The following is a 115,343-nucleotide window of genomic DNA, read 5'->3' on the forward strand; positions in this document are numbered from 1 at the left end:
GAGGGCCCGGCGAAGGCCGCCCCCGTCGTCGGGTCCACCCCGCGGGAGGCCAGGACCCGCAACTCGTCGCGGGTGCGCTCCAGCTGCGCGTCGAGGTTGGCCGAGATGGCCCGGTCCTGCACGATCGCCACGATGGCACCGGAGGTGAGCAGCGACAGGCCCGCGAGCAGCACCATCGCCCACATGATGCGGGCCCGGATGGTGACCCGGGCCGTGCGCTGGGGGTCGGTGGCGGTCATGGCCCCAGTCTGCCCGCTCCCGGAGCGCCGGCGCCCTGGATGAGAGAGGTCTCACGCTCCTGTACTGGCAGCCCTCATGTTCCGACTGTCTGATGGTGTCCACAGCCACCCACGAAGGAGCAGATCATGGCACTCTCACCCCTCACCTGGTTCGCAGCCGCAGCGCTCGGCGTCACCGCCGTCGGAGGAGGACTGTTCGCCTCCGCCGTCAACCAGCCCGAGCTCGCCCGGCCGGCCGCCACCGTCTCGTCCTCGCTGTCGCCGAGCGACGACGACACCCTGCCGATCCTGGTCCCGGCCGGATCCGCGAGCCCCTCCTCCAGCTCGAGCCCGTCGTCCTCGACCCTCAGCCCCTCGTCGGCTTCCGCGTCGCCGTCGGCGACCACCGACGACAAGGGCGGCCTGCGTGATCGCGACGACCGCTTCGAGCCCGGCGACGACCGCACCTCTCGCTCTGACGACGACCTGGACGACCGGTACGACGACGACCTGGACGACCGGTACGACGACCTGGACGATCGCTGGGACGACCGGGACGATGACGGTCGCGACGACGACTCCGATGATCGCTACGACGACTCCGACGACCGCCACGACGACGATGACGACGACGACCGCTGGGACGACTCGGACGATCGCCACGACGACGATGACGACGACTGGGACGACGACTGACCCGTCGGCCGCTGAACCGTCCACCTGACACCGACGCCCAGACGCTCCCCAGCGTCTGGGCGTCGTCTGCCGTGCGACCGACCGTTGAGCCTGACACGGCTCTCGCTGAACCCCGTTGAGCCTGATTCGAACCTCAAAGACCTTGAAACGATCGAATCACGCAAACCGGGCGTTGACCCCCATTTCAGGCTCAAACCCCGTCACCGAGAGCCGTGTCAGGCTCAAACCCCGTCACCGAGAGCCGTGTCAGGCTCAACTCCCCACGCCGGGCGCGAGGCCAGGGCCACCGTCCATCCAGGCGTCAGGCTTGTGGAAACCTCACAACGTTTGCCGCGCGATATTGAGCCGCAACCCCTTCACTAGCGCCAATCGGGCACGCACCGACGCGCCGACTCGCGCAGCCGCCCACAGGCGTGCCACATTGACATGCAGCCCCTCACGGGCTGCCGTCGACCCCTGAGGAGTCAGAGTGTTCAAGCGCATCGCCATCGTGAACCGTGGTGAGGCCGCCATGCGGCTCATCCATGCTGTGCGGGACCTGAACGCGGAACACCCCGACCGCGACCCGATCACGACGATCGCCCTGTACACCGACGCCGAGCGATCCGCCATGTTCGCCCGCGAGGCAGACGAGGCCTACCCGCTGGGCCCCGCGTCGGAGCGCCCGTACCTCAACCACGACCTGCTCGCCCGCGTCTTGACCGACGCCCGCGCCGACGCGGTCTGGGTGGGCTGGGGCTTCGTCGCCGAGGACGCGTCCTTCGCGGACCTCGTCGAGGGCCTCGGCATCACCTTCATCGGCCCCTCCGGCGACGCGATGCGCAAGCTGGGCGACAAGATCGGCTCCAAGCTCATCGCCGAGGAGGTGGGCGTCCCCGTCGCCCCGTGGTCGCGCGGCGGCGTCGACACCCTCGACGAGGCTCTCGAGTCCGCCGAGCGGATCGGCTACCCGCTCATGCTCAAGGCGACGGCGGGCGGCGGGGGCCGCGGCATCCGCAAGGTCACCACCCCCGAGGAGCTGACGGACGCGTACCAGCGCACCCGCGACGAGGCCCAGCGCGCCTTCGGCTCCGGCGTGGTGTTCCTCGAATCGCTCGTCACCGGGGCCCGGCACGTCGAGGTGCAGGTCATCGCCGACGGCCAGGGCACGGCGTGGGCCATCGGCGTGCGCGACTGCACCGTCCAGCGCCGCAACCAGAAGATCATCGAGGAGTCGGCCTCGCCGCTGCTGACCACCGAGCAGACCGACGAGCTGAAGGCGGCCGCCGAGCGGCTCGCGCTCGCCGTCGACTACCGCGGCGCCGGCACGGTGGAGTTCCTCTACCACCCCGGCGACAAGATGTTCGCGTTCCTGGAGGTCAACACCCGCCTGCAGGTGGAGCACCCCATCACCGAGGTCACCAACGAGTTCGACCTTGTCAAAGCCCAGATCCACGTCGCCGCCGGCGGCACCCTCGACGAGCGGCCCACCGAGTTCGGCCACGCCGTCGAGGCGCGCCTGAACGCCGAGGACCCTGACCGCGACTTCGCTCCGGCCCCCGGCCTGATCACCCGCCTCGACCTTCCCGCGGGCCCCGGCATCCGCGTCGACACCGGCGTGGCCGAGGGAGACTCCATCCCCGCGGACTTCGACTCGATGATCGCCAAGATCATCGCCTACGGCCGCACCCGCGACGAGGCGCTGGGCCGCCTGCGCCGCGCCATGGCGGAGACCACCGTCGTCATCGAGGGCGGCGCCACGAACAAGAGCTTCGTCCTCGAACTGCTCAAGCAGCCCGAGGTGACGGGCCGCCAGCCGAAGCAGGCGGGCGCGCGCCGCGCCGCGGGGCCCCAGGACGCGGACATCCCGTGGGCCGACACCGGCTGGATCGACCGCACGCGCGCCGACGGCGGCCTCATCGCCGACGAGCACGCAGGCGTCGCGCTGGTGGTGGCCGCGATCGAGGCCTACGAGGAGGCCACGGCGATCGAGACCGACCGCCTGCTCACCACTGCCCACGGCGGGCGGCCGCAGACCCAGCACACCTCCGGGGCCCAGGTGGACCTCAAGCTGCGCGGCGCGGTGCACAGCGTCACCGCGTTCGCGATCGCGCCGGGGCGGTACCGCGTCGTCGTCGACGGCCAGGCCACCGAGGCGGAGCTGCACCGCCTCGACGACGTGCACGGGCGCGTCACCGTCGGCGGCGAACGGCATCGGATCATCACCGCGACGCACGGGCCCATCCACCTGATCGAGGTCGACGGCGTGACCCACCGGGTCTCGCGCGACGAGGGCGGCGTGCTGCGCTCCCCCGCCCCGGCACTCGTGGTGGCGACGCCGGTGAAGGTGGGCGACGAGGTGGAGGCCGGCGCCCCGGTGGTGGTGCTCGAATCCATGAAGATGGAGACCGCCGTCTACGCGCCCTTCGCCGCCCGCGTGAAGGAGATGCTGGTGATGACCGGGTCCCAGGTGGAGTCCATGGCGCCGCTGGTGCGCCTGGAGCCGCTTGGCAACGGCGGGGGCGCGGCGGTGGCCGTTGACTCCGCGCCGGTCGACATCCCCGTCTGCCCCCCGGTGGCGGACCCGGCGGCCCGCGCCGCCCGCCTTCTGGCCGACCTCTCCGCGACCCTGATGGGCTTCGACGTCGACCCGTCGGCCAGGACGCTGCCGCGTTACCTCGAGGCCCGCGAGGAGGCCCGCGCCGCGGGCGTCGACGTGGTGGCCGCCGAGACCGAGCTGCTCACCCTGTTCGCCGACCTCGCCGAGCTCAGCCGCAACCGGCCCTTCGGCGAGCAGGCCAACACTGAGCTGCGCGTCCACTCGGACCGTGAGCACCTGCACCGCTACCTCACCACCCTGGACGTGGACCGCGCGGGCCTGCCCGGCCACTTCGTCGACCGGCTCGCGGCCGCGCTGCGCCACTACGGCGTGGACTCGCTGGACCGCACCCCGGAGCTCGAGGCCGCGGTGTTCAGGATCTTCCTGGCGCAGAAGCGCGTCGCCTCCGACGTGCCACTGGTGCTCGGCATCCTGGACCGCTGGATCTCTGAACCGGCTCCCGACGCGGACCTGGCGGTCAGCGCCCGCGCCCAGCTGGAGCGCCTCGTGCGGGCCACGCAGCTGCGCTTCCCGGCGATCGGCGACCAGGCCAGGTCCGTGCGCTTCCGATGGTTCGACCAGCCGCAGGTCGACGCGGAACGCGCGGCGATCGTCGCTGGTGTGGGCGACGAGGTGGAGGCCCTCGCGGCCGCCCCGGACGCCCCTGACTACGACGAACGCATCGCGCGCCTGGCCGCGATCCCCGAGTGGACGGCGAACTTCCTCGCTGTGCGGCTGGGTCGCGGCGTGCCCGCGCACGAGCCCATGCTCGAGGTGCTGCTGCGCAAGTACTACACCGACTACGGCCTCACCGACGTCCAGCGGCTGACGGTGGGTGGCCGCTCCGTCGTGCTCGGCGACTACGTGCTGGGCGAGCGGCCCCGCCGCTTCGTCACCACCGTGGGGTTGGCCGAGGAGCTCGCCGCCGGGGGCCCGTTGGAGTCCCTGGTGTCGTCGCAGGTGGCCGGGCGCACCCCCGGTCACGACGCCGTCGTCGAGTTGTACGTGCTGTGGCCGCAGCGCCCCGACGGCGACGCGCTGGGTGAGGAGCTGCTGGAGCGGCTGCGGTCGTGGGCGTGGGACGACGCGGTGACCCGGGTGGCGGTCGCGGTCTGCACCGCCGACGGCGACGTCGAGTACCGCACGTTCCGGTTCACCGACGGCGCGCTCGCCGAGGACGAGAAGATCCGCGGGCTCCCGCCGATGGTGGGCCGCCGCCTGGATCTGTGGCGGCTGCGCGACTTCGACACCACCCGCCTGCCCGCCCCCGCCGACGTGCTGCTCTTCGAGTGCGTGGCCAAGACCAACCCGGAGGACCGGCGGCTCGTGGCGATGGCGCAGGTGCGCCAGCTGGCCGTGGTCCGCGACCCCGAGGGCATGCTCATCGGGCTGCCGCACGCGGAGCGCGCCGTGGCAAACTGCCTGGAGGCCATCCGCCGCACCCGCTCCGCGCGCGGCAAGGCCGGCTCGAAGCTGGACATGAACCACGTGTGGGTGCACGTCTGGCCGGAGATCGACCTCGACATCGACGACATCAAGCCGCTGCAGGACCGGATCACGCCGCTGTCCGACGGCGCGGGCATCGAGGAGGTCCTCTGCCAGGGCCGGTTCGTCCGCCCGGACCGCACCATTCCGCTCGCCGTGCGCTTCCACGCGCAGCCGGGCGCGGGCGTCACCACCACGGTGACCGCTCCGCCCACCGAGCCGCTCAAGCCGCTCGACGACTACGCGGGCAAGGTGCTCCGTGCACGTCGTCGCGGGCTGGTCTACCCCTACGAGCTGTCCGCGACTCTCGCCGGTCCCGGCGGGTCGCTGACCGAGCTGGACCTGGACGCCGACGGCCGCCTCGTCGAGGTGGACCGGGCGCCGGGCCGCAACAAGGCCGGCATCATCGTCGCCCGGGTGACCACGCCGACGGCGCTTCACCCGGAGGGCGTGACCCGCATCGTGCTGTCCGGCGATCCGACGAAGGGGCTGGGCGCCGTGGCGGAGCCGGAGTGCTCGCGGATCATGGCCGCCGTCGACCTCGCGGAGGAGATGGGGGTGCCGGTGGAGTGGTTCACGCTCAGCTCGGGCGCGCGGATCTCGATGGAGTCGGGCACCGAGAACATGGACTGGGTGGGTGCGGCGCTGCGCCGGATCGTCGAGTTCACGCAGGCGGGGGGCGAGATCAACGTCGTCGTCGCGGGGATCAACGTTGGCGCGCAGCCGTACTGGAACGCCGAGGCCACCATGCTCATGCACACCAAGGGCATCCTGGTCATGACACCGGACTCGGCGATGGTGCTCACCGGCAAGCAGTCGCTGGACTTCTCCGGCGGCGTGTCGGCGGAGGACAACTTCGGCATCGGCGGCTACGACCGCGTCATGGGGCCCAACGGCCAGGCGCAGTACTGGGCCAAGGACCTCGGCGGCGCGATGGGCATCCTGATGTCGCACTACGACCACACGTACGTGGCGCCGGGCGAGTCCGGGCCGCGACGCGCGGTGACCGGCGACGCCGTGGACCGCGACGTGTCGGACTACCCGCACAACATCGGGGCGGACTTCGCCACCGTCGGGCAGATCTTCTCGCCGGAGCACAACCCGGATCGGAAGAAGCCGTTCGACATCCGCACCGTCATCGCGGCGGTGTGTGATCAGGACCACCCGAGGGTGGAGCGGTGGGCCGGCATGGCCGAGGCCGAGACCGCCGTGGTCATCGACGCCCGCATCGGCGGGCACTCGGTGAGCGTCGTCGGCATCGAGTCGACGCCGGTGCCTCGCGCGGGCTTCCCGCCGGCCGACGGCCCGGACACGTTCACCGGCGGCACGCTCTTCCCGCGCTCGTCGAAGAAGGTGGCGCGCGCCATCAACGCGGCCTCGGGCAACCGGCCGCTGGTGGTGCTGGCGAACCTGTCGGGCTTCGACGGCTCGCCCGAGTCCATGCGCAACCTGCAGCTGGAGTACGGCGCCGAGATCGGCCGCGCGATCGTGAACTTCGACGGCCCCATCGCGTTCGTCGTGATCTCGCGGTACCACGGCGGCGCGTTCGTGGTGTTCTCCAAGAGGCTGAACGAGAACATGACGGTGCTGGCGCTCGAAGGGTCGTACGCCTCGGTGATCGGCGGCGCCCCCGCGGCGGCCGTGGTGTTCGCCGGGGACGTGGCGAAGCGGACGGCGGCGGATGCGCGGGTGGTGGAGCTGGAGTCGCGGCTGCGTGACGCGGTGCCGGAGGACCGGGCCGAGCTTCAGGTGGCGCTGGCGGACATCAGGGCCGCGGTCAGGGCCGAGAAGATCTCCGAGATCGCCTCCGAGTTCGACGGCGTGCACAACATCCACCGCGCCGTCGAGGTGGGCTCGGTGGACCGGGTGATCTCGACGGCGCAGCTGCGCCCGTCGATCGTCGAGGTGATCGAGGCGTACGGGCGCTGACGGGGCCCGCTCGTCGCATAGGCCTAGGCCTGTGCGAGGCCACTTCGCACACCTTCCGGCCTGTGCGAGGCGTCCTCGCACACCGTCGGCGTCTTCGCACACCGTATTGGGTGTGCAAAGACGCCGGCGCTATGCGAAGTGCCCCCGTCCGGGTCCCGCGGACCCGGGTTAGGCTCAAGCTCGTGACCGACGACGACCTCTGGGAGATCACCCGCTCGAGACTGTTCTGGGCCGGGATCCTGGCCAACGGGGTGACCACCGACGAGGGGGCCGCCGCCGTCGAGGCCGCCCTCCCGACGCGTCCGTCGTCGAAGGCCGCCCTCGAGCGGCTCCATCACCTCGCCACCGGCGAGCTCACGGGAATGCTCGCGCTGCTCTCGGACGACGAGCCGCGCTGGACCGGCGGCCACGGCACCACCGTCGCAGACATCCGCTACCTCGCCCGCTGAGGACGACGCAGCAGCCTCATCCCGTTGACGATCACGATGAGCACCGACGCCTCGTGCACCAGCATCCCCAGCGACATCGTCACCCCGCCGAACAGCACCCCGGCCAGCAGGAGGGAGACGGTGACCAACGCGATCGCGATGTTCTGCCGCATCACCCGTGCCGTGCGCTTCGCCAGCGAGATGGCCTCGGGGATCCGGTCGAGCCGGCTGGTCATCAGCGCGATGTCGGCGGTCTCCACGGCCACAGGTGAGCCCGCGGCCCCCATCGCGATCCCGACGTCGGCCAGCGCCAGGGCCGGTGCATCGTTGACGCCGTCGCCCACCATCGCGACGACGTGACCCTCCGCCTGGAGTGCGCGGACCACCTCGAGCTTCTGCTCCGGCAGGAGGCCCGCCTTGGCGTCGCTGATGCCGACCCGGCCGGCGATCGCCGCCGCCACGCGCTCGTTGTCGCCGGTCAGCATCAGCACCCTGCCGACGCCCGCGCGGTGAAGCTGCTCGACAAGGGCATCCGCCTCGGGCCGGACGACGTCGGCCACGGCCAGCGCGCCGATGACGTCCCCGTCGAGGGCGACGAGCAGGGGGGTGAGCCCCTTGTCGGCGAGCCTCGCCGCGACACTCTCGCCCCAGGTCACGGACCCGGCGTCAGTCACGCGGGAGATGAGGGCGAGGTTGCCCACGGCCACCTCGCGGCCCTCGACCATCGCGATCACCCCGTGCCCGGGGACCGGGCGCACCCCGTCGGGCACCGCCTGGACGAGCAGCCCCAGGCGTGCGGCCTCGGCGAGCACGGGCCGGGCGAGGGGGTGCTCCGACCCGGCCTCGGCTCGGGCCGCCCAGCCGACCACCTCGGAGGTGTCCCAGTCGCCGCGGGCGACGACGTCGGTGAGCTCGGGCGTGCCGGCGGTGATGGTGCCGGTCTTGTCGAACGCGACGACGTCGACGCGGGCAGCGGTCTCCAGGAACTCGCCACCCTTGATCAGGATGCCGTCACGGGCCGCCCGGCCGATGCCGGCCACGAGGGCCACGGGAACCGAGATGACCAGGGCCCCGGGGCAGCCGATGACCAGGAGGGTCAGGGCCAGTTCGAGGTCGCGTGTCGCAAGCCCCACCACCACGGCGAGCGCGATGATCCCCGGCGTGTACCACCGGGAGAAGCGCTCCATGAACTGCTGGCTGTGGGCCTTGGCGTCCTGCGCCTCCTCGACGCGGTGGATGATGCGGGCGAGCGTGGTGTCGGCGCCCACGCCCGTCGCGCTCACCGTGAGGAAGCCGTCGGCCACGATCGTGCCGGCGAAGACCGCCTCGTCGGAGCCCTTCTCGACGGGGATGGACTCGCCAGTGATCGCCGACTCGTCGACGGCCGCCCGGCCGCCGGAGACAAGCCCGTCCACCGGGATGCGGCCGCCGTTCTTGACCACCACGAGTTCCCCGGTGGCGACCTCCGTGGCGGGAACCTCCAGCTGCTCGCCGCCGCGGATGACGGTCGCGGTGACCGGGGCCAGGGCCACGAGCTCGGCCAGCGCCGAGCGGGTCCTGGCCAGGGTCGCGTCCTCCAGCGCGTGGCCGACGGCGAAGAGGAACGTGACGGCCGCCGCCTCCCAGTAGTTGCGGATCGCGACGGCGCCGATCGCGGCCACCGCGACCAGCAGGTCGATGCCGATCACGCCGAGCCGCAGGGAGCGGTAGGCCTTCACGACGACGGGGGCCCCGGCGACGATCGCGGCCGCCAGCATGAACCAGTCGCCCAGGGCCGGCGACGAGGCGCCGAGCGCCCAGGCCGCCGCGATCAACAGCCCCGAACCGGCGGGGACCGCCCACCGGTGGATGCGTGCATGCATGTCTGCGCCTCTCAGAACGCCGACGGGCGGGCGGCGTACCCGGCGGCGCCGACGGCGCCGACCAGGTCGTCTGTGGACGCGAGGCCCGGGTCGTGGTCCACCTCGATGCGCGACGAGGCGAAGTGCACCGTCGCCGCCGAGACCCCCGGGAGCTTCCTCAGCGACTTCTCGATCTTGGCCACGCACGACGGGCAGCTGAAGCCCTCGGCGCGCAGGGTGGTGTGGGTGGTGGCTGCCTGGGTGGGCATCGTGGTCTCCTTCGATCAGGGGCGGCGGTGGTTCCGCCGATGACTCGACGCTACGGTCCGGTCGCGATCCGTTCCTTGACGCAGATCAAGCCCGCTGGAGGAGGGATGGGGCAGGCTGGTGCCCATGACGAGCAGACACGGCCCCGAGGGGGCACCGGCAGGCGACACGTGCGTGGCGCTGGTGCCCATCTTCCGCGGGCTGGACGCGGCGCAGCAGCTGGAGGTCGCGCGGTTCGCGCGGCCGGTGAGGGTCCACGCAGGGGATCAGGTCGTTCGCGCCGGGAGCAGCACGCGGCGGCTCCTCGTCGTCCACTCGGGCAGTGTGCGGATCGTGCACCTGCTGGAGACGGGGCGCGAGCGGGTGTTGCGGGTCCTGGGCCAGGGTGACGTGGTGGGCGAGGCGTCCTTCGTCCTGGGCCGGCGTCCGGAGCACTACGTGTACGCCGACACCGACGCCGAGCTGTGCACCTTCGACCACTCGGACCTGGCCAGGCTGGTGGCCAAGTACCCGGGGATCGCGGTGAAGATGCTGCAGGTGCAGTCGGAGCGGCTGGCCGCCGCCGAGCGGATGCTGGCGGCGATGAGCGGCGCCGACGTGGGAGCCCGCCTCGCGGCCTACCTCCTCGATCTGCCCACCCGCCGCGACACCGACGGCCTCGTCGTGGAGCTGCCCATGGCGAAGAAGGACGTCGCCAGCTTCCTCGGCACGACGCCCGAGACCCTCAGCCGACGGCTGCGCGACATGTCCGACGAGGGCACCATCCGGCTGCTGCAGGGTAGGCGGATCGCCCTGGCTGACCTGGACGCACTGGAGAGTCGGGCCGTCGGGCCTACTGGGTGATGTCGTAGCGCAGGAGGCGGGCCTTGTCGGCCTTGCGGGTGGAGCCCTGGAGTGCCAGCAGTTCGGCGTAGATGCCGCCGGTGGTGGCGAGCTCCGCCGGGGTGCCGATCTCGTCGATGCGACCCTCGCGCAGCGTGACGATCCGGTCCACCGTCGAGATGGTCGACAGCCGGTGCGCGATGATCAGCGTGGTCCTGCCCTCCATCAGCTCCTCGAGCCCCGCCTGCACCGCGCGCTCCGACTTGGTGTCGAGCGAGCTGGTGGCCTCGTCGAGGATGAGGATGGGAGCGTCCTTGAGCAGGGCCCGCGCCACGGACAGGCGCTGCTTCTGCCCGCCGGACAGCTTGATGCCCCGCTCGCCGATCTCGGTGTCGAACCCGTCCTTGAGGTGGGAGATGAACGTCATGGCGTTGGCGCGGCGTGCCGCGACCGCAAGCTGCTCGTCGGTGACCCCGTCCTGCCCGTAGGCCATGTTCTCCCGGATGGTGCCGGAGAACAGGTTGGCGTCCTGGAACACGACGCCGATCTCGCGGCGGAGCTCCACCGTCGGCACCTCGTCGACGGACTGACCGTGCACGCGCAGCGTCCCCGACGTCACCGGGTACAGCTTCATGATGAGGTTGACCAGCGTGGTCTTCCCGCCGCCCGACTCGCCCACGAACGCGATCCGCTCGCCCTGGTTGATGGCCAGGTGGATGTCGCGCAGGACGAGGTCCTCGCCGTCGCCGTAGCCGAAGCTCACGCCGTCGAACTCCACCACCGGGTCCGCGTCCACCCACTGCACCTCGGCCGACGGCGCCGCCTCGAGCGGGTTGTTCGGCTCGTCGGGCTCGTCCATCACCTTGAAGTACTCGAGGCTGCCGGCCACCGCGCGCTGGGTCATGTCCACCCAGTAGCTCATCGACGTGACGGGCATGCGGGCCATGGTGGTGAGCTGGATGAGCAGCACCATGGTGCCGACGCTGTACTGGCCGGTGGCGGTCTGCCAGAAGATGATGGCGTAGATGCCGAAGAACACCACGTCCAGCGCGCCGCGGCGCCAGAGATCCATGGTGTGCCAGAACCTCGACTGTGTCTGCGCCAGCGAGATCGCGTCGCGGTAGTGGCCCTGGAAGGAGTCGAGTTCGCGGCGCTCGGTGACGAACGACTTCACCACGCGCATCTGCCCGATCACCTCGGAGAAGCGGCCGCCGGAGATGTCGTAGTGGTCGTTCTTCTGCTTCTCCCACACCTGCCACTTCTTCGACGTCAGCGCGGTCAGCCACACGAACGTCGGGTAGATGACGATGAGCAGCACGCTCAGCCAAGGCGAGTAGAACGCGGTGATCACCAGGACGGCCAGCAGCGTGATGACGGTGGGGAAGAAGCCGTTGCTGAAGGTCTGCAGGAAGTCGGTGATCGACGTGATGGAGCGGTTGAGCCGGGAGATGATGGTGCCGGTCAGCTCGTTGTCGTAGTAGCGCTGCGGGAGGCGCAGCAGCTTGCGGTAGTAGTTGGCCGAGAGGATGGCGCGCAGCCGCACCGACATGACGTCGCCGAAGTAGCCGGAGACGTTGGTGATCGCCGAGTTGGCCAGTGCGATGATCAGCAGGATCACCGCCAGCCACATGAGGTCGGCGACGGTGCCGCCGCGACCCTCGGCGATCTCGACCACCGTGTCGGTGGCCCTCGCGATGACGAACGGGGTCAGCAGTGCTGTCGCGGATGTGGCGACGGCCCCGATGACGACGGTGAGGTAGAGCGGCCACAGCTCTCTGGCTGTGGCCATGATCTTGGCGATGCTGCGCACGAGCGGTCACTCCTTCGACGTGGCACTCTACCCGCGTTGACCCCGCGGGCCGCCCCCGGCGTCGCTCAGGCCCGGGGCGCGACCAGGTGCCCGCACGCGTCGTCCCGGGCGAACACCGGGATGACGTGCAGCGGAGCCACGACGTCCGCCCAGGCGCCGCCGTCGAGGCGCTCCCCGGTGGCCAGTGAGGTCCAGGAGGCCCCGGCCGGAAGGTAGACCCGCCGCGATCGCGCCCCCGGCTCCACCACGGGAGCCACCAGCAGGTCCGGCCCGAAGAGGAACTGGTCCGTCAGCGTCCACGCGACCGGGTCGTCGGGGAAGCCGTGGAACACTCCGCGCATGACGGGCTGACCGTCGCGGTGCGCCTCAGCCATCGCGGAGCGGGTGTAGTCGCGCAGCGCCTCGCGGAGGAACAGGTGCTCGCGCAGGATCCCGTAGACCTCCTCGCCGTAGCTCCACACCTCGTTGGGCGCGCCCGACGGCTGCCGCGACACTCCGTCGGCCCCCGTCACCGGCACCCCGGGCGCGCGGTCGCCGTGCAGGCGCATGACGGGCAGGAACGTGCCGAACTGGAACCAGCGCACGAGCAGCTCGTGGAAGGCCGGGTCGTCGACGTGACCGCCGTAGAAGCCGCCGATGTCGGTGGTGAACCAGGGGATGCCCGCGACGCCGATGTGGATGCCGGCGGTGATCTGGGCGCGCAGCGACTCCCACGTGGAGGCGATGTCGCCGGACCACACCAGGGCTCCGAAGCGCTGGGAGCCGGCCCAGGCGCAGCGGACGAGGTTGACCACGCCGTCAACGCCGTCGGCGGCCTGCCCCTCCGCGAACGCCCGAGAGAAGGCCTGCGGGTAGATGTTGCCGACGGCGAGCGCCTGCCCGGCGTGGAAGCGGTAGGCCGACGGCTGGTACAGCCCCCACTCCGGCTCGGCCTCGTCGAGCCAGTAGAGGCGCACGCCTTGGTCGGCGTAGTTGCGCCGGCAGGTCTCCCACAGCCACTCGCGCCCGCGGGGGTTGGTCACGTCGAGGAACCGGCTGGGGCCCTGGAACCACATCTGGACGTCGATGCCGGCGTTGCTGCGGGCCAGCAGCCCGTGCTCGGCCAGCTCGTCGAAGTTCTCCGAGTCGAGGGAGACCTGGGGCCAGACCGAGACCATCAGCTCCACCCCGAGCTCGCGCAGCTCGGCGGTCATGGCGGCGGGGTCGGGCCAGAACTCCTCGTCGAAGCGGTAGTCGCCCATCTTGGGCCAGTGGAAGAAGTCCGCGACGATCACGTCGAGCGGCAGGCCGCGACGCTTGTGCTCGCGGGCCACCTCGAGCAGCTCGGCCTGCGTGGCGTAGCGCAGCTTGCACTGCCAGAACCCCAGGCCCAGCTCGGGCATCATCGGCGCGTGCCCGGTGGCCTCGGCGTAGCGACGGTGGATCTCGGCGGGGGTGTCCCCCGCCACCACCCAGTAGTCGAGCTGCGTGGCGGACTCGGCCACCCACTCGGTGCGGTTGGCCGCGAAGGTGGCGCGCCCGATGGCCGGGCAGTGCCAGAGGAACCCGTAGCCGGCGCTGGAGAGCACGAACGGCACGCTGGCCTGGGAGTTGCGGTGCGCCAGCTCCAGGGTGGAGCCCTTGAGGTCGCCGACGCCGTCCTGGTACTGCCCCATGCCCCAGAGCCGCTCGTCGGCTGGGGCCTCGAGGGTGAGGGTGGCGCGGTAGCCGCCGCCGGGCAGGGGCTCGAAGCGGCGGGCGTCCAGCTTGAGCGCGCCGCCTGGGCCGATCTCGCGGAACAGCAGCCGCCCGCTGGCGTCGCGGAACTCGAGCCGGCAATCGAACCGGGCCTGGCCCGCCTGCCAGTCCAGCCCGCCGGACTGCCGGGCCACGACGGTGATCCCGCCGGTGGTGAGTGTCGCGGTGTCGCCGTCGACCGTCACCTCCGCCGCGACACCGAGCGACGGCGGCAGCAGCGCCCAGTCCGCGTCGGCCACCTCGCCGAGGGCGGAGCGCACCCGCACGGCGCCGTCGCCCCATGCCTCGACCAGCAGGGTCTCTCCCCCGCCCCGCCACAGCAGCGAGCGGGCTCCGGCGTCGAACATCATGCCTCCGAGGGTGTGACCGGGGCGGCGGCGAGGATGCCGGTGCCCCACAGGAACTGGGTGGTGAGGAAGGCCGCGAGCGTGACGCCGAAGACGGCGCCGAGCCCGGGCATCATGACGTAGCCGGCCGCGACTGCCAGCACGCCCACGGCGAGCAGCATCGCGGAGACGGGCCGGCCGAGCGTGAGCACGAGGCTGCGCCGCAGCAGCGCGAGCGGGCCCTCGGCGAAGTGCGCCTGCAGCGCCCACAGGTTGCTGGTCATCACGAACAGCACCAGCATGAGCGCGAGTATCGCGCCCGCGGCGGCGCCTCCCGGCAGGCCGAGGCGGTTGTTGCCGAGCAGCCAGTACTCGTAGACCAGCAGCGCCCACGCGGCCGCCAGGATCCAGCCGAGCACGTTGGCGGAGCGGAACTCGCGGCGCCACAGCGCGGCGAACTCGCGGTGCAGCGGCTCGCGGACCGCCGCGTCGCCCCCCAGGTGCTCGGCGCGGCGGTCCATGGCGTCGCGGCGGAGGACGCCCATCGCCGCGGAGGTGGCGGGGAACACCCCCAGGACCACGCCCCCGGCGACGGCGCCCGCGAGCCACAGCAGGTGGAGCAGGAACAGCCGGAGCGCGTGCTCCCCCAGGCCGGTGTGCCAGCCGACGACGCGGCGCATCAGCCCTTCACCGAGCCGATCATGACGCCCTTCTCGAAGTACTTCTGGATGAAGGGGTAGACGATGATCACCGGCAGGGTGGCCACGACGATGACGGCGTACTTGATCTGGTCCGCGTAGTCCTGGCCGTAGGCGCCGCCGGTGCCCCCCGCCGTGCCCGCGCCGCCGGCGAACGCCTGGTTCTGCAGCAGGATGTCGCGCAGCACGATCATCAGCGGCTGCTTGTCGTAGGTGCGCACGAACACCAGGCCGGTGAAGAAGTCGTTCCAGCGGGCCACCAGGTAGTAGAGGCCGATCACCGAGATGATCGCCTTGCTGAGCGGCAGCGCCACCCGCAGGAAGTACTGGAAGTGGTTGAGGCCGTCGAGCATGGCCGCCTCGTACAGCTCGTTGGGCAGCGAGTTCTCGAAGAACGCGCGGGCGATGATGAGGTTGTAGACGTTGATGGCGCCGGGGAGGATGAACACCAGCCAGTTGTCGATGAGCCCCAGGTCCCGGTAGAGCAGGTAGGTGGGGATGAGGCCGCCGTTGAAGAACATGGTGAACGCGAAGAACAGCATGAGGAACCGGCGGGGCCGGAACTCCGGCCGCGACAGCGCGTAGGCGGCCGGCAGCGTGACCAGCAGGTTGAGGGCGGTGCCCACCACCGCGTAGATGATGGTGTTGCGGTAGCCGGTCCAGATCCGGTCGTCGTCGAGCACCTGCGCATAGCCGAAGAAGTTGATGCCCTCGGGGAACAGGATGACCTGGCCGGTGGACACGAGCCGCGGCTCGCTGATGGACGCGATGAGCACGAAGTAGACCGGGTAGATGATCGCGACGAGGATCGCGACGCACACCACGGCGAGGGTGAGGGTGAAGATCTTGTCGCTCGGGGACTGGTTCCGGAGCCTGGCGAATCTCGTGGACATGGTGCTCCTCACCAGAGGCTCGTGTTGGAGTAGCGCTTGGCCAGCCAGTTGGCGCCGAGCAGGAACGCGAAGTTGATCACGGTGTTGAACAGGCCGATGGCGGTGCCGTAGCTGAACTGGTTGCCGATGATGCCGATCTTGTACACGTAGGTGGCGATCACCTCGGAGACCGGCAGGTTCAGCGTGTTCTGCATGAGGAAGATCTTCTCGAAGCCCGTGGCCAGGATGCCGCCCATGGTGAGGATGAGCAGGACGATCATCGTCGGCACCAGCGCCGGGATGTCGACGTGGCGGATGAGGCGCCAGCGGTTGGCGCCGTCGACGCGCGCGGCCTCGTAGAGCTGCGGGTCCACCGACGACAGGGCCGCCAGGTAGATGATCGAGTTCCAGCCGGCGTGCTGCCACACCTCGGAGATGACGTAGACGGGCACGAACGCGGCGACGTCGCCGAGGAAGTTGCCTTCGAAGCCCAGCAGGTAGAACAGCTTGGCGATGACGCCCGACGTGGGGTTGAGGAACACCTGCAGCATGCCGACGAGCACCACCACGGAGATGAAGTGCGGCAGGTAGGTGGCGGTCTGCATGAACCGCTTGCGGCCCGGCCCGAAGATCTGGTTGACCACGAGCGCGAGCACGATGGGGGCGATGAAGCCGAACACCAGCGTGGTGAAGCTGATCACGAAGGTGTTGCGCATCAGCTGCCAGAACAGGGGGCTCTCGAAGAACTGGACGAAGTACTTGAACCCCACCCAGTCGCCGCCGGTGAGGCCGGCTTGGAAGTCGAACTCGCGGAACGCGAGCTGGATGCCGTACATCGGCACGTAGGAGAACAGGCCGACGAAGGCGACGGCGGGCAGCAGCATCACCCACAGCTGCCACTGGCGGGAGAAGTGCCGCGAGAGGCGGGCCGGCAGCGGCTGCTTCGGCCGGCCCTCGGGGGCGACGGCCGGGGCGGCCTCGCGTGTCAGAGTCGTCATGATGCGGTCCTTAGGGGGTGGGACCCGGGGCGCGGGCGGCTGGCGTCCGCGCCCCGGGTCGGCCGATCACTGGTTGGCGACGAACTCGTCGTAGTAGCGCTGGTAGATCTCGATGTTCTCGGGCATCCCGAGGCCGTCCATCTGGGTGACGTAGTCGTCCCACTGCTCCTCGACGCCGCCCTGGGTGACCCACTCGGCGAACTTCGCCATGGTCTGGGCCAGCACGTTGGTGTTGTTGAGGTTCAGCGTGTTGAGGTCCTCGGCGGTCATCTTGACGAACTTGAACGGGTAGACGTCGGCCTCGGGGTCCACGTTGTCGAGGGCGGGCTGCAGCGGCACCGCCTGCTCGACGGCCTCGGCCACGTCCGTGGGCAGCTCGAGCTCGATGGACTCACGGATCCAGAACGGGCCTGCGTCGGCCAGCGTGTTGGTCCACTTCCACGACGACGGGTCGGTGGTGCCGTCCGCCGGCGGAAGGACGCGGTAGGCGTTGTCGCCGGTCTGCTCGACGTAGTCGCCGACGTCGCCGAACAGCACCTCGACGGAGCGGGTCTGGTCGTAGAACTCGTTGACCACCGCGAGCGCGAGCTCCTGGTTGTTGGACTCGGACGAGACGATGATGTGGTTGCCCGTGTAGTTCTCGTCGTCGTAGCTCCAGGTCACGGGCGCGCCCTGGCCGGCCTCGGCCTCCATCTGCGCCATCGACGTGTACTGCGGGGCCAGCTGGGCGCCGAAGCGGTCGGAGGCGGTCCAGCCCCACGAGAAGCCGACGGCGGCGTCGTCGCCGTTGCCGCGACCCACGGACTGGTAGGCGGAGTAATCCTGCGTGAACGCCTGCTCGCTGATCAGGCCGGCGGCCCACGCCTTGTGCATGAAGGCCACGAGGTCGCGGTAGCGCTCGTCGACCATGAAGTTGCTGACCTCGCCGCCCTCGACGAAGTAGCCCTGGCCGCCGCCGTTGTTGATCGGCAGGCCGGTGGAGCCCAGGAGCGCGGAGGGCTGGAAGTAGCCGAAGCCGCCGGTGCCGACGGGTGCCCAGTCCCACGGGATCTCGTCGTTGGGGTCGCCGTTTCCGTTGGCGTCCTCGGTCTTGAAGGCGGACAGGACGGTGAAGAGCTCGTCCCAGGTGGTGGGGACCTCGAGGCCGAGGTTGTCCAGCCACTGCTGGTTGATGTACATGCGGGTGATCGCCAGCGGCCAGAAGCGCTTGTACGACGGGAGGCTGTAGACCTCGCCTGAGGGCAGGGTGGCCAGGGCCTCGAGGCGGGAGTTCTCCTCGAACATCGCCGAGACGTTGGGCATGGCGTCCATGTGCTCGGAGAGGTCCAGGAACAGGGAGCTGTAGGTGGCCAGGTCGGTGTCGGTGATCGCGTTGCCGCCGATGATGAGGTCCGGCACGTCGCCAGCGGCCAGCATGGTGGCCTTCTTCTCCGGCCAGTCGGCGGAGACCTCCTCCCACTCGATGGTGGCGCCGGTGGCCTCCTCGATCTGGTTGACCCACTCCATGTCGGCCATGGGCTTGGTGAGCGGGTGCTTGACGGCGAGGATGCGCAGGGTCTCGGGGGCCTGCTGCTCACCCCCGCAGCCGGCGAGCAGCACGGCGCTCGTCGCGAGGGCGGCCGTGGCCGCGACTATCTTCCTGATCTTCATCTCGGTGTGTCCTCTCTTCGTTGAGGTCACGCGCTGGGGAGCCAGACGCGCATGGCACCGGAGGCGCGGTTGCCCCAGGTGTGGAAGGGGATGGCCCGCACGGTGACGGGCTCCCCGGTGGGGGCGGTGGAGGGCGCGCCGTAGAGCGGGCCCACCTCCCGCCGTGGCGTCACCGCGATCTCGAGCCCGTCGTCGGACTCGCGGGGCGGCGTGGTGGGGTCGACGACGACGTCGTCCAGGCGGATCTCCGCGGGGAGGTCCACCTGCTCGACGCAGTACACCTGGGGCCCGCGCTCCAGCGCGACGCAGCCGCGGACGGCGTCGACGCGGTGGTTGGCCTGCGTCCAGCGCGGGGTCATGGGGAGCTCGAGGACCGTCGGGGCCTCGGCGAGGGTGAGCCTGGCGTAGCCGTCGGCTCCGGGGGTGGCCGGGATGCCGTCGACGGTGGCGCCGGCGGCCCAGGTGGGGATGCGGAGCGCGACGGCGAGCCCGGCCGGGCCGCTGATCTCGACGCGGCCGTCGTCGGGGTAGCTGGTGCGCACCGTCACGGTGCCGCCGCCCAGGGACGCGGGTACGTCGATCTCGGCACCGGTGTAGAGGTGGACGGCGAGGGCGCCGTCGTCGACGGAGGCCACGTAGCCGCTCAGCTGCGCGAAGACGCGGGCGATGTTGGGCGGGCAGCAGGCGCAGGCGTACCAGGGGGTGCGCTCGCGGGGGGCGTTCTCCTCGGAGTAGCGGTCCGGGCGAAGCTGCAGGGGGTTGGAGTAGAAGAAGCGGGTGCCGGTCTCGTCGAGGGAGGCGGCCAGCGCGTTGTGCAGCTCGCGCTCGATGGTCTCGGCGTAACGGGCGCCGCCCTCGGCGAGGTACATCCGCCAGTTCCAGTGCAGGTCCGCGATGGTGGCGCAGGTCTCGGCGTAGGCGCGGTCCGACGGGAGCTCGTAGTCGTCGCCGAAGGCCTCGTCGCGGTGCCGCGACCCGAAGGCGCCGGTGATGTACATCTTGCGGTCGTGGGCGCTGTCCCACTGGGCGCGCATCGCGTGGAGGAGGGCGTCGTCGCCGCCCTCCAGGACCAGGTCGGTGACGCCGGCGTTGAGGTAGAGCTGGCGGACGGCATGGCCGACGGCGCTCGTCGACTCCCGCACGGTGGCGTGGTCCTGGAAGTAGCGGGCGCCGAGCGAGCCCACCTTGAGCAGGCCGGAGCCGCGGTGGTCCACCTGGTGGCGGGCCAGGTCCAGGTAGCGGCGCTCTCCGGTGAGGCGGTACAGCTCCACCAGGGCGGTCTCGAGCTCGGGGTGGCCGCAGTAGCCCACGGTGTCGGCGGCGGGTCCGAAGGTGGCGTCGACGAGGTCGACGAAGCGGATGGTGAGGGCGAGGAGGTCGCGGCGGCCGACGCGGGCCAGCGCGACGGCGGCCTGCACCATGTGGCCGAGCACGTACATCTCGTGCGTCCAGTCCAGCTCCGCGAACTTCTTCTCCGGATGCACGCCCTGGATCCAGGTCATCACGTAGCCGTCGGGCTCCTGGACGCGGGCCACGAGGGCGATCACGTCGTCGAGCCAGCCGTCGAACTCGGTGGTGCCGGTGCGGGCGATCTCCCAGGCCACCGCCTCGATGGTCTTGTAGAGGTCCGAATCGGCGAACCAGAAGCCGCGCCACTCGGCGGTGGACTCCCCGATCACCCGGCGGAAGTTGTCCAGGTTGCCGGCCTCCTCGAGCTGGGAGACGCAGTGCGGGATGGTCGCGGCGGCGTTGCGGCGCTGCCAGGCGCCGAGCCGGGAGGAGGGGTCGAGGCGGACCGCGGCGATCCCCAGCGGCACGCGCGGGGACGCGGCCAGCGGAACGGCGGGGGCGACGGGGGGCGTCGAGGACGAGGTGGTCACCTGTGACCCTTTCAACGATGAAAAACTACTGGGAGGATCATGCATCGTCTGATTCAGCGTTGTCAAGAGGTGGACAAGAAGGACTCATGTCACGGTTTGATAACGCCCACCCAGGACCGCCGCCGCGCACCAGGCTGGACGCAGAATCACGCCGCCACCCCGGGGAGTTGGGGTAGGGCGGTGCCTGCTTCGAGCGGGCAGCGCGGGGGCGCTGACTACAGTTCCGGGACCGACTACGACACCAGACCCGCCACCTAACCGACGACGACACCCGCCGCGGCTGTTAGCTGGCAGATCTGGTGCCGACTACGACACCGGACCCGCCACCTAACCGACGACGACCGCTGGGCGCCACCATCCGAGTCCCCCGCCGCCGTTCCGGGGATACCTCAGCTCGAGGGCTCGCCGCGACCCTCCGTCGAGGCGCGGGCCACCAGCTGCGCGCCGGTGTACACCTCCCGCGGCGGGCCCTGGTAGCCGTCGAGCCGTTCCACCAGGAGACGCACGGCATGGCCCGCCATGGCGGCGGCCTCGGGCGACACCGACGTGAGCGCCGGGAGCATGAACGCGCCCTCCTCGGTGTCGTCGAAGCCCGTCACCGCGACATCCTCGGGCACCCGCAGCCCCGCGTCGCGCAGCGCCCGCATGGCGCCCACGGCCAGGGCGTCGTTGACTCCGATGACGGCGTCGAACGCCTGCCCGGCCCGCAGCAGGCCGGCCATGGCCTCGTATCCGGACTCGCGGCGGTCCCAGTCCGAGCCGGTGATGATCGTCACGTCGTCGCGGCCGAGGCCTGCGGCCGCCAGGGCGTCGAGGATGCCGCCGAAGCGCTCCCCCGGGTCGTCGGCCGAGATCTCCCCGTTCCACAGCACCACGAAACGACGGTGCCCGCGCGCGAGGAGGTGGGCCGTGACCAGGCCCATGCCCACCCGCTCCCCCATCGCCACCCAGTCGATCCCGGTGGTCCGCGCGCCCCCGAGCTGCACCACGGGTCGGGGCGGGGTGACACCCGGGGTCATCTCCCAGCTCAGCTCGTGGGGCAGGATGATGACGCCGTCGACGCCCGGGGCGGCCTCGCCGACGACGACGCGCCGCTCGTCCTGGCCCGTGCGGGCGATGATCAGCGTGGAGGTGAGGCCGTGCGGGGCGAGCTCCGCCATCAGCCGCTCCGCCATCTCGGCGAAGTACGGCTGGTGCAGGTTGGGCACCACCAGGGCGATCCGGCCGGTGCGGCCCGACGCCAACCCGCGCCCCGCGGCGTTGGCGACGTACCCGGTGTCCTGCACCGCGGTCCAGACCCGCGCGCGCGTCGCCTCGGACACGTTGGGGCGCCCGAGGAGCACGTTCGAGACGGTCTTGGCCGAGACGCCGGCCACCCGACCGACGTCCTGCAGCGTGGGTCGGGGGGTCATGGCCTCGCCCTCCCCATCGTCGACTCGCGCCGGATCAGGTCCACCGGGATGGTGACGGCCCTCGGCGCGCCCTGCCCGCGACCCTCGATCCGGTCCACCAGGAGGTCGAGGGCGGCCCTGGCCATCGCCCTGGGGTGGGGGTCCACCGTGGTGAGCGACGGCGACGAGAACCGCCCGTCGACGAGGTTGCCACTGCCCAGCACGGCGACGCGCCCGGGGCACTCGACGCCCTCCGACGCCAACGCCACCAGCGCGCCGAGCGCCACTTCGTCGTTGGCGCAGAGGTAGGCGTCGGCATCGGGGAACCGCGACAGCGCCTCGCGGCCCGCGACCACCCCCGCCGCGCGGTCGAGGGCCGGGTCGCAGGACACGAACGGCAGGTGCTCGACGTCGATGTCGACGGCGGCCAACGCCGCCCGCAACGCCTGGGAGGGTCGCGGTGCGGCCGAGCCCCGCTCGAGGCCCTGCCCGCGGTCGGCGCCCAGGACCACCGGCCGCGACCGCCCCATCACCACCAGATGCCGCGACACCAGCGCCGCGGCCACCGCCACGTCCTCGTCGACCCGGTCCAGCGGCACGTCGGAGCGGGTGCCCTGGAGCACCACCACCGGCGGTGGCTGCCCGGCGCCCTCGCCCACCCCCGCGGGCAGGTCGCCGACGACCACCACGCCGTCGTGCGTGCGGCCGACGGCGGACAGCACGGCGCGGAGCCGGGCGTGATCGCCGCCGGTGGGCTCGACGGCGGCGTCGAGGCCCCGCCTGGCCACCTCGTCGACGAGCACCTCGACAAGCGAGGCGAGGTACGGCCGGCGCAGCCCCTCGACGGCGATCGCGACGTTGCCCGTGCGGCCGGTGCGGAGGTTGCGGGCGCTGGGGTTGGGGGTCCAGCCCAGCTCGGCGACGGCGGCGTTGACGCGGCGCACGATCTCGGGCCGGGTGTGGGGCTCACCGTTGACGACGCGGGACACGGTCTTGATCGATACGCCGGCGAGTGCCGCCACGTCACGCATCGTCGTCGCCATGGCGCACAGGATAGTCCCGGGCGCCCCGGCTGGGCCCACCGGCCAGGTGGCCCCTGGAATAGGCACGTCCGCCGCCCACGCGGGGATGTGACCGTGCACCCACGCCGGGGCAGCAAACGGGCCCACCCCGTCAGGGATGGGCCCGGTGTGCTCGTGGGGTCAGCGCTCGCTGATCGGCACGTAGTCTCGCTTGGTCTCGCCGATGTAGATCTGGCGCGGGCGCCCGATCTTGCGGTTGGGATCCGCGTGCTGCTCGCGCCACTGCGCGATCCAGCCGGGGAGCCGGCCGAGGGCGAACAGCGCCGTGAAGTGCGCGGCCGGGAAGCCCATGGCCTCGTAGATGAGGCCGGTGTAGAAGTCCACGTTGGGGTAGAGCTTCCGCTCGATGAAGTAGTCGTCGCTCAGAGCGGCGGCCTCGAGCTCCAGCGCCATGTCCAGCAGCTGGTTGTTGCGGCCGGAGATGCGCAGCAGCGCGTCGGCGTGGCCCTTGATGATCTTGGCCCGCGGGTCGTAGTTCTTGTAGACGCGGTGCCCGAAGCCCATCAGCTTGACGCCGGACTTCTTGTCCTTGACCTGCTTGACGAACTCCTTGATGTCCAGGCCCTCGTCCTGGATGCGCGAGAGCATCTCCAGCACGGCCTGGTTGGCGCCGCCGTGCAGGGGGCCGGACAGCGCGTTGACGCCCGAGCTGACCGAGGCGTAGATGTTGGCATCCGCCGAGCCGACGAGCCGCACCGTCGAGGTGGAGGCGTTCTGCTCGTGATCGGCGTGCAGGATGAACAGGGTCTCGAACGCGCGGACGATGTCCGGGTCGATGTGGTACTCCTCCTGCGGGGTGCCGAACGACAGGCGCAGGTAGTTCTCGACGTAGCCGAGCCCGGTCTGCGGGTAGAGGAACGGCTCACCGACGGAGCTCTTGTACGCGTAGGCCGCCAGGGTGGGCATGGAGCCCAGCAGCCTCAGGGAGGCCTCCTCGACCTGGTTCGTGTCGTGCACCGAGAGGGTGTCGCGGTGGAAGGAGCCCAGCGCCATGATGCCCGCGGCCAGCACCTGCATGGGGTGGGCGCCGCGCGGGAAGCAGCGGTAGAGCTCGCGCATGCGCTCGTCGAGCATCATGCGGCGCGAGATCTTGAGGCGGAACTCGTCGAGCTCGTCCTGCGAGGGGAGGTGCCCGTAGATGAGGAGGTAGGACACCTCGATGAAGGTGGCCTTCTCGGCGAGCTGTTCGATGGGGTAGCCGCGGTACTGGAGCACGCCCTCGTCGCCGTCGATGAAGGTGATCGACGACGTGCACGACGCGGTGTTCACGAAGCCGGGGTCCAGGGTGGTGACGCCGGTCTGCGCCAGGACCTTGCTGATGTCGAAACCGTTGTTGCCCTGCGTGGCCTCCACGATCGGCAGTTCAAGTTCGAGATCCCCGTGCCTGAGGAATCCGCTGTCGGTCATGCGTTGCCTTTCTTTTGGTCCCGGCGACCGCCATGGGCGCCGCTGATGCCTACTCACTGGCCTGCGCCCCCACCATACAACGCTGGAGAGAACCTCCTAAAAAGCGTCCAGGCGGCTTGTGGACACCCCACAAAACAGTTCCGCACCCGGCGTGGGCCGGGTGCGGAACTGCGGGGGGATGAGAAGTCAGATGCCTTCCGAGGACTCCGAGCGTCGGACCGTCTCGCCGGTGGCGGGGTCGTTGACCACGCGGGTCTCGGTGGTGCGGCTGCGGTTGGACGCGAGCAGCGCCCAGACCAGGCCGATGACGCCGGCGATCATGAGGATGTATCCCACGAGGTCCAGGCTGATGTAGGGCACGTCGGCCTCCACGGCGAACGTGAGGATGGCGCCGAGGGCGATGAGGAAGACGGATGAACCGATACGCATGAGTGGCTCCTTGGTGTCAGGTGGTGGTGTCAGGTGTTCGTTGCCCTCTTACCCACTCAGGACGCATGTCAAACATCGCCCGCCGAGGCCCGGCCCGGCGAGCCCACGTTTCCCGGGATGAGGCTCACCGTCGACCCCGTTCGGCATACATTGCTCGCGTGACGATCGAGCAGCCCCCCGCCGTCGACGACGCCCCGCTCCCCGGCGCGCTGTCCTCCACCAAGGCGCCGCGGAAGAAGGTGGTGGCCTGGGCGTTCTGGGACTGGGGCACGCAGCCCTTCGCGACGGTGATCACCACGTTCGTGTTCTCGGTCTACCTCACCAGCTCGGCGTTCGGCGACAAGGACGAGGTCACCATCAAGCTGGCGTGGGCGACGGGGACCGCGGGCCTGCTCATCGCGCTGCTGGCCCCGGTGCTCGGGCAGGGCGCGGACCGAACGGGGAAGCGGATGTTCCACCTGCGCTGGCAGACGTGGCTGCTCGCCGCGATCTGCGCCACGATGTACTTCGTCGCCCCGGCGCCCGAGTACTTCCTGCTGGGCGCGGTGCTGCTGGGCGCGGGCAACGTGGTCTCGGAGATCGCCAACGTCAACTACTACTCGGCGCTCGACCAGGTCAGCACCCCGTCGGACGTGGGCCGGGTGAGCGGCCTGGGCTGGGGGCTCGGCTACCTCGGGGGCATCACGATCCTGCTGGTGATCATCGGGGTGCTCGGCTCGGACTTCACGCCCGACGACGTGCGCCTCTCGATGCTGATCTGCGGCGCCTGGACGCTGCTGTTCACCATCCCCATCTTCATCGCGCTCAAGGACCGCAGGCCCGAGCACGTGCCGCCGTCGCTGGGGATCGTCGGCTCCTACCGCGAGCTGTTCCGCTCCATCGCGCGCGTCGGGAGGGACAACCCCAACACGCTGTTCTTCCTCGTGGCCTCCGCCCTCTTCCGCGACGGCCTGGCCGGGGTGTTCACGTTCGGCGGCGTGCTGGCCGCCGGCACGTTCGGTTTCACCTTCGGCGAGGTGGTGATCTTCGGCGTGGTGGCCAACGTGGTGGCGGGCCTGGCGACGATGCTGTTCGGCCTGCTCGACGACCGCCTCGGCCCGAAGCGGGTCATCCTGTTCTCCCTCGGCATGCTGGTTGCTCTCGGGCTGGGGATCTTCTACTTCCACGACGGCGGCAAGACCGTCTTCTGGATCTTCGGCCTGGGCATGACCCTGTTCGTGGGCCCGGCCCAGTCGGCCAGCCGTTCCTTCCTGGCACGGCTCATCCCGGAGGGCATGAGCGGGGAGATGTTCGGCCTCTACGCCACCACGGGGCGCGCCGTCAGCTTCCTGGCGCCGCTGATGTTCGGCCTGATGATCGCGGTTGGTGTCGCGGTGACGGGCGACGCGGAGACGTCGAGCCAGCACTGGGGCATCCTCGGGGTCGTGCTGGTGCTGCTGGCCGGCTTCATCGTGGCCCTGTTCGTCAAGCAGCCCCGTCAGGCCTCAACCGTCTGAGCGGGGCGGCTCACCCGCGGGCCGCGACCGTGGCCAAGGTGGTAGACGACGCCCGCCGCCACGACCAACGCCGACAAGCCCAGATACATCGTCGGCAGCCCCCACTGCGCGATCACTGGCCCCAGCGCCAGCGGACCCAGGCCCACGCCCAGGTCCATCATGATGAACAGCGTCGACGTGGCGAGCCCCACCCGGTGCAGCGGCGCGACCGACACTGCGATCACGTGCGCCGAGGACTGGAGCGTGCCCATGCCCAGGCCGAGCAGCCCGCCGGCCACCAGGAGCGCGATCCCGGACGAGGCCAGGGCCAGGACCACCATCCCCGCGGCCATGGACACCAGCGCCGGGTAGACGATCACGTTGTCGCCCCGGACATCGTGCAGCCGCCCCACGAACAGCCGCGACACCGCGATGACCCCGGAGTAGACGAGGAAGAAGCCGCTCAGCGCCGCCGTCAGGTCCAGGGCGGCGGCGTGGGTGGACACGTAGGTGAGCACGCCGGTGAACGCGATTCCCAGCAGCAGCATCATCGACGCGATCGGCAGCACCGAGCGCTCCATGAAGCCGCCCATCCGGCCGTGCGCGCGGTCGCCCGCGTGACCGGCCACCTCGACGTGGCGCACCGGCCCGGGGAACCTGAGACCCAGCGCCAGCAGCAGGGCCGCCGTCGACAGCACGGCGCCCAACCCGAACAGCCACGTGATGGACCCGAGCCGCAGCACAGTCAGGGAGATCACCGGCCCGATGGCGGTGGCCACCGTCCCGCTGAGCGTGAAGTAGCCCATGCCCTCGGACCGGCGCGCCGGCGGCAGCACCGTCATGATCGACGCGGAGATTGCCGTGTGCGAGGCCCCCATGCCGGCGCCGTGCAGCATCCGCACGGCCAGCAGCAGGCCCAGGTTGTCCGCCGGCACGTACAGGAACGAGGCGACGGTGAACACGCCGAGGCCCACAAGGAGCATCCGCCGCCTCCCCACCGCGTCGAGGAACCGGCCGGCGAAGGGCCGCACGACGAGGGCCCCGACGATGAAGATGCTGGCCGCCAGCCCGGCGGTGGCGTCCGACGCCGCGAAGGATTCCGCCGCGTAGGTGGCCATAGTGACCATCAGCATGAAGAACACCAGAGACACCAGGAAGTTGACCACCGTCGCCAGGACGAACGTGCGGGTCCAGATCGTCACGCGGTGCGCTCGGGGAACTTGCCCTCCTCGCGGATGCGGTCGTTGAGCAGCGCGAGGTACTCGTCGCCGTCGAACGCCAACGGCACCTCCTCGCCCTTCCATGCGGACAGGTGGATGGCGTTGGCCAGCCGGACGCCGTGCATGCCGTCGGCGCCGGGCGCGACCAGGGGCGTGCCGTCGACGATGTTGAGGGCGAAGTTCTCCAGCACGTCGGCGTGCTGGCTGCCGAACGCGGACTCGAACTCCAGCGTCTCCTGCGAGTAGAGCGTGTTGAGGTCCACCTGGCCGGTGAACAGGCGCATCACGTCGTTCATGTCCATGCCGGCGCTCAGCTCCTGCTCGGGCTTGCGCAGCCGGGTGACGATGGCCCGCTTGCTGTCCTCCACCACGATCTTGCCGGCGTCGCCGAGGATCTCGAGCCGGTCGGTGCCGGCGATGTCGTAGGTGCAGGTGACGAACGAGCCGGTCACGCCGTCGCCGTAGTCCACCATCGCGTTGACCTCGTTCTCGACGGCGATGTCGCGGTTGACGCCGTAGCCGAGCTTGGAGAACACGGCCTTCGGCACGCCGCAGATCCACTGCCACAGGTCGAGCTGGTGGGGGGCCTGGTTGACGAGCACCCCGCCGCCCTCGCCGCCCCAGGTGGCGCGCCAGGCGCTGGAGTCGTAGTAGCCCTGGGGCCGCCACCAGGTGGTGATGGTCCAGGTGGAACGGCGGATGTTGCCGATCTGCCCGCCGTCGACGATCTCCTTGAGGGCGCGGTACAGCGGGTTCATCCGCTGGTTGAACATGATCGCGAAGGTGAGCTCCGGCTTGGAGGCGGCGTAGTCGACGAGCTCCTGGGCCTGCTTGGTGTAGACGCCTGCGGGCTTGTCCACCAGCACGTGGAGGCCGGCCTTCAGCGCGGCGATCCCCATCTCCGGGTGGAGGTAGTGGGGGGTGGTGGTGACGACGGCGTCCACGTCGCCGCTGGCCAGCACCGCGTCGAGGTCCTCGTAGACCGGCACGCCGGGGTAGGTGGCGCGGGCCAGCTCGCGCTTGGCCGGGTCGATGTCGCAGATCGCGCCGATGGTCATGTGCGGCACGCGTCCGTCGTTGATGAGGGAGGCGTACATCCCGCCCTGCTGTCCCAGCCCGATGATCCCGAGCCTCACCTGGTTCGTCATGTGTGTCTCCTTGAGCGTCGTGAGCGTCCGCGCCCGCCTTCGTCGGTGGGCTGCCCGGATGACCCGGAGCTACGAGTAGAGCAGCGAACCGCCCTGCTCGCACTGTGTTGCCCCCTGTTGCCTTCGAGACAGGTGGGGGGCGGCAACATGTGGCAACTCCTTTGCGCGCCAGAGCGGCCTGCGTAGCGTCAAGGGACAGCGCCAACCCGAACGGCGGGACCCGACGACAGGGACGGCGCCACGCTGGTGCAGTGGTGCACCACAGACTTTGATCGGAGCTCACCCATGTGGACCCTGTCCGGATTCGCCGATGAGATCGACGACGACCTCGAGACCCAATGCGCCCTGCTGGATCAGCTGGGCATCCGCTACATCGAGTTCCGCAGCGCCTGGGGCGTCAACGTGCTCGACCTCGACGACGACCAGGTGGCCCGCGCCCGCGACATCCTCTGGGCCCACGGCATCCAGGCCTCGTCCATCGGGTCACCGATCGGCAAGGTCAACATCACCGACGACTTCGACGCCCACCTGGCTCGCATGGACCGGGCGGTGTGGGTGGCGCAGCAGCTGAAGGCGCCGTTCATCCGCGTGTTCTCCTTCTTCCTCAACCCCGACCAGCGCCCCGAGGACCACCGCGACGAGGTGGTCCGCCGGATGGCGGCCCTCGCGCAGCGCGCCGAGGCCGGCGGCGTCGTGATGCTGCACGAGAACGAGAAGGGCATCTTCGGCGACGTCCCCGAGCGGGTGTTCGACCTGGTCACCGCGGTGAACTCCCCCGCGCTCCGGCTCGCGTGGGACGCGGCGAACTACGTGCAGGTGGGCGTGGTCCCCTTCCCCGAGGCCTACGAGCTGCTGCGCCCCTACACCGACTACATCCAGATCAAGGACGCCAAGCTCGGGTCCGGCGAGGTGGTGGTGGCCGGGGCCGGAGACGGGCGCGTGCCCGACACCATCCGCGCGCTGGCGGCCGACGGGTTCGACGGGTTCTTCTCGATGGAGCCGCACCTCTCCTCCGCGCACCACCTCGGCGGCTTCTCCGGTCCGGAGAACTTCACCCGCGCCACCCGCGCGTTCGCCGCGATCCTCGACGGCGAAGGCATCGAGTACCGATGAGCGCCCTCCGGTTCGCCGTCGTGGGCTGCGGGTCCATCGCCCCCACGCACGTGCGGGCGCTGCAGCAGCTCGCCGGGCGCGTGGAGCTGGTGGCGTGCAGCGACATCGTCCCCGAGCGGGCCGAGGCGCTGGCCGCCGAGTTCGGCCTGACGGCCATGAGCTACGACGACGTCCTGGCGGACCCGAGGATCGACGCGGTGAGCGTCTGCGTGCCCAGCGGCCGCCACGCCGAGGTCGGCGTCCCGGCGCTGCTCGCCGGCAAGCACGTGATCATCGAGAAGCCGATGGAGGTCACCCTCGAGGCGGCCGACCGGCTGATCGCCGCGCAACGCTCCTCGGGGCGGACGCTCGCCGTCGTGTCGCAGCACCGGTTCGACCGCGCCGCCCAGGTGGTGCACGAGGCCGTCAGCGACGGCAGGCTCGGCGCCCTGGTGCTGGCCGAGTGCCGGGTCCCGTGGTTCCGCACGCAGGAGTACTACGACTCCGGCGAGTGGCGCGGCACCTGGGCCCTCGACGGCGGCGGCGCCCTCATCAACCAGGGCGTCCACACCGTCGACCTGCTGCGTTGGATGTGCGGCCCCGTCGAGTCGGTGTACGCGCAGGCCCGCACCGCCACCCACGAACGCATCGAGGTGGAGGACGTGGTGTGCGCGACGGTGACGTTCGCCAACGGCGCGATCGCCACCGTCATGGCCTCCACCAGCGCCTACCCCGGCTTCCCCGCCTCCCTCTCCCTCCACGGAACCGGCGGTGGCGCCGTGATCAACGGCGACCGCCTCGCCTCCCTGGCGCTGCAGGACGGCACCGCCCTCGGCGGCGAGACCACCACGGCCCACGCCCAGCAGGTGGCCAGCGGCGGCACCCGCGCCGCGACCCGGGCGGTGGACGAGGCGTCCGACCTGCCCGCCGATCCAGCCGACGTCTGGGGCGAGGCCCACCGTCTACAACTGCTCGACTTCGTCGACGCAGTCGCCGAGGGCCGCGACCCTCTGGTCGACGGCGTGGGCGGGCGGCAGAGCCTCGAGCTCGTGCTCGCCATCTACGAATCCGCCCGCACCGGCAGCGTCGTCCGGCTGTGACCACCCCCTGAAAGGAACCCCCATGGCACGCATCGGTGTGCAGGCAAGCACCATCAAGAACTCCTTCGTCGAGCACGGCACCTTCGAGACCCTTCGTCGGATGGCCGAGGTCGGCTACCGCGACATCGAGATGTCCCAGGTGGCGATGACGCCCGAGAACGTCTCCGAGATGAAGCGCGCGCACGACGAGCTGGGCGTCCAGGTGGTGGCGCTGTCCGCCGGCCTCACCCCGCCTCCCGGCGGCGGCGACTCGCTCAGCACCACCTACGACAAGATCGTCGCGGACTGCCGCACCCTGGGCACCGGCCTGCTGCGCGTCGGCATGCTGCCGATCGACGCGATGGGCCACCGCGACAGCATCGTCGACTTCGCCCAGAAGATGGAGGAGTACGCCAAGCGGCTGGCCGACGACGGCCTCGCGCTGTATTACCACAACCACCACGTCGAGTTCGCCCGCCTGGACGGCCGCTACATGCTCGACGTGATCGCCGACCTGGCGCCCAGCGTCGGCCTGGAGGTGGACGTCCACTGGGTCCAGCGTGGCGGCCTCAACCCGGTCTCCGTGCTGGCCAAGTACGCCGGACGCGTGCGGCTGGTCCACCTCAAGGACTACCGGATCGGCCTGCTCCCGGACTCCGCCCGCGACGCCATCGCCGCCGGCGACTTCGCCGGCTTCATGTCGGGGTTCTACGGCGTGGTGCAGTTCGCCGAGGTGGGCGAAGGCAACCTCGAGTGGGAGCCGATCATCGAACAGGCCCTGGCCAGCGGCGCCGAGCACCTGCTCGTCGAGCAGGACGAGACCTATGGCCGCGACCCGTTCGAGTCGCTCGCGATGTCGCGGGCCAACCTCGTCCAGCTCGGCTACGGCCACCTGCTCTGAGCCTCCCGCCGACCTTCACCAACCCCACCTGAGGACACCATGAACCCCACCGCCCAGACCGTCGACCTGCCCCGGCAGGACAACCACCCCGGCGGGGCGGCGACGCCCACCCTGCCGGGGTCGGTGCGCCTCGAGGATGGGCCGGGGGGGCTGGCCCGGGTGGTCGTCACCACGTCGGCCGCGTCCGCGGTGGTCTACCTCCAGGGCGCGCACGTCACCTCCTGGGTGCCGGCCGGGCAGGACGACGTGCTCTGGGTCAGCGGGCGCAGCGCCTTCGCGCCCGGCGCGCCGATCCGCGGCGGCGTGCCGGTCTGCTATCCCTGGTTCGGGCCGCACCCGACCGACGGCACCGCGCCGCTCCACGGGTTCGCCCGCACCGCGGTGTGGGAGCTGGAGTCGGCCGAGGAGCACGACGGCGTGGTGCAGCTGGCGTTCACGCTCGACACGGCGACCGTCCCCGCCGCCGACATCAAGGCGCCCGCCCTGCTCCGCTACACGGTGAACGTGGGCGCCGAGCTCGGCCTCGCGCTCGAGGTGGCCAACCGGGGTCCGGCGCCGCTCGTCGTCGAGGAGTCGTTCCACACCTACCTCGCCGTCGGCGACGTCAGGCGCGCATCTATCCGGGGCTTGGAGGGCGTCTCCTCGCTCGACCGCCTCACCGGCGAGCAGCTCCCCCCGGCGGGTGACGCGCTGACGCTCCGCGGCGAGACCGACCGCCTCCTCGCCCAACCGGGCGTGATCCGGGTCGACGACCCCGCCGGCGCCCGCTCGATCACGGTCCGGGCGCAGGACTCCGCCAACGCCGTCGTGTGGAACCCCGGCCCGGCGAAGGCCGCCGCGATGCCGGACTTCGGCGACGACGAGTGGACCGGGATGCTCTGCGTCGAGACCTGCAACGTCGCCGACGCTCGCGTGACCATCGCCCCGGGAGCCTCGCACACCATGGCCGCCACCCTGAGCGTCGCCCCGCCGGCCTGAGGTTCCGCACGACGACGAACGCCACCGCCGGGCAAACCGGCGGATGTGGTGCCTACTACGACACCAGATCCGCACCCAACCCATGCCGACGCCCCGTGGTAGGCGAGAACGACCCCGCCGAACTTGGCTCCAATGCCTCAGAGAGGGCGAACGCCAGGGCCGCCTCCGTCAGCGTGCTCGGCCCAGACCGTCAGGTCGAACCCATGGCGGTCGGCACGGAAGGTATGTTCGCCGCACTCGACGCCGCGCCCGACCCTGTCGACGCTCGTCCGCGTCAGCGTCAGCACCGGGTCCAGTGCGCCGATATTCAGCAGGTCACGCTCAGCGGGAGTAGGGTGCCGGCCCCCGATCCTCTGGGTGGCCACCAGCGGGTCGACCCCGTGCTGTCGCAGTGACGCGTACAGGCCCTGGTTCTCGAGGTCCGCGAACCTCATCGACGAGCTCGACGGCGGCAGCCAGTTGCGCAGTATGGCGAGCGGAACGCCGTCGGCCAGCCGGAGCCGCTCCAGGTAGAGCAGCGGAGTCCGGCTCCCCACCCCCAGGCGCCGGGCGACGTCGGAGTCCGTGACCGGGTAGGACAATCTCAGCAGCGTGGTGGTGGGCGTGTGCCCAGCGGCCGCGAGGTCGCTGTGGAGGCTGGTCAGGCCGCCCGGGCGCTCCTCCTGACGACGCGCGACGACGGTGCCCAGCCCACGACCCCTGATGAGCAGACCGTGGTTGACCAGCTCGGCGAGGGTACGGCGCACGGTGAGCCGGGACAGGCCGAGGCGTTCGGCCATGGACAGCTCGGCTTCGACCCGTTCCCCGGGCCTCAGCGTGCCGTCGACGATGGCGGCAGCCAGCTGGTCGTAGAGCTGCTGATAGAGGGGGATGTGGCTGTCGCGGTCCAGTGAGACCGGAACCTCGACCGGCTGGATGCGAAGCACCTGGTGGGAGGATGTCGACGCGACACTCACGATGGATGGCCCTCTCGAAGGGCGTGAGGCCCAGCCGGAACTGCTTCCGACCGGGCCTCACGCGGGGATGGATTGTCGTCAGCCGGTGATCTGCTTGATCTCCGGGTCGTCCATGTTCTCCGCGGTGACCCATGCCGACGGCGACACGATCTGGTCAGACGACGGCTCGGTCCCGTTGATGGCCTCGATGAGCGACTTCACCGTCTGGTAGCCCATGTTGTACGGGTTCTGCGTCACCACGCCGTCGATCTTCCCTTCGGCGATGAGGGTGAGGACGTCGGGATTCGAGTCCACGCCCACCACCTTGGTGTCCATGCCCATGGCGGCCACCTGATCGGCGATCGCGATGGTGGGGTATTCACCGGTGCCGATGAGGGCGTCGAGGTCGGGATTCGCCTGGAGGATGCCCTGCGCCTTGTCGCGCGCCTTGGCCGGATCGGCCTCGCCGTTCTGGATGTCGACGATCTCGATGTCGGGGGCGTTGGCCTCCATCCACTCGACGAAGCCGTCGCGCCGGAGGGCCGCGGTGCCCACGACGCCGTTGACGATGAGCGCCACCGTGCCCTTGTTGCCGATGAGTGCCGCGGTCTCCTCCGCTGCCAGGGCCCCGATCGAGGTGTTGTCCGAGGCGATGGTCACGATCGGCAGATCGGACGAGGCCAGGGGCGTGTCGTAGACGGCGATGGGGATGCCGGCCTCCTCGGCCTGGTCGAGGATGGCCGGTGCGCCATCCTGCGCACCGTCCTGGGGGGCGAATCCGATGCCGTCGACCTGGTCGTTGACGGCGGTCTGAAGCATGTTGAGCTGCCGGTCGCCCTCGCTCTCGGTGTCCGGGGCGTTCCACGTCACCTCGGCGCCGAACTCCTCGCCTGCGGCCAGTGCCCCGTTCTTGATGAGTGTCCCGAAGTCCGAGATGCCCTTGCCGACGATGGAGATGCGGATCTGGGCGTCGTCGGTGCCGGCCGCGCCGGCGGTTTCAGTGGATGTGGTTGAGGCGGCGCATCCGGACATGGCGGTCGCCATGAGTGCGGTAGCCGCGCAGTACGCGAACAGCTTCTTCATTGAAGTTCTCCTTCTGGTTGAGTCCGGGGGGACCGGGGTTATCGGGTCGGAACGGGTGTCCGACCGGGAATTGGGGGGCGGGTCACTCTTCCTTGCCGCCGCGGCGCATGATGTCGACGATCACGGCGATGAGGACGACGACGCCGAGGACCACCTTCTGCCACTGGTCCGGGACGCCCATGACGGTGAGCCCGTTGAAGATGGTCTGGATGGTGACGGCGCCGATCACAGCGCCGAAGATCGAGGCGCGGCCACCACGCAGCGAGGTGCCGCCGATGACGGCCGCCGCGATCGCGTACATCTCGTAGCCCTGTCCCAGAGTGGGCTGGGCCGCGGAGAGCCGCGACGACATCAGCACGCCGGAGATGCCGGTGAAGACGCCACAGATCACGTAGGCCAGCACCTCAAAGCGCTTCGTGTTGACGCCCGAGATGCGCGTGGCCTCCTTGTTGGAGCCGATGGACAGCGCATACCTGCCCACGACCGTCTTGTTCATGACGACGCCCGCGGCGATTGCCAGGAGGATCAGGATCGCGACACCGTTGGGGATGCCGGGGATGGTCTGGCCCATGGCGATCTGGTCGTATCCCTCCACGGAACGCAGCGAGACGGTCTTGCCGTCCGCCAGGACGAGGGCCGCGCCGGCGCAGACCATCATCATGGCCAGCGTGGCGATCATGGGCTGCATCTTCAGGTAGGCCACCAGCGAGCCGTTGATGAGCCCCAGAAGGGCGCCGGCAGCGAGGCCACCGAGGATGCCCACCCACATGGGTAGCTGCAGACCGCTCTCAGCGATGAGGAGAGCCGTGATGACGGACGTTGCCGCCATGCCCAGGCCCGGGGTGAGGTCGATGCCGCCGGTGGCGATGACGAAGCACAGGCCGATCGCCTGGACGCCGGTGACTACGGAGGCGAGGAGCAGGGAGGAGATGTTCTGCCACGTGGCGAAGTTGGGCTGCATGATCGTGAAGAACACGCCCAGCCCCACCACGACGAGCAACACCATGCCCTGCTGGATGAAGACCTTGTATCTGTCTGGGACCGACCACTTCTTTGCCGGCGGGGTGGCGGTCGCGGTGGGGACGGTGGTGTCGATGCTCATGGCTCACGCCTCAATCTGGTGTTGGGTCGGGTTGAATCGCGTGGCCAGCTCCATGATCTTCTCCTGGGTGGCCTCGGCGTTGGTGAGGACGCCGGTGATGCGTCCGTCGCACATGACGACGACGCGGTCTGACATGCGCAGGACCTCCTCCATTTCGGAGGAGATCATGATGATCGACTTGCCCTCCTGCTTGGTGAGCCGGTCGAGCAGCTCATAGATCTCCTGCTTGGCGCCCACGTCGATCCCCCGGGTGGGCTCGTCGAAGATGAGGACGTCGCAGTCCCGGAGCAGCCACTTGGCGAGGACCACCTTCTGTTGGTTGCCGCCGGAGAGGTTGCGCACCAGTTGGCGGACGGTGGGGGTCTTGGTCGACAGGGCGGCGGCCCACTTCTCCCCGGCCTTGCGCATGGCTCCGTCCTGCAGCAGGCCGAACCGGGTGAACTTTCCGATCGAGGCCAGGACGGTGTTGGCCGCGACGCTCTGCTGGAGGATCAGCCCGTACCGCTTGCGGTCCTCCGAGAGGTAGCCGATGCCGAGACGCACTGCGTCGCCGGGGTGGCCGATCCGGGCCACCCGACCGTCGATCTTCACCGTTCCAGCCGTCTTGCGGTCGGCGCCGATGAGCGCGCGGGCCGTCTCGGTCCGGCCGGCACCCATCAGCCCCGCGAAGCCGAGGATCTCGCCCTTCTCGAGGGTGAAGCTGACGTCCTTGAGCAGCTCGGCCGTGGACAGGTGCTCCACCTCCAGGATGGGGGCGGTGCGCGTGCGCGGGCCGGGGCGGATGTCCGTGGTGATCGTGCGGCCCACCATCAGCTGGATGATCTCGTGGATGGAGAGTTCCGCCGCCGGCCTGGTGCCGACGAGTTCACCGTCGCGGAGCACCGTGACCTGCGTGGCGAGCCGGCGGATCTCCTCCATCCGGTGGGAGATGTAGACGACCGCCGTCGACGGGGTGACGAAGTTGTCGATGATGCGGAAGAGGGTCTCCACTTCGGCGTCGGTGAGGGCCGCGGTGGGCTCGTCCATGATCAGGATGGAGGAGTTGAAGGACAGCGCCTTCGCGATCTCCACCATCTGCTGCTGGGCCACGGTGAGCAGCCCGACCGGAACCTTCGGGTCGATGGCGACGCCCAGCCGCTCCAGTAGTTCCGTGGCCCGACGGTTCAGGGCACGGTCGTCGTTGATCATCCCGCCGGGCAGCTTCGGCTCGCGGCCGATGAAGATGTTCTGCGCCACGGTGAGGTGGTTCATCAGGAAGAACTCCTGATGGATGACGCTGATGCCCGAATGGTGCGCGGACAACGGCGTGGGCAGGACCACCTTCTCCCCGCGCAGCCGGATCTCGCCGGAGTCCGGCTGATACAGGCCCGCGAAGATCTTCATGAGCGTCGACTTGCCGGCGCCGTTCTCGCCGACGAGGGCGTGGACCTCCCCGCCGCGCAGGGTGAAATCGACGTTGTGCAGGGCGCGCACACCGGGAAACACCTTGCCGACTCCCCGCGCCTCGAGCAGGATCTCGCCCGCCCCGGTGGGCGGCACCGCCCTCACCTCTGTCATCAGGTTCGTCATCATCAGCCTCCTTGCTGTTTGGATGCCCCGCGGAATGCTGCGGGCCGTGGTTCGGCGGCTCCACCGCCTGGGACGGTGGAGCGGCCTGTTCTGCTGTGCCGTGGCGTCCTTGCCCGGCTGTGGAGCCCCTGCGGGGCGGTCAGATGGCGGCGGGACGCCAACTCGGCGGCTTGACGAGCATCACGCCCTTCAGCAGGGCCACGGTCTGCGCCAGACCCTCGACGGCGTCCATCTGCACGTCCTCATGCTCGATGGACAGAGCGCCGTCGTAGCCCGCGGCCCGGAGGTCGCACAGGAACTGGCCCCAGAACTGCGCACCGCCGGGGTAGCCGAGCCCGAGGGTCACGAAGTTCCACGGCCGCTCGGCCGCCCGCTCCGGCGGCTGGGTGCCGAGGACACCGTTGACCTCCACGGCGTGGGGCTGGAATCGCGCGTCCTTGGCGTGCATGTTGTGGATCGCCCCGGTGAGGGCGCGTGCCACTGACCGCGGGTCTGCGCCCATCCACATCGGATGCGACGGGTCGAGGTTCGCGCCGACGATGTCGCCGACCGCCTCCCTGAGCCGAAGGAGGGTCGCGGCGTTGTACACCAGCTGCGCGCCGTGCATCTCGACGGCGAACCTGATGCCCGCGCGCCGACCGTGCTCGGCCAGGTCACGCCAGTACGGAATGGCGACCTGGTTCCACTGGTAGTCGAGGATCGTCTGGGTCTCCGGCGGCCAGGAGGTCGTCACCCAGTTGGGGTGGAGATCCTGCGGCCCGCCACCGGGCAGCCCAGACATGAGCACCACGGTGTCGACCCCGAGCAGGCCGGCGAGTTCAACGGTCTTGCGGACCACGCCGTCGACCTGGGACCCGATCACGGGATGCAGCTGGTTGCCGTTGGCGTTGAGCGCCGAGATGGTGAGTCCGCGGTCCTTGACGGCGCCGACGAAGCGGTCCCGTTCGGCCGCGTCGGAGAGCAGGAGGTCGATGTCGATGTGCGGCGCCTCCGACCAGCCGCCGGTGGCGAACTCCACCTGCTCGATGCCCAGCTGCGCAGCAGTGTCCAGCATCTCGTCGAACGACAACGACGACAACGAGTCCGTCACAAGTCCGATCAACATGTCACTCCCCCTTGTCCACAGAGCCCACGCGGACCCAGCCGCCGCTCTGCATCGAGGTGACCAGCGCGTCCGCCACGAGGGTGGTCTGGAGCGCCTCCTCCATCGTCGAGGCGTCGTCGGGGATCCGCCCGTCGAGCGTGGCGTCGACCCAGGCGGACAGCTCCCCCCTGTAGGCCGCGGCGAAGCGGGGGCGCCAATCCGCGGGGTAGGCCGAGGTCCGCGCGAGGGCGGAGTTGACCACCAGGGGCGTCTGCTCCACGAGGGCCGGGACCCCAGGCAGCTCGATCGAGCCGCGTTCGCACACGAGTTCGCAGCGGACGTCGTAGCCGTACTGCGCGTGGACCATCAGCTCCACCGTGTGCAGCACGTCGTTGGCGTCGCGCATCAGGATGAGCTGAGGGTCGTGCCGCGTGCTCAGCAGCGATGTGGGCTTTCCCGCCGCCCACTGCACCTCGACGATGGGGCTGCGGCACACCCATGGCAGCACGTCGATCTCGTGTACTGCCGAGTTGGTCACGGTCGCGGTGCTGCCGTCCCCGGGATAGGCCTCGACATTGCGGTGCACCGAGTGCGTCATGAGGACGTCACCGTAAGCGCCGTCGTCGAGCAGTTGGCGCATCGCCCGGTAGCCGGGATCGAATCGGCGCATGAAGCCGACCGTGACCAGCGGGTTGTCGAGTCCGCGGCTGCGCTGCACCACCTGACGCGCCTCGTCGAGGGTCGGCGCCAGCGGCTTCTCGCAGAGCACAGGCAGCCCCGCCTCCATGCACGCCAGCACGTAGCCCGCATGGAAGCGGTCCGGGGTGGCGACGATGACGGCGTCCACCTCTCGGGATTCGATCAGCGCGTGTCCGTCGGTGAACACGTGCGGGACGCCGAGTTCGTCGGCCAGCGCCCGGGTGGCCGGCTCGTCGACATCCGCAAGGGCCACCAGCAGCGCGCCCCGGACGCCTCGGGCGAGGTTCCGAGCGTGGTCCTGGCCCATGACGCCGGTTCCGATCACACCCACTCTGAGCAGGTCGGTCATGTCATGTCTCCTTCTGGTGAGTGGCGCGCGCAGCTGCGCTGAATGGCATGGGCACGTCGGAGGCGCTCATGCGAATGCGGCCTGGAATGCGTCGAGTGCGTCGTCGGAGTCGCTCCGGGCGAACGCCTCCATGGCGACGACGCCCCCGTACCGGATGTCCTTGAGGGCCGACGCGACGGCCTCGTAACGGATCTCGCCGGTCCCCGGCTCACAACGTCCTGGCACGTCGGCCACCTGGATCTCGCCGATCCACGGCTGGCACTCCCGCACGAGCTCGACGAGGTTACCCTCGCCGATCTGGGCGTGATAGAGGTCGAGGTTCATCCGGAGGTGCGGGGAGTCGACCGCGGCGACGAGGGCGCGGGTATCTGCGGCGAGGGCGAAGGGGGTGCCGGGATGGTCGACGGGAAGGTTGAGGTTCTCGAGGGTGAACACCTTGTCGTGGCGCGCACCGAGATCCGCGAGCCTGCGCAGCGTGTCCGCTGCACGGAGCCACATGGTGGGAGTGACCACCTGGACCGGCTTGACCGGGAGACCGCCCTCGCCGAGGCCGGTGCCGTGCACGTTGAGGCTGGGGCAGCCCAGGCGCTTGGCCACCTCGATGGACCGCTCGGCGGTTGAGAGGAAGTGCTCGATGCCGTCGTCGTCGGTCAGGGTTCCGGTCAGATAGCCCGTCATCGAGACGATGCTGGCTCCGCTTCCGGCGAGGGCGTCGATGTCCTTGTTCGACCAGTCCCAGATCTCGACGAGCAGACCGCGCTCGTGGATTCGCCTGACGCGCTCGAGGAACGGCAGATCGAGGTAGATCATCTCGGCGCTGGCGGCGAGGCGGTAGCTCATCGCTCGACCTCCTCGACGAGCACGGCGCGCTTCTCTTCCACGCTCTTGATGGAGGCCAGCGCGATGGACAGCGCCAGGCGCGCCGCGGCCCCCGGCACGGGCGAAGGCCCGCCGCTGCGCGCTGCCTCGGCGAACGCCTCGAACTCGCCGAGGTACGCCTCACGCAGCAGGTCGGAGTCGAGCCTCGAGGTGTCGACGGAGATCCCCTCGGCGGTGTAGGTGGTCATGTTGGTGGTGCGGACGTCTCCGGCCGTGCACATGCCGGCGGAGCCGAACACTTCGCCCCGCACGTCGTAGCCGTAGAGCGCGGAGAAGTTGGCCTCGGCCACAGCGATCGCACCGTTGTCGAACTCGATGGTGACAACGGCGGTGTCCAGGTGGCCGAGTTCCTTGGCATCCGGCCGGACCAGCGCATCGGCCAGGGCGGTGACCCGCACCGGCGTGGCGCCGGGGTTGAGCCAGCAGAGGGTGTCGAAGTCGTGGATCAGGGTCTCGAAGAAGATCGTCCACTGGGGGATCCGCTTCGGCTCTCCCGCGAAGGGGCCCGGATCGCGGGTGAGGGAGCGCAGCAGCTGCGGTGTGCCGATCCTGCCGGCGTCCACGGCGGCCCGAGCGGCGGCGAAGCCGGGGGCGAAGCGGCGGTTGAAGCCCACCTGGAGAACGACCCCGGCCTGCTCGGCGGCGTCGATCGCCCGGTCCGCGTCCTCGAGCGTCACGGCCATCGGCTTCTCCACGAAGACGTGCTTGCCCGCCCGTGCAGCGGCGACGACGAGGTCCGTGTGCGAACGCGCCGGCGCGGCGATGACGACAGCGTGGATGCCTGAGTCGTTCCAGATGTCATCGATGTCGCTGGTGGCGACGGGAACCCGCAACGCAGTGGCCAGCCGGTCGGCGGCCCCCGGGACCGGGTCGTAGATGGCGGCGAGCTCGACACCGGGCACCCGGTGGGCGAGGAGTTCGGCGTGGCTGGCGCCGATGCGCCCGGCCCCGATAAGTGCCACCCTCACGGGCCACACGGCTTCTCCTGGCGTCTTGTCTACAGCGTTCATGGGTGCAATCTCCTTTGACTCGCACGTGCTACTTACACGTGCTAGATTGACACAACAGTCGGGCCGAGTCAAGCGTTTTGTCAGAACATGTTTCGGGCATCCCGAAACCGGGTGCCGATAGACTGTCCCAGCAGCACCGACGCTGCTCAGTCCGCCGGAAGGGAGATCGGGGCGTCGTGAGTGACACAGACCTGAGCGCCGCCAACGACTCCACCGGATCCTTCGCCGGTCACCGGCCAACCATGGGCGACGTGGCGAGGGTGGCCGGGGTGTCGCGGCCCCTGGTCTCCATCGTCATGCGAGACGCGCCGGGCGCCAGTGACGCCACCCGCGCCCGCGTCAAGCGAATCGCCCGCGAGATGGGATACGTCCCCGACGAGCGGGCCCGCAAGCTCCGGCAGAAGTCCTCGAAACTGATCGGCATCGCCTTCGAACTGCAGCACCCGTTCCACGGCGACGTCGTGGAACAGATCTACCTGGCGGCCGCGGATCGCGGCTACGACATCGCACTCTCCGCGGTCTCGCCCACCAGGGACGAGGTCACCGCGGTGGAGTCGCTCATCCGTGAGCGCTGCGAGGCCCTGATCGTGCTCAGCCTCCAGCCGGACGCCGAGCACCTCCTGGCAATCGCCCAGACGGTCCCGGTGGTATCGGTCGCCCGCCGGCTCAAGGCGCCGACCATCGGCGTCATCCGTGGCGACGACCGGGCAGGCATGCGGCTGGCCGTCAACCACCTGGCCGAGCTGGGCCATGAGCGCATCGCACACATCGACGGCGGAAGCGCCCCCGGAAGCACGGACCGTCGCGCGAGCTACCGGAAGTCCATGCAGCGCCTCGGCCTGGGCCAGTTCGTCGACGTGGTACCCGGCGGCCCCACAGAGGAGGACGGCGCCCAGGGGCTGCGGGAGCTGCTGTCGAGGCCGATCCCACCCACCGCCGTCCTCGCGTTCAACGACCGCTGCGCGGCGGGTGCGCTCGAATCCGCCGTGCACTCCGGGCTTCGAGTCCCCCAGGACCTCTCGATCATGGGCTATGACGATTCCCGCCTGTCCCGCAGGACCCACGTCCAACTCACCACCGTCTCCCAGGACACCCATATCCAGGCCGACAGGGCAGTCGAGCTGGCCATCGAGCAGCTCCACGGAAACCCACCCAGGGAGGTCGTGGTGCAACCCCACCTCGTTGTGCGCGACACGACTCAGGCCCCTCCCTTACGAGCCTGAGCGGCGGCGAATGCCCCCCCAACTCACTGGCGGATGTGGTGCCGACTACGACACCAGATCCGCCGCCTAACCGCCGCCGACGGCGCGGTGGGCCTCCACATCCCTAAGTAGGAGCGCAAGGTCGCCCGGACCGGTGCGCGCCCCGTCGGTGGCCACTACCTCCCGGCCGGGTCCGGGGGTACTTTGGATGGATGAGCACAGAGGCTGTTGCGCCTGCCGGGATACCGGTCTGGAAGCGCACGCTAGGGGTGGTGGGGCTCGTGGCTCATGTCGCGGTCGGCTACCTCTACCTCGCGGCAGGCCTTGTGACGCCGGCTCCTTGGCTCGTCGGGTTCCTGCTGCTCTGGGTGGTGCTTCTCGGCGTGGCTATCGCCCTCATGCGTCGGCGCCCGCTGTGGGTCCTGCTGGTGCCCGTCGTGGCGCTGGGCCTCCTCCTCGGGGGCGTTACGCTCGGCGAGGCTCTACTGGGGTGGACCGCATAGGGCGTCGAAGCCCCTCGCGCCCGGTTCGAAGACCCTCCCCCAAGTCGCTGGTGAGCCCGCGTTGGTTTCGACGCGGGCGCGCGTCGCTTCGCTCCTTGCGGCCCGGCTCAACCAGCGGGAAGGTCGGGCCGCCTCAGGCGACAAGGCAGGCGGGAACGCCGGAATGGGCTGCCCGGTCATTCGGCCGGGCAGCCCATCTGCTGCCTGAGGCGCGAGGGGCGAAGCGACGAGCCGCGAAGCCACAGAAACGTTCCTTGTCAGCTTGCGTTTCTTAGGCTTCGAGGCCGCTACGCGGCACCTCAGCCAGCGATGTGGGCCGCCGCGCGACACCTCAGCCAGCGATGTGGGCCGCTGCACGGCACCTCAGCCAGCGGTGCGGGCCGCTGCACGGCACCTCAGCCAGCGGTGCGGGCCGCTGCACGGCACCTCAGCCAGCGGTGAGGGCCGCTCCGCGGTACCTCAGTGTCCGGGGCCGCGGGCGGCCCTCGTGGTGAACCAAGGAGCGTTCCTGCACGTCAGCCAGCGGTGCGGGCCGCTGCGCGGCACCTCAGCCAGCGGTGTGGGCCGCTTCGCAGCACCTCAAGGTGACGGCCGCTCCGCGGCGCCCACCTCCGCCGGCTGTGGTGCGGCTCAGGCGGCGGCCGTCTCGCGGGCGTGGCGCCGTCGCTCCTCCCGCCGGACGGACTGGCGGTCGGGGTCCGGAACCGGGGAAGCGAGCAGGAGCTTCTGCGTGTACGGGTGCTCGGGCCGCGTGGTGACCTGCTCCGCCTCGCCCTGCTCCACCAACTCACCCTTGTACATCACCGCGACCCTGTGGCTCACGTGGCGCACCACGTCGAGGTCGTGCGACACGAAGAGGTAGGACACCCCGGTCAGCTGCTGGATCTCCAGCAGCAGGTCGAGCACCCGGGCCTGCGTCGAGAGGTCGAGCGCGCTCACCGGCTCGTCGCACACGATGAGCTTCGGGCGGAGCGCCAGCGCCCGCGCGATCGCGATCCGCTGACGCTGGCCCCCCGAGAACTCGCGGGGCAGCCGCCCCATCGCGTCGAGCGGCATGTGGACGCGGTCGAGCAGCTCCTGCACCCGCTTCCGCGCGTCCGCCCCGGTGACGCCCTGGATGCCCAGCGGCTCCGAGAGGATGTCGCCCACCGTCAGCGACGGGTTCAGCGAGCTGTACGGATCCTGGAACACCACCTGGAGGTCCTGGCTCAGCTTGCGCCGGTCGGCCCGGGTGGCGTGGCTGATGTCCTGGCCCTGGAACACGATCGTGCCCTCGGTGACGGGCGCGAGGCCCAGCACCGCCCGGCCCAGCGTCGTCTTCCCGGAGCCGGACTCGCCCACGAGGCCGAGGGTCTCGCCGGCGCCGATCCGGATCGACACCCCCTTGAGCACCCGGAACGGCTTGGCGAGCCAGCCCTTGCCGGGGTACTCCACCACCAGGTCGTCGACGGTGAGCAGGTCTTTCGCGGGAGCGTTCATCGGGCCACCTCCACAGGGGCATCAACGGCGGACGGGGAGGATGCGCCCAACAGGGGCGTCATCGGAGGCTTGCCCTCGAGCATCGAGGACAGCAGCATCTGCGTGTAGGGGTGCTGCGGCGAGCCGAGGATCTGCCGCACGGGGCCGTCCTCGACGAGCCTGCCGTTCTGCATGACGAGCACCCGGTCACAGATGTCGGCCACCACGCCGAAGTTGTGGGTCACCATGATGATGCCCAGGCCCAGCTTGCGCTGGAGCTCGCGGAGCACGTCGAGGACCTCGGCCTGGACGGTGACGTCGAGGGCGGTCGTCGGCTCGTCGGCGATGATCAGGTCCGGCTCGCAGGAGATGGCGCCAGCGATGAGGACGCGCTGCGCCATGCCGCCGGAGACCTCGTGCGGGTAGGCGTTGTAGGTCCGCTGGGGGTCGGGGATGCCGACGCTGGCGAGCAGCTCGAGTGCCCGCTGCTTCGCCTCGGCCTTGGTCACGCCCAGCACCCTGACCATCGGGGTGGAGAGCTGCGAGCCGATCGTGAAGGCGGGATCCAGGTTGCTCATCGGCTCCTGCGGGATGTACGAGATGCGCTTGCCGCGCAGCGCCCGCATCCTGGTCTGCCGGACGTGGTCGTCGCCCGGGGCGACGGTGTAGACGCCGTCGAACACGATGGAGCCGGCGGTGATCATGGCGTTGTCAGGCAGCAGGCCGAGGATGGAGAACGCGGTCTGGGACTTGCCCGAGCCGGACTCGCCGACGATGCCGACCACCTCGTTGCGGTCCACGTGGAAGGACACGCCGTCGACGACGGTCTTGGTGGAGCCGTCGGGCTGGGGGTAGCCCACGCCGAGGCTGGTCACCGTGAGCAGGTGGTGGGAGGCGTCCGCGATGCCGGCGGCGTGCGCCTCGGCAACGTGGGCGTCGGGGACGGGCTTGGCCCGCACGGCCTTGGTCTTCTCGAGGTCCTCGAGGGAGTCACGGACGGCGTTGCCGAGCAGCACGAACGCCGCAATGGTCAGCGCGATGGCGAGCGTGGGCCACAGCAGGTTGAGCGGCTGGCGGTAGATGGAGCGGAAGCCGTCGCTGACCATGACGCCCCAGGTGGGGACGACGGGGTCGCCCAGGCCGAGGAACTCCAGCGCCGACTGGATGGAGATGGCCACGCCGGCCACCATCGCGGTCTGGATGATGATCGGGGCGCGCACCACGGAGAAGATGTGGCGGGCGATGATGCGGGAGTCCGAGAGGCCGGAGACGCGGGCGGCGTCCACGTACAGCTCGTTGCGCACCGACTGCACGGCGGTGCGGGTCAGGCGGAAGTAGCCGGGGCTGAGCAGCAGGCCGAAGACCACCATGGAGATCCACACCGACGGGCCGAGGGCGGCGCGCACGGCCAGCAGCACGATCATGCCGGGCAGAGCCAGCAGGATGTTGGTGGACCAGCTGGCCACGCCGTCGAACTTCCCGCCGAAGTAGCCGGCGATCAGGCCGGACGGCAGGCCGACGGCGATGGCGACGCTGGCCGCCAGAGCCGCGGACAACAGGGTGACGCGGGAGCCGAAGATCAGGCGGGAGGCGATGTCGCGGCCGGCGCTGTCGGTGCCGAGCGGGAACTCCCCGCCTGGGCCGAGCAGCACGTCGGTGAGGCTTGCGACGTTCGGGTCGTGGGGGGCGAGGAGCGGCGCGAAGATCGCGACGAGGGTGATCAACGCCAGGTAGATGATGGCCGCAAGGCCCATCGGGTTCTTGAGCAGCCGGCGGAAGGCGGAGGCGCGCACGACGATGCCCGCCTGGCCCACCGGGACGGGGGGTGTGAGCTCACTCATGCGACACGCACCTTCGGGTTGAGCCAGCCGTTGAGGATGTCCACAACGAGGTTGACGAGGATGACGATCACGACGCTGTAGACGACCACGCCCATGACCAGCGGAAGGTCGCTCATGGTGGTGGCGGTCACGGCCAGGCGGCCGAGGCCGGGGATCGCGAAGATGGACTCGATGATCACCACGCCGCCGAGGAGGCTGATGAACTGGAGGCTGAGGACGGTCAGCCCGGCCGGGGCGGCCGAACGCAGGACGTGCTTGAACAGGATCTCCCGCTCGCTGATGCCGCGGCTGCGGAGGGTGCGGACGTAGTCCATCTCCAGCTGCTTGATGAAGGCGCTGCGGATCTGCTGGGCGGCGCTGGCCACGCCGTTGATAACGAGGGCGATGACCGGCAGGGTCAGCGACGCGATCCACACTGCGGGCCCGACGCCGGGCGCGATCTGAGAGATGGCGGGCAGCCAGCCCAGCTGGATGGCGAAGATCCACACCAGCAGGACGCCGATGATGAAGCCGGGGACGGCGTTGCCCACGACGGCCCCGAGCTGGACGAACCGGTCGGCCCAGCCGCGGCGGGTGGCGGCCAGCATGCCGAGCGCCGTGGCGACGAGGGCGATGAGGACGATGGAGACGCCGATCATCGCGAGGGTGACGGGGAGGCGGCTGCCGATGGCCTGGAAGACCGGCTCGTTGGTGAACCACGACTTTCCGAACTCGCCCTGGGCGGCGTCGCCGAGCCACGCGAGGAGGCGGGTGATGAGCGGCTGGTCGAGGCCCAGCTGGGCCTCCTTGGCGGCGATGGCCTCTTCAGTGGCCTGGTCGCCGAGGATGTTGCGCGCGATGTTGCCGGACGACGTGTACAGCATCGTGAACGTGAGGACGGACACGACTAGTAGCACGGCGACCCCGGAAGCGATGCGCCGCAGGATCATGGAAAGCATGGTCAGCTCCGTTGCAGACAGGGGTGGGGGATGGCCCGGGGGCGGCCGCAGCCGCCCCCGGGGAGGTCACCGGGTCAGGAGACCGGCGAGTAGTTGTAGATGGACGGCACGGCCATCTGCGACTGCGGCTCGGCGGTCACCTTCTGCGCGTTGAGGAAGTAGAGCTGCGACGGGCGGAACCAGGGGGCGAACCAGGCGTTCTCGGTCACGAACCGGTTGATCTCCTGCGCGGCCTCGGTGGCGTCATCGCCCCCGAGACGGAGCTCCTCGACGGCGGCGTCGATCGCCGGATCGGTGGAGTCGAACGGGTTGTACAGGGCGTCGGTGGAGAGCAGCTGGCTGTAGGCCACCCACGACGGGCCCTGGAAGAGGCTGAACCACGCGCCGGCGAACTTCCCCTGGCCGAGCAGGCCCTGGTAGTCGGCGACCGGCACCGAGGTCTGCTCGACGGTGATGCCGATGTCGGCGAGCTGCTGGGTGGCGAACGTCATGATGGTCTCTGCGCCGGGGGTGGCGACGGGCAGCTCGATGGTGAGGCCGTCGGCGTAGCCGGCGTCGGCGAGGAGCTCGCGGGCCTTCTCGGGGTCGTAGGTGTAGTAGTCCTCGAGCTCCGGCACGAAGGCGGTGCTGTCCGGGCCGAACGCCTGGCTGGTGGTGTCGCCGAAGCCGCCGCCGAGCTCCTGCAGGAGGGCGTCGCGGTCGAAGGCGTAGTTGATGGCCTGGCGCACGCGGACGTCACCGAGCGCGGGGTTGAGTTCGCCGGCCCGGTCGAACAGCAGGAGGCCCTGCCAGTCGGTGGCGTACTCGAGGAGCTCGAACCCGGCGCCCTCGGCCTGCTGGTAGGTGGTGGCGTCGAGCAGGGTGGCGTCGACCTCGCCGGAGACGAGGCCGTTGACGCGGGAGGTGACGTCGGCCAGGAGCTTGAGGGTGATCTGGTTCCACTTCTGCAGCTCGGGGTTCCAGTAGTCCTCGCGTGCGGTGAACACGTACTGCGAGCCGACGACGGCCTGGGCCGGGTCCATCACGTAGGGGCCGGTGCCCACGGGGATCCGGTCCATCTCGTCGGTGCCGAGCGACTCGGGGCTGCCCATGAGGCCGAGGGCCTGGCTCAGGTAGTACTCGAGCGCCGGGTCGGGCTTGGCGAGCGTGATCTCGACGGTGTCCTCGTCGACGGCGGCGGCCGAGGCGACGGCGGCGGCCTGGCCGGCCTGCGGGCCGTTGTCGGCCTTGAAGTGCTCGATGTTGGCCACGACGGCGGCGGCGTCGAAGGCGGCGCCGTCGGAGAAGGTCACGTCGGTGCGGAGGTCGAGGGAGAAGACCAGGTTGGTCTCGTCGGTGTAGCCCCACTCGGTGGCCAGCATCGGCTCGTAGGAGCCGTCGGGGGCGCGGAGGATGAGCGTGTCGTAGGCTGCCTGGAACGGCTGGAGGCGGTGGCCGACGTGCGCCTGGGCCGGGTCCCAGGATGCGGGCTCCTGCAGGATGCCCAGCGTCAGCAGCTCACCCCGAGCGGAGGAGCCGGCGGCCGTGGACTGCGTGCCCGCGTCGGGCGTCTCGGTGGAGCCGCCGGACGAGCAGCCCGCCAGCGCCAGGGCGGCGGCGGCGACGAGCGCCGTCGCCGGGAGAATGCGTGACTTCATTGTCGTTCCTTCGAACAGGGGTCCTGCGTCGGCTGGGCCGGGGGACCGGTGTGGGACGTCCGCCCTGCTGTTCAGAACTCGGGGGGCCGAGCCGTCAGTGCGGTGCGATAAGTACGCCAGCCCGAGGTCCCGCGACCAAGCAGTTGCCGCTTGTTGCCCGCGCAGCGCACCGCGAGTTGCCGAGTTCACGGCCCGGTCCTGGGCTCCTGCCCTCGTAGCCCCGCACCTCCACACACCCCGCCTCGGGGCCCTGCACGACACGCCGTCGCGATCGACCCTCGACGACCTATTCGGACACGAGCACGAAGTCAGACGGCGTTTCGTGCCCGCCCGCCAGGGCCCGGGACCGACCCACTGGCGGCGGTGGGGTGGCACGACACGCCGTCGCGATGGACCCCCGGCGACCGATTCGGACACGAGCACGAAGTCAGACGGCGTTTCGTGCCCGCCCGTCGGGGCCCCGGACCGGCCCACTGGCGTCGGTGGGGGTGGCACGACACGCCGTCGCGATCGACCCCCGACGACCTATACGGGGACGGGCACGGGTTCCGACGGCGTCTCGTGCCCAGCCCATCCCGCGGGCTGGTAGACGCACGTGGGGTCCGAGGCCAGCGGGTCGCCGAGCATGGCGTGGGCCCTGGCCCGCGACCCTCCGCAGATCCAGTTGAACTCGCACACCCCGCACTTGCCGGAGTACGACGACGGGTCACGAAGCGCCTTCATCATCGGCGCCTCGGCGTAGATCTCCCGGAAGGACTGCTCCTTCACCGAGCCGCAGCGGTGGGGCAGGAAGCCCGACGGGTAGACGTCGCCGATGTGGTCCACGAACGCGAAGCCGCGGCCGCTGTTGACGCCGATCGGCGGACGCGGCGGGCGGCGCTCCAGCACCTCGCCCAGCAGGCGGTCCGTCTCCTGGGTGAGCCACGCGTGCAGTTCCCCGCGCACCGGCAGCGGCTCCCCGGCTGCCCGCGCGTCGTCGCGTTGGATGGCGACGCGGCGGTAGTTCGGCGCCTCCGTCACCTTCACCGCGATCCGGTCAGAGACGTCGTGCAGCCAGTGCAGCACGTCCTCCATCTCCTCCGGATCGAGCGGCTCCAGGTTCGAGCCGCGACCCATCGGCACCAGGAACAGCACGTACCACATGCCCGCGCCCATCTGCATGGTGCGCTGCAGCAGCTGCGGCAGCTCACGCAGGTTGTTGCGGCAGATGGTGGTGTTCACCTGGAACCGGAAGCCGTGCTTGACCACCAGCTCGGCCGCGGCCATCGTGTCCTCGAAGGTGCCGTCGATGCCGCGGAACGAGTCGTGGGTTGCGGCGGTTGCACCGTCGAGGGACAGCGAGAACGCCTTCACCCCCGCCTCGCGCACCGACGCCAGCCGCTCGTCGGTGAGCAGCGGGGTGACGGACGGCGACAGCGCGATCGGCAGCCCGATCGAGGTGCCGTAGGCGATGAGCTCCTCGAGGTCGTCGCGCTCGAACGCGTCCCCGCCGGAGAGGATGACGATGGGCTTGGGCGTGCCGTACGCGGCGAAGTCATCGAGGAGGGCCTTGCCCTGCTCGGTGGTGAGCTGCCGGGGGTCCGCCTTGGTGAACGCGTCGGCGCGGCAGTGCCCGCAGGCCAGCTGGCAGGCCCGCGTGACCTCCCACACCAGCACATGCGGGCGCTCCCCCGCGTCGTGGTGGAGCGTGCGGACCACGCCCTTGCGGGCCTCATGCGGGACGGTGCCGGGGTGGGGACTCACCGCCCGAATACTACACACCGTCGTTGTGGTGGCCGGGCCCAGCCCCGGCCACCGAAAGTCGATGGTGGGAGCGCTATCAGATCGTTACCATTTCGCAACCGTGTCAGGGGGCGGAATCGGTTGACAGCCTTGCCACCGTGGCGACAGACTCAAGCGCAACGGAGAGACAACGCCGTCCTGTCTTCCACCCGGGAGTCTTCGGTTGGTCGTGGAACGTGCGCTCAACCCTCCGCCCAGATCCACATCTCTGCACCCGTAAGGCGGCATCGGACCGCCCAAAGTGAACGTTCTCAGGAGGAACGAATGAAGATGACCAAGTTCGTAACCGCGAGCGCGGGCCTGCTCATGGCCTTCGCCCTCACCGCATGCGGTGGCGGCGGCGCGGGAACCGCCACCACGCCGGCAGCCTCGGGTGACGCCAGCGCATCCGCAAGCGCCCCCGCGGGCGAGGCCGGCGGCTCCGTCGGCGTGTCGATGCCCACCCAGACCTCCGAGCGCTGGATCGCCGACGGCGAGGCCGTCAAGTCCCAGCTGGAAGAGGCCGGCTTCGAGGTGGACCTCCAGTTCGCCAACGACGACATCCCCACCCAGTCCCAGCAGATCGACCAGATGATCACCCAGGGCGCCGACGTCCTCATCATCGCCGCCATCGACGGCACCGCCCTGGCTCCCCAGCTCGAGACGGCCGCCGCGCAGGGCATCAAGATCATCTCCTACGACCGCCTCATCCGCGACAGCGCCAACGTGGACTTCTACGTCTCGTTCGACAACTTCAAGGTCGGCGTCGCCCAGGGCCAGTCCCTCATCGACGGCCTCGCGGCCCGCGGCGAAGGCCCGTTCAACGTCGAGCTGTTCGCCGGCTCGCTGGACGACAACAACGCCTTCTTCTTCTTCAACGGCGCCATGAGCGTGATCCAGCCCAAGATCGACGACGGCACCTTCGTCGTGGTCTCCGGCCAGACCGACATCGAGCAGGCCGCCACGCTTCGTTGGCAGCAGGAGACCGCGCAGAAGCGCATGGAGGACCTCCTCACCGCCAACTACCAGGACAAGAAGGTTGACGGCGTGCTGTCGGCATACGACGGTCTCTCCCGCGGCATCATCACCGCCCTGCAGAACAACGGCTACTCGGGCACCGTCGCTGACACCTTCCCGATCGTCACCGGGCAGGACGCGGAGATCGCCTCCGTCAAGCTGATCCAGGACGGCATCCAGTACTCGACGATCTTCAAGGACACCCGACTGCTGGCCGAGCAGGCCGTTGCCGCCGCGCAGGCGCTGCTGGCCGGCGAGGAGCCTGAGGCGAACAACACGACCGATTACGACAACGGCGTGAAGGTCGTCCCGTCCTACCTCCTCGATGTGGTCACCGTGACCAGCGACAACATCACGGAAGCTCTCGTCGACACCGGCTACTGGACACAGGAGCAGATCGACGCAGGCGTTGCCTGATCCAGGCACCCGCGGTGGCCCGGCTCCTCAGGGGCCGGGCCACCGTCGCCATTGACTCTTCGGAAAGGCGACGCATGAGCGACACCCAGACCATCCTCGAGATGCGCAACATCACCAAGACGTTCCCTGGCGTCAAGGCGCTCTCGGACGTGACCCTCGAGGTCAAGCGCGGCGAGATTCACGCCATCTGTGGCGAGAACGGGGCCGGCAAATCCACCCTCATGAAGGTGCTCTCGGGTGTGTACCCGCACGGCACCTATGAGGGTGACATCATTTTTGAGGGCAAGGAGTGCAAGTTCTCCTCCATCAACGACTCGGAACACGCGGGCATCGTGATCATCCACCAGGAGCTCGCCCTTGTGCCCCTGCTGTCGATCGCGGAGAACATCTTCCTCGGCAACGAGCAGGTGGAGGGTGGCCGGATCAACTGGCACAAGACCAACGCCGAGGCGGCGAAGCTGCTCGCGCGCGTGGGGCTGGATGAGAACCCCGTCACCCCCATCAACCAGATCGGCGTCGGCAAGCAGCAGCTCGTGGAGATCGCCAAGGCGCTGTCCAAGCAGGTCAAGCTGCTGATCCTCGACGAGCCCACCGCCGCCCTCAACGACACGGACTCGGCCCACCTGCTGGACCTCCTGCGTCATCTCAAGGAGCAGGGGATCACGTCGATCATGATCTCCCACAAGCTCAACGAGATCACAGCCATCGCAGACGCCACCACCGTGATCCGCGACGGCATGACCATCGAGACCCTGGACAAGGGCCCCGACATGACGCAGGAACGCATCATCAAGGGCATGGTGGGCCGCGAGCTGGACAACCTCTTCCCCGATCACACGCCCAACATCGGCGAGGAGATCATGCGGGTGGAGGACTGGACGGTCCTGCACCCCACCGTCGCCGGCCGCAAGGTCTCCGACGGCGCCTCGTTCGACGTGCGCGCGGGTGAGATCGTCGGCATCGCCGGCCTCATGGGCGCGGGCCGCACCGAGCTGGCGATGAGCCTGTTCGGTGGAGCCTACGGCCGCAAGATCGGCGGGAAGCTGTTCCTCCACGGCAAGGAAGTCCAGCTCCACTCGGTGGCCGCGGCCATCGACGCCGGGCTGGCCTACGCCACGGAGGACCGCAAGCGCTACGGCCTCAACCTGATCGACGACATCCGCCGCAACATCTCGGCCGCCTCGCTGGACAAGATCGCCAGCAACGGCGTGGTCAACTCCAACGAGGAGATCAAGAACGCCGAGCGTTACCGCAAGGAGATGAGGATCAAGACCCCCACCGTCATGAACGTGGTGGGTCAGCTCTCCGGCGGCAACCAGCAGAAGGTGGTCCTCTCGAAGTGGATGATGACCTCTCCAGAGGTGCTCATCCTCGACGAGCCCACCCGAGGCATCGACGTCGGCGCGAAGTACGAGATCTACACCATCATCAACGCGCTGGCCGATTCGGGGAAGGCGGTGGTGGTGATCTCCTCGGAGCTCCCTGAGCTCCTCGGCATCTGCGACCGCATCTTCACGCTGGCCTTCGGCCGCATCACCGGGCAACTCCCCCGGGGAGAGGCAACTCAGGAGAGCCTCATGAAGCTCATGACCAAAGAAAGGGAGGCCGCCTGATGTCCACCGTCAAGGACCTGTTCTCCAAGAACCTGCGCCAGAGCGGCATCATGATCGCCTTCGTGGCCATCGTGCTGCTCTTCACGGTGCTGACCGGCGGGACGCTGCTCAATCCCATCAACGTCAGCAACCTGATCCTCCAGTACTCCTACATCCTGATCCTGGCCATCGGCATGCTGTTCGTCATCGTCGTGGGCCACATCGACCTGTCGGTGGGATCCGTGGTGGCGCTGGTGGGCGCGGTCTCGGCCACGCTGATCATCAAGAACGGCATGCCCTGGTACGTAGGCGTCATCGCCGGCCTCCTCGTCGGCCTGGTCATCGGCGCCTGGCACGGATTCTGGGTGGCTTACGTGGGCATCCCGGGCTTCATCGTGACCCTCTCGGGCATGCTGCTGTTCCGTGGCATGACGTTCCTCGTGCTCGGGTCGGTGTCCCTGTCCCCGATGACCCCCGAGTACCAGCAGATCGCCAACGGCTTCCTCAACGGGCTGTTAGGCGGTAACGGGTACGACCTGTTCACACTGCTGATCGGCGTCTTCGCCATCGCCGGGTTCGCCTGGACCCAGTGGCGCAGCCGCAGCGCCCGCATCCGCTACGAGCAGGAGGTGGAGGGCATGCCGCTCTTCATCGTCAAGCTCGTCGCCGTGGCCGCCGTCGTGATGTTCTTCGCTTGGAAGCTCGCCACCGCGCGCGGCTTCCCGATTGTGCTGATCATCCTGGCGGTGCTGATCCTCGTGTACTCGTTCCTGGCCAAGAACTCGATCTACGGCCGCCACGTGTACGCCATCGGCGGCAACATCAACGCCGCACTGCTGTCCGGCGTCAAGGTGAAGCGGACCATCTTCTGGGTCTACGTGCACATGGGCCTCCTCACCGGCGTCGCCGGCGTGGTGTTCTCCTCGCGCACCAACGGCGCCCAGCCTGGCGCGGGCAACATGTTCGAGCTCGACGCGATCGCGGCCTGCTTCATCGGTGGCGCTGCCGTCACCGGCGGCGTGGGCACCGTGATCGGCGCCATGATCGGCGGCCTGGTCATGGCCGTCATGAGCAACGGCATGCAGCTCATGGGCGTGCAGACGTCCATCCAGCAGATCGTCAAGGGTCTGGTGCTGCTGCTCGCGGTGGCGTTCGACATCTGGAACAAGCGTCGGGCCGCGGCCGCCAAGGCCTGATCCTTCGCACAGCAGACGGCGCCCGGGGCTCACCCCGGGCGCCGTCTTCTCGTATGCAGGGGCCGGGCCCGCCGTCGCCCGTTAGGCTGTGGGCAAACGGAAGGGGCAGCCTGTGAAGGGCGTTGTCGTGTTCTCCGGGTCCGCTCACACCGCGCTGGCCGACGAGATCTGTTCCCACCTGGGGCTGCGTCGCTCAGGCGTGAAGATCTCGCGCTTCAGCAACGACTGCCTGCAGGCGCAGTTGCTGGCCAACTGCCGCCAGCGGGACGTCTACATCGTGCAACCGCTGGTGCCGCCCACGCAGGACCACCTCATGGAGCTGCTGCTCATGATCGACGCGGCCAGGGGCGCGTCGGCCGGGCAGATCACCGCCGTCATCCCCCACTACGCGTACGCCCGGTCGGACAAGAAGGACGCCTCCCGCATCTCCATCGGCGGCCGTCTGGTGGCAGACATGCTGTCGACGGCGGGTGTGGACCGGGTGCTCACCATGAGCCTCCACGCCCCCCAGGTGCACGGCTTCTTCTCGGTGCCGGTGGACCACCTGACGGCCCTCGGCGTGATCGCGGACCACTACCGCGACCGTGACCTGAGCAACACCGTCGTCGTCTCCCCAGACCTCGGCAACGCCAAGCAGGCGACGCTCCTGGCCCGGCTCCTCAACCTGCCCGTGGCCGCCGGCTCGAAGCAGCGCCTGGCGGACGACCGCGTGGTGATCGACGCCATCGTCGGCGACGTGTCGGGCAAGCGCGCCATCGTGCTGGACGACGAGATCGCCACCGGCGGCTCGATCGTCGAGATCGTGTCGCGGCTGGGGGACTTCGGCTGCGGGGACGTCTCCGTCGCCTGCACCCACGGCCTGTTCGCCGGCAAGGCGGTGGAGAAGCTGCAGAGCGTGTCGCGGATCGTGGAGGTGGTCTCCACCAACACCGTCCCGCCGCCCGTGGACTTCCCGGGACTGACCGTGTTGAGTGTCGCGGCGTTGTTCGCCGACGCCATCGACCGCATCCACAACGGCCGCTCGGTGAGCAAGCTGTTCAACGACGTGGACCCCGCCTACGCACCGCCCCCGGAACCAGAGGGCCTCTTTTAGGCCTGGCCGTCGGCCGGTCCCTCTCCCCGACGACGGCGGATCCGTCGAACCACCTCCCGCCAGGACGGCACCACCACCCCCTCCGACGCCATCAGGCTGCGCAGGCGCCGTCGGCTGAGGTAGATGCCGAGGATCCCCGCCACGAAGAAGGGGATCTGCAGCAGCCACGCCAGGCGCAGCTGCTCCGGCGTGTAGTCGCCGCCGCCGGAGAGCCAGTCGAGGAAGACGCCCATGATGAGGATGAGGACGGTGCCGCCCACGAACCCGCCCGCGATGACGATGCCGTTGGCGGCGCCCAGGCGGGTGGCCGGGAGGTTGGTGCGGGGGAAGTCGAAACCCACCCCGGTGCCGGGGCCGGAGACCGCGAGCGCCAGGACGAGGAGAAGGAGCAGCGGCATGGGGGCGCGGCCTGGCCACAGCAGCACGGCCGCCCAGCACGCGATCACGGCCCAGATGAAGCTCAACACCAGCGTGCTGCGGCGCAGCGGGTGCCGGGCGGTGAGCGACCCGACGACCGGGCCGGCCACCATCGACGCCACCGAGAGCAGGGCGAACAGGCCGCCGGCCTCCGCCTGCGAGAGCCCCTGGCCGACGACGAGGTACGGGATGCCCCACATGAACACGAAGGTGATGCTGGAGAAGCCCGAGGTGAAGTGCACCCAGAAGCCGAGCTGGGTGGCGGGGTGCATGGAGACGCCCTTGATCCGCCGGGGGATCTCCCGGATGGGGTCCACCACGACGGCGGGCGCCTGCCCCGGCGGCGCGTCGCGCACCCACGCCGTCACGAGCACCGCCGCGAAGACGCTGAACCCCACCGTGATGAGCAGGCCCGTCTGCCAACCCAGGAGCTTGATCAGCGGCAGGACGGCGCCCACGGCCGCGATCTGACCCACGGCGCCCACCATGCCGGTGATCTGGCTCAGCACCGGAACGCGACTGGGCGCGAACCATCGGGGCAGGAGCCTCAGCACCGAATTGAACATGCAGGCGTCGCCGATGCCCAGCAGCACCCGGGCGACGTAAGCGGTGGAGAGGTCGTCGGTGGTGGCCAGCAGCGCCTGACCCGCCGCGATGACCAGCGTGCCGCCGGTGAGCATGATCCGTGAGCCGTAGCGGTCCAGCAGCAGCCCGACGGGCACCTGGGCCAGCGCGTACGTGGCGAGCTGGAGGACCACGAAGGTGGAGATGATGCCGGGGGTGGTGCCGAAGTGCTCGGCTGCCTCGAGCCCGGCCACGCCGAGCGCGGCGCGGTGCATGACCGCCAGCGCGTACCCGAATACGCCGAACCCCCAGACAACCCAGGCCGTCCGACCGTATCCGTTCGCCGCCACGCGTGACCTCCCAGGGACGATCCTATGCCGACCGGATGGACGGCGGGTCCGCGGGGCGTCCGGTGGTGGCAACCGGAGGGCAACAGGAAGGGCGGCGGGTCGGGAGTCGGCCCGGATGCCGGGAAAGCTCCGGGCCGACCGGCCGGCCGCAGGTTCAGTGGACGCTGTGCCTGCACCCCCATGGTCTCAGGGGCCGATTCCGCTCCCCCGCGGGGGCACCCATGCGCGACGGGGTGGCCGGTGCTACCCTCCCCGCCCCGTCGCGCCCACCCCGGTGCGTCCGCGTCAGATGGTGGAGATGTCGATCACGTAGCGGTACCGCACGCGCGACGCCACCACATTGTCGTAGGCCTCGTCGATCCGGTCCGCGTCGATCATCTCGATCATCGGCGCCAACCCGTGCTCGGCGCAGAAGTCCAGCATCTCCTGCGTCTCGCGGATGCCGCCGATGTTGGACCCGGCGAGCACCCGGGCCTGGCCCGTGAGGATGCCGAGGTGCACCTTCGACGCGTGCTCCGGGAGCCCGACGTTGACCAGCACCCCGTGGGCCTTGAGCAGCTTGAGCAGCGAGTCCAGGTCCACGCCGTCGGACACGGTGGTGACGATGAGGTCGAAGGTGCCGCGGAGCGAGCGCATGTCGTCCTTGTCCGCCGTCGACACGTAGCTCGAGGCGCCGAGCGCGAGCCCGTCGTCGCGCTTGGCCAACGTCCGGCTCAACACGATGGTCTCCGCGCCCATGGCCGCCGCGATCTGCACGCCCATGTGCCCCAGGCCGCCCATGCCGACGATGCCCACCCGCTTGCCGGGCGCGGCGCCCCAGCGCTTGAGGGGCGAGTAGAGGGTGATGCCCGCGCACATCAGGGGCGCGGCGTGCTCGAGGGACATGTCGTCCGGGACCCGCATGAGGTAGTCCTGCTCGACTGTGATGCCCGTCGAGTAGCCGCCCGCGGTGGGGAGGCCGTCGCGGCCGGTGCCGTTGTAGGTCCAGACCGTCCCCGGGCGCCCGGTGCAGAACTGCTCTTCGCCCTGTCGGCACATGTCGCACTCGCGGCAGGAGTCGACGAAACAGCCGACGCCGACGCGGTCCCCCACCTTGAACTTCGTGACCTCGGAGCCCACCTTGCTCACCACGCCTGCGATCTCGTGCCCGCCGACGAAGGGGTAGTGGATGCGGCCCCACTCCTCACGCGCGGTGTGGATGTCCGAGTGGCAGATGCCGGTGAAGGCGATGTCGAAGAACACCTCGGTGGGGCCGGGCTCGCGGCGCGTGATGGTGGTCTTCCGGTAGCGGCCGGTGGGCGAATCGATGGCGTATGCAGCGACGTCGGGCATGGGCTTCCTCCATGAAGCGTGTGGCTGGGGGTCGCCTGCGATGCTACTCCGATGTGACTCGGGGCAGGGGCGGACTACGCGCCTCCCAGGCCTTCCATCCACGCGGCCGCCTCGGCGCCGGGCGCGGGCTCCTCGGCGGTGTCGGAGGGCAGGGTGCACGTGGGTGCGACGCCGGGCGCCGGGCCGAACTCCTTGCCGCCGAAGATGTAGGTTTTGGCGTACTCGTAATAGGCCGCGTGCTCGCCCGAGTCGTACGGGTTGTCCAGGGCGCAGCGGCCCACGTAGTAGCCCACGACGTCCGCGAACGTCTCCGTGACGCTGCGTCCGGCGTAGTCGCTGAACCGCCCCTCGCGGGCGAACAGCTTGGTGAACACCGTCCAGTACTCGGGGTCCTCGTAGCGATCCGAGTTCCGCACGTGGCCGAGCTCGTGGATGACGAGACGGACCAGGCGGCCCTCGTCCCCGCTGTCCAGCGCGCGCTGGAACTTGGCGAAGTCCAGTGTGACGTAGTTGGTCTTCGTCAGGCTCCAGTCACCCCAGGCGTAGCCGGAGATGTTCGACGCGTTGATGCCGAGCGTGCCGCTCACGTTGGCCTGCAGGTCGGCGAGGTAGGTGGTGCACCCCACCGCGTCCAGGGTCTCCCACAGGATCTTGATGGAGGGGCGCCGCTGCTCCGTCCACTGGGAGCCGGCCAACTTGAAGCCGAAGGTGGCCGCCAGCTGCTCCTTGAGCTGCTCGATCGACGCATCGGCCGGGTAGGGCTTGGTCGAGACGCAGGGGGTGGGGATGCCGGTGACGGACACCACCGGGGCCGGCGCGATGGGCAGCGCCTCGGCGGAGGTTGCGGCGGCGGAAACGGCGCCAATGGCCAGCGTGGCCATCAGGCCAGCGATCCATCTGCGCACTACCACTCCCGAGTTCCGGACATCGACGAATCCAAGAATCTCTCAGGTTTCTCAGCGAGTCAACTTTAGTGAACCCTCGCGACACTTCTGGGGACAACACTGTGGATAAAACGTATCAAGGGGCACAACTTGTCCACAGAGCCCTCGAGGCCGCTGATCTGACCCCCTCCCCCTCCTAGATTGACCGCCGGAAGGGAGGCCACATGCACGACCAGAAGAGGCCCAGCACGCCAGAGACCGCCCCGCCGGCCGCACCGAGACCGGCCGCGGTCCAGCTGCGCGCGCGCCGCAGCCCCAAGCTGATCGCGCTCGGGGCGCTGCTCGTCGCCGTCGGCGGCCTGGGCGCCGCCGCCCTCTACTCCATGAACGCGGACCACCGGGCGGTCGTGGTGATGGCGGCGGACGTGAGGCGCGGTGACGCCATCGAGCGGGAGGACCTGGCCGTCCTCGAGATCCCCGAGAGTCTCACCGTCGAGGCGTTGGGCGCCGCGGACCTGCCCGGGCTGGTGGGGCAGCGCTCGCTCACCGACCTCCCGCAGGGCGCCTTTCCGCTCGCCAGGCACGTGGGCGAGGATCCCCTGCCCGCCGGGAACGCCCTGATCGGGCTGCGGCTCCCGCTGGGCAAGCTGCCCACGGCTGACATGCCGCCCGGCACCACCGTCCGGCTGGTCGGGCTGGTCGAGGGCCGCGAGGTATCGGCGGACGCCGTCGTGGCCAGCTCGCCCGTGCTGCTCGACGACGGCTCCAGCTACTCGCTCGACGTCCGCGTGGCCGACGCGCGGGCCGACGAGGTGGCGCGGCTCTCCGCTGCGGACCTCGTCGCCGTGGTCGTGGTCAGGGGCGCGTGATGGCCGTCATCCTCCTCGCCTCCGCCAGCGGCTCCCCGGGCGCCACCACCACCGCGCTCGGCCTGGCGCTCGCCTGGCCGCGACACTCACTGGTGGCGGACTGTGACCGCGACCCCGGGCAGGCGGTCCAGGCCGGGTACCTGCGGGGCATGGACAACGGCGGCCGCGGCCTGATGTCGCTTGCCCAGCTGCACCGCGAGGGCACGCCCCTGGCTCCGGAGCTGTGGCGCCACACCCTCCCGCTCACCCAGGAGGGGGATCGGGAGCGCCGGTTCCTCCCCGGCTTCTCGACGGCGGGCGCCTCCCGCCTCTTCGAGCACGTGTGGGGAACCCTCGGCGAGGCGCTGGCCTCGCTGGACGAGCGCGGGATCGACGTCCTCGTCGACGGTGGCCGCATCTCGTCCACCGGCCTGCCGCTCGGCCTGCTGGCCGCCGCGGACGCCGTCGTGGTGTGCGTGCGCTCGTCGCTACGGTCGCTGGCGGCGGCCCGGATCCACCTCACCACGCTGGAGGACCAGCTGCGCTCCATGCCGTCTCCCACCATGGCGGCGCTCGCCGTGGTGGGGCCCGGGCGGCCGTACGCAGCGGGTGAGATCGCGGCCCAGTTCGGCGTGCCGTGCTGGCTCGAGCCGCCGTGGGATCCTCGGGCGGCCGAGGTGCTGAGCGACGGCGCCGTCGAGCCCCGCCGGTTCCACGAGGGCTCCTTCATGGGCCGCTTCCGGGCGGACGCCAAGGCCCTCTCCGAGCGCGTGACCCGCAGCCGTGCGGCCGCGTCGGTCGCGGTGGGGGCGGGTGCGCGATGAGCGTCGGACAGCTGCCGCCCTTGTCAGGCGCGCTCGGGCGCCTCGGGCTCGTCCCCTCCGAGGTTGAGCCCACGCCGGCCCCGGACCCGGCGTCGGCGCGCAGGGCCGCGAGCGCCCCCGTGCAGGCGCCGCCCGTCAGCGACGAGGTGGACTGGCAGATCGTGGTGGGCCTGCGGCGCGAGGCGGTGGAGCTGATCACGCGCGCGTCGGCCGAATGGCTGGCGGGCCGGGGGCAGCCGATGCCCGAGGAGGACCGGCGCGTCCGCGGCAGGGCCATGATCCGCAGCGTCGTGCACGCGCGAGCCCAGAGCCTGGGCGAGGCGGGGGAGGCGCTCTGGCCGTTGGCGCTCGAGCTGCGCTACGCGGACGCGGTGGAGAACGCGATCTTCGGCTACGGGCGGCTGCAGCCGCTGTTCGAGATCGGGGACGCGGAGAACATCGAGATCCACGGCTGCGACACCGTCACGGTGCAGTACGGCGACGGCCACCGCGAGTCGCACCCCGCCGTCGCGGACACCGACGAGGAGCTGGTGGACGCCATCCGGTTCCTCGGCGAGACTGCCACCCCGCCGCGGCCCTTCGACGACCTGCACCCCACGATGACGCTGGCGCTCGGCAACCGGTTCCGGCTCCACGCCATCGGATTCGGCCTGTCCTTCCGGCCGTCCGTGGTGATCCGGCAGCACCTCCTCACGGATGTGACCCTCGACGAGCTCGCCGACGACGCCATGCTCCCCCCGCACGTGGCCCGGCTCCTGCAGGCGGCGGTGCTGGCACGCAAGTCGATCGTCATCTCAGGGGATCAGGGCGCCGGCAAGACCACGTTGCTGCGGGCGCTCATCGCCGCGATCCACCCCCACGAGCGGTTCGGCACGCTGGAGACCGACTACGAGCTGTTGACCCACCTGCTGGGCCATCGCCGCAACATCCTGGCGCTGCAGGCGCGGGTGGGGATGGGCGAGACGTCCGGGGGCTCCAGCGTGGGGTCGTACACCGTCGCGGACCTCATCCCGGAGGCGCTGCGGCAGAACCTGACCCGGATCGTCGTCGGCGAGGTCCGCGGCTCCGAGGCGGGGGCCATGTTCGAGGCGATGCAGTCCGGCGCAGGATGCCTCGCCACCACGCACTCGCACTCGGCCGCCTCGACGATCGACCGGCTGGCCGCCCGCGTGGCGCAGGGGCGGGTGCTCAGCGTCGAGGATGCCATGCACCAGATCGCGCATCACCTCAACTTCATCGTCCACGTCACGCTCCAGGACGACGCGTGGCGCGGGGGCACCAGATCGCGGTTCGTCTCGGAGGTCCGGCAGCTGACGGGCTCGGTGGAGGCTGGGCGCCCCACCACGCACCTCGTCTACCGGGCGGGCACCGCCACCCAGCCCGAGCTGTTCCAGCCGGAGGCCGCGATGGCGGCGGAGCTGGCCCAGTTCGAGGGGGCATCGCCGTGGGCGTGATGCTGGCAGCGCTGGCCGGCTCGGCGGCGGGGCTGGGGATCCTCCTGGTCGCGCTCGGGCTGCAGCGCTCGGAGCGGTTACCCACACCCTTGTCCACAGGTGTGTGGACAAAGGTGGTCATGTGGTGGACAGCGCTCTCGCCGGTGCGGAAGGGCTGGTTCGCGGCCGCCGCGCTGGGCGGCATGGTCGCCGGCGTCGCCACCGGCTCCCTGCTGGCCCTCGTGCTCCTGCCCGCCACCGCCATCACCATCCCCCTCCTGCTGAGCGCACCGCCGAACCGCGAGGTGGAGGTGCTGGCCGGGCTGGACCGGTGGGTGCGGCTGATCGCCACCTCGCTGTCCTCGGGGCGCTCCATCCGCGACGCGATCTTCACCACCCGTACCCAGGTTCCCCCGGTGCTCCGCGAGCCGGTGACCAGGCTCTGCACCCGGCTGGACCAGCGCTGGCAGACCCGCGACGCGCTCTTCGCCATGGCCGACGAGCTGGCCTCGGCGGACGCCGACGCGGTGGTGGCCGCGCTCATCATCGCCTCGGCCAAGGGCGGCGCCGGCGCGCGGGCCACGCTGGGCGCCATCTCAGACAGCATCCAGGCCAGGCTCTCAGCCCTCCGCGAGATCGCGGCCGAGCGGGCCAAGCCCCGCGCCGTCGTCAAGCAGGTGACCTTCATCACGCTGGGCGTCCTCGTCGGCGCGATGCTGCTCAACCCCCAGTTCTTCGCCCCCTACGCCACCCCGTTGGGCCAGCTGATCGCGCTCGGCCTGGCCACCGCCTACCTCGGCTGCCTGGTGATGCTGCGTCGCATGACCGTGCCGCCCATGGCCCCGCGGTTCCTGCGGAGCGCGCCGTGATCGCGCTGGCCATCGGCTGCGGGATGGTGGCCGGACTCGGGGCGGTCATGATCGTGCGGGGCTTCAGCACGCCGCCGGTGCGCCTCGGCGACGCCCTCGACCTGCTGGACCACCGCCAGCCGACGGCGCCGCTCTCGGACCCGGCCACCGGCGCGGAGGCGCTGGGCGAGCGGATCCACCGTCGGCTGCGGCTACCGCTGACCGCCCGGCAGCAGCAGCTCCTCCTCATGCAGGGGCGCAGCGTCGGGGACTTCTTCGTCGAGAAGCTGGTGTGGACGACGGCGGGGCTCGCCCTGCCCGCGGTCTGGGCGGCCGCGCAGGTGGCGTTCGGGGGCTCCCCGGGCGTCGCGCCGCTGGGCATCGCACTGCTGGGCGCGGTGCTCGGGTACTTCGTGGCGGACCTGAGGCTCCGCGGCGGGGCCGAGCAGGAGCGCCGCGCAGCCACCGACGGCATCCACACGTTCTTCGACCTCGTGGTGCTGGAGCGCCTCGCGAACTCCTCGGCCGCCCAGGCGGCGGCCAACGCCGCGGCCGTCTCCGACGCGCCGCTGTTCCGGCGCATCTCGTCGGGTCTGGAGCGGGCCAGGATGGAGCAGACGCAACCCTGGCACGAGCTGCGCGAGGTGGCCCGCGAGTGGAACGTGCCCGAGCTGGCCGACTTCGCCGACGTCATGCAGCTGGAGGAACAGGGCGCCGGGCTGGCGGACGTGCTCCAGGCGCGCGTGCGGGAGCTGCGCGATGCCCACCTGGGCGCGCAGCGGACCGCCGCCCAGGAGGCCAGCGAGGCGATGTCGTTGTGGATGACCATCCCGGCCCTGCTCCTGGGGCTGGCGCTGCTGGTGCCCCCGCTCCTGAAGCTGCTGGCCACCTGATGTCAAGAGACAAACCCAAACTGTGGACGAGTTTCCACACTTTTCTGCCCCTCTGTGGATAACCCCAGAACTGACCCAACCCTCAACCAGACTTCACCCAGGAGGTTCCCATGTCACCCATCCACCACCTCGTAGGCCTCATCGTCTCGCTGCAGCAGGCCCCCCGCGTCCGCGACGAGCGCGGGCTCAGCCAGAGCACCGAGAACGCCATCCTTCTGGCGGGCGCCGCCGCCATCGCGCTGGTCGTGATCACCGCCATCACCGCCTACGTGACCGACCGGCTGCCGAGCTGACATGTCGCGGCAGTGCTGCACGACGGCGGTGGGACGGTGAGGGCGCTTCGGGCGCTCGGCGCCGTCCTCGCGCTCGCGTTCCTCCTCCTCGGGATCCCCTGGCTGCTGCTCCTCGTGGGCAGGCCGGGCGCGCTCCTCACCGCGGACTGGGTCACGTCGCTCACCGTGGCGATGGACAGCAGCGTGCTGGTGGGCGCGCTGAGCGCCGCCGCCTGGCTCGCCTGGGCCGTCCTGGCGGTCACCGTCGTGCTCGAGGCCGTGGCGGTGCTGACGCGGCAGCGCGTCGTTGTGGCGCTCCCTGGCACTGCCTGGCTGCGTCCCCTGGTGGGGGCGCTCGTGCTCGCGGCTGTCGCGGCGCCCACGGCCGCCGTCGCTGATGTCGGTGCCGCGCCGGCCGGCCCGCCGGACGGTGCCGACGGCGTGGCCCTGTCCGCCCCGGTCACGCCCGTAGCGTCGGTCGAGCAGCCCGCCGCCCCGGCACGCGTCTACGTGGTGCAGGAGGGAGACGAGCTGTGGGGGGTCGCCGAGCGGGAGCTGGGCGAGGGCGGCCGCTGGCGCGAGCTGGTGAGCCTGAACCCGGGGCTCTCGGAGTCGTCGCGGCTCCAGGCCGGGGCGCGCCTGGCCCTCCCCGAGGTGCCCGCCGTCGGATCGGTGGTGGTGGAGCCGGGAGACACGCTCTGGTCCATCGCGGGCACCGAACTGGGTGACCCTGAGCGCTGGCCGGAGATCCACGAGCTCAACCGGGATCAGGTCGCTGATCCGGACCAGATCGACACCGGCTGGGTCTTGGCGGTCCCCGGCGCCAACCCCGCCCCGCAGGCGACACCCGCTGCCGCGGAGCCCGTCGCCGCGGCGGTGCCCGTGGAGCCTGCCGCCGTGGCGGACGAGTCGGCCGTCGACGAGTCGGTCATGGACACGCCGGCCGTGGACGCTTCGGAGCCTGCGGAGGCGCCGGCTGAGCAGCTCACGGTGCCGGTCATCACGGCACCGCCCGTGGCCCTCCCGCTCATCAACGCCACCCCCACACCGTCGGAGCCGGCGATCCAGGCCACCGAGGTGGCCTCCTCCATCGACGAGTCGGACGACGGCGTGGCCGGCCTGCTCGGCCCCATCGGCGCGGTGCTGGCCGGGAGCATCCTCGCCGGGGTGGCCTCACGGAGGCGGCTCCAGCTGCTTACCCGCGCAATGGGGCGCCGCACGGTCCCCGTCGCCCCGCACCTGGCCCGGTTCTGGGCGGCGCTCGCCCGCACGGCCGAGGACGCCGAGCCGGGGCTGTCTCCCACCACGGTGATGCTGGGGTGGGCGGCCGACGGCGAGCCGGTCACCGCGGACCTGGAGCGCGAGCGGTCGGTGCTGTTCTCAGGGCCGGCCTCTGGGCCGGCCATCGCGGCCCTCATCACCGGGATCACTTGCACCCCCTGGTCGGACGAGACGCACCTCGTGCTGGTGGGCGGCAGCGAGTGGGCCGAGTCCTTGGACGACCCGCGGATCACCGCCCTGCCGGGCGCCGACGAGGGGCTGAGCCACCTGCAGCGGCTGTGCAGCCAGCGCCGCCTCGCGATGGCGGGACGGACCCTGGGCCAGCTGCGCGAGGACCCGGACCTGGCCGCGGCCTGGCACCCCGTCGTCGTGGTATTCGTCGCCCCCCTCACGCCGCTCCACCTCGACACCGTCACCGACGCCCTGGCCCTCGGCGAGGTTGGGGTGAGCGTCGTGGCAGAAGCGGCGGCCGCACCAGATGCCGGCTCGACTGTCGTCGTCGACGACCGGTCGGGCACCTGGCACGAGCAGGCGTTCGTGCCCCAGCTGCTCACGCAACCGGCCAAGCGCGCGGTGCTGGACCTGTTCCAGGCGGCCGGCAGCGCTGAGACGGAGCCGGCCCCCTGGTGGCGCACCGACGACCTGGCCTCCAACGTGACGCCGCTCCCCCACTCCCCCGTTACGCCCGAGGACCCCTTCATGAACGGACGTCCCACCTCCCCCGAACACCCCCTGCTGCTGCTCCTGGGAGACGTCGACCTCATCGGAACCCGGGGCGCCGTACCCGGCCGGGCGGTCGGCCAGTGCATGGAGTACTGCGCGTGGCTGCTCGAGCACCCCGGCAAGACGCCCACCGCCATGACCCGGGCACTGATGATCGCCGAGACCACGCGCCGGTCGAACGTCAGCCGGCTGCGCAGCTGGCTGGGCGCGGCTCCGGACGGCGAGCAGTACCTGCCGGACGCGTACTCGGGGCGGGTCTCGCTGGACCCGCGGGTGACCTCGGACTGGGAGAGCTTCCGCACCATGCTCAGCGGCGGCGTCAACGTGTCCTCGGACGCGGCGCTCGTCGCGGCCCTGCGGCTGGTCCGGGGGGAGCCGCTGGGCTCGTTCGAGTTCCAGTGGGCGTGGGCCCATGAGCTGCGCACAGACATGGTGGCGATGATCGTCGACGCCGCCTGCGTGCTGGCGGACCGTGCCCTGGACCGGCAGGAGGCGCAGGCCGCGCTCTGGGCCGTCCGGCGCGGACGCCTCGCGGCCCCGGCCTCCGATGCGCTGGCGGCTCGCGAGATCCTGGCCCTCGCGTTAGCCGGCCGCTCCACGGAGGCCGCCGGGGTGGCCGTGGCGCTGACCCGCTCGGCCAGGGCAGAGGGCCGCGACCTCGCGCCGGATCTCGCCCGCCGGATCCAGGCGGCGCTCCACGCACCGTCGACCCAGCACGCCCTGGCAGACGCTTAAACCAGGCCCAGCCCCGCCAGCGAGGGCTTCTTCGCGACGGCGTCGCGCAGAGCCTCACGGCCCGGGTCGCCGAACACCTCGATGAACCCGTCGACGAAGAGGCCGGGGAGCGCCTCCGCGGGACCAGTGGCGCGGCTGCCCACCACCGCCTCGAGGGTGCCGGCGGCGTCCTTGGCGGCCTTGGCCCGCAGCTGCTCCGGCTGCAGCCGGTTCATGCCCCACACCACCGACGAGTACTGCGGGTCCGTCAGGCAGGTCTGGAAGTAGACGGCGGCCGCGTCGCGCAGCTGGGCGTCGATCGCCTCCTGGCCCACCGCCTCCCGCGCCGCCTTGACGTCACGGCCGGAGTAGAAGGCCTCGATCGTGCGACGCATCCGGGTGAGGCTGGGCGTCAACCGGTGCTGGCGGGCGTCGATCATGAGGCTCAGCAGGAAGCCGAGGAACCTGTCGCCGTCGTCGTGCTTGCCGTAGCGGGCCACCCGCAGGGCGGGATGCAGCGTGCTGCGGGCGTCATCGTCGGACATGGCCGCAACCTACCACCGGCCGGCGAGGGCCCCCGTCACGAGAAGTGGACGATGTTGTTGAACACCCAGTCCGTCTTCTTCGTGAAGGTGTAGCCGCCGCCCGCCTTGGGTGTGGCGGCGTAGAACGTGGACACGGCGTAGGAGCGGCAGCCGTTGCCGCCAGAGGTGGCTGTGTCGCACTCGGTGCGCCACTTCCGTCCGTCCTCGGCCACCCATTCCGCGGTGGTGTTGCCGAGCGGGTTGCCCGCCCACAGGGCGCGCGGCGAGGCCACGTAGGTGAGGTTGTTGAAGACCCAGCCCTCGGCCATCCTCAGCGAGCCGCCCACGTTCCTCACCGTCGTCGCCCAGATCTCGGTGCGGCAGCGCTCGGTCTGGGAGTAGGGCTCGCAGGAGGTCCGCCAGGCGCGCCCGGACACGGTGTGCTGCCCCTCCGTGACGTACAGCGACACCGGATCGATGGTGTCGGCGGGCGCGATCACCGGGCGGCTCTCCGAACGGGAGGCCCCGTCGGCGCTGGCCAGCGATGCGGGGTTGAGCAGGTTGTTGGCCACCGACGGCACCGCCCGGCACGAGCTCCGCGCGTCTGCCACCACCGCGCCGTCGGAGTTGCGGGTCCAGTATCCGCAGAAGGCGTTGCCGGTGCCGCGGACCGTGTAGCCGCCGAGGGACAGACCGTCGATGGGCATCTCGACGCCGTTGCGCATCAGAACGAAGTGGACATGGCGGAAGGTGCCGCTGCCACAGGTCTCGGAGCCCGGCATCGCGGTCATGCCCAGCTGCGCGCCGGCCACGACCGACTGCCCCTCCTGAAGGCCGCTGGGCACGCTCTTGAGGTGGTAGTACTTCGTCTGCCAGCCGTCGGCGTGCTGAACGGTGACGTGGCATCGGGTGAATGAGCCGGTGCCGCCGATGTCCACCACGGTGCCGTCAGCGGAGGCCACCACCGCGATGGAGCCGCCGCCGGAGGCGCCAAGGTCCACGGAGCTGCGCACCCCCGAGGAGAACGTGTGCGTGCCGCCGGCCTGCACCGTCAGCCCCCAGCCGACGGGCAATGCCAGGGGGAAGGAGGGCAGGGTGGCCGCCTGGGCGGTGGGCGCGGGCACAACGGCGGCCACGCCGGCCAGCAACGCGGCCACGACGGCGCCGAACAGTTTTCTCACAGGACGTCTCCCTCGCAGGGCCGACACGACACTACGAGGGTAAATCAGATCCTGAGAGAAATCTAATAAACTTTTGGCAATTCCTCAGGTTGTGGTTGGCTCAGGCGAGCTGCAGCGCCCTCGCCACGATGATCCCGACGAACACGGCCGTCAGCAGGCCCACCAACGGCCACTGCCACATCGCCCGGCGCTCCTTGGGCAGGTACATGATGACGGCCGCGGCGGCCGCCCCGCCGAGCAGCCCGCCGAGGTGCCCCTCCCAGGAGATCCCCGACCAGGTGAAGGACAGCACCACGTTGATGCCGAGCCAGAACAGGATCCCCTTGACGTCGCCCTTGTGCTTGACGGCCAGCAGCAGCAGTGCCCCCATCAGGCCGTAGATGGCGCCCGAGGCGCCGATGGTGGACAGGAACGGCGGGGACAACAGCATCACCGCCGCGGACCCGCCCAGCAGCGCCACGAAGAAGACGGCCAGGTAGCGGGCCCGCCCCAGCACCTGCTCGATGGTGGGTCCGAGCAGCCACAGGACGAGCATGTTGAACAGGATGTGCAGCGGCGACGAGTGGGTGAAGCCTGAGGTGATCACCTGCCACGGGGCGCCGGTGGCCACGCCCGCCTGCCAGGAGTAGCCCTCGGACAGGCAGCCCGCGGCGTCGGTGAGCAGGATCTGGTTGCCCACCGGGCAAGTGCCCTGCGGGGTGAGCGCCAGGAGGTTGAAGAGGGTGCCGAACGAGCCACCCGTCAGCAGGACCCCGGCGAACACCGCCACGTTGACGGCGATGAGCGCGATCGAGGTGGCCCGGGGGTTCGCCACCCGCGTGCCGCCGTAGGGGAGCACGAGCTGCCGGGTCTCGCGGTGCCCGGTGGCCACGCACTCGGGGCACTGGAAGCCGACGGCTCCGGGGATCATGCAGGAGGGGCAGATGGGCCGGTCGCAGCGCTGGCACGAGATCCCCGTCGGCTGATCGGGGTGGCGGTAACACGTGGGCTGCGCGGCTTGCATGCGACGAGCGTACCCAGCGTCCTCCATGCGCCCGCGACGGCGGCCTCAGCGGCGCTTGGACTCGGCCAGGGCCGCGCGGTACTCGGGATCGTCCATCACGAGGTAGACCAGACCGCAGTCCTGCGGGCCGGTGACGCTGGCCTGACACAGGGTGCACGGCTCGCCGGGGCGCAGGGGGCACCGGGCGTCGGGGCGCCGCCTAGGGAAGGTCGGGGTGTCGCGCTTGAGCATGATACCCACCAGGGTACGCCTGGCAGTCGGAGCCTCCAGAGGCGGGTGGGCCGGTAAGTTGTGCCCATGGGTCACGGGCACGGGCACGGCAGTCACGGCGTCGTCGAGGTGGGGCAGCGCGCCCGCGCCCTGCTCATCGGGCTGCTGGCGGTCTTCGGGGTCCTGGCCGTCGCCGGGCTGATCTGGCTCTGGCCGAGCAGCGAAGAGGTGTCGGCCGCGCTCAACAAGATCGCCGACGCTCCGGGTGTGACGTACGAGCAGGCCACCATCGACGGCATCACGCAGGGCTGTGAGTCTGACGTGGAGACGCCGTCGGGCACGGCGGCCTGCCTGACGGCGGCCGTCACGCTGACGACGGGGCCGGACGCGGGCGAGCAGGCCTCCGTCGAGCTGACGGGGCCCAACGTGCACAACGGGCTGCGGGCCGGGGACGTGATCGAGGTGGCGCGGGTGCCCACCTCGGACGGCATCCACTACGCGTTCAGCGGGATCAACCGGCTGCCCGTCCTCTTCGTCCTGGCCGCGCTGTTCACCGTCGCGGTGGTGGCGGTGGCGCGCTGGAAGGGCCTGTTCGCACTGCTGGGGCTGGTCATCGCGGGCGGCATCCTCTTGGGATTCATGCTGCCGGCCATCATCGTCGGGAAGCCGGGGATGGCGGTGGCGCTCTCGGGGTCGACGGTGATCATGTTCATCGTGCTCTACGTGGCGCACGGGGTGTCGCTGCGGACCTCCGCCGCGCTCGCGGGAACCCTGCTCGGGCTGGCGGTCACCACGTCGCTCGGGTCGATCGCCGTCGCGGCGGCCAGGCTGTCGGGGTTCGCGGAGGAGAACGAGTACGACCTCGCGCAGCTCGCCCCCGGGATCAACTTCCAGGAGCTGCTCATGGTGGGCATCATCATCGGCGGCCTGGGTGTGCTCAACGACGTCACCATCACGCAGGCCTCCGCCGTCTGGGAGCTGCGGGCGGCGGCCCCGGAGTGGACGCGGGGGCAGGTGTTCGCTGCGGGCATGCGCATCGGCCGCGACCACATCGCCTCCACGATCTACACCATCGTCTTCGCCTATGCGGGCGGCGCCTTGACCATCCTGCTGCTGCTCTACTTCACCACCCGCGAGCCCCTGGACCTCTTCGGGCTGGAGATCTTCGCCGGCGAGGGGGTCCGGACGTTCGCCTCGGCGATCGGCCTGATCCTGTCGGTGCCGATCACGACGGGGATCGCGGCGCTCACCGTCGGCCCGGCACGGGTCCCGTCGGGCCCGCCGAAGCACAGCGACGTCGCGGCGCCCCCGGACGCCGCGCCAACCGACGAGGGCGGCACTGCGGCGGTGGCCCACGGGGACGCCGGCTGAGGTTGAATCGCGAGGAGCGAAGCGACGAACCCACCCCCGCTGGCTGAGGTGCGAGGAGCGAAGCGACGAGCCTCGAAGCCTCACAAACGTACCTTGTCAGCTCGCGTTCCTTAGGCTTCGAGGCCGCTACGCGGCACCTCAGCCAGCGATGCGGCGGCACCTCAGCCAGCGATGGGGCGGCACCTCAGCCAGCGATGGGGCGGCACCTCAGCCGGCGATGCGGCGGCACCTCAGCCGGCGATGCGGCGGCACCTCAGCCAGCGATGCGGCGGCACCTCAGCCAGCGATGGGGCGGCACCTCAGCCAGCGGGAGGGGCAGCTCAGCCGGGGGGCGGGGGGCGGCCGAGGGCGGCGTCAGCGGCCGCGACCCGGGACCGGCAGGCCAAGCCAGCCTCGCGGCTTGTGGTGGGCCCCTCCGACGCGCTCGATGCCCGCAAGCCTGGGGTAGCGCGCCCGGACCGCGACCTCGATGCGCTCGTGCAGCGTCGACGTGGCCGCGGGGCAGTCCTCGCAGGCGCCGCCGAAGTCCAGCGTGAGCCGGTCCCCCTCCGCGGCCGTCACGGTGATGATCCCGCCGTGAGAGGAGACGTAGCCGGCCAGTTCGCCGTCGAGGATCTCGCGGGCGATGAGCCCGAGCAGCTCGTCGGAGCCCTCCTCGACCTCCCAGCCCGGCAGGTCGACGGCGGCCGCGAGCGCGTCGCGGACGCGCGGACCGTGCTCGGTCCAGGTCCTGTCCGGGGCGAGCCAGGTCCAGACGCCGCCGCGCTCGACGAAGACCTTGGTCAGCACGCCGTACTCGATCAGCGGCCCGACGGTGCCGGGCGCCGCGACCACCCGGCCGACGGGCAGGTCGACGTCGACCACCCACCGCACTGCCGACGGCTGACCGGGGACGGCCTGGGGGTGCAGGGTGCGCTTCATGCCAGTACTCCGACGATCGTGTGGGCGAGGAAGGCCATCAGCCACGCGACCACCCCCAGGTGGACGAACGCGATGAGCGGCCACCGCCAGGTGCCGGTTTCGCGGCGCATGACGGCGAGGGTGGACATGCACTGCATGGCGTAGACGAAGAACACCAGCAGCGCAGCGATGGTGGGCGGGGTGAACACCTTCTCCCCGGCGCGGGGACCGTCGCTGTGGGTCATGGCCTCCAGGGCCGCCGTCGGGTTCTCCGGGTCCGAGGCGGAGGCCACCTGACCCATCGTCGAGACGAACACCTCGCGGGCCGCCAGGGAGGAGATGACGCCCACGTTGACGCGCCAGTCGAAGCCGAGGGGCTCGAAGACGGGCCCGATCGCGCGGCCCACCGCGGCCGCGGCGGAGTGGTCCAACGTGTACGCGGTGACCGCGACAGCATCAGCCGGGTCGACCCCCGCCTCGAGCAGCTCACCCTCGCCGCGCAGCGGGAGATTGAGCAGCGCCCACAGCAGGACGGTGGTGAGCAGGATGACGGAGGTGACCTTGCGCAGGAACGCCTTGCAGGCGTCCCACACGGAGATCAGCACCGTGCGCAGGCGCGGCAGCCGGTAGGACGGCATCTCCATGTAGAACGGCAGCCCGATCCCCGAGCGCCCCACGATCCGCTTCCAGAACCAGGCCGAGGTCATCGCCGAGGCGGCCCCCAGCAGGTAGAGCCCGAACATGATCAGGCCCTGCGCGCCGACGGGGCCCCACCGGACGTCGGGGGGCACCACCATGCCGATGAGCAACACGTAGACCGGGAGCCTGGCCGAGCAGGTCATCAGGGGGGCGGCCATCATCGTGGCCAGCCTGTCCTTGGCCGAGGGCAGCGTGCGGGTGGCCATGATGCCCGGGATGGCGCACGCCATCGAGCTGAGCAGTGCCACGAACGCCCGCCCCTCGAGGCCCGCCGACGCCATCACGCGGTCCATGAGGTAGGCGGCGCGCGAGAGGTAGCCGGAGCCCTCCAGCAGCGAGATGAGCACGAACAGCAGCGCGATCTGGGGAAGGAACACCAGCACCCCGCCCACGCCGGCCAGCAGCGCGTCGGCCACGAATCGTCCCAGCCAGGGCACGGGGATCGACGAGCGGGTCAGGTCGCCCAGCCAGGCGAACGCCTGCTCGATCAGACCCTGCAGCGGGGCCGCGACCACGAAGATGGTCTGGAAGAACGCGAACATCGTGCCGAAGAAGACCAGGGTCCCCCAGACGGGGTGGAGCAGCACGCCGTCGAGGCGGCCGGTGCGCGAGTCGGGGTCCGGGGGCGCGAAGTGGGCGGCGTGCAGGATGGACTGGGTCCAGCCGATCACCTCGTCCGGCTCGGTGGGCGGGAGCACCGGGGGCGCCGGCCAGGCCGATGGCGCGGCCAGCACCTGGCGCAGGGCCTCAACCCCCCGTCGCTCCCCCGCCACCACGGGCAGCACCTGCACGCCCAACGCGCGCGCGAGCCGCTCCGGATCCACTCGACCACCGCGTCGGAGGAGCTCGTCGACGAAGGTGAGCACCACGACGGTGGGCAGCCCCGCTTGCTGGACCTGCGAGACGAGGCCCAGGCCCCTCCGGAGGTTCGTGGCGTCAACCACGACCACCAGCCCGGCCAGCTCGTCGGCCTCGTCGAGCACCTGGGCGACGATCTCCTCGTCCGGGCTGATCGGGTCCAACGAGTAGGTGCCCGGCAGATCCTCCACGACGACGGGGCCGACCGCGGTCTCGACGCGCCCCTCATACCGCGACACCGTCACGCCCGGGTAGTTGCCCGTCTTGGCGCGGAGCCCGGTGAGCCCGTTGAAGAGGGTGGTCTTGCCCGCGTTGGGGCTGCCCACCAGAGCCACGCGGGCGGCGTCGGGCAGCGTGGGCGCGGGGGCGCCGCCGTGGTGGTGGGTCATGCGCTCACGTGGACGCGGCGCGCCTCGGTGCGGCGCAGCACGATCTCGATCCCCCCGACGCGGAACATCAACGGGTCGCCGAGCGGCGCCTTCCGGAGCCTGGTGACGGGCTCACCCGGCATGAAACCCAGGTCGAAGAGGCGCCGCGCGACGACGTCGTCGGCATCGAAGGCGGCGATGGTGGCCACCTCGCCGACCCCCAGCGCGTCGAGGGTGCGCGTCGTCCCGGCTCCCAGCTGCTGGGCTGTGGTGCACCGACGGCTCACGAAGCGTTCCACGAGGGTCATGGGAATAAGCTAACACCGGTCTTGCAAATTCGAATCCTGGGGGTCGGTTATGAGCTGAGGCTCGCCTAACCCCGCCGTCGCGGCACTTCGCATACCCCAGCCCGCCCGCTGTGCGACTTCGCATACCTGCGGCGTCTTCGCACACCCTATTGAGTGTGCGAAGACGGCCAACCTATGCGAAGTGGCCTCACCGAGCGGGCCAACCCATGCGAAGTGCCCTCACCGAGCAAGCAGCGGGCCTGGGCGAACTCCCACCCAGCAGTCAGCCCCGTGGATAGGGTGGAGAGGCAGTCAACTGGAGGACACATGCAGTACACCCACCTCGGCCGCTCCGGCCTCCTCGTCTCGCGCATCGTGCTGGGCACCATGAACTTCGGCCCGCACACCTCGGAAGAGGACTCGCACGCCATCATGGACCGCGCCCTGGACGCGGGCATCAACTTCTTCGACACCGCCAACGGCTACGGCGGCCACGGCCACCGCGGCCGCACGGAGGAGATCGTCGGCCGCTGGTTCGCCAAGACCGGCCGCCGCGACGAGGTGGTGCTGGCCACCAAGTGCTACGGCTCTACCCTCGACGAGGACGTGCCCAACTTCTCGAAGCTGTCCGCAGTCAACGTCCGTCGGTCCGCCATCGCATCGCTGCGCCGCCTGCAGACCGGCCACATCGACCTCTACCAGATGCACCACGTGGACCGCGCCACCTCCTGGGACGAGGTGTGGCAGTCCATGGACCGCCTCGTGACGGCCGGCGAGGTGGTCTACGTGGGCTCGTCGAACTTCGCCGGCTGGCACATCGCGGCCGCCAACGAGGCCGCCCGGGCGCGACACTCGCTCGGCCTGGTCAGCGAGCAGTCGCTCTACCACCTGGGCGCACGCACCATCGAGCTTGAGGTGCTTCCGGCGGCCCGCCACTACGGCCTCGGCGTCATCCCGTGGTCGCCGCTCGGCGGCGGCCTGCTGGGTGGGGTGCTCCGCAAGATCGAGGAGGGGCGCCGCGCAGATGCCGGCATGCTCAAGCGGGTCGAGGAGAAGCGCGCCCAGCTGGAGCAGTGGGAGGCTTTCTGCGACGAGCTCGGCCACCAGCCCGGCGACGTGGCCCTGGCCTGGCTGCTCCACCAGGACGGCGTGACCGGACCGATCATCGGCCCCCGAACCATGGAGCAGCTCGAGGGCGCCCTCCGCGCGCTGGAGATCACGCTCGACGAGTCCGCCCTCAAGCGCCTCGACGAGATCTTCCCCGGCCCCGGCGGACCCGCACCCGAGGCCTACGCCTGGTAACCGGCCAGTGACCGTCGCCAGCCTCGACGAGGCCAGCAGGATCCTCATCCTCAGCGGAGCCGGGTTGTCCACAGCCGCGGGCATCCCGGACTTCCGCGGGCCCGAGGGCCTCTGGACCCGCGACCCCTACGCGGAGCTGGTCTCGACCCTCTCCTGGTATCTCCGCGACGACGACGTCCGCAAGGCGGCCTGGCGCCGTCGTGCCCATCCCGCGATGTGGGCGGCGCAACCCACCCGCGCGCACCGCGCCATCGTCGAGCTGGAGCGGGCGGGGCGGCTGCGGGCCGTCGTCACGCAGAACACCGACGGCCTCCACCAGCTGGCGGGCAGCAGCCCCGGGCTGGTGCACGAGATCCACGGCTCGGCCCGCACCTGGCGCTGCGAGATGTGTGGGCGCTCGGGGCCGATGGAGGAGATGCTGGAGCGGGTCGCGGCCGGCGACGAGGACCCCCGCTGCCCGCACTGCGGCGGCATCACCCGCGCCACCGTCGTGCTGTTCGAGGAGGTGCTCGACGCGGAGGTGCTGGGGGCTGCCGTGGCTGCGGCCGAGGACTGCGACGCGATCGTCGCGGTGGGCACCACCCTGGGCGTCTACCCCGTGGCTGGGCTCTTCCCGTTGGCCCTGGAGCACGGCGCCTTCGGCGTCATCGTCAACGCGGAGCCCACCGCCTACGACTCCGATGCGCACCAGGTGGTCCGCGGGCAGCTGGACGACGTCCTCCCGGGCCTGCTCGGTGTCGACAGTTGAGTGACGAGGTGGTGGAGCGCGTGCTGCGCGCCGTCGAGCAGGTCCCGCCGGGGAAGGTGGTGGCCTACGGCGACATCGCGGCCCTCGTCGGCACCTCACCTCGCCGGGTGGGCACCATCATGAGCCACTGGGGCGGGGAGGTCTCGTGGTGGCGGGTGACCAACGCGGCGGGCCGGATGCCCGGGCACCTGCTTCCCCTGGCCCGCAAGCAGTGGCAGCGGGAGGGCATCGAGACCGACGGCGACCGCTGCCTGATCACCCGATGCAGGGCTGACCTGGGCCGACTGCTGGCCGATTACCGGGCCGCCGTCGCGGATCTTTCCTGAACAACTCCAGCGCGCGGGCCCCAGGTGGAGCAGACTGGCGGGCGTCACCGGACGTCCCCGCCCGCGGGGCTCGCCGGTCACGGGAGGAGGGGTAGATGTCGGAATCCGAACCTGAGCACGCGTCGGGGATGACGCAGGCGCACATGCGCTCGCAGAACCTCGCTCTGGTGTTCCGCAGGGTGGTGGAGCAGAGCGGGCACGTGTCCCGCGCGGGGATCGCGCACCAGCTGGGGATGACCCGCTCGACGGTGTCGCGGCTCACGGACGACCTGATCACGGGCGGGCTGGTGAGCGAGGGCGAGGCGGCCAGCGCGGGGCGCGGGCGCCCTGCGGTGCCGCTGTCCATCAAGCCAGGGGCCACCTTCGGGCTGGGCCTCCACGTGGGCGTCGGCACCCTGGTGGCCGGGCTGGTGGACCTGACCAGCAAGGTGACCGCGACCCGCCAGGCGTCGGTGGACGTCAAGCACCTGGGCATCGCGGGGACGATGGCGGAGCTGGCCGCGCTGTCACGCAGCGTCCTGGAGGAGCTCCCCACGGGCGCGCGCCTCGTCGGCGCCTACGTCGCGCTGCCGGCGCTGGTGGACCGGCACGCCGGCCTGATCATCCGTTCGACCCCGCTCGGCTGGGAGGGTGAGCGTCCCGCGGACCACTGGACCCTCGAGCACGACGGCGCTCCCGTTCCGCTCAACATCGCCAACGACGCGGACTGCGGCGCCGTCACGCTGCTGCGCGACGCCCACGGACGCTCCTTCATCATGCTGTGCGGCGACGCCGGGGTGGGCGGCGCCATCGTCGTCAAGGGCATCCTGCACCTGGGCGAGCACGGGTGGGCCAGCGAGATCGGCCACGTCTGCGTCGACCCGAGGGGCGCGCCGTGCCCGTGCGGGTCGGTGGGCTGCCTGGAGACGGTGGTGGGGTCGCACGCGCTGCTGGCGGGGTCGCGGCAGCCCACGATGGACGCGTTCATCCACGCGCTCAGCCATGGCGACGAGCGCGCCCAGGCTGTGATGCGGCGGGCCGCGGGCGCGCTGGGCATCGCGTTGGGCGCTGCCATCAACCTTGCGGACGTGTCGACGGTGCGGCTCAGCGGACACTTCGCCCGCCTCGAGCCCTGGCTGCGGGAGCCGCTGCACCGGCAGCTGCAGGGTCGCGTGGTCTGGGCGCGCAGGGCTCCCCTGGAGATCACGGCCCTGACCGACGCCCCCCTGCGTCCCACCATGGGCGCCGGGCTGGCGGCCATGGGCCCCGTGGTGAAGGATCCCGAGTCCTGGCTGCTGAGCGCGGGTTAGTCCTGGGTTAGTCCGGCATCTCGCAGGCGGCGGTCGCGCCCGGGAGTCGATGACGGTTCCGGGCGACCACCGCATAGCCCAACCCCGCGACCCTTCGCACGCCCGGCAGGCGGAGCAGCCGCCCGACGAGGGGCCAGGGATTCCGCGAGGCCAGCAGCACCGTCGCCACCGCGCCGGCGCCCACCGTCACCCGGCCGTCGGGCTCCACGCAGTGCAGCGCCGCGGCACACTTGTCCACAGTCAGCCTGTGGACAACCAGGTCTGCCGATTGGAAGGGCGTGGCCTCGATCCGGGCCCGCAGCCACCGCCCCTGCGCCGCGCGCACGGAGGCGGTGCAGAAGCCGCAGTCAGCGTCGTAGAGCACCAGCGGGATGGCCGGCCACACGTTGTCCACCGGGTTATCCCCAGGGTGTCGCGGCTGCCGGCGCACGCTCACGCCTCGGCCGGCTCCGCCGGGTTATCCTCCGACTTGTCCACAGCCCCGTCGTTCACGTCTGTGATGCCCCGCATGCGGGACCAGGTCCAGAGCATGAGGCCGATGATCATCATGGGCAGCGACAGCCACTGCCCCATGCTGAGGCCCAGCGAGAGGAAGCCGAGCTGCGCGTCGGGTTCGCGCCAGAACTCGGCGATGAACCGGAAGAATCCGTAGCCGCCGATGAAGGCGCCGGTGATCTGGCCCCGGAAGCGGGGCTTGCGGGCGTAGAGCCAGAGCAGGATGAAGAGCAGGAGGCCTTCGAGCAGCATCTGGTAGAGCTGCGACGGGTGGCGCAGCACGTCGCCGCCGGTGGGGAACCGCATGGCCCAAGGCAGGTCCGCGGGCGCCTCGCGCCCCCACAGCTCGCCGTTGATGAAGTTGCCGAAACGCCCGGCGGCCAGGCCGATGGGCGCGGCCGGCACCAGGAAGTCCGCCACCTGGAGGTACGGCCGCTTCTCGCGCCATGCGAACCAGGCAAGCCCGAGCGCCACACCGATGGCCCCGCCGTGGAAGCTCATGCCCCCGTCCCAGATCTTGACGATCTCCAGCGGGTTCGCGAGGTAGAAGGCCGGGTTGTAGAACATGGTGTAGCCCAGCCGTCCGCCGAGCATCACGCCGACGATGGCGGCCAGCAGGATGTCCTCGATGTCCGTCCGGGTCCACGGCTTCGGGACGGTGATCGAGCGGTAGGGCTCGTGCTTCAGGCGCAGCACCATGAGGCCGTACCCCATCGCGAACGCGAGGAGGTACATGATGGCGTACCAGTGGATCTTCAATCCGAAGATGTCGATGGCGACCGGATTGATGTCCGGGAAGGGCAACTCGAGGGGCGTCACGCCCCCAGCTTTCCACATCGGCTCGGAGGCCCTTGACCGGCGCGGCGGGCCGGTGGACACTCAGCTATCCGCCGCGAGACGAGGAACTCCCCATGGTCCGATCGATCATCGTTGTCACAGCGGCTCTCAGCCTCGCCGTGAGCGGGTGCGGCGCCGACGCCACACCGACCGGCACGCCGGCAGCAGCCTCGCCGTCCTCCCCCGTCGCGGCACCGACGGGGCCGGCCAGCAGCGTCGCACAACCCCAGCTCAACGGGGAGGCCGTGGCCGCGACACTCACGGCCGCAGGCTTCGATGCCGGCACCGCCGCCTTCGCCCAGCACGCCGCCGCGACACTTGAGGCCCCGGACCCGCACACCTTCGTGGTGCGGCAGACCTACCCCACCGGCGCGGTCGCGACCACGGCCTACCACCTCCACGCCGGCGCCGCACCCGCCGAGCCCACGATGACCGTGGACCTCACCGACGGCGACCTCCGGTACACGCTCGAGTACACCGTCGACGCCGCGACGCTGCCCGCCGATCTGCGCGCCCAGGTCGCCGCCGGGTTGCCGGGCGCGGCGCCGTCGGACGCGGACCGTGCCGCGGTGCTCGGGGCGCTGCTCCGGGCCCCGATGGAGGACGGCCCGTCGACCATCTCCGTCGTGGCCGACGGCGTCATCTCGCAGGCCCAGGAGACGGCCGTGGACTCGATGGGGGAGCTCACACGCCTGGACAAGACCCTGGCCGGCACGTCGTGGGAGGCGTACAAGTCCGGCAAGAAGGTGACCGACGCGCTCAAGACCAACGCCCTGGTGTCGACGGCGCTCGCCAGGGTCGCGGCGGCCCGGAAGTGCGCCGCCAACCCCACCAACGAGCTCACGAAGAAGGCGTTCGCGGAGGACCCGGCTGCCCAGAAGGAACTGCTTCGCCAGCTCGACGAGGCGGCCGACGAGATCACGGGCAGCGCCGCGGTGATGTTCGTGCAGATGGCGACCGACGCAGGCGCAGGGCTGATCACGACCGCCCCGTGGCTGGGGTTCATCACCAGCCCGGCCACGAACTACGTTTCCGAGACCCTCACCGGATCGATCAACGAACGCCTCCGCGCGGCCGAGCAGCTGGTGCCGGCGTGCACGAAGACCACCTACCGCGTGACGGGCGGCTCGGGGGTCACCGTCAACGCGACCGTCGAGTCGATGACGGCCCCGTTCGAGGTCAACGCCGCCGGCGACGGGTTCCGCCTGATCTTCAGCTTTCAGCCGGGCGACGATACGGGCAAGTTCGGCCTTGTCACCTACGAGGGCGGCGGCTCCGGAGTGACCATGAGCGGCTCCGGCTCCTACACGGTCGCGGGTGCGGACCCCGGGCCATACACGTTGACGATGACCACCCAGGGCTGCGTCGACGGCGGCACCTGCGCCACCAACACCGACAAGTTGAAGTTCACGCCCCAGACTGGGTAGCGACTCAGCCGGTCTAGTCCTCGTCCTCGTCGGGCTCCCAGGCGCGCGGAGAGATGTCCGGGCGGTTCGCCCACTCGTTCTCCAACAGCGGCGACGAGATCATCATGTCCGCCGTCGCGGTGTTGCAGGCCATCGGCACGTTCCACACGGCACCGATGCGCAGGAGCGCCTTGACGTCGGGGTCGTGCGGCTGCGGCTCGAGCGGGTCCCAGAAGAAGATGAGGGCGTCGATGCGGCCCTCGGCGATCATCGCGCCGATCTGCTGGTCGCCGCCGACGGGGCCCGACAGCAGCCGGGTGACCGGGAGCCCGAGCTCGTACTCGAGCATCGTGCCGGTGGTGCCGGTGGCGAAGAGGTCGTGGTGGCTGAGGGTGCCGCGGTTGTAGTTGGCCCAGGCCAGCAGTTCGGCCTTCTTGTTGTCGTGGGCCACCAGGGCGATGTGATGTCTGACGCCGGGCATGTCTGCCGCCTCTCTCCGATGTGCTCAGCCTAGGGCTGCGGCACCCGCCCGGCGCGGCTTGGCCATCTGTTGCCCCGCCAGAGGCATCCACACCTGCTGCGCCGCTGCGCGGCCCACCCGCGGCGGCCAGGCCTCACTAAATGTCATGCTGAGGGTCGAGTACGACCCTCAGCGTGACAATTAGCGGCGGCGGCCCTCGGGGGATGCCGCCTCAGAAGCCGCACGCGTGCCTGTCATCCTGGAAGGTGCCCCGAAGCTCACTCGGCAGCCGGGCCGAACCACCGCCGCGACACCTGCGCCACCGTCGCCATCAGCGTGCTCCGCCCTCCACTGGTGACCACCAGGCCGTAGACCATCCGCACGCCCGTCAGCACGTCCGCACCCTCCAGGTCCGGCCGCACCTCCTCCGCCGCGACCGCGGCCGCCACGTGCGGCGCGAACAGAGCCAGAAGCCGCTCGTTCCCGCCGAAGTCCGGCAGCTCCCGTCTGGCCTCCACCGCCATCTCGACGAAGGCCGCCGACTCCACCACGTCGTCGACCAGCACCTCCCACAGCGCCCAGAAGGAGCCCGGCCCGACGACGGCGCCCGCCTCCTCAAGACGGACGAAGTTCTCCTCGAACACGGCCAGCGCCAGGTCCAGGCGCTTCGGGAAGTGCCGGTAGAGCACCCCCTGGCCGACTCCGGCGCGCTTGGCGATGGTGTGCATGGGCACGTCGTAGCCGCGCTCGGCGAACAGTTCGCGCGCCGCCGCGAGCAGCGCCGCGCGATTCTCGGCGGCCGCTGCGGGCCCCCTATTGATCCTGCGGTGATGGCCGGGCATGCTGGACAGCATAGAACCGGACATTGTTGTCCGGTTGTCGAGGAGGAACCGTGTCTCAGAAGTTTGACCATTCGTTCGACGTCGTGGTGGTCGGCTCAGGCGGGGCCGCGATGGCCACCGCGCTGGGCGCCGTCGACGAGAACCTGGACGTCGTGATGCTGGAGAGCACCGGCAAGTGGGGAGGCAGCACCGCCATGTCCGGCGGCGGGCTCTGGCTGCCGAACAACCCGCTCATGCAGCGCGAGCGGGTGGCGGATTCACGCGAGTCCGCGCTCGCCTACATGGAGGCCTGCATCGGCGACGAGGGCCGCGCCACGTCCCGCGAGCGCAAGGAGGCCTTCGTCGATTCGGTGGCGGACTTCGTGACCACCGCCGAGCGCTACGGCGTCGAGTTCGTGCGCGCCGGCGAGTATCCCGACTACTACCCCGAGTTGCCCGGCGGGCGGATCGGGCGCGCCGTCGAGGTCAAGCCGCTGGACTCGAAGTTGCTGGGCGAGTGGTACTCGACGCTCCGGCTCACCGCGCCGCTGCCCATCAAGACCGACGACGTGTGGCTCATCCAGCGCGCCTGGTCCACGTGGGGCGGGTTCAAGCGGGGCGCGCGGCTGGTGTTCCGGGCGCTCAGCTTCGTCGGCACCGGCCGGCGGGGCGTGGGGATCGGGGCAGCGTTCGCCACCGCGATGTTCGACGGCGTGGTGCAGAGGGGCGGGGCCAAGCTGTGGCTGGACTCCCCCGTCGAGGAGCTGATCATCGACGACGGCCGCGTCGTCGGCGTCCGGATCACCCGCGACGGGCGGCAACAGACTGTCGGCGCGCGGCGCGGCGTGATGCTGGCAGGCGGCGGCTTCGACCGCAACAAGGCCATGCGGATGCAGTACCACGGCATCGAGGGCGACACCTCAGGCAACCCCGGCAACGTGGGCGGCGCGATCGCGCTCGGCCAGCAGGCGGGGGCAGCGCTTGAGCTCATGGACGACGCGTGGTGGGGCGCCTCCGTCATCGGCGCCGACGGCGGGGACCCGTCGTTCATCGTCGGAGAGCGGGCGCTGCCCTACTCGATCATGGTGGACGCCAAGGGAGACCGGTTCGCCAACGAGGCCGAGTCCTACGTGGACCTCGGGCACCACATGCTCGAGCACGACAAGGACGGCTCCTACTGGATCATCGGCGACGCCCGGCACGCGCGGCGCTACATGCGCACCTACGCGATGGACCCGCGGACAAACAAGAAGCTGGCCGCTGAGGGGTCGATGGCGAAGAAGGGCACGATCGAGGAGCTGGCGCGTGAGCTCCGGATGGAGCCCGCGCGGCTGCGGGCCACCGTCGACCGGTTCAACGGGTTCGCGCGGGCGGGGATCGACGACGACTACGGTCGCGGCAGGTCGGCCTACGACCGCTACTACGGCGACCCGTCGGTGGTGCCCAACCCCAACCTCGGCCCGCTGGAGAAGGGTCCGTTCACGGCGTACCGCGTGGTGATCGGGGACCTGGGGACCAAGGGCGGGGTGCTCACCGACGAGTTCGCCCGGGCGCTGCGCGAGGACGGCTCGGTGATCGAGGGCCTCTACGCGGCGGGCAACAACTCCGCCTCGGTGATGGGCCGCACGTACCCCGGCCCCGGCTCGACGATCGGCCCGGCCGCGGTGTTCGGCATCCGGGCGGCCCGCCACATGGCGGGGGCGGCCCGCGAGCTCGTCGGCGCGGGAGTTGGAGGGGAGGCCTCCACCCCCGCTCGGTGAGCCGTCCCTACACCGCTGGCTGAGGTGCCGCGAAGCGGCCCTCCCCCGCTGGCTGAGGTGCCGCGAAGCGGCCTCGAAGCCTCAGAAACGCAACCTGACAAGCAAAGTCTCACAGGTTTCGAGGCTCGTCGGTGCGCTCCTCGCGGCCCGGCTCACCCAGCCCTCCGCTGGGTGAGCCACGCCAAGCCGCGTAGCGGCGCAGCGTGTGTCGAAGCCCTGGCGCCCGGTTCGAGGACTCTGCCCCCCAAGTCCTCGGTGACCTCACGTTGGCTTCGACGCGGGCGCGCGTCGCTTCGCTCCTCGCGGCCCGGCTCACCCAGCGGAATGGCGGCCCGGCTCACCCAGCCCTCCGCTGGGTGAGCCACGCCAAGCCGCGTAGCGGCGCAGCGTGCGTCGAAGCCATCGCGAGCTGGTCTGTGGACTTGGGGCGGCTCCTCGAACCGGGCGCCAGAGGCTTCGACGCGGGCGCGCGTCGCTTCGCTCCTTGCGGCCCGGCTCACCCAGCGGAGTACGTTCGCCTGTGCCAAGGTGGAGGCATGCAGAAGTCAACATTGGGTAGGACCGGCCGCGAGGTCGGTGTGATCGGCCAGGGTTGCTGGCAGTTCGGCGGGGACTGGGGGTCGGTGAGCGACGACGCCGCCATGGCGGTCCTCCACACAGCAGCCGACGAGGGCGTCACCTTCTTCGACACCGCCGACGTCTACGGCGACGGGCACAGCGAGGAGCTCGTCGGCCGCTTCCTCAAGGAGCGCCGCGACGACGACATCATGGTGGCCACCAAGCTCGGCCGGCGCGCCTCCCCGCACGCCCCCGAGCAGTTCACGCGCGAGAACCTCCGCGCCTGGAACGACCGTTCGCGCACGCTGCTGGGCGTCGACACCATCGACCTCATCCAGCTGCACTGCCCGCCCACGCCCGTCTACTCCGACGATTCTGTCTACGACGCGCTCGACGAGATGGTCCAGGAGGGCCGCATCCGCCACTACGGCGTGTCCGTGGAGACGGTCGACGAGGCTCTCACCGCGATGGCCCGCCCCGGGGTGGCGAGCGTCCAGATCATCCTCAACGTGTTCCGCCGCAAGCCCCTGGAGAAGGTGCTGCCGGCCGCGCTCGAGGCGGGCGTCGGCATCATCGCGCGCGTGCCGCTGGCCAGCGGCCTCCTGACGGGGCGCTTCACGGAGTCGACGACGTTCGCCGTCGAGGACCACCGCACGTACAACCGACAGGGTGAGGCGTTCGACCAGGGCGAGACGTTCAGCGGCGTGCCGTACGACGTGGGTGTCGCGGCGGCGCGCGAGTTCGCGGCGATCGTGCCCGACGGCGTGACCCCGGCCCAGTTCGCGCTGCGCTGGGTCGTCGACCAGCCGGGCGTCTCCGTCGTCATCCCGGGCGCGAGCCGTCCCGAGCAGGCGAAGGCGAACGCCGCGGCCGGATCACTGCCGCCGCTGACCGACGACCAACTGGCCGCTTGCGAAGCCATCTACAACGAGTACATCCGGGAGCACGTGCACGACCGCTGGTGATCTCACTCCGTTGCTGAGCCCATGGCCACTTGAGGACGGGGCACGAACACCAGTCCCGTCCTGCCGATCATCTGCTACCAGCCTCCGCTCAAGAAGACTTGCCGCGCCTGATCTCCCTCCTCGAACCCGTAGTACCGTCGCTTCCCGCAGCGCGCGCACTCCTGGTGGGTTGGCTTCCCGTCCTCGATGTTGTGACGGGTGAGGAACCTATGCCGTCCGATCCGGCACAACAACCTCTTGGACATTGCAGCCTCCTTTCGGGCGGTGTTCTTCGCGTCTGACGTTGGTCACGGTCAGCCGCTGGCAGATCTGTCACCTGAGCGGATGCTAACTCTGGTGTACCCCTCACGCGATAGTCGCCTGGGCTCCACATCGATTGGTGCGGAAGCGCGGAGCGGCAGGCCCGGTCTGGGCCCAAGCCACGAGCGGATTCAAGCCGCGGGTGAAGTGACCACACACCCCGAACCTGCCGGAGCCGGCACGCCCTTTCGTCTCGCGGCGCTCCAAGCCCGCGCGCCGTACCCGCCAGGACCCTCCCCCCATCGGCGAGCACCGTGCCCATGCGAGATGTCGCCCCCCGAGTGCGCGGGCGGCGCCTCGGAGTGCGGTGACGCACGCTAACCGCCAAACTCCTCTTCAGGTCCAGGGCCTGCGGAGGCCCGCGAGCGCAGTCACCAAGCTGACCCACGACTGCGCTATCTTGTGCGCGACGCCCCTCGGGCGCCAGTCACACCTACAAAGGACCGTTCCATGACGCAGCCCCCTCAGGATCCGCAGCAGCCCTACGGCCAGCCTGCCGGCGACCAGCCGCAGTACGGCCAGCCCACCCCCGAGCCCCAGTACGGCCAGCAGCAGCCCTACGGCGCCCCCTACCAGGGCCAGCCGCAGTTCGCCGCCGGCGGCCAGGTGGGTCAGAAGTCCAAGATCGTCGCCGGCATCCTCGGCATCCTCCTCGGCGGCCTGGGCATCCACAACTTCTACCTCGGCTTCACCAAGAAGGCCGTCATCCAGCTCCTCATCACGGTGCTGTCCGTCGGCTTCCTCTCCTGGGTCTCCGCCATCTGGGGCCTGGTCGAGGGCATCTTCATCCTCATCTCCAAGCCCGGCGAGCAGTGGCACCGCGACGCGGCCGGCCTCGAGCTGACCGACTGATCCACACCCCGATCACCTGAGGGCCCGTCGACGTATCGGCGGGCCCTCAGTGGTTCTTGTGAGTGAGATTCGGGTCGGCGGCCGCACGGAGCCGCGGAGTTCCCCCGGCCTCTCCTGTTTCCGCCCACTGGACCCCGTTGAGCTGACCGGCGGAGGCTCTGGAAGCGACCCCTCCCCGCTGGCCGTAGCGCCGCGGAACAGCCTCGGAACGACCCCTCCCCGCTGGCTGAGGTGCCGCGGAACAGCCTCGACGACCCCTCCCCGCTGGCTGAGGTGCCGCGGAGCGGCCTCGAAGCCTAAGAAACGCAACCTGACAAGGTCACTCTCCCTAGATACTCGTCAAGATGGTGCGGTCCTTCGTGAAGGCCGAGCTCTTCCGCGTCACCCTGACGGACGCGCGCCCAACGTCGCCTCTCGGCAGTCGACCGTGAGCCCACCGTCGGCGCGCACGGCCTGACGCAACACCTCGTCGGCCCCGACCGTGCAGCCGGGCCAGACCACACTGTCGATCAGAACGCCTTCGACCACGGCCCCGTCGCCCACGACACTCCGGCCCCCGTTGGCCACCAGGTTCGCCCGCAGGTAATCGGCCGGCGTCCCGCAGTCCACGACGTCACCGCGCAATCGGACGAACTCGAGTTCGCCGCGCTCGTGGGCCGGTCCCCACACCAGGGGATACAGCCCCGCGAACCGATCCGGCAGGCCCTCGACGAAGCGATGCGGCAGCAGGCTGACGCCGACGTAGCGCCAGCGGCCGAAGTCCGCGGGCCCGTCGCCGGCCTCCGTGACGAGGAGCCGCGGGAACTCGCCGGACCAGCCGGCCATGAGCTCCGACAGGTCGTCGGTCAGCCAACTATCGGCGTTGTGCAGGAGCACGTCTGCCTCCCCGATCCATCCGGACAGGTGTCCCAGCGCGCCGGCGCTGCCGAGCAGGGCAGGTTCATGCGACACCGTGACGCCGCTGCCCCGGAGGTGGGAGTCGATCTGATCGGCCAGGTGGTGCGCGTTCACCGCGGTGCGGGAGACGTAGGGGCGGATGCGGTCGAGCGCCCAGTCCAGGAGGGGGCGGTTGGCCACCGGGCACAGCGGTTTGGGCCGCAGGTCGGTGAGTGGGCGAAGCCGACGGCCCTCGCCGGCCGCCAGGACCATGCCCACCAGTTCTCGCTTCGTCACGTCGGCCAGTCTGCCCCGACCGCAGCGCCTGGCACCAGAATGAGGGCCTGCAAGGTCCTTGGCGTTTCCCAGACCCTGAACGTGCTCGGCCTGCCGGCGCCGCTGGCGCCTCGACGCGGCCCCTCCCCGCTGGGGCTCCTCGCACCTGAGCCAGCGAAACCGGCGCTCGTCAGACCTCCACCGCCAGGATCAGCTCACCGCCCGCGACTCCTGCAGCACCTGCGGTGGCATCTCCCGCCTCAGCTTCCACGTGATGGCAATCGGCCGCTCTCCCCGGTGCTCGACGTAGTCGGCGTCTCCCAGCAGCAGGTAGGGGGCGCCTCCCCCGAACTCCCACACCTTGCTCCCCCGCACGTACAGCAGCACCTCTGAGCCGTTCGACCGCTGAGTCAGGTAACGCTGCCCCGTGGGAGACGCCGCAGAGGTGCCCGACTGCGACTCCCAGTGGAACAGCGACGCGTTGATCGCGTAGTCCCGATACATCGTTGTGGGCGAGAAGTGCGCCTCCGACTTCACGAGCGTCACGAGCAGCGTGTCGACGTCGAGCTCACGGTTGTAGAACACGCCCTCGCGCATGTGTCGGGGCGAACGGGTCAGCGTGGCGTGCCCGAGCGCCGCCATGAGCTCCTCCCGCGAGTAGTGGGCGTGAGACCTCAAGGGCGTACCGCGAAGGCGCCCGGCTAGGGGTCTGGCGACGTGCTCAGCCCGGTCGAGCGCCCACCCGAGCGTCTGCCGTGCCTCCTCGCGAAACGCCGGCTCTCCCCGGAGCGCGACGAAGCCCTCAGCGAGACTCGCAAAGCCACCCCCGTCCGGCCACAGCGAGAAGAAGAGCATGTCAGCCCACCGACGGTCGGCCGGCGAGAGCGAGTCGTAAGCCGGTGCGCCGTCGGAGAGGAGCTGAAGGTACGCGTCGTGCCGGCTGCGGTCGTCGACGTGGGCCAGAGCCTTGAGCCGCTTGAGCAACGCCTCCTCGAAGGGGCCACCGGCCAATGTGGGGAGGCCGGCCTCGCGGCGTAGGCGCGTGAATGACCCCTTGCCGAGGAGGTCGCTGAGTTCCGCACCGCTCTCGGCGAGGAAGGTTGCGAGATACACGTCGCCGACGGCGCGCATCTCCGTCAGGAAGTGCTTCCACCTCGTGGCGATCTGCGCCTTGATGTTGCTCAGCACCTGGGCCTGGGTCACGTCGTCGAGCACGATCTGCGACCCGGCCGGAAGATAGGGGAACCCCCGCTCCACCTGGGTCTGCAGCTCGCGACGTGAGCCCCCCGTGATGGCGCGATACCGCTGAGCCAGGTTGAAGTCCTTGCGGTGGTGGCCCACGAAGTCGAGCACCGTCAGCACCGGCTTATCTGCGGTGCGCCGCAGGCCACGGCCCAACTGCTGGAGGAAGACTGTGGCGCTCTCGGTGGGCCGAAGGAAGAGCACGGTGTCGACGTCCGGGATGTCGACGCCCTCGTTGAAGAGGTCCGCGGTGAACAGCACCACCAGCTCGCGGCGCGTCAGCCGCGACACCGCCGCTGCCCGCTCGGAGGCAGGGGTGTCCCCGTGCACGGCCATTGCCGGGAGGCCCGCGGAGTTGAACACCTCGGCCATGTAGCGGGCATGGGCCACGTCGACGCAGAACCCCAGCGCCCGCATTGTTCCCGGATCTGCCAGCTTGCGCCTCAGCTCCTGCACGACGACGCGGGCGCGGGCGTCGTTGCCGGTGAAGATGCCCGAGAGCTGGCCGACGTCATAGCGTCCGCGGCGGAAGTCGACGGCGCTGAGATCCGTCGTGTCGGCGATGCCGAAGTAATGGAAGGGGCTGAGCAGATCCGCACTGAGCGCGTCCCACAGGCGCAGCTCGTAGGCGGCGCGATTGCCGAAGAAGCTGCGGACGTCGACCCCGTCCGCGCGCTCCGGGGTGGCGGTGAGCCCGAGCAGTTCCTGGGGCTCGAAGTGATCGAGGATGCGCCGGTAGCTGGAGGCCTCGGCGTGGTGGAACTCGTCGATGACCACCACGTCGAACCCGCCGCGGTTCATCGCCGCCAAGTTGTCCGCGTTGAGGGACTGCACCGACGCGAAGACATGCCGCCAATGAGTGGGCCGCAGCCCGCCGACGAGCAGTTCAGCGAACCCGCCGTCGGCCAGCACCTCGCGGTAGGTGCGCTGGGCCTGCAGCAAGATCTCTTGGCGGTGAGCTACGAACAGCAGGCTCGGCCGCGAGCCGCGGGCAGCAGCGAGGCGCTGATAGTCCAGCGCCGCCACAACGGTCTTGCCGGTGCCCGTGGCCGCGACGACCAGGTTGCGGTGGCGCCCGTGCACCTCGCGCTCGACCTCGAGCGCCTCGAGGATCCGCTCCTGATGAGGCCACGGCCTGACCTCGAGCCCCGAGACGGCCAGCGCCGCGGTCTGGCGGGACTTCCCCGACGCCTGCGCCAGAGCGCGCTCGAGCCGTTCGCCGTCGGCGGTGGTGTACGGCTCGAAGGCCGGATCGTTCCAGTAGCTCTCGAAGGTGGCGGTGAACTTGCGCAGCAGGTCCGGGGTGGACGTGGAGGTGAGCCGCACGTTCCACTCGACCCCGTCCAGCATCGCCGTGCTGGTGAGGTTGGACGAGCCGACGTAGGCGGTGTCGAAACCGGTGTCGCGGTAGAAGCGCCACGCCTTGGCGTGCAGCCTGGTGCGCGAGGTCTCGTAGCTGATCCGAACCTCGGCCCCGAACTGCTCGATCAAGCGGTCAAGCGCGGCTCGCTCCGTGGATCCCAGGTAGGTGGACGTGATCACCCGGAAGGGGATCCCGCGCTCGTGCAGGCTGCTCAATTGCCTCTCGAGCGTGCGGATGCCGTGCCACTTGATGAACGCGCAGAGCAGCTCGACTCGGTCTGCCGAACCGAGCTCGGAGGCGATCTCGCTGCCCATCGTCGGCTCGCCCCGCGCGTTGGTGAGGAGGGCGGGCTGCGAGAGCGGGGTCTCGGGGGCGCCGAGGTAGCGCGCGGGCTGGCCCGGAGCTGGAGGGCGAAGCAGCGACAGGAGCCGGGTGGGCTCGCCGTCGACGCGGTCGTCGTCGGCGCCCAGGCCGGCGAGCACCTGCTCCAACGCCTCGCGGCGCGCCGGCTCGGCCAGCGAGGAGAAGGCGCCCCTGGCGACTCGCCCCACATGCTCGGCGAGGATCGCGGGAAGCTCCGCCGACTCGATGGACGCCGTGGTGGGGTGAAGCGTGGAGTGGTCGATCCGGCGGCGAAGCGCCCGCGTGATCAGCGCGTCGTAGAAGCCCTCGGGCACGTCGCTGCTGCTCACAGGCCCCAGCATTGCAGCTCGCCCCGACGAATCAGGCCCGCCCCGCCTTGTCAGCCCGGTTCCGCCGGGAGATCGAGATGCATGTCGAAGTTCGGGACCCGCACTCCCCTCGTCGAGTTGTTCAGGTTCTCCCTGTCGACGACGAAGCCGAGCCGCTCGAAGACCGGCCTCGCGGTCCGGCTGGCGTGGGTCACGACGCGGGTGTGCCCCCGCCGTCGGGCCTCCTCAAGGACTGCCTGGACGAGCATCCTCGCCACCCCCTGCCCGCCCGCGTCCGGGTGGACGAACAGCATGTCGAGGACGCCGTCGTCGGTGAGGTCGCTGAACCCCACCACTCGCTCCCCCGCCACCGCGACCACCGTCCAGGCCGCCGCCCGGCGTCGGCCCCACGCGTCGAGGTCCACCTCATCGGGCGACCAGGCCGCCAACTGCTCGGGCGTGTAATCCGCCGCGGCAGTGACACGCACCGCCGCGTGGAAGACCTGCCAGGTGGACTCGGCGTCGGTGTCGCGGTAGGGGCGGAGGGTCACGGTCATCCCGGAACGCTACTGCCGAGTCCCCTGTTCACTCGGCTACCCATTCCGAGACGGGGGCGAAGGGACTCGCTGTGCGGTCAGCAGCCACACCGCCACACCGACCAGGATCGCAAGAACGGGCGCCCCTATTCCGCCCAGAGACACGCCAGACATCCCGATAATCAGGGCAGCAAAGGCGCCGATCGCGTGCGACGGCGACGCGAAGGCGAGCTGAAGTGCCCCAACGAGCATGCTCAAAAGGGCCAACCCCGCGATGACGTAGATGATGTCCTCTGGAAGCGCCAGGACCACAGGCAATACGAAGCCGGCGAGCAGGCCCGCCACCAACAGGCCGACGGCTCCTACGACTGCGGCCGTGTACCTCTGCTCTCGCGGTCCCGCATCCCGTCCCGCGACGATAGCCGTCAGCGGTCCGGCCAATGCGACGGCATGGCAGAGGAAGAACGAGCCGACAATTGACAGCAAACCGGACACAGCCACCAGCGGGCCGAGCGGCGGCTCGAACTCATTAGCCGCAAGTACCCCGAAGCCCTTCAGGATGTCAGCCAGGACGAGGAGCACCAACGGCAGCGACACCGAAACGATCGCCCCCACACTGAAGTGCGGCGCCACGAAACCAGGCACGTTGAGGGTGAAGGTCAATCCGCCGAGCTCAATCGGGAGTAGCCAGAGTGTCACTGCGAAAGCCACGGCCAAAGCGGCCGCCAAGGGTGGAACTCTCTTCAGGAATGCCGTGGCCAGTAGGAACGCGATCACGATCGCTCCGCCGGCCAAGGGCTGATTCGCCACCCCGTGGACCATCTTCAGCCCGTAGGACATGAAGACGCCGGCGATCATGCCCATGACGATGGGTATCGGCAAGTGCTTGGCCAGTGCGCGCATCAAGCCTGACCAGCCGAGGAGGAAGACGATGATGCCGGCCACGAGGTAGCCGGCGACCATCTCGCCCAAACTGAACTGGGCCAGCATTGGGCCCATCACCACAACGGCGGGTAGTGAAGGCATGACGACCAGCGGCTGCTGATAGCGCAGCGAGAGTGCGACGGTTGCGATGCCTCCCAGGACGTTTCCGGCCATGATCCAGGAGATCGTCTGTTCCGCCGACAGCCCAGCCTGCTTGGCGGTCGCGGCGTAGAGAACGAACCCTCCGACGATGCCGAAGATGATGGCGGTCACCGCCGCCGCCACGTTCTGTGCGTTCGGTCGCATGGCATGCAGACCCTGGACGCGAGGCAGATCAGATGTTTGGCCTGCCTGTGCCACGGTCACTCACCCACCCCAGGGACGCTACGGGCCGCGAGGGCGACGGGCGCTGGGGTCGAGTCCCTGATGACGCAAGCTTCGATTTCGGTGCCGCCGATGACGGCACCGATGATCGGCCTCATCGTCCGGTCTCGTCGGCCTGGGCGTGTGTGGAGAAGGCAGCGTCGAAGCTGGCGGCCGGTGGGTCGAACAGGTTGGCACGGACGAAGTCGACCGCCTGCTTGGCGCCGCGGAGGCGGTCCATGCCCGCATCCTCCCACTCAATGCTGATCGGGCCGGTGTAGCCGATGGCGTTGAGAGTGCGGAAGCACCGCTGCCAGGGGACGTCCCCGTTGCCGGTGGACACGAAGGTCCACCCACGGCGAGGGTCCCCCCAGGGCAGATGCGAGCCCATCCGACCATTGCGGCCGTTGCCGGTTGCCATCTTCGTGTCCTTGCAGTCGACGTGGTAGATCCGGTCGGCGAAGTCGACCAGGAAGCCGACGGGGTCGATCTCCTGCCACATCATGTGGGAGGGGTCCCAGTTCAGCCCGAACGCCTCCCGGTGGTCGATCGCCTCCAGCGTCAGCTTCGTCGACCAGTAGTCGTAGGCGATCTCGGAGGGGTGCACCTCGTGTGCGAAGCGAACCCCTTCGGAGTCGAACACGTCGAGGATGGGGTTCCACCTATCGGCGAAGTCCTGATAGCCGGCGTCGATCACTGAGTCCGAGACCGGCGGGAACATCGCCACGTACTGCCAGATCTTCGAGCCGGTGAACCCGACCACCGTGTCGACGCCCAGCTTGCGCGCCGCGACGGCGGTCAGCTTCATCTCTTCTGCGGCGCGCTGGCGGACCCCTTCTGGGTCGCCGTCACCCCACACTGCGTCGGAGACCATGTCGCGATGCCTGAAGTCGATGGGATCGTCACAGACGGCCTGGCCCTTCAGATGGTTGCTGATCGCCCAGACACCGAGGCCGTACTTCTCGAGCGTTGCCTGCTTCGACGCGACGTAGCTGTCGTCCTCGGCGGCTCGGTAGACGTCGAGGTGGTCACCCCAGCAGGCGATCTCAAGACCGTCGTAGCCCCAGCCGGCGGCGAGACGACAGACCTCGTCGAAGGGCAGGTCGGCCCATTGGCCGGTGAACAGCGTGACGGGACGTGACATGGCGGATCTCCTGAGTCGTCGCGGGGTTGAGTGGTGTGGGGGGTGAGTTGGAGGCGGCCCGCCGACTTGGGCCGTCGTGCTGGAGTCAGTCGAGGAAGACCTGACGGTTCTCGGCGGCGGAGGTGTAGACCGCTTCGAGGATCTGGGTGACGCGGAAGGCTTCCTCGGGCTTGACGACGGGGTCGGTGTCGTTCAGGATCGCGTCGATCCACTGCTTGGCCTCGACGACGCCTGGCGGCTCGTTGCGGCCTTCGAAGTAGGCCACGGCGCTGACGTCGGAGAGCTGCTCGTGGACGAGTTGCCCGTGTCGGGTGCCGTTAAGGATCAGTTCGTCCTTCTTGTAGCTGGCACCGGAACGGATCTCGGCCCCCATTTCGGTGCCGCAGAGAGTGGTGCTGGCCTCTCGGGAGTCGAGGACGTTGAGCGCCCAGGAGGCCTCGATGACGACCGTGGCGCCGTTGCGGAACTTGACGAAGGCCATGGCGGAGTCTTCCACCTCGAAGGTGGTGGTGTCCCAGGGTCCGTAGTAGTTGCCGGATGCGGCCGATTCGAGGTGGCCGAGTTCGTAGTTGACGGAGCCGACGACGCTCTCGACGTCGTAGTTGTCCATGCACCACAAGGTGATGTCCAGGGCGTGGGTGCCGATGTCGATCAGGGGTCCGCCTCCCTGCTGGCTCTTGTCGGGGAACACTCCCCAGGTTGGGACCTGGCGGCGTCGCACGGCGTGCGCCTTGGCGTAGTAGATCTTGCCGAGCTCTCCGTTGATGCTGCTGGTGTGCAGGGTCTGGACCTCAGGGCGGAAGCGGTTCTGGTAGGCGACGGTGAACTTCTTCCCAGAGGCCCTCCATGCGTCGAGCATCTTCTGGGCGTCGGCGGCGCTGTGTGACATGGGCTTCTCGCACAGTACGTGCTTGCCGGCTTCGAAGGCCGCCACGGCGATCTCGGAGTGGGAAACGTTGGGGGTGCAGATGTGCACGACATCGACGGCCGGATCGGCGAGGAGCTCGCGGAAGTCGGTGTAGATGGCCGCGTCGGGGCGGCCGGCGGCGATTGCGGTGGACTGCGCCTTCTCGACGATGAGGTCGCAGAACGCGACGATCTCAGCCTTGTCGGCCACGGCCGCCAGCGAGGGGAGGTGCTTGTGGTTGGCGATGCCGCCGCACCCGATGATTCCGATTCTTACCTTGTCCATGGCTGTTGTGTTCCTGTTCTGGGTGATGATGTGAGTGAGGGCTCTTGGGCGTTGAGCCGGCCGAGCTGTGTGTCGAATCCGGGTGAGTCCTAGTTGGCCTGCGATGTGGGGGTTGGGGTCTCGATGAGGCGCTTGAGCATCTCCTGATGCCTGCGCACCTGGTCGATCTCGCTCATCAGTTCGCCCTCGGTTCGGTCCTGCGAGTAACGCTGGCCCTCGTACTCCGAGTTGATGTACCCGTCGTAGCCGCCCTCCTTCAGTACCCTCAGCGGGCCCTCGTAGTCGAACGACACGTCCTGGTACTGGCCGGGGCTCCCGGGGATCTCGGTCATGTTGAGGAACTTGCCGTGGATGGACACGACCAGCGGAAGTACCTCTTTGAGGTCCTCGGGTGTGGTGCGCGAGAACAGCAGCGCCTCGGCCATGACCTCGTAGTCGATGTCTTCGTGGCCCTCCACATTGGAGTTGACCAGGTCCTTCATGAGGGCGAACGCAGGTTCGAGGTCGCTTGCGGCCTCCCCTGTCTTGAGGTAGCGGGCGAACCCCGAGCGGATGTTGCCCGCTGTGTGGAGGGACATGTCGACCTCGCGGAGCGCATTGCCGGCTCCGAACTTGTTCTCCATGCAGAGCTCGACGACGAGGTCACAGGTTTCGGGCTTGGCGCCGTGGCGGACGTACCAGTCGAGGAGGACCTCAGTGGGCCGGAAGGCGAAGATGCCGAAGTCGGGAACGATGCCGAGGTGTTGGGTGCCGGTCCTGTCCACGTAGTCGGCGATCTCCTGGACGTAGCGTCCGTCCAGCGGGATGGGCTGGTGGATCTCCTTGCCCAGCTTGATGTCGAGTTCCTCGGCGACGGGCAGAGCTGCGGTCATGATCTCAATCGGTGTCGTCGCCAGCGTCCTCACGTTGCTGAAGCCGAGCCGCTTCGCGAGCTTGATGTCGCGGATCAGACGTTCGGCGCATTCCTGGTAGCTCATCACGTGGTCGCGGAACTGGAGGACGTCCATGAATACGTCCATGGTGACGGGCGTGGTGCCGTACTTGTCCATCCAGCCGAACCACTGTGCGTCGAAGCCGGGGTCGGGGTCTGGATAGTGCAATGACATCTCATCGAGCAGTTCGATGCCGGTCGCGCCGTAGAGGTTCTGACCGACTTCGGCGATCTGGCCCTCGAGATCCAGTTGCTTGAAGAACTGGCTCTGCTGGTAGCTGTAGAGGGAGACGCCGCGCTTGATCTGGGTCATGTCAGTTCTCCTGGGTGGTGAGGGCGATGTGGTACGTGATGATGTCGGGGGTCTTGTCGGAGCCCTCGCCCCGCCCTGGGATGGGGGGTTCGTTCACCCACGCCTCATCCGTGGGCGTGTAGCCGTAGGCGGCAAGGACGGACTGTTGGAAGGCGATCTCGTGGGAGCCGGCCTCCAGGCCACCTGGCTTCGCGACGTGCAGGATCGCCTCGTCGTCGTAGTCCCAGTGTTCCCAGACGGCGGTCTTGAGTTCCTCGAAGGTTCGGGGCGGCTGACCGTTGATCTCGAAGGTCTGGACGTCGCGTGGGTACTCGACGCCGTCGACTGCGATGTAGTAGCCGTTGTGGAGGGAGAGGAACACCCCTCGGTAGTTGGCGTGTCGCACAGCGAGCGTGAAGCCGACGATCTGGCCGTCTTGGACCTCGTTGCGGAGGCTGTCTTTCCTGATGAGGAAGTTGTCGAACATCTCAGTGTCTCCTGGTGTGGTGGGTCAGGCGGCGTCTTGGACGGAGGTCGGCTGTGCGGCCTTCTTCTTCTTGCCGGCGCTGGCGCGGTTGTAGTTGTCGTAGCCGATCGCTGCGATGAGGATGAGGCCCTTGACGATGAGCTGGATGTACTGGTTCCAGCCAGCCAGTTGCATGCCGTTGGAGATGATCGCCAGGACGAAGACGCCGGTGAGGAGGCCCCACATCTTCCCCTCGCCGCTGTTGAACGAGATACCACCGAGGATGGCCGCTGTCAGCGCCGTGATCTCGATGCCTGGGCCGAGGGCCGAGTTGGTGGTACCGGTCTTCGAGATGAGGATGAACGAGGCGATGGCGACGAAGAATCCGTTGATCATGAAGGTGAGGATCCGCAGTCGACCGGTCTTGACACCGGCGAGGCGGGTGGCCTCCTCGTTGCCGCCCATGGCCTTGACGTAGCGTCCGAAGTAGGTGAAGTTGTAGATCACGCTCGCGACGGCGACGGCGACGACCGCGAGGAGCACATCGTTGGGGATTCCGAGGAGGGATCCCTTGGTGATGGCGCGGAAGGATTCGGGGAAGTTGTTGAACGCTGCGCCCCCTGAGATGAGGAACGAGACACCCTGGAAGACCAGTGCGGTGGCGATGGTGACGACCAGCGGCTCAATCTTCAGCGCCACCGCCACCGCGCCGTTGATGAACCCGAACGCGACGCCGAGCAGGATCCCCGCCAGCATCGCCAGCCACGGGTTTACGCCCCCGACGGTCATGAGCTTCGCGGTGAGCACACCGATCGCCGAGATCTGGAAGCCGACCGACAGGTCGAGCGCGCCGCTCATCATGATGAACGACACCCCGACGGCGACGATGACGATGTAGGAGTTCTGGACAACGAGGTTGATCAGGTTCAGGGGTGTGAGGAAGGACGGGGTGATCGCTCCGAAGAAGGCCATCAGGCCGACCAGAACGAACAGCATCGTGTACTTCTTGAAGATCGATGCGGCGGTGGTACGCCACGTGGTGTCTGTCGCGGCTGTCGTAGCCATCAGATTGCCTCTTTCACGCTCAGGCCGGAAGCCATTTCAAGGATGGTGCTCTGGGCGAATTCGCCCTTGTTGAGTTCCCCCACGATCCGCCCCTCGTAGAGCACCAGGATTCTGTCGCTGAGGCCGATCAGTTCTTCCATCTCCGAACTGATCAGGATGATCGCCTTGCCGGAGGCGGCCAGGTCGGAGATCAGCTTGTAGATCTCCTGTCTTGCGCCGACATCGATCCCACGGGTCGGTTCGTCAAAGATGATGACCTTGGAGTTCGCGGCCAGGGTGCGGGCGATGACGACCTTCTGCTGGTTGCCGCCGCTGAGGTTCCCGACCGCTTGCTCGAGCGATGGCGTCTTGATCCGCATCTTCTCGACGTAGTCCCGGGTGACCTTCTTGTCGGCACTGCGGTCGACGAAGCCGAACTTCGAGATCAGCGGCAGTGACGCCAGAGTGGTGTTGACCTGCACGCTCCGGCCGAGGAGAGCGCCGTGACGCTTGCGATCCTCGGGGATCATGCCGATCCCCCGCGCCACCGCCTCCCTGGGAGACCGGACACGCACCTGGTCGCCGTCGGTGAACAGCTTCCCGGAATGCAGGGGATCGGCGCCGTAGACGAGCCGAGCAAGCTCCGTGCGTCCGGCCCCGACGAGACCGGCGAGGCCGAGGATCTCGCCCTGGCGGACCTCGAAGGAGCAGTCGGTGTTCGCGTCGCCGGTGAGTCCCTCGGCTCGGAGCGCGACCGGCCCGGGCGGGGCCGGCCGGCTCGGGAAGTTCTCGGACAACTCCCGGCCGACCATAAGGTTGACCAGCTCCTGCCGGTTCGTCTCCGCGGTCTCGAGGGTTGTGACGTATCGACCGTCCCGCATGATCGTGACCTTGTCGGAGATCTCGAAGAGCTCCTCCATCCGGTGGCTGATGTAGATGATCGCGACGCCCCGTTCCCGCAGTCTGCGGACGATCTCGAACATCTTCTCGACCTCAACCACCGATAGCGGCGCGGAGGGCTCATCCATGATCAGGATCTGTGCGCGGCGGGAGACCGCCTTGGCGATCTCGACAATCTGCTGTTTCGATGAGGGAAGGCTGTAGACCGGTGCACCAGGGTCGATGCGCACGTCGAACTCATCGAAGGTGGCTTGGGCCACCTTCCGCATTTTGCGGTAGTTCACGAACCGGCCGAACCGTTCCCCGAAGCAGATGTTCTCCGCGACGCTGAGGCAGCCGACCAGGTTGAACTCCTGGTAGATGACCTCGACTCCGTGTTCTTTGGCCAGCTGTGGCGTGACTGAGGTATGCGGTATCCCATCGCTGAACTCGATCGTTCCGGAATCGGGGGCGATGGCCCCCGCCACGGTCTTGATCAGAGTGGACTTCCCTGCGCCGTTCTCCCCGAGTAGCGCGTGCACTTCTCCGGGATAGAAGTCGATCGACATCTCGGACAGCGCGGTGACGCCGGGGTAGGTCTTGGTGATGTTCCGAAGAGACAGAACCGGCTTCTTCATAGGTGGTTCCTCCTGCATCATGGCCGTGACGGGATGCGGTGTCAGTTGGCCGGGAAGAAGAGATCGGTCTCGGGCAGGTTCCCGTCGTACTTGACGCTGACCACCGTCCCGTCGGATCCCAGGGTGGTGTAGCCGAGGTCTTCCCAGCTGACGGGCGGGACGTCTTCGCCGTTGACCATCTTCGTTGCGGTGTCGACCACGGTCTGGAGCAGGTTGCCGCTGGTCATCACGCCTCGCATCAGAGTGCTGTTGTCGGCGCTCTGCTCGATGAGTGCCAGGTTGTTGTCCGTGAGATCGGAGCCGAACGTTGCCATGCCCGCCGGTTCAGTGGTGACGGTGCCGGCGTTCGCGAGTTCGAGGAGCTTCTCCGAGGTCTGGGCGGCGGTGTCTCCGTAGCTCATGACGATCTTGACGTCTGCGTTCTCCCGGTTGTTCTCGGTGACGAACGTGTCCACGGCGTTCTGAGCGTCGACGGGCGCGAGAATGTTGCGGTTGGAGATCGTCTTGAGATTGACGCGGGCGTCGTAGTACGGGTTGAGAATCGCTTCGCCGTCGGCGTCGAGGACCAGGCCACCTGTGGGCTCATCGACCTCCACGGTGTTCCCGTCGGCGTCGGTGAAGGACACCGACGGACCGTCGGTCTCGACGAAGGTCCCGTTGGTCAGGTCCACCTGACGTAGGAACTTCTCGGCGATGATCTTCATGCCCACCGAGCGCTTCACCATGTTGGGGATGATGCTGGCTTCGAGAACGAGCGCCTTGATTTCACCGTCCTTCGCGTCAGGGTAGGCGGCGTCGATCCATGACGACACCATCGGCGCCATCATGACGCCCATCTGGAACTCATCGGCGCCGACGAAGGCAGTGGCTGCACCTTCGCCCGGGAAGTTGTTGCTCACCAGGGTCTTGACCCCCGCAGAGGTGACCTGAGTCAGGACGTCCTTGTAGGCGGTTGCGTCGCCTGCGGGGAACACGTAGAGGAGACCGGTTCCGGAGGTGGCCGTGTTCTGGATCTGATTGAGCTGTGTGGTGATGTCGTTCTGGGCGCTGAGGATCTGGACCGTGCAGCCGGCCGCCTCGAGTCCGGTCTTGACCGTCTCACCCACGAAGCTGAGGTAGGTGTCGGAGGCGTCTCCGAGGCTGACCACCGCGGGCCCGTTGGGGCACTCTCCGCCTGCGGCCGAGTTGCTCCCAGCAGGCGTCGATGTGGTGGCCTGAGTGCCCGCCGAGCAGCCGACGAGGGCCAGGCTGGCTGCCATGAGACCCGCCAAGCCGAGCTTGATTCCCTTCATGCTTTCTCCTTTGAAATGCCGGCTGCGTCCAGACAGGTGACGCAGCAACACCAGAACCATATGACGAAGATCGACGTAAGTCAAGCTTTTTCCAGCGATCGTTGGTGGAACTGTGGTCATCTAACGTCGATGGGGTAAGCTGTGGACGTACGGGATACGACGAGGTGCCCTGCGCACCGCTCGGAACCCTTCCTAGATGGGCGAGGAGCGACGTATGGTCGCACACCTGCACGAGACGGTCCGGCGAGGAGAGCCAATGATGAGTGACAGCACAGATGCACGAGATGTCCTCGGCATCCTTCGCGACGGCAGACCCCGCACGAAGTCCGAGTTGGCCACCATGACGGGCAAGGCTCGCTCAACCGTGTCTCTCCGCCTGGCCGAGCTCGTCGACGCCGGCCTCGTCACTGAGCTCGACGGCACCGCATCCACGAAGGGGCGCCCCTCGGCGGTGTTCGCCCTGGCCACCAGGTCGCGGGTGATCGGTGCCGTGCTGCTCGGGGCCCGCCACGGGCTCACCGCGATCACGGATCTGGCAGGCTCCATCCTGGAACAGGACAGCTTCCCCGTCGACATCGCCGATGGGCCCGTCGCGGTCCTCGACCAGGTGATCGACAGCCTGCTGACGCTGCTGCAGCGCGCGGGGCGGCCGAAGAGCGAGGTCATCGGCATCGGCATCGGGGTGCCCGGCCCGGTCGATCCCGTGTCCGGGATCCCGAGCAGCCCCCCGATCATGCCCGGGTGGGACAAGTTCGACATCGCCGACTATCTCCAGCGACAGTTCCCTGCACCCATTCTCGTGGACAACGACGTCAACGTGATGGCCATCGGCGAGTGGATCAGCCATTGGCCCGACGAGCGTGATGTGATCATGGTCAAGGTCTCCACCGGGATCGGCGCCGGCATCATCGCCGACGGCCGACTGATTCGCGGCTCTCGCGGAGGCGGCGGCGACATCGGCCACATCCAGGTCGAAGCTGCCGATGAGCGGCTCTGCCGATGCGGCCAGGTGGGCTGCCTTGAGGCACTCGCCAGCGGCCACGGCATCGCGCAGACACTGAACTCCCTAGGCATCGAGGCCACGAACGCAACAGATGTCGTCACGCTCGCACGGGGCGGGGACGCGGTTGCCGGCCGGGTCGTCAGAGACGCCGGCCGGGCGATCGGCCGGGTGCTCGCTGGGCTGGTGGCTGCGCTGAACCCCACTCTCATCATTCTCGGCGGGGAAGTGTCCCAGGTCGGCGAACCGCTCCTGGCCGGCATCCGGGAGGCCGTATACGGCCGGTCACAGCCCACCGCGACCAACGATCTGCGGATCGTAGTCTCACCCGACCCGCGGTCAGCCGCCATCACGGGAGCCTCCCGCTTGGTCCAGAACCACCTCTTCGGTCTCCCGCAACAGCCGGTCGTGTACTACGGCTACGACACGAACGGCGGCATCCTAACCGGCCTGTCCACCACGCAGGCATAAGAGCGAACCTCCGCAGAGCAGTTACGGTGACGGTCGACTAGACTTATAACAGTCGTCGATATAAGATGCCTGTGTGTCAGAGCCGATCCTCAGCGAAGAGTCCCACCACCACGTCAGCCAGGCGGAAGGCCGGCGACTGGTCGTCGGCCGATACCGAGGCGAAGGCCCAGACGCCCAGCCAGGAGGCCTCACGATCCTGCGAGTCGATCCCGACGGATCCGCGGCGGCTCCATGTGATCGAGGAACAGGTCTGGAGGCCGGCTACCTGGCAGCGTCACCTGACAGATCCACCGTCTACACGGTTGACGAGCGGAAGAACGACGGACGCGGACCGGTTGGCCCGGCAGCCAGCATCCAGTCCTTCCGCGTCGACGCCGATCGAGGTGACCCAAACCCATCGAGCGCACAGCCCGCTCTGGGCCCGTTCCCCACCTACCTGTCGGTCGATCCGAGCGGCGGTTGGCTGGCAGTGGCTGCGCATGGATCGTTCGACCACGTCGAAAGGATCGTGCGAACAGAGCGAGGGTTCTCCGTCGAGAACGTCTATGACGACTCGACAGTCTCGCTCTACCCGATCGATGCCAGCGGCAGGATCGGTGAGCTCGCCGACCTCGTCGTACTGACCGGCCACGGTGTGGATCCGTGCGAATCCGCCCAAGCAGGCGGCCACCCTCAGGCCAGCGCCCACGCCCACTGCGCCCAGTTCGACCCCTCCGGACAGTTCATCGTGGCGTGCGACAAGGGAACCGACCTCATCCATGTCTTCCGGCTCATGCCCAGCTCCGGACGGCTCCACCCAGCCTCCGTCCATCAGTGCAGCCCCGGCACAGCACCCCGCCACATCGCGTTCCATCCACACGAACCGCTGGCCTTCGTCACGAACGAACTGGCTTCGACGATCACCGGCTACCGCTTCGACGCCACCCATGGCACGCTCGACGAGATCTCCACCATCTCAACGCTCGCCCCGGGCGGGTGCGCCCGGACCAACGAGCCGGCCGAGGTTCAGGTGCACCCTCGAGGAGGACACGTCTTCGTCAACAACCGTGGACAAGACACCCTGGTCGGCTTCGCGATCGACCCATCCACCGGCAACCTGAGCTACGCCACCCACACCAGCCTGGCCGCCTCGATTCATCCCGGACTGGCGGCTCGCAGCTTCAGATTCGATCCCACCGGCAGCCAGCTGTTCGTCGCCGACCGACCCGCCGACGCACTGATCACCTACGCCGTCAGCGCCGACACCGGTGAGTTGACCGAGGTCAACCGGACCACCGTCAGCCAGCCCGCCTTCGTGCTCGTTCTCTAGACACCACACCGCACGGTGACCCCGTTGAGGCCACCGCCACAACCGAAGGGCCCACACCATGAGCTACCTGAACAAGCGATTCGACGCTCTCGTGATCGGATCAGGCGCCAGTGGCAGCATCGCCGTCAAAGAACTCACCGAACGAGGACTCGACGTGCTGCTGCTCGAAGCCGGACGCGACATCACACCAGCCGACTTCACCCCCCCGAAGCCCAGCAAACCCGCCGCTATGAGCATCAACCTCTGGGGCAGAATGACCTCGGCCATGAAGGGCCAATACCGGCAAGCCCGTCGAGCCATGTTCAAGGACCAAACCAGCCCCTTCCTGGTCAACGACTACCAAGCCCCCTACTCCACCGACGGTGGTGACTACCTCTGGATCCGCGGACGGATCCTCGGAGGACGCCTCCACTCCTACGGACGGGTACTTCTTCGATCCTCCGACCACGAGTTCAAGGCCGGCAGCCTCGACGGCAAGAGTGAAGACTGGCCCATCTCCTACTCAGACGTCGCTCCCTACTACGACCGGGTGGAGGAGTTCCTGGGCATCTACGGCACGAGCGAGAACCTCCCGAATCTGCCTGATGGCAGATACCGGGGCCCCTCCACCCTGACCGCCTCGGAGCAGCACTTCAAGTCAACCGTCGAAGGGCATTGGCCCGACCGCCACGTCGTGCCCTGGCGCTACGCCGCCCCTAACCTCGAGCGGGTCCCCCTCGGCATCATGGCCGCACGCAAGACCGGACGACTCACCACACGCACCGACGCGGTCGTCAGCAGAATCACGGTGGACCGCACCACCGGCCGCGCCGATGGAGCCGTCTTCATCGACCGCGTGACCAAGACCCAACACCGCGTCCAGGCCGACGCCGTCATGCTCTGCGCCTCCGCGATCGAATCCGTGAGGCTACTGCTGAACTCAGCCACCGACGGGCACCCCAACGGTCTCGGGAACTCCTCCGGTCTCCTGGGCCACTTCTTCATGGACCAGACGCCCAGCCTCCTGTTCGGCTCCGACCCGAACCACACTGGCTACGACACCACGAACCCGGCCCCCGACGACCCCTACTACGCACCAGTCGGCGGCGTCTACGTCCCGCGCTTCAACAACCTCCACGGTGCCGAGGGCTCCGACTTCGCGCGCGGCTGGGCCATCCAAGGCACGATCGGGCGCATGCCGGTCCCCGACGGCCAGCCCGGCGTCGTAGGACTGATGGGCTTCGGCGAGATGCTGCCCTACTACGACAACCGCATCACGCTGCACAGCCGGCGCAAGGACGCCTGGGGAATCCCCATCCCCAAGATCCGCCTGAAGGTCACTGACAACGAACGCGCACTCATGCGAGCCCAGGTACAAGGGCTGAAGGAGATGTCCGAGGCAAGCGGCTACCGCACCAACTTCGCCGGCTCCGCACTGGGCCTCGCGCCCGGCAAGCTCTGGCCAGACGCCGACCCCATCAGCCGACTCATCTTCCGCATAGGGTTCCCCATGAGCCTCGCCATGGGCGCAGCGATCCATGAGTGCGGCGGAGCTCGCATGGGCAACAACCCCACGACGTCGGTTCTCAATGAGCACAACCAAACCTGGGACGTGCCCAACCTGTACGTCTCGGACGCAAGCTGCTACGTCTCCAACGGTGCCGTCGGCCCCACCCTGACGATCATGGCCCTCACAGCCCGCGCTGCCGAGCACCTCAGCCAGAGCCAGTAGCTTGGCCAGTCCATCTCGAGCTTGAGCAGGGTCCGCCGTGCGGCGAGTGGCAGACTCGTCTGCACGACGCGAAGGAGCGAGATGACCGCAGGCAACGAGCCAGGAGCCCACATTCCTGTCACCTTCGAGAGCTGCGCTCACGTCCAGGGGCCGTTCTACCACGGCACGAGGTCTGCGCTGGAGGCCGGCACCGAGCTCGTTCCGGGCTACGGCTCGAACTACCACCAAGGCCGCGTGTCGAACAACATCTACTTCTCCGCGTTGGTGGAGACGGCCGTGTGGGGGGCCGAACTCGCCACGTCACTGGCAGGAAGCGCCGAGCGCGGGCACGTCTACGTCGTGCAGCCCACGGGCCCGTTCGAGGACGACCCCAACGTTACCAACAAGCGGTTCCCCGGCAACCCCACGCAGTCCTACCGCACCCGGCACCCGCTGCGCGTGGTCGCCGAGCTCGAGCACTGGGAGGGCCACGACCCCGAGGTGCTCAAGGGGATGCTGGACCACCTCGCCCAGCTCCGGGAGCAGGGCCTGGACGTCATCGAGGACTAGCCCGGAGCCCGAGCGCCTCGGCGGCGATCACTTGAGGGGGACGCGCCGCACCTCGGGAACTCCAGTGGCGGATCTGGTCCCGACTACGCCCAGATCCGCCACCTTGCTGGGGCCACTCTCCGACGCAGCGCCCCCGGCACGATGAGAGGGGCGACCCCCCCCGGGATCTCAGTGGCGGATCCCGTACCGACTACCAGCACAGATCCGCCACTCACCGGGCGCCACCCTCCGTCGCTGCGCGCCCAGACACCACGAGGGGGCCGCGCGCCCACACGCGGCCCCCTCGTCGGTCGATCCGCTCTAGGACACCAGAGCGAACACCCCCCACGTGATGAGGAACCCGACCACGCCCAGGATGGTCGACAGCACCGTCCACGTCTTCAGGCCGTCCTTGACGCTGAGGCCGAGGTACTTGGTCACGATCCAGAAGCCGGAGTCGTTGATGTGGCTCAGCCCCAGGCCGCCGAATGCGATGGCCAGAGTGACCAGCGTCATCTGCGTGGGGTTGTACCCCGCGTCGAGGATGGGCTGGGCGAGCAGGCCGGCGGCGGTGAGGATGGCCACGGTGGCGGAGCCCTGCGACGCGCGCAGCGCCAGCGAGATGAGGAACCCGGCCAGGATGATCGGCATGTTGATGGCGATCAGCGCCTCGGAGAACGCCGCGCCAATGCCCGAGGTGACCAGCACGTTGGCAAACACGCCGCCGGCGCCGGTGACGAACACGATCACCGCGACATCAGGCAGAGCAGAGTCCAGCACCGAGCCACGCTTCTCCAGCGACCACTTCTGGTTGTGCCCCACGACGAGGTAACCCACGATGACGGCCGTGAGCAGCGCGATGGGCGAAGCGCCGAACATGCCCGCGAGCCCGCGTGCGGTGGTCCCCTCTGCGAGGGTCATGTTGCCGACCGTGCCCACCATGATCTGCAGGATCGGCAGCAGGATGAGGGCCAGCACGGTGCCGGCGCCGAGGACACGCTTGGGGCCGTCGACGGCCTCGTCGTGAATGACGGCCGACTTCGTGGCCGGGGACTCCAGCAGCTCGTATTTGCTCGCCTTGAACAGCTTCGCCGCGAAGTACCCGACGAGGGCGGTGACGGCGCTGATGGGCAGGCCGATGAGCAGCATCATGCCGACGTCGGCGCCGGTGATCCCAGCGGCCGCGACCGGGCCGGGGTGCGGGGGCAGCGCCACGTGCACGGTGAGCATCGCGCCGGCCACGGGCAGGCCGAGGACGAGCGGGTTGAGCTTCGCCGCGCGGGCGAACCCGAACACGATGGGCGCCAGGATGATGAAGCCGACGTCGAAGAACACGGGGATGCCGAGCACGAAGGCGGCGGCGGTGACCGCGGCGACGACCCGCTTCGGGCCCAGGACGGCGGAGAACTTCTCCGCCAGGGCGTCGGCGCCGCCGGACACCTCGATGAGGCGGCCGAGCATGGCGCCCAGCCCGACGACGATCATGACGCTGGACAGGGTCTTGCCCATGCCCTCGGTCATGGTGGGCACCACGTCGGTCAGCGCGATCCCGGTGGCCAGCGCCGTGCCGAACGCCACCAGCAGCAGCGCGACGAACGCGGACATCTTGATCCGGATCACCAGGATCAGCAGGAGGACGATCGCGCCGACGGCGATGCCCAGCAGGCTTGCGGCTCCCACGGGTCAGCCCTTCTTCGGCGTGACGAGGCGGATGACCGACGAGTCGTCCATGGCGCCCTGCCCGTTGGCGAGGCCCTGAAGGTAGAGCTGCTCGGCGGCGGCGGCGACGGGGACGGGCATGCCGACGGACCTCGCGGCGGCGGTGACGATGCCCATGTCCTTGACGAAGATGTCCAGGCGGGACTTCACCTCGGCGGCCTCGCCGTCGTAGGCCTGGATGGCGCGGGGGCCGCGGTCGCCCAGCATGAAGGACGCGGCGGCGCCCGACATCAGCGCGTCGAGGGCCTTGGCCTGGTCCAGGCCGAGCTCGCCGGCCAGGGCCAGCGCCTCGCCGGCGGCCGCGATGTGCACGCCGCACAGGAGCTGGTTGACGGTCTTCATGCACTGCCCCTTGCCGGGGGCCTCCCCCACCCACACGAGGTTCGAGGCCATGGCCTCCAGCACGGGGAGGCAGTGCTCGTAGACGTCGGGGTAGGCGCCGACGGTGACCAGCAGGTCGCCCTTGCCGGCGCGGGCGGGGCCGCCGGAGACGGGGGCGTCGGCCAGGCCGATGCCGTCGTCGGCCAGGCGAGCGGCCACGGCCTCGACGGCCTGGATGCCGACGGTGGAGGTGAGGATGATCGCGGCGCCGCGGCCGAGGGCCGGGACGATGCCGGCCTCGCCGTAGAGGAGCTCCTCCAGCTGGGCCTGGTTGCGGACGGCGACGAGCACGATGTCGGCGCCGTCGCAGGCCTCGCGGGCGGAGGGGCGGCAGGTGATACCCGCGTCGGTGGCGAGCTGGACGCGCGCCTCCGCGATGTCGAAGGCGGTGACGGGGAACGACTGGCCTAGCCAGGTGGCCATGGGCAGGCCCATGGCGCCGAGTCCGAGAACGGCGATGTTCATGGAAGTGGGGGTCCTTTCGGGGGTGGTCAGGCTTGGGTGAGGGTGTCGACGACAGCAGCCAGGGAGTCGGCGGCGCCGACGTTTCCGGCGAAGACGACGTAGGGGATGCCTGCGGCGGGGCCGTCCTGGCCCGACCACAGCGACACGATGCCGGGCAGCATCGGGCCGATGACGTTGGCGTGGCGGAAGCCGAGGCCCCTGGTGGCCACGTCGGAGGAGGTGATGCCGCCCTTGGCCACCACGAACCGCGGCGGGTTGGCGGCCAGCACCCGCTGGACCACCTCGACGACGGCGGCCGAGACCTGGCGGGAGATGGTGAGCGACTCGTCGCCGTCGGCACCGGTGACCAGCGTGCGGGAGGTACGCACGACGACGTTGCCGTCGTTCAGCGCGTGGGCGGCGCGGGTGGCGATGTCGGAGATGTGGGTGTCGCGGCGGGCGGTGTCTGTGACCTTGGCCACCTCGATCTCGAGCTCCAGCGGGTGCTGCTGCTCGCGCAGGTGGGTGAGCTGGCGGGTGGTGAGGTCCACGTGGCTGCCCACCATGATCAGCCCGCCCTTGGCGAGCTCGTGCCCGCCGCGGGAGGCGCGGATCTCGTCGACCGTCACCGGCGGGCGCACTGCCTGGCCGATCCGGGCGCGGCAGAACGGCGGGCCCACGCGGTAGACGAAGCGCGAGCCGGCGGCCTCGGCGTCGATCAGCGCCAGCGCGAGGAGGCGCAGGTCCTCCTCCTCGACGATGTCGACGACGATGACGCGGGCGTCGCCTGCGGAGCGGAGGATCTCGACGGTGCGGGCGCGGTCCGTGCGGAGGACGGTGAGGTCGATGTGGAGGACGTCGTCGGCCTTGACGGAGCCGCCGGTCTTCTCCTGCACCCAGTCCGCGAGGCGGGAAGCGCGGTAGCCGAAGGTGGCGTCGCGGGCGAACTCGGTGTCGCCGACGGGTGTGAAGCCCGCGGCGCGGGAGCCTGCGTAGTGGACTCCGCCGACGGTGATGCGGCCCGCGTCGCCGAACGCGGGGACCACGACGATGCCGTCGACCCCGTGGCCGGTGGAGGCGCGGATCTCCTCGGCGATGGTCAGCGGCTCGAGGGGGAAGTGGCCGCGCAGCGTCGAGTCCGAGCGGGAGACGAAGGCGACGGGGGTGTCGCCGGCTGCCTCGAGCGCGGCGGCGACGACCTCGCGGTTGACGCGCTCGGCGTCGGCCGGGGCCAGGGAGCGCGAGTTGGTCATCACGTAGACGGCGGGCTTGCCAGTGCCGAACGCCCAGCGGAAGTCGTCGACGTCCCAGGCGGTGAGCACGGGGAGGTCCGCGACGGACTGCGTGCCGGTTGGGTCGTCGTCGAGGACGACGTAGATGGTGTGGTCGCCGGCGTCGCGGCGGGCCTCGACCACGGCCTCGGCCGTGATGGGCACGACGGCGGGGCGGTCGGTCAACAGATCGGACAGTTCCACTGTCATGTCACTCCTTTGTGCTCAGACCTCAGAGGTCTAAGCAAACAATGACACAGCGAGGGAGACGGCGCAAGAGGAACGCCGAGCCGGCCGTACCGACCAAGAGCTGAATAAGCGAGCTGCCCTCTTAGCGGCCTCTCCCCCGAGCTGGTTGAGCGGGGCCGGGAGGAGCGAAGCGACGCGCGCCCGCGTCGAACCCAGCGGAAGCGATCCGCCTAGAGGGCCGCGATGTCGTCGTGGGTCTGCGTCATGTGGGCGCGCATCGCGTCCTTCGCGCCGGCCGTGTCCCCCGCCGCGATCCTCTCCGCGATCCGACGGTGGTGCTCCTGGGCGCGCGACCGCACCTCCACCAGCGCCGCCGTCGTCCGCCGCGACGCCGACAGCGCCTCGGCCAACGGCTGCATGATCGCGGCCAGGAACGGGTTGCCGGAGGCCGCGAGGATGGCCTCGTGGAACGCGATGTCCAGCGCCGCCACCTCGTCGACGTCCTCCCGCTCCCCCGCCGCGTCGTAGCGGTCCAGGAGGCTCTGCATCCGGGCCACGTCGTCGTCGCTGCGGTGCTCCGCGGCCAGCCCCGCCGCGCCCACCTCGAGCATCCGCCGCACCTGGATGAGCTGCAGCCCGAGGTCGCGCGACGGCGTGGTGCGGGCCAGCACTCCGATCAGCGTGGGCAGGTCCCGCCACTCCTCCCGGGGGGCGACGAAGGTGCCGCGGCCGTGCACCACGCGCAGCACGCCGCGGTCGCTCAGTGAGCGGACGGCCTCGCGCATCGTCGGGCGGCTCACCTCGAGCAGCGCGGCGAGATCCGCCTCCGGCGGGAGGGCACTGCCGGCTGGGAATCCACCGTCGACGACGCGGTCGAGGATGCCCTGGATGGCCTCATCCACCAGTCCGCGCCGGCTCATGCCTCCCCCGTCCGTTCAACGTCACTCGGCTGGCAGCCTACGCGAGGCCCGGGAGGCGCCCAGCTACGGCTCACCTTACAAAAACCACAGAATGCCGTTGGCATTCCTCACACTCACTGGTCCTGGCAGTGACGCTTTCAGACCCATCCGCATGATCGGCGCGTTGAACGTGACGAACCGCGTCAACTGGAGCCGCAGGCCACCACCTCGCCGTACGCCCGGGACGGGCCCGAGGGGCCTATCCTCGGAGGTAGGACGGCCCTGTTCCCGGCGGCCGCGGCGACGAAGCCCCCCGCCGAGCCGTCCATTCAGCGAAGGAGACAGCCATGCCGCACACCACCGCCACCGTCGGATCGGCCGTTGGGCTGCAGGCCCGCCCCGCGTCGATCATCGCCGACGCCGTCGCCGAGCTCGGCATCCCCATGACGCTCCGCTTCGAGGGCATCGGGACGCAAGCGTTCGATGCCACGTCGCAGATGGAGATCGCGAAACTGGGCGCGGAGAAGGGCGCCAGGCTCATCGTCGAGTCCGACGACGAGGACGCCAACGCCGCGATCGCGTCCCTGATCGAAAGCGACCTCGACGAGGAGTGATCCCCCGGCTGTGCGGCGCGCCCCTGTCCGCTGGCCGAGGTGCGAGGAGCGAAGCGCGCCCACCCCCGCTGGCTGAGGAGCGAGGAGCGCAGCGACGAGCCTCGAAGCCTACGAAACGTGCCTTGTCAGCTCACGTTTTCTAGGCTTCGAGGCCGCTACGCGGCACCTCAGCCAGCGGTTAGGCGACACCTCAGCCAGCGGTTAGGCGACACCTCAGCCAGCAGTGACGCGAGGGGCGAAGCGCGCCTTCCCTCTCGCTGGCTGACTTGTAGGAACGCTCCTTCTTGCGCCACAGGGGCCGCCCGCGGCCCCGGACACTGAGGTGCGAGGAGCGCAGCGCGTCCCAAGGCGGCACCGCAGCCAGCAGTGACGCGAGGGGCGAAGCGCGCCTTCCCTCTCGCTGGCTGAGGTGCGAGGAGCGCAGCGACGAGCCTCGAAGCCTAAGAAACATGCCTTGTCAGCTCACGTTTTCTAGGCTTCGAGGCCGCTTCGCGGCACCTCAGCCAGCAGTAGGCGGCACCTCAGCCAGCAGTAGGCGGCACCTCAGCCGGCGGTTAGGGCGCACCTCAGCCGGCGGCGGCGCGTCACCCTTGACACCGACTGAACAAGCGTTCAGACTACTGAACATGAGTTCAGCCGACGACCTCCAGGCGCACGCCCGCATCCGCGACGCCGCCCTGCGGCTGTTCGGGCAGCAGGGCATCAAGGGCACCACCGTGCGGCAGATCGCCGAGTCCGCCGCCGTCTCACCCGCGCTCGTCATCCACCACTTCGGCAGCAAGGACGGCCTCCGTCGCGCCTGCGACGAATGGATGATGGCCCGCCTCACCGAGACCAAGACCGCCGCCGTCTCCGGTACCGACGCCACCGCCGCCGTCTTCCGCGCCCAGGGCGAGTTCCAGCCGTTCTTCGGCTACATCGCCGCCTCCATCACCGAGGGTGGCGACGGCGCGGACCGCCTTTTCGAGGCCATGTGCGCGCTCACCCGCGACATGTTCACCGTCGGCGTGCCCGCCGGCATCATGCGCGAGCCAACGGACCTCGACGCCACCGTCGCGCTGCTCGTTTCGCTGAGCCTTGGCGCGACGGTGCTCGAGGCGCAGGTGTCGCGGCATCTGGGCGGCACCCACCTCCTCGACCCCGCGGTCCTCCCCCGCTACTCGCTGGCCTCCACCGAGCTGTTCACCCACGGCCTCTTCGCCGACGACACCATGCTGCGCCAGGTCCAGGCCGCCTTCGCCGCGCCCGAGCGGATCCCCGCCGACGGCGTCACGGACCCCGACCCGCCGCCCCGTCCCTGATCCCGTCCCCACCACTTCTCCCTTCAAGGCACACCCATGACCCACGCCATCGACACCCGCGACCTGACCAAGACCTTCGGCCGCACCGTCGCCCTCAACCGCCTCAACCTCGCCGTCGAGCCGGGCGAGGTGCACGGCTTCCTCGGCCCCAACGGCGCAGGCAAGACCACCACGCTGCGCATCCTGCTCGGCCTCATCCGGCCGGACTCCGGCGAGGCCACCGTCCTCGGCGGGCACCCCGTCCGCGACGCCGTCGAGCTCCACCGTCGCATCGCCTACGTTCCCGGCGACGTCGAGCTCTGGCCGCAGCTCACCGGCGGCGAGGCCATCGACGTGCTCACCCGGCTCCGAGGCGACGGCGACCCCGCCCGCATCACCGAGCTCTGCGAGCGCTTCGACCTCGACCGCGCCAAGAAGGCCCGCACCTACTCGAAGGGCAACCGACAGAAGGTCGCCCTCGTGGCTGCGCTGGCCAGCCGCGCGGAGCTGTTCATCCTCGACGAGCCCACCTCCGGCCTGGACCCCCTCATGGAGGCCGTGTTCCAGGACGAGGTGCGCGGGCTCATCGCCCGCGGGGCGACGGTGCTGCTCAGCAGCCACATCCTCGGCCAGGTGGAGGCGCTCGCGCACCGGGTCTCCATCATCCGCGACGGCGCCATCGTCGAGACCGGCACCCTCGACGCCATGCGGCACCTCCGTCGCACCACGATCCAGGCCACGCTGGAGGGCCCCGTCAACGGCTTGGCCGCCATGGCCGGTGTCCACCACCTGACCACCGACGACCACCGGCTCACCATGGAGGTCGACGGCGAGCAGATCGGGGCGGTGATGTCGCGGCTGACCGACGCGGGGTTGAGGTCCGTCATCGCGCACCCGCCCACGCTGGAGCAGATGCTGCTGCGCCACTACGGCGAGTCGAGCCCCCGATGAGCCAGACCCTCACCGCAACCGGACCGCTGCTGCGGTTCGCCGCCCGCCGCGACCGCGTCAAGCTCTCCATCTGGGTGCTCGCCCTGGCCGCGTTCGTGCCGTACATGATGTCGGCCTACCGGGTGATCTTCGCCACCCCCGAGGACCTGGCGCCCATCGCGCTGCTGCTGGCCAACCCGACCCTCACCCTGTTCACGGGCCCTGGCTACGGCGTGCGGGGGGTGGCACCGGAGGGCCTCACGCATCAGATCATCTTCGCCAGCGTCTACTGGCTGTACCTGCTGATCTTCGTGGCGCTGATGAACATCCTGCTGGTGTCGCGGCACACGCGGCTCGAGGAGCAGACGGGTCGCGCCGAACTGGTGCGCGCGAGCGTCGTGGGGCGTCTGACTCCTCTGACGTCGGCGCTCCTTCTGGCGTTGGTGGCCAATGTCGCGGTGGGCGGCCTCGTGGCCGCGGGGCTGATCGGGTTCGGCGGCGACGCGTCGTCGTCGCTGCTGCTGGGTGCCGCGACGGCCGGCGTCGGGCTGGTGTTCGCGGGAGTCGCGACGGTGACCGCCCAGGTCAGCGCGTTCTCCGGCGGGGCCAGCGGGATGGCCGGGGCGGTGCTGGCCGCCTCCTGGGTGATCCGCGGCCTGGGCGACATGATGGCCGCCCCGGATCAGTACGGCACCTGGCTGTCGTGGCTGTCGCCGCTGGCCTGGGCGCAGCAGACGAGGGCCTTCCACGACGACCGCTGGTGGCCGGTCGGCCTGATGCTCGCCGTCGCGGCGGCAATGCTCGTGGTCGGCTTCACGATGGCCGCACGCCGTGACCTCGGCGCCGGGCTCGTGCAGCCTCGTCGCGGGCGGCCGACCGCCGCCCCGTGGCTCCGCAGCCCGATGACTCTGGCCTGGCGGCTGCACCGCACGCAGGCGGTGGCGTGGGCCGTCGCCCTGTCGCTGGCGTCGGCGATGTACGGCTCGTTCGCGCCGGCGATGGTGGAGGCGTTCAGCGAACTGCCCGACATCTTCCAGCAGCTCATGGGCGGATCCGACGCCGCGCTCGAGGGCTACGTCACCCTGACCGTGACGATGTTCCGGATCATGGTGGCGATCTTCGCGGTCATCGCCTGGCAGAAGGTCGTGGGGGAAGAGGTGGGCGGCCTGGCCGAGCCGGTGCTCGCCACCCACGTCCGGCCGGCCGCCTGGATGGCGGGGCACCTGCTCGTGGTGGCCCTGGTCTGCTCCGGGTTGGTGGTGCTGACCGCAGCCCTGTCGGGCACGTTGGCCGCCGGGGTTGACGGCGACTACTCCCTCGTGGGCGAGGCGGTCGCGGCATCCGCCGCCGGCATCCCGGCGATCCTCATGGTGCTCGGCCTGGCGGTGGCGCTGCATGCGGTCGCGCCGCGGCTGATGGTCTTCGCCTGGATCCCGGTGGTGCTGGGGGCACTCATCGACATCTTCGGCGAGATGCTGCAGATCCCCGTGTGGGCGCGCCAGATCTCGCCCTTCGAACACACGCCCGCGATGCCGGGCGAGGAGTTCGCGCTGGCGCCCGTCGTGGTTCAGACGGTGGTCGCGGTGGGGCTGGTGGCGTTCGGGCTGTGGAGGTTCGGTCGCCGCGACATCCCCGGCCACTGACCCTCGCCGGGTGTCACGGCATGCGGAACACGCGCCTCGCGACGGCGCGCATCCACGGCGTGCCGTGCAAGCTCCCCAGCAACCGGGTCAGCACGGCCAGTTTCGGGATGGCGCCGACGG

The 115,343-nt window shown here is 69.9% G+C and carries 98 protein-coding genes (2 of these 98 cut by a window edge); 39 read left to right on the forward strand and 59 right to left on the reverse strand.

Annotated features, from left to right (window positions below):
* Window positions 1-239, reverse strand: the beginning of a protein-coding gene (locus ACZK5D_RS09035; RefSeq protein WP_463665052.1) for a sensor histidine kinase. 1,216 nt of this gene lie to the left of the window's left edge; the window shows 239 of its 1,455 coding nt (coding positions 1-239); it begins with the start codon at window positions 237-239; its stop codon lies beyond the left edge, outside the window.
* 126 nt (window positions 240-365) lie between these two features.
* On the opposite strand from ACZK5D_RS09035, the gene ACZK5D_RS09040 reads away from it, so the two are divergent.
* The 3 genes from ACZK5D_RS09040 to ACZK5D_RS09050 all read left to right on the forward strand — a co-directional run bounded on the left by ACZK5D_RS09040 (window position 366) and on the right by ACZK5D_RS09050 (window position 7,355).
* Entirely contained in the window at window positions 366-914 is a 549-nt protein-coding gene (locus tag ACZK5D_RS09040) for a hypothetical protein (protein WP_463665053.1), read from the forward strand.
* 469 nt (window positions 915-1,383) lie between these two features.
* Entirely contained in the window at window positions 1,384-6,906 is a 5,523-nt protein-coding gene (locus ACZK5D_RS09045; protein ID WP_463665054.1) for an ATP-binding protein, read from the forward strand.
* Window positions 6,907-7,088: 182 nt separating this feature from the next.
* Window positions 7,089-7,355, forward strand: coding sequence for a hypothetical protein (locus ACZK5D_RS09050; RefSeq protein WP_463665055.1), 267 nt, complete (start codon window positions 7,089-7,091; stop codon window positions 7,353-7,355).
* Here the strand turns inward: ACZK5D_RS09050 and ACZK5D_RS09055 are convergent.
* A complete protein-coding gene (locus ACZK5D_RS09055; protein ID WP_463665056.1) occupies window positions 7,340-9,196 on the reverse strand; it encodes a heavy metal translocating P-type ATPase in 1,857 nt (618 codons plus the stop codon). The two genes, ACZK5D_RS09050 and ACZK5D_RS09055, sit on opposite strands and share 16 nt — an antisense overlap.
* Before the next feature lie 11 nt (window positions 9,197-9,207).
* Window positions 9,208-9,444 carry a heavy-metal-associated domain-containing protein gene (locus ACZK5D_RS09060; RefSeq protein WP_463665057.1) on the reverse strand — a complete coding sequence of 79 codons (237 nt, stop codon included), beginning with the start codon at window positions 9,442-9,444 and terminating at the stop codon, window positions 9,208-9,210.
* A gap of 124 nt (window positions 9,445-9,568) precedes the next feature.
* On the opposite strand from ACZK5D_RS09060, the gene ACZK5D_RS09065 reads away from it, so the two are divergent.
* Complete coding sequence (locus ACZK5D_RS09065) at window positions 9,569-10,285, forward strand: Crp/Fnr family transcriptional regulator (protein WP_458995351.1); 717 nt, start codon at window positions 9,569-9,571, stop codon at window positions 10,283-10,285.
* Here ACZK5D_RS09065 and ACZK5D_RS09070 read toward each other — a convergent pair.
* The 11 genes from ACZK5D_RS09070 to ACZK5D_RS09120 form a co-directional block, all read right to left on the reverse strand.
* Complete coding sequence (locus ACZK5D_RS09070; RefSeq protein WP_458995352.1) at window positions 10,275-12,074, reverse strand: ABC transporter ATP-binding protein; 1,800 nt, start codon at window positions 12,072-12,074, stop codon at window positions 10,275-10,277. The genes ACZK5D_RS09065 and ACZK5D_RS09070 overlap by 11 nt on opposite strands.
* Before the next feature lie 65 nt (window positions 12,075-12,139).
* Complete coding sequence (locus ACZK5D_RS09075; protein ID WP_463665058.1) at window positions 12,140-14,161, reverse strand: glycoside hydrolase family 31 protein; 2,022 nt, start codon at window positions 14,159-14,161, stop codon at window positions 12,140-12,142.
* The gene (locus ACZK5D_RS09080; RefSeq protein WP_463665059.1) at window positions 14,158-14,817 is read right to left on the reverse strand and encodes a YesL family protein; all 660 of its coding nucleotides are present in this window, start codon (window positions 14,815-14,817) and stop codon (window positions 14,158-14,160) included. The genes ACZK5D_RS09075 and ACZK5D_RS09080 overlap by 4 nt, the downstream gene beginning before the upstream one ends.
* Window positions 14,817-15,728 (reverse strand): carbohydrate ABC transporter permease, encoded by a 912-nt coding sequence (locus ACZK5D_RS09085; RefSeq protein ID WP_458995355.1) that lies wholly within the window; start codon window positions 15,726-15,728, stop codon window positions 14,817-14,819. Before ACZK5D_RS09085 ends, ACZK5D_RS09080 begins: the two co-directional genes overlap by 1 nt.
* Before the next feature lie 8 nt (window positions 15,729-15,736).
* Window positions 15,737-16,705, reverse strand: a complete 969-nt coding sequence (locus tag ACZK5D_RS09090) for an ABC transporter permease (RefSeq protein WP_458995356.1) — start codon at window positions 16,703-16,705, stop codon at window positions 15,737-15,739.
* 66 nt (window positions 16,706-16,771) lie between these two features.
* On the reverse strand, window positions 16,772-18,355 hold the full coding sequence (locus tag ACZK5D_RS09095) for a type 2 periplasmic-binding domain-containing protein (RefSeq protein ID WP_463665060.1): 1,584 nt from the start codon (window positions 18,353-18,355) through the stop codon (window positions 16,772-16,774).
* Between the two features lie 26 nt (window positions 18,356-18,381).
* Window positions 18,382-20,235, reverse strand: coding sequence for a glycoside hydrolase family 127 protein (locus tag ACZK5D_RS09100; RefSeq protein WP_463665061.1), 1,854 nt, complete (start codon window positions 20,233-20,235; stop codon window positions 18,382-18,384).
* Window positions 20,236-20,624: 389 nt separating this feature from the next.
* The gene (locus ACZK5D_RS09105; RefSeq protein WP_463665062.1) at window positions 20,625-21,647 is read right to left on the reverse strand and encodes a LacI family DNA-binding transcriptional regulator; all 1,023 of its coding nucleotides are present in this window, start codon (window positions 21,645-21,647) and stop codon (window positions 20,625-20,627) included.
* Window positions 21,644-22,669: a LacI family DNA-binding transcriptional regulator gene (locus ACZK5D_RS09110; protein WP_463665063.1), complete on the reverse strand. Its 1,026-nt coding sequence runs from the start codon at window positions 22,667-22,669 to the stop codon at window positions 21,644-21,646. The genes ACZK5D_RS09105 and ACZK5D_RS09110 overlap by 4 nt, the downstream gene beginning before the upstream one ends.
* Window positions 22,670-22,828: 159 nt before the next feature.
* Complete coding sequence (locus ACZK5D_RS09115) at window positions 22,829-24,115, reverse strand: citrate synthase (RefSeq protein WP_463665064.1); 1,287 nt, start codon at window positions 24,113-24,115, stop codon at window positions 22,829-22,831.
* A gap of 186 nt (window positions 24,116-24,301) precedes the next feature.
* On the reverse strand, window positions 24,302-24,544 hold the full coding sequence (locus ACZK5D_RS09120; RefSeq protein WP_458995372.1) for a DUF6458 family protein: 243 nt from the start codon (window positions 24,542-24,544) through the stop codon (window positions 24,302-24,304).
* Between the two features lie 158 nt (window positions 24,545-24,702).
* Here ACZK5D_RS09120 and ACZK5D_RS09125 point away from each other — a divergent pair, with 158 nt between their 5' ends.
* Window positions 24,703-26,040, forward strand: coding sequence for an MFS transporter (locus tag ACZK5D_RS09125; RefSeq protein WP_463665065.1), 1,338 nt, complete (start codon window positions 24,703-24,705; stop codon window positions 26,038-26,040).
* Here ACZK5D_RS09125 and ACZK5D_RS09130 read toward each other — a convergent pair.
* Together ACZK5D_RS09130 and ACZK5D_RS09135 are read right to left on the reverse strand one after the other, a co-directional pair.
* Window positions 26,022-27,221 carry an MFS transporter gene (locus tag ACZK5D_RS09130; protein WP_463665066.1) on the reverse strand — a complete coding sequence of 400 codons (1,200 nt, stop codon included), beginning with the start codon at window positions 27,219-27,221 and terminating at the stop codon, window positions 26,022-26,024. The genes ACZK5D_RS09125 and ACZK5D_RS09130 overlap by 19 nt on opposite strands.
* Complete coding sequence (locus ACZK5D_RS09135) at window positions 27,218-28,387, reverse strand: Gfo/Idh/MocA family protein (protein ID WP_458995375.1); 1,170 nt, start codon at window positions 28,385-28,387, stop codon at window positions 27,218-27,220. Before ACZK5D_RS09135 ends, ACZK5D_RS09130 begins: the two co-directional genes overlap by 4 nt.
* Before the next feature lie 285 nt (window positions 28,388-28,672).
* Here ACZK5D_RS09135 and ACZK5D_RS09140 point away from each other — a divergent pair, with 285 nt between their 5' ends.
* From ACZK5D_RS09140 to ACZK5D_RS09155, 4 genes are read left to right on the forward strand one after another with little or no spacing between them, the layout of a single operon-like run.
* Window positions 28,673-29,500, forward strand: coding sequence for a sugar phosphate isomerase/epimerase family protein (locus ACZK5D_RS09140; RefSeq protein WP_458995376.1), 828 nt, complete (start codon window positions 28,673-28,675; stop codon window positions 29,498-29,500).
* A complete protein-coding gene (locus tag ACZK5D_RS09145) occupies window positions 29,497-30,579 on the forward strand; it encodes a Gfo/Idh/MocA family protein (protein ID WP_458995377.1) in 1,083 nt (360 codons plus the stop codon). Before ACZK5D_RS09140 ends, ACZK5D_RS09145 begins: the two co-directional genes overlap by 4 nt.
* A 22-nt stretch (window positions 30,580-30,601) precedes the next feature.
* A complete protein-coding gene (locus tag ACZK5D_RS09150) occupies window positions 30,602-31,459 on the forward strand; it encodes a sugar phosphate isomerase/epimerase family protein (RefSeq protein ID WP_458995378.1) in 858 nt (285 codons plus the stop codon).
* A gap of 39 nt (window positions 31,460-31,498) precedes the next feature.
* Window positions 31,499-32,437, forward strand: coding sequence for a D-hexose-6-phosphate mutarotase (locus ACZK5D_RS09155; RefSeq protein WP_458995379.1), 939 nt, complete (start codon window positions 31,499-31,501; stop codon window positions 32,435-32,437).
* A 137-nt stretch (window positions 32,438-32,574) separates the two neighbouring features.
* Here ACZK5D_RS09155 and ACZK5D_RS09160 read toward each other — a convergent pair whose 3' ends face one another.
* The 8 genes from ACZK5D_RS09160 to ACZK5D_RS09195 all read right to left on the reverse strand — a co-directional run bounded on the left by ACZK5D_RS09160 (window position 32,575) and on the right by ACZK5D_RS09195 (window position 41,147).
* On the reverse strand, window positions 32,575-33,363 hold the full coding sequence (locus tag ACZK5D_RS09160; RefSeq protein WP_463665067.1) for a GntR family transcriptional regulator: 789 nt from the start codon (window positions 33,361-33,363) through the stop codon (window positions 32,575-32,577).
* Window positions 33,364-33,471: 108 nt separating this feature from the next.
* Window positions 33,472-34,455, reverse strand: coding sequence for a substrate-binding domain-containing protein (locus tag ACZK5D_RS09165; protein ID WP_463665068.1), 984 nt, complete (start codon window positions 34,453-34,455; stop codon window positions 33,472-33,474).
* A gap of 82 nt (window positions 34,456-34,537) precedes the next feature.
* Window positions 34,538-35,557: an ABC transporter permease gene (locus ACZK5D_RS09170; protein WP_458995382.1), complete on the reverse strand. Its 1,020-nt coding sequence runs from the start codon at window positions 35,555-35,557 to the stop codon at window positions 34,538-34,540.
* Window positions 35,558-35,560: 3 nt separating this feature from the next.
* Window positions 35,561-37,126: a sugar ABC transporter ATP-binding protein gene (locus ACZK5D_RS09175; protein ID WP_463665069.1), complete on the reverse strand. Its 1,566-nt coding sequence runs from the start codon at window positions 37,124-37,126 to the stop codon at window positions 35,561-35,563.
* A gap of 139 nt (window positions 37,127-37,265) precedes the next feature.
* Complete coding sequence (locus tag ACZK5D_RS09180; RefSeq protein ID WP_458995384.1) at window positions 37,266-38,231, reverse strand: sugar phosphate isomerase/epimerase family protein; 966 nt, start codon at window positions 38,229-38,231, stop codon at window positions 37,266-37,268.
* 1 nt (window position 38,232) lies between these two features.
* Window positions 38,233-39,258: a Gfo/Idh/MocA family protein gene (locus tag ACZK5D_RS09185; protein ID WP_458995385.1), complete on the reverse strand. Its 1,026-nt coding sequence runs from the start codon at window positions 39,256-39,258 to the stop codon at window positions 38,233-38,235.
* Between the two features lie 66 nt (window positions 39,259-39,324).
* The gene (locus ACZK5D_RS09190) at window positions 39,325-40,098 is read right to left on the reverse strand and encodes a TIM barrel protein (protein WP_458995386.1); all 774 of its coding nucleotides are present in this window, start codon (window positions 40,096-40,098) and stop codon (window positions 39,325-39,327) included.
* Window positions 40,095-41,147, reverse strand: a complete 1,053-nt coding sequence (locus tag ACZK5D_RS09195) for a Gfo/Idh/MocA family oxidoreductase (RefSeq protein WP_458995387.1) — start codon at window positions 41,145-41,147, stop codon at window positions 40,095-40,097. Before ACZK5D_RS09195 ends, ACZK5D_RS09190 begins: the two co-directional genes overlap by 4 nt.
* Before the next feature lie 176 nt (window positions 41,148-41,323).
* On the opposite strand from ACZK5D_RS09195, the gene ACZK5D_RS09200 reads away from it, so the two are divergent.
* Both ACZK5D_RS09200 and ACZK5D_RS09205 read left to right on the forward strand, forming a co-directional pair.
* Complete coding sequence (locus tag ACZK5D_RS09200) at window positions 41,324-42,370, forward strand: LacI family DNA-binding transcriptional regulator (protein WP_458995388.1); 1,047 nt, start codon at window positions 41,324-41,326, stop codon at window positions 42,368-42,370.
* Window positions 42,371-42,561: 191 nt separating this feature from the next.
* Window positions 42,562-42,852: a hypothetical protein gene (locus tag ACZK5D_RS09205; RefSeq protein ID WP_458995389.1), complete on the forward strand. Its 291-nt coding sequence runs from the start codon at window positions 42,562-42,564 to the stop codon at window positions 42,850-42,852.
* A 630-nt stretch (window positions 42,853-43,482) separates the two neighbouring features.
* Here the strand turns inward: ACZK5D_RS09205 and ACZK5D_RS09210 are convergent.
* The 5 genes from ACZK5D_RS09210 to ACZK5D_RS09230 all read right to left on the reverse strand — a co-directional run bounded on the left by ACZK5D_RS09210 (window position 43,483) and on the right by ACZK5D_RS09230 (window position 50,469).
* A complete protein-coding gene (locus ACZK5D_RS09210; protein ID WP_458995390.1) occupies window positions 43,483-44,331 on the reverse strand; it encodes an ATP-binding cassette domain-containing protein in 849 nt (282 codons plus the stop codon).
* Window positions 44,328-46,151, reverse strand: a complete 1,824-nt coding sequence (locus tag ACZK5D_RS09215) for a dipeptide/oligopeptide/nickel ABC transporter permease/ATP-binding protein (RefSeq protein ID WP_463665070.1) — start codon at window positions 46,149-46,151, stop codon at window positions 44,328-44,330. The genes ACZK5D_RS09210 and ACZK5D_RS09215 overlap by 4 nt, the downstream gene beginning before the upstream one ends.
* Entirely contained in the window at window positions 46,148-47,089 is a 942-nt protein-coding gene (locus tag ACZK5D_RS09220; RefSeq protein ID WP_458995392.1) for an ABC transporter permease, read from the reverse strand. Before ACZK5D_RS09220 ends, ACZK5D_RS09215 begins: the two co-directional genes overlap by 4 nt.
* 74 nt (window positions 47,090-47,163) lie before the next feature.
* A complete protein-coding gene (locus ACZK5D_RS09225; protein WP_463665071.1) occupies window positions 47,164-48,726 on the reverse strand; it encodes an ABC transporter substrate-binding protein in 1,563 nt (520 codons plus the stop codon).
* Between the two features lie 525 nt (window positions 48,727-49,251).
* Complete coding sequence (locus ACZK5D_RS09230) at window positions 49,252-50,469, reverse strand: TIGR04053 family radical SAM/SPASM domain-containing protein (protein WP_463665072.1); 1,218 nt, start codon at window positions 50,467-50,469, stop codon at window positions 49,252-49,254.
* A gap of 309 nt (window positions 50,470-50,778) precedes the next feature.
* On the opposite strand from ACZK5D_RS09230, the gene chvE reads away from it, so the two are divergent.
* The 4 genes from chvE to ACZK5D_RS09250 all read left to right on the forward strand — a co-directional run bounded on the left by chvE (window position 50,779) and on the right by ACZK5D_RS09250 (window position 55,802).
* On the forward strand, window positions 50,779-51,921 hold the full coding sequence (gene chvE, locus ACZK5D_RS09235) for a multiple monosaccharide ABC transporter substrate-binding protein (RefSeq protein ID WP_463665073.1): 1,143 nt from the start codon (window positions 50,779-50,781) through the stop codon (window positions 51,919-51,921).
* A 74-nt stretch (window positions 51,922-51,995) separates the two neighbouring features.
* Window positions 51,996-53,534, forward strand: coding sequence for a multiple monosaccharide ABC transporter ATP-binding protein (mmsA, locus tag ACZK5D_RS09240; protein WP_458995396.1), 1,539 nt, complete (start codon window positions 51,996-51,998; stop codon window positions 53,532-53,534).
* Window positions 53,534-54,709 carry a multiple monosaccharide ABC transporter permease gene (gene mmsB, locus ACZK5D_RS09245; protein WP_458995397.1) on the forward strand — a complete coding sequence of 392 codons (1,176 nt, stop codon included), beginning with the start codon at window positions 53,534-53,536 and terminating at the stop codon, window positions 54,707-54,709. The genes mmsA and mmsB overlap by 1 nt, the downstream gene beginning before the upstream one ends.
* 112 nt (window positions 54,710-54,821) lie before the next feature.
* The gene (locus tag ACZK5D_RS09250; protein ID WP_463665074.1) at window positions 54,822-55,802 is read left to right on the forward strand and encodes a ribose-phosphate diphosphokinase; all 981 of its coding nucleotides are present in this window, start codon (window positions 54,822-54,824) and stop codon (window positions 55,800-55,802) included.
* Here the strand turns inward: ACZK5D_RS09250 and ACZK5D_RS09255 are convergent.
* The 3 genes from ACZK5D_RS09255 to ACZK5D_RS09265 all read right to left on the reverse strand — a co-directional run bounded on the left by ACZK5D_RS09255 (window position 55,799) and on the right by ACZK5D_RS09265 (window position 59,346).
* Window positions 55,799-57,133, reverse strand: coding sequence for an MFS transporter (locus ACZK5D_RS09255; RefSeq protein ID WP_458995399.1), 1,335 nt, complete (start codon window positions 57,131-57,133; stop codon window positions 55,799-55,801). The genes ACZK5D_RS09250 and ACZK5D_RS09255 overlap by 4 nt on opposite strands.
* A 285-nt stretch (window positions 57,134-57,418) precedes the next feature.
* Window positions 57,419-58,465 carry an NAD(P)-dependent alcohol dehydrogenase gene (locus ACZK5D_RS09260; protein ID WP_463665075.1) on the reverse strand — a complete coding sequence of 349 codons (1,047 nt, stop codon included), beginning with the start codon at window positions 58,463-58,465 and terminating at the stop codon, window positions 57,419-57,421.
* Between the two features lie 74 nt (window positions 58,466-58,539).
* Complete coding sequence (locus ACZK5D_RS09265; RefSeq protein WP_463665076.1) at window positions 58,540-59,346, reverse strand: hypothetical protein; 807 nt, start codon at window positions 59,344-59,346, stop codon at window positions 58,540-58,542.
* 227 nt (window positions 59,347-59,573) lie between these two features.
* On the opposite strand from ACZK5D_RS09265, the gene ACZK5D_RS09270 reads away from it, so the two are divergent.
* The 7 genes from ACZK5D_RS09270 (at window position 59,574) to ACZK5D_RS09300 (ending at window position 67,206) form a co-directional block, all read left to right on the forward strand.
* Window positions 59,574-60,218: an SAF domain-containing protein gene (locus tag ACZK5D_RS09270; RefSeq protein WP_463665077.1), complete on the forward strand. Its 645-nt coding sequence runs from the start codon at window positions 59,574-59,576 to the stop codon at window positions 60,216-60,218.
* Entirely contained in the window at window positions 60,218-61,021 is an 804-nt protein-coding gene (locus tag ACZK5D_RS09275) for a hypothetical protein (protein ID WP_463665078.1), read from the forward strand. Before ACZK5D_RS09270 ends, ACZK5D_RS09275 begins: the two co-directional genes overlap by 1 nt.
* Window positions 61,018-62,475, forward strand: a complete 1,458-nt coding sequence (locus tag ACZK5D_RS09280) for a TadA family conjugal transfer-associated ATPase (protein WP_463665079.1) — start codon at window positions 61,018-61,020, stop codon at window positions 62,473-62,475. The genes ACZK5D_RS09275 and ACZK5D_RS09280 overlap by 4 nt, the downstream gene beginning before the upstream one ends.
* Window positions 62,475-63,323 (forward strand): type II secretion system F family protein, encoded by an 849-nt coding sequence (locus ACZK5D_RS09285; protein ID WP_463665167.1) that lies wholly within the window; start codon window positions 62,475-62,477, stop codon window positions 63,321-63,323. Before ACZK5D_RS09280 ends, ACZK5D_RS09285 begins: the two co-directional genes overlap by 1 nt.
* Window positions 63,320-64,195 (forward strand): type II secretion system F family protein, encoded by an 876-nt coding sequence (locus ACZK5D_RS09290; protein WP_463665080.1) that lies wholly within the window; start codon window positions 63,320-63,322, stop codon window positions 64,193-64,195. The genes ACZK5D_RS09285 and ACZK5D_RS09290 overlap by 4 nt, the downstream gene beginning before the upstream one ends.
* 110 nt (window positions 64,196-64,305) lie before the next feature.
* Window positions 64,306-64,488: a hypothetical protein gene (locus ACZK5D_RS09295; protein ID WP_458995406.1), complete on the forward strand. Its 183-nt coding sequence runs from the start codon at window positions 64,306-64,308 to the stop codon at window positions 64,486-64,488.
* Between the two features lie 36 nt (window positions 64,489-64,524).
* The gene (locus tag ACZK5D_RS09300; RefSeq protein ID WP_463665081.1) at window positions 64,525-67,206 is read left to right on the forward strand and encodes a LysM peptidoglycan-binding domain-containing protein; all 2,682 of its coding nucleotides are present in this window, start codon (window positions 64,525-64,527) and stop codon (window positions 67,204-67,206) included.
* On the opposite strand, the gene ACZK5D_RS09305 is transcribed toward ACZK5D_RS09300, so the two are convergent.
* From ACZK5D_RS09305 to ACZK5D_RS09320, 4 genes are all read right to left on the reverse strand, one after another.
* A complete protein-coding gene (locus ACZK5D_RS09305) occupies window positions 67,203-67,730 on the reverse strand; it encodes a DUF6553 family protein (RefSeq protein ID WP_463665082.1) in 528 nt (175 codons plus the stop codon). The genes ACZK5D_RS09300 and ACZK5D_RS09305 overlap by 4 nt on opposite strands.
* A gap of 35 nt (window positions 67,731-67,765) precedes the next feature.
* The gene (locus ACZK5D_RS09310; RefSeq protein WP_463665083.1) at window positions 67,766-68,890 is read right to left on the reverse strand and encodes a M23 family metallopeptidase; all 1,125 of its coding nucleotides are present in this window, start codon (window positions 68,888-68,890) and stop codon (window positions 67,766-67,768) included.
* 100 nt (window positions 68,891-68,990) lie between these two features.
* Entirely contained in the window at window positions 68,991-69,893 is a 903-nt protein-coding gene (locus tag ACZK5D_RS09315) for a rhomboid family intramembrane serine protease (protein WP_463665084.1), read from the reverse strand.
* 45 nt (window positions 69,894-69,938) lie between these two features.
* Entirely contained in the window at window positions 69,939-70,124 is a 186-nt protein-coding gene (locus ACZK5D_RS09320; RefSeq protein WP_463665085.1) for a DUF6767 domain-containing protein, read from the reverse strand.
* A 66-nt stretch (window positions 70,125-70,190) separates the two neighbouring features.
* Here ACZK5D_RS09320 and ACZK5D_RS09325 point away from each other — a divergent pair, with 66 nt between their 5' ends.
* Window positions 70,191-71,474 carry a YibE/F family protein gene (locus ACZK5D_RS09325; protein WP_463665086.1) on the forward strand — a complete coding sequence of 428 codons (1,284 nt, stop codon included), beginning with the start codon at window positions 70,191-70,193 and terminating at the stop codon, window positions 71,472-71,474.
* Window positions 71,475-71,828: 354 nt separating this feature from the next.
* Here the strand turns inward: ACZK5D_RS09325 and ACZK5D_RS09330 are convergent, their stop codons facing one another.
* The 3 genes from ACZK5D_RS09330 to ACZK5D_RS09340 are packed head-to-tail and all read right to left on the reverse strand — an operon-like array spanning window position 71,829 to window position 74,607.
* Window positions 71,829-72,395, reverse strand: coding sequence for a NifU family protein (locus ACZK5D_RS09330; protein WP_458995413.1), 567 nt, complete (start codon window positions 72,393-72,395; stop codon window positions 71,829-71,831).
* Entirely contained in the window at window positions 72,392-74,257 is a 1,866-nt protein-coding gene (feoB, locus tag ACZK5D_RS09335; RefSeq protein WP_463665168.1) for a ferrous iron transporter B, read from the reverse strand. The genes ACZK5D_RS09330 and feoB overlap by 4 nt, the downstream gene beginning before the upstream one ends.
* 59 nt (window positions 74,258-74,316) lie before the next feature.
* A complete protein-coding gene (locus ACZK5D_RS09340) occupies window positions 74,317-74,607 on the reverse strand; it encodes a FeoA family protein (RefSeq protein ID WP_458995414.1) in 291 nt (96 codons plus the stop codon).
* Between the two features lie 306 nt (window positions 74,608-74,913).
* Between ACZK5D_RS09340 and ACZK5D_RS09345 the strand changes: the two genes are divergently transcribed.
* The 4 genes from ACZK5D_RS09345 (at window position 74,914) to ACZK5D_RS09360 (ending at window position 78,251) form a co-directional block, all read left to right on the forward strand.
* Complete coding sequence (locus ACZK5D_RS09345) at window positions 74,914-75,888, forward strand: aldo/keto reductase (RefSeq protein WP_463665087.1); 975 nt, start codon at window positions 74,914-74,916, stop codon at window positions 75,886-75,888.
* A 7-nt stretch (window positions 75,889-75,895) separates the two neighbouring features.
* Entirely contained in the window at window positions 75,896-76,636 is a 741-nt protein-coding gene (locus ACZK5D_RS09350) for an SIR2 family NAD-dependent protein deacylase (RefSeq protein ID WP_458995416.1), read from the forward strand.
* Window positions 76,633-76,962: an MGMT family protein gene (locus ACZK5D_RS09355; RefSeq protein WP_458995417.1), complete on the forward strand. Its 330-nt coding sequence runs from the start codon at window positions 76,633-76,635 to the stop codon at window positions 76,960-76,962. The genes ACZK5D_RS09350 and ACZK5D_RS09355 overlap by 4 nt, the downstream gene beginning before the upstream one ends.
* Window positions 76,963-77,057: 95 nt before the next feature.
* Entirely contained in the window at window positions 77,058-78,251 is a 1,194-nt protein-coding gene (locus ACZK5D_RS09360; protein WP_458995418.1) for an ROK family protein, read from the forward strand.
* Window positions 78,252-78,258: 7 nt separating this feature from the next.
* On the opposite strand, the gene ACZK5D_RS09365 is transcribed toward ACZK5D_RS09360, so the two are convergent.
* Complete coding sequence (locus ACZK5D_RS09365; RefSeq protein ID WP_463665088.1) at window positions 78,259-78,645, reverse strand: thiol-disulfide oxidoreductase DCC family protein; 387 nt, start codon at window positions 78,643-78,645, stop codon at window positions 78,259-78,261.
* A 38-nt stretch (window positions 78,646-78,683) separates the two neighbouring features.
* Window positions 78,684-79,565, reverse strand: a complete 882-nt coding sequence (lgt, locus tag ACZK5D_RS09370; protein ID WP_458995420.1) for a prolipoprotein diacylglyceryl transferase — start codon at window positions 79,563-79,565, stop codon at window positions 78,684-78,686.
* Between the two features lie 92 nt (window positions 79,566-79,657).
* Between lgt and ACZK5D_RS09375 the strand changes: the two genes are divergently transcribed.
* Window positions 79,658-81,010 carry a hypothetical protein gene (locus tag ACZK5D_RS09375; protein WP_463665089.1) on the forward strand — a complete coding sequence of 451 codons (1,353 nt, stop codon included), beginning with the start codon at window positions 79,658-79,660 and terminating at the stop codon, window positions 81,008-81,010.
* Between the two features lie 13 nt (window positions 81,011-81,023).
* Here the strand turns inward: ACZK5D_RS09375 and ACZK5D_RS09380 are convergent, their stop codons facing one another.
* The gene (locus tag ACZK5D_RS09380) at window positions 81,024-81,470 is read right to left on the reverse strand and encodes a methylglyoxal synthase (protein ID WP_458995422.1); all 447 of its coding nucleotides are present in this window, start codon (window positions 81,468-81,470) and stop codon (window positions 81,024-81,026) included.
* A 257-nt stretch (window positions 81,471-81,727) separates the two neighbouring features.
* Window positions 81,728-82,291, reverse strand: coding sequence for a TetR/AcrR family transcriptional regulator (locus ACZK5D_RS09385; protein WP_463665090.1), 564 nt, complete (start codon window positions 82,289-82,291; stop codon window positions 81,728-81,730).
* A gap of 50 nt (window positions 82,292-82,341) precedes the next feature.
* Between ACZK5D_RS09385 and ACZK5D_RS09390 the strand changes: the two genes are divergently transcribed.
* The 3 genes from ACZK5D_RS09390 (at window position 82,342) to ACZK5D_RS09400 (ending at window position 86,705) form a co-directional block, all read left to right on the forward strand.
* The gene (locus ACZK5D_RS09390) at window positions 82,342-84,030 is read left to right on the forward strand and encodes an FAD-binding protein (protein ID WP_463665091.1); all 1,689 of its coding nucleotides are present in this window, start codon (window positions 82,342-82,344) and stop codon (window positions 84,028-84,030) included.
* A 536-nt stretch (window positions 84,031-84,566) separates the two neighbouring features.
* Complete coding sequence (locus ACZK5D_RS09395; RefSeq protein ID WP_463665092.1) at window positions 84,567-85,553, forward strand: aldo/keto reductase; 987 nt, start codon at window positions 84,567-84,569, stop codon at window positions 85,551-85,553.
* Window positions 85,554-86,303: 750 nt separating this feature from the next.
* Entirely contained in the window at window positions 86,304-86,705 is a 402-nt protein-coding gene (locus ACZK5D_RS09400) for an NINE protein (RefSeq protein WP_458995426.1), read from the forward strand.
* A gap of 381 nt (window positions 86,706-87,086) precedes the next feature.
* Here the strand turns inward: ACZK5D_RS09400 and ACZK5D_RS09405 are convergent, their stop codons facing one another.
* The 11 genes from ACZK5D_RS09405 to ACZK5D_RS09455 form a co-directional block, all read right to left on the reverse strand.
* Window positions 87,087-87,878, reverse strand: a complete 792-nt coding sequence (locus tag ACZK5D_RS09405; RefSeq protein ID WP_463665093.1) for an NTP transferase domain-containing protein — start codon at window positions 87,876-87,878, stop codon at window positions 87,087-87,089.
* A gap of 189 nt (window positions 87,879-88,067) precedes the next feature.
* Window positions 88,068-91,154 (reverse strand): DEAD/DEAH box helicase, encoded by a 3,087-nt coding sequence (locus ACZK5D_RS09410; RefSeq protein WP_463665094.1) that lies wholly within the window; start codon window positions 91,152-91,154, stop codon window positions 88,068-88,070.
* 50 nt (window positions 91,155-91,204) lie between these two features.
* The gene (locus tag ACZK5D_RS09415; protein ID WP_463665095.1) at window positions 91,205-91,690 is read right to left on the reverse strand and encodes a GNAT family N-acetyltransferase; all 486 of its coding nucleotides are present in this window, start codon (window positions 91,688-91,690) and stop codon (window positions 91,205-91,207) included.
* Between the two features lie 36 nt (window positions 91,691-91,726).
* Window positions 91,727-92,959 carry a benzoate/H(+) symporter BenE family transporter gene (locus ACZK5D_RS09420; protein WP_463665096.1) on the reverse strand — a complete coding sequence of 411 codons (1,233 nt, stop codon included), beginning with the start codon at window positions 92,957-92,959 and terminating at the stop codon, window positions 91,727-91,729.
* A 112-nt stretch (window positions 92,960-93,071) separates the two neighbouring features.
* Window positions 93,072-94,100 (reverse strand): sugar phosphate isomerase/epimerase family protein, encoded by a 1,029-nt coding sequence (locus ACZK5D_RS09425; protein WP_463665097.1) that lies wholly within the window; start codon window positions 94,098-94,100, stop codon window positions 93,072-93,074.
* An 85-nt stretch (window positions 94,101-94,185) separates the two neighbouring features.
* The gene (locus ACZK5D_RS09430; RefSeq protein WP_463665098.1) at window positions 94,186-95,292 is read right to left on the reverse strand and encodes a Gfo/Idh/MocA family protein; all 1,107 of its coding nucleotides are present in this window, start codon (window positions 95,290-95,292) and stop codon (window positions 94,186-94,188) included.
* An 89-nt stretch (window positions 95,293-95,381) separates the two neighbouring features.
* Window positions 95,382-96,536 carry a sugar phosphate isomerase/epimerase family protein gene (locus tag ACZK5D_RS09435; RefSeq protein ID WP_463665099.1) on the reverse strand — a complete coding sequence of 385 codons (1,155 nt, stop codon included), beginning with the start codon at window positions 96,534-96,536 and terminating at the stop codon, window positions 95,382-95,384.
* A gap of 1 nt (window position 96,537) precedes the next feature.
* Complete coding sequence (locus ACZK5D_RS09440; protein WP_463665100.1) at window positions 96,538-97,002, reverse strand: C-glycoside deglycosidase beta subunit domain-containing protein; 465 nt, start codon at window positions 97,000-97,002, stop codon at window positions 96,538-96,540.
* A 24-nt stretch (window positions 97,003-97,026) separates the two neighbouring features.
* Window positions 97,027-98,046, reverse strand: a complete 1,020-nt coding sequence (locus tag ACZK5D_RS09445; RefSeq protein WP_463665101.1) for an ABC transporter permease — start codon at window positions 98,044-98,046, stop codon at window positions 97,027-97,029.
* Window positions 98,046-99,542 carry a sugar ABC transporter ATP-binding protein gene (locus ACZK5D_RS09450; RefSeq protein ID WP_463665102.1) on the reverse strand — a complete coding sequence of 499 codons (1,497 nt, stop codon included), beginning with the start codon at window positions 99,540-99,542 and terminating at the stop codon, window positions 98,046-98,048. Before ACZK5D_RS09450 ends, ACZK5D_RS09445 begins: the two co-directional genes overlap by 1 nt.
* A gap of 41 nt (window positions 99,543-99,583) precedes the next feature.
* On the reverse strand, window positions 99,584-100,834 hold the full coding sequence (locus ACZK5D_RS09455) for a substrate-binding domain-containing protein (protein ID WP_463665103.1): 1,251 nt from the start codon (window positions 100,832-100,834) through the stop codon (window positions 99,584-99,586).
* 259 nt (window positions 100,835-101,093) lie between these two features.
* On the opposite strand from ACZK5D_RS09455, the gene ACZK5D_RS09460 reads away from it, so the two are divergent.
* The 4 genes from ACZK5D_RS09460 (at window position 101,094) to arr (ending at window position 105,874) form a co-directional block, all read left to right on the forward strand.
* Complete coding sequence (locus tag ACZK5D_RS09460; RefSeq protein ID WP_463665104.1) at window positions 101,094-102,305, forward strand: ROK family transcriptional regulator; 1,212 nt, start codon at window positions 101,094-101,096, stop codon at window positions 102,303-102,305.
* 73 nt (window positions 102,306-102,378) lie between these two features.
* Entirely contained in the window at window positions 102,379-103,614 is a 1,236-nt protein-coding gene (locus ACZK5D_RS09465) for a lactonase family protein (RefSeq protein WP_463665105.1), read from the forward strand.
* 58 nt (window positions 103,615-103,672) lie between these two features.
* Window positions 103,673-105,325, forward strand: a complete 1,653-nt coding sequence (locus ACZK5D_RS09470) for a GMC oxidoreductase (protein WP_463665106.1) — start codon at window positions 103,673-103,675, stop codon at window positions 105,323-105,325.
* Window positions 105,326-105,406: 81 nt separating this feature from the next.
* Window positions 105,407-105,874 (forward strand): NAD(+)--rifampin ADP-ribosyltransferase, encoded by a 468-nt coding sequence (gene arr, locus ACZK5D_RS09475; protein ID WP_463665107.1) that lies wholly within the window; start codon window positions 105,407-105,409, stop codon window positions 105,872-105,874.
* 300 nt (window positions 105,875-106,174) lie between these two features.
* Here arr and ACZK5D_RS09480 read toward each other — a convergent pair whose 3' ends face one another.
* The 4 genes from ACZK5D_RS09480 to ACZK5D_RS09495 all read right to left on the reverse strand — a co-directional run bounded on the left by ACZK5D_RS09480 (window position 106,175) and on the right by ACZK5D_RS09495 (window position 110,777).
* Entirely contained in the window at window positions 106,175-107,533 is a 1,359-nt protein-coding gene (locus ACZK5D_RS09480) for a GntP family transporter (RefSeq protein ID WP_463665108.1), read from the reverse strand.
* A 3-nt stretch (window positions 107,534-107,536) separates the two neighbouring features.
* Window positions 107,537-108,418: an NAD(P)-dependent oxidoreductase gene (locus ACZK5D_RS09485; RefSeq protein ID WP_463665109.1), complete on the reverse strand. Its 882-nt coding sequence runs from the start codon at window positions 108,416-108,418 to the stop codon at window positions 107,537-107,539.
* 26 nt (window positions 108,419-108,444) lie between these two features.
* Window positions 108,445-109,878 carry a four-carbon acid sugar kinase family protein gene (locus ACZK5D_RS09490; protein WP_463665110.1) on the reverse strand — a complete coding sequence of 478 codons (1,434 nt, stop codon included), beginning with the start codon at window positions 109,876-109,878 and terminating at the stop codon, window positions 108,445-108,447.
* A 209-nt stretch (window positions 109,879-110,087) separates the two neighbouring features.
* A complete protein-coding gene (locus tag ACZK5D_RS09495; RefSeq protein WP_463665111.1) occupies window positions 110,088-110,777 on the reverse strand; it encodes a FadR/GntR family transcriptional regulator in 690 nt (229 codons plus the stop codon).
* Between the two features lie 326 nt (window positions 110,778-111,103).
* On the opposite strand from ACZK5D_RS09495, the gene ACZK5D_RS09500 reads away from it, so the two are divergent.
* From ACZK5D_RS09500 to ACZK5D_RS09515, 4 genes are all read left to right on the forward strand, one after another.
* On the forward strand, window positions 111,104-111,370 hold the full coding sequence (locus ACZK5D_RS09500) for an HPr family phosphocarrier protein (RefSeq protein ID WP_463665112.1): 267 nt from the start codon (window positions 111,104-111,106) through the stop codon (window positions 111,368-111,370).
* A gap of 626 nt (window positions 111,371-111,996) precedes the next feature.
* Complete coding sequence (locus ACZK5D_RS09505; protein WP_463665113.1) at window positions 111,997-112,671, forward strand: TetR/AcrR family transcriptional regulator; 675 nt, start codon at window positions 111,997-111,999, stop codon at window positions 112,669-112,671.
* Window positions 112,672-112,707: 36 nt separating this feature from the next.
* Entirely contained in the window at window positions 112,708-113,601 is an 894-nt protein-coding gene (locus ACZK5D_RS09510) for an ABC transporter ATP-binding protein (protein ID WP_463665114.1), read from the forward strand.
* Window positions 113,598-115,223 carry an ABC transporter permease gene (locus ACZK5D_RS09515; protein WP_463665115.1) on the forward strand — a complete coding sequence of 542 codons (1,626 nt, stop codon included), beginning with the start codon at window positions 113,598-113,600 and terminating at the stop codon, window positions 115,221-115,223. The genes ACZK5D_RS09510 and ACZK5D_RS09515 overlap by 4 nt, the downstream gene beginning before the upstream one ends.
* Window positions 115,224-115,236: 13 nt before the next feature.
* Here ACZK5D_RS09515 and ACZK5D_RS09520 read toward each other — a convergent pair whose 3' ends face one another.
* On the reverse strand, window positions 115,237-115,343 hold the end of the coding sequence (locus ACZK5D_RS09520; RefSeq protein WP_463665116.1) for a glycosyltransferase family 2 protein. It continues 760 nt past the right edge of the window; only the last 107 of its 867 coding nucleotides appear in the window; its start codon lies off the right edge, out of view — the gene reads right to left on this strand; its stop codon occupies window positions 115,237-115,239.

The organism is Tessaracoccus yangjingae (assembly GCF_055326235.1).

Coding starts and splice junctions, on each gene's coding strand:
- ACZK5D_RS09040 (WP_463665053.1), top strand. CDS start 366: ATGGCACTCTCACCCCTCACCTGGTTCGCAGCCGCAGCGCTCGGCGTC.
- ACZK5D_RS09055 (WP_463665056.1), bottom strand. CDS start 9,196: ATGCATGCACGCATCCACCGGTGGGCGGTCCCCGCCGGTTCGGGGCTG.
- ACZK5D_RS09060 (WP_463665057.1), bottom strand. CDS start 9,444: ATGCCCACCCAGGCAGCCACCACCCACACCACCCTGCGCGCCGAGGGC.
- ACZK5D_RS09065 (WP_458995351.1), top strand. CDS start 9,569: ATGACGAGCAGACACGGCCCCGAGGGGGCACCGGCAGGCGACACGTGC.
- ACZK5D_RS09075 (WP_463665058.1), bottom strand. CDS start 14,161: ATGATGTTCGACGCCGGAGCCCGCTCGCTGCTGTGGCGGGGCGGGGGA.
- ACZK5D_RS09080 (WP_463665059.1), bottom strand. CDS start 14,817: ATGCGCCGCGTCGTCGGCTGGCACACCGGCCTGGGGGAGCACGCGCTC.
- ACZK5D_RS09085 (WP_458995355.1), bottom strand. CDS start 15,728: ATGTCCACGAGATTCGCCAGGCTCCGGAACCAGTCCCCGAGCGACAAG.
- ACZK5D_RS09090 (WP_458995356.1), bottom strand. CDS start 16,705: ATGACGACTCTGACACGCGAGGCCGCCCCGGCCGTCGCCCCCGAGGGC.
- ACZK5D_RS09095 (WP_463665060.1), bottom strand. CDS start 18,355: ATGAAGATCAGGAAGATAGTCGCGGCCACGGCCGCCCTCGCGACGAGC.
- ACZK5D_RS09105 (WP_463665062.1), bottom strand. CDS start 21,647: ATGACCCCCCGACCCACGCTGCAGGACGTCGGTCGGGTGGCCGGCGTC.
- ACZK5D_RS09110 (WP_463665063.1), bottom strand. CDS start 22,669: ATGGCGACGACGATGCGTGACGTGGCGGCACTCGCCGGCGTATCGATC.
- ACZK5D_RS09115 (WP_463665064.1), bottom strand. CDS start 24,115: ATGACCGACAGCGGATTCCTCAGGCACGGGGATCTCGAACTTGAACTG.
- ACZK5D_RS09120 (WP_458995372.1), bottom strand. CDS start 24,544: ATGCGTATCGGTTCATCCGTCTTCCTCATCGCCCTCGGCGCCATCCTC.
- ACZK5D_RS09135 (WP_458995375.1), bottom strand. CDS start 28,387: ATGACGAACCAGGTGAGGCTCGGGATCATCGGGCTGGGACAGCAGGGC.
- ACZK5D_RS09140 (WP_458995376.1), top strand. CDS start 28,673: ATGTGGACCCTGTCCGGATTCGCCGATGAGATCGACGACGACCTCGAG.
- ACZK5D_RS09145 (WP_458995377.1), top strand. CDS start 29,497: ATGAGCGCCCTCCGGTTCGCCGTCGTGGGCTGCGGGTCCATCGCCCCC.
- ACZK5D_RS09150 (WP_458995378.1), top strand. CDS start 30,602: ATGGCACGCATCGGTGTGCAGGCAAGCACCATCAAGAACTCCTTCGTC.
- ACZK5D_RS09155 (WP_458995379.1), top strand. CDS start 31,499: ATGAACCCCACCGCCCAGACCGTCGACCTGCCCCGGCAGGACAACCAC.
- ACZK5D_RS09165 (WP_463665068.1), bottom strand. CDS start 34,455: ATGAAGAAGCTGTTCGCGTACTGCGCGGCTACCGCACTCATGGCGACC.
- ACZK5D_RS09170 (WP_458995382.1), bottom strand. CDS start 35,557: ATGAGCATCGACACCACCGTCCCCACCGCGACCGCCACCCCGCCGGCA.
- ACZK5D_RS09175 (WP_463665069.1), bottom strand. CDS start 37,126: ATGACGAACCTGATGACAGAGGTGAGGGCGGTGCCGCCCACCGGGGCG.
- ACZK5D_RS09180 (WP_458995384.1), bottom strand. CDS start 38,231: ATGTTGATCGGACTTGTGACGGACTCGTTGTCGTCGTTGTCGTTCGAC.
- ACZK5D_RS09185 (WP_458995385.1), bottom strand. CDS start 39,258: ATGACCGACCTGCTCAGAGTGGGTGTGATCGGAACCGGCGTCATGGGC.
- ACZK5D_RS09190 (WP_458995386.1), bottom strand. CDS start 40,098: ATGAGCTACCGCCTCGCCGCCAGCGCCGAGATGATCTACCTCGATCTG.
- ACZK5D_RS09195 (WP_458995387.1), bottom strand. CDS start 41,147: ATGAACGCTGTAGACAAGACGCCAGGAGAAGCCGTGTGGCCCGTGAGG.
- ACZK5D_RS09205 (WP_458995389.1), top strand. CDS start 42,562: ATGAGCACAGAGGCTGTTGCGCCTGCCGGGATACCGGTCTGGAAGCGC.
- ACZK5D_RS09210 (WP_458995390.1), bottom strand. CDS start 44,331: ATGAACGCTCCCGCGAAAGACCTGCTCACCGTCGACGACCTGGTGGTG.
- ACZK5D_RS09215 (WP_463665070.1), bottom strand. CDS start 46,151: ATGAGTGAGCTCACACCCCCCGTCCCGGTGGGCCAGGCGGGCATCGTC.
- ACZK5D_RS09220 (WP_458995392.1), bottom strand. CDS start 47,089: ATGCTTTCCATGATCCTGCGGCGCATCGCTTCCGGGGTCGCCGTGCTA.
- ACZK5D_RS09225 (WP_463665071.1), bottom strand. CDS start 48,726: ATGAAGTCACGCATTCTCCCGGCGACGGCGCTCGTCGCCGCCGCCGCC.
- chvE (WP_463665073.1), top strand. CDS start 50,779: ATGACCAAGTTCGTAACCGCGAGCGCGGGCCTGCTCATGGCCTTCGCC.
- mmsA (WP_458995396.1), top strand. CDS start 51,996: ATGAGCGACACCCAGACCATCCTCGAGATGCGCAACATCACCAAGACG.
- mmsB (WP_458995397.1), top strand. CDS start 53,534: ATGTCCACCGTCAAGGACCTGTTCTCCAAGAACCTGCGCCAGAGCGGC.
- ACZK5D_RS09260 (WP_463665075.1), bottom strand. CDS start 58,465: ATGCCCGACGTCGCTGCATACGCCATCGATTCGCCCACCGGCCGCTAC.
- ACZK5D_RS09265 (WP_463665076.1), bottom strand. CDS start 59,346: ATGGCCACGCTGGCCATTGGCGCCGTTTCCGCCGCCGCAACCTCCGCC.
- ACZK5D_RS09270 (WP_463665077.1), top strand. CDS start 59,574: ATGCACGACCAGAAGAGGCCCAGCACGCCAGAGACCGCCCCGCCGGCC.
- ACZK5D_RS09275 (WP_463665078.1), top strand. CDS start 60,218: ATGGCCGTCATCCTCCTCGCCTCCGCCAGCGGCTCCCCGGGCGCCACC.
- ACZK5D_RS09280 (WP_463665079.1), top strand. CDS start 61,018: ATGAGCGTCGGACAGCTGCCGCCCTTGTCAGGCGCGCTCGGGCGCCTC.
- ACZK5D_RS09285 (WP_463665167.1), top strand. CDS start 62,475: ATGCTGGCAGCGCTGGCCGGCTCGGCGGCGGGGCTGGGGATCCTCCTG.
- ACZK5D_RS09295 (WP_458995406.1), top strand. CDS start 64,306: ATGTCACCCATCCACCACCTCGTAGGCCTCATCGTCTCGCTGCAGCAG.
- ACZK5D_RS09305 (WP_463665082.1), bottom strand. CDS start 67,730: ATGTCCGACGATGACGCCCGCAGCACGCTGCATCCCGCCCTGCGGGTG.
- ACZK5D_RS09315 (WP_463665084.1), bottom strand. CDS start 69,893: ATGCAAGCCGCGCAGCCCACGTGTTACCGCCACCCCGATCAGCCGACG.
- ACZK5D_RS09320 (WP_463665085.1), bottom strand. CDS start 70,124: ATGCTCAAGCGCGACACCCCGACCTTCCCTAGGCGGCGCCCCGACGCC.
- ACZK5D_RS09325 (WP_463665086.1), top strand. CDS start 70,191: ATGGGTCACGGGCACGGGCACGGCAGTCACGGCGTCGTCGAGGTGGGG.
- ACZK5D_RS09330 (WP_458995413.1), bottom strand. CDS start 72,395: ATGAAGCGCACCCTGCACCCCCAGGCCGTCCCCGGTCAGCCGTCGGCA.
- ACZK5D_RS09340 (WP_458995414.1), bottom strand. CDS start 74,607: ATGACCCTCGTGGAACGCTTCGTGAGCCGTCGGTGCACCACAGCCCAG.
- ACZK5D_RS09345 (WP_463665087.1), top strand. CDS start 74,914: ATGCAGTACACCCACCTCGGCCGCTCCGGCCTCCTCGTCTCGCGCATC.
- ACZK5D_RS09360 (WP_458995418.1), top strand. CDS start 77,058: ATGTCGGAATCCGAACCTGAGCACGCGTCGGGGATGACGCAGGCGCAC.
- ACZK5D_RS09375 (WP_463665089.1), top strand. CDS start 79,658: ATGGTCCGATCGATCATCGTTGTCACAGCGGCTCTCAGCCTCGCCGTG.
- ACZK5D_RS09380 (WP_458995422.1), bottom strand. CDS start 81,470: ATGCCCGGCGTCAGACATCACATCGCCCTGGTGGCCCACGACAACAAG.
- ACZK5D_RS09385 (WP_463665090.1), bottom strand. CDS start 82,291: ATGCCCGGCCATCACCGCAGGATCAATAGGGGGCCCGCAGCGGCCGCC.
- ACZK5D_RS09395 (WP_463665092.1), top strand. CDS start 84,567: ATGCAGAAGTCAACATTGGGTAGGACCGGCCGCGAGGTCGGTGTGATC.
- ACZK5D_RS09400 (WP_458995426.1), top strand. CDS start 86,304: ATGACGCAGCCCCCTCAGGATCCGCAGCAGCCCTACGGCCAGCCTGCC.
- ACZK5D_RS09415 (WP_463665095.1), bottom strand. CDS start 91,690: ATGACCGTGACCCTCCGCCCCTACCGCGACACCGACGCCGAGTCCACC.
- ACZK5D_RS09425 (WP_463665097.1), bottom strand. CDS start 94,100: ATGTCACGTCCCGTCACGCTGTTCACCGGCCAATGGGCCGACCTGCCC.
- ACZK5D_RS09430 (WP_463665098.1), bottom strand. CDS start 95,292: ATGGACAAGGTAAGAATCGGAATCATCGGGTGCGGCGGCATCGCCAAC.
- ACZK5D_RS09435 (WP_463665099.1), bottom strand. CDS start 96,536: ATGACCCAGATCAAGCGCGGCGTCTCCCTCTACAGCTACCAGCAGAGC.
- ACZK5D_RS09440 (WP_463665100.1), bottom strand. CDS start 97,002: ATGTTCGACAACTTCCTCATCAGGAAAGACAGCCTCCGCAACGAGGTC.
- ACZK5D_RS09445 (WP_463665101.1), bottom strand. CDS start 98,046: ATGGCTACGACAGCCGCGACAGACACCACGTGGCGTACCACCGCCGCA.
- ACZK5D_RS09450 (WP_463665102.1), bottom strand. CDS start 99,542: ATGAAGAAGCCGGTTCTGTCTCTTCGGAACATCACCAAGACCTACCCC.
- ACZK5D_RS09455 (WP_463665103.1), bottom strand. CDS start 100,834: ATGAAGGGAATCAAGCTCGGCTTGGCGGGTCTCATGGCAGCCAGCCTG.
- ACZK5D_RS09460 (WP_463665104.1), top strand. CDS start 101,094: ATGAGTGACAGCACAGATGCACGAGATGTCCTCGGCATCCTTCGCGAC.
- ACZK5D_RS09470 (WP_463665106.1), top strand. CDS start 103,673: ATGAGCTACCTGAACAAGCGATTCGACGCTCTCGTGATCGGATCAGGC.
- arr (WP_463665107.1), top strand. CDS start 105,407: ATGACCGCAGGCAACGAGCCAGGAGCCCACATTCCTGTCACCTTCGAG.
- ACZK5D_RS09485 (WP_463665109.1), bottom strand. CDS start 108,418: ATGAACATCGCCGTTCTCGGACTCGGCGCCATGGGCCTGCCCATGGCC.
- ACZK5D_RS09490 (WP_463665110.1), bottom strand. CDS start 109,878: ATGACAGTGGAACTGTCCGATCTGTTGACCGACCGCCCCGCCGTCGTG.
- ACZK5D_RS09495 (WP_463665111.1), bottom strand. CDS start 110,777: ATGAGCCGGCGCGGACTGGTGGATGAGGCCATCCAGGGCATCCTCGAC.
- ACZK5D_RS09500 (WP_463665112.1), top strand. CDS start 111,104: ATGCCGCACACCACCGCCACCGTCGGATCGGCCGTTGGGCTGCAGGCC.
- ACZK5D_RS09505 (WP_463665113.1), top strand. CDS start 111,997: ATGAGTTCAGCCGACGACCTCCAGGCGCACGCCCGCATCCGCGACGCC.
- ACZK5D_RS09510 (WP_463665114.1), top strand. CDS start 112,708: ATGACCCACGCCATCGACACCCGCGACCTGACCAAGACCTTCGGCCGC.
- ACZK5D_RS09515 (WP_463665115.1), top strand. CDS start 113,598: ATGAGCCAGACCCTCACCGCAACCGGACCGCTGCTGCGGTTCGCCGCC.